Annotated in this window: 84 protein-coding genes and 1 pseudogene; 44 read left to right on the top strand and 41 right to left on the bottom strand. The window is 66.8% G+C overall.

Going from position 1 to position 92,592, the window contains the following annotated elements; translation table 11 throughout:
• The first annotated feature begins 162 nt into the window (after window positions 1-162).
• Window positions 163-864, top strand: a complete 702-nt coding sequence (locus ACUJB0_RS30025; RefSeq protein ID WP_444848463.1) for a 2OG-Fe(II) oxygenase — start codon at window positions 163-165, stop codon at window positions 862-864.
• Here ACUJB0_RS30025 and msbA read toward each other — a convergent pair.
• A complete protein-coding gene (gene msbA, locus ACUJB0_RS30020) occupies window positions 849-2,672 on the bottom strand; it encodes a lipid A export permease/ATP-binding protein MsbA (RefSeq protein ID WP_444848461.1) in 1,824 nt (607 codons plus the stop codon). The genes ACUJB0_RS30025 and msbA overlap by 16 nt on opposite strands.
• Before the next feature lie 201 nt (window positions 2,673-2,873).
• On the opposite strand from msbA, the gene ACUJB0_RS30015 reads away from it, so the two are divergent.
• Genes ACUJB0_RS30015 through ACUJB0_RS30005 form a run of 3 tightly spaced genes read left to right on the top strand, consistent with a single transcriptional unit; the run spans window position 2,874 to window position 6,255 of the window.
• Window positions 2,874-3,305 (top strand): type 2 periplasmic-binding domain-containing protein, encoded by a 432-nt coding sequence (locus tag ACUJB0_RS30015; RefSeq protein ID WP_444848460.1) that lies wholly within the window; start codon window positions 2,874-2,876, stop codon window positions 3,303-3,305.
• Window positions 3,306-3,336: 31 nt separating this feature from the next.
• Complete coding sequence (locus ACUJB0_RS30010) at window positions 3,337-4,500, top strand: hypothetical protein (protein ID WP_444848459.1); 1,164 nt, start codon at window positions 3,337-3,339, stop codon at window positions 4,498-4,500.
• 60 nt (window positions 4,501-4,560) lie between these two features.
• Window positions 4,561-6,255, top strand: a complete 1,695-nt coding sequence (locus ACUJB0_RS30005) for an amidohydrolase (RefSeq protein WP_444848458.1) — start codon at window positions 4,561-4,563, stop codon at window positions 6,253-6,255.
• Here ACUJB0_RS30005 and ACUJB0_RS30000 read toward each other — a convergent pair.
• Entirely contained in the window at window positions 6,252-7,805 is a 1,554-nt protein-coding gene (locus tag ACUJB0_RS30000) for an RNA/DNA-binding domain-containing protein (RefSeq protein WP_444848457.1), read from the bottom strand. The two genes, ACUJB0_RS30005 and ACUJB0_RS30000, sit on opposite strands and share 4 nt — an antisense overlap.
• Window positions 7,806-8,034: 229 nt before the next feature.
• Here ACUJB0_RS30000 and hutU point away from each other — a divergent pair, with 229 nt between their 5' ends.
• The 8 genes from hutU (at window position 8,035) to ACUJB0_RS29960 (ending at window position 19,587) form a co-directional block, all read left to right on the top strand.
• On the top strand, window positions 8,035-9,738 hold the full coding sequence (hutU, locus tag ACUJB0_RS29995) for a urocanate hydratase (protein ID WP_444848456.1): 1,704 nt from the start codon (window positions 8,035-8,037) through the stop codon (window positions 9,736-9,738).
• Between the two features lie 13 nt (window positions 9,739-9,751).
• Entirely contained in the window at window positions 9,752-11,299 is a 1,548-nt protein-coding gene (hutH, locus tag ACUJB0_RS29990; protein ID WP_444848455.1) for a histidine ammonia-lyase, read from the top strand.
• Window positions 11,300-11,310: 11 nt separating this feature from the next.
• Complete coding sequence (gene hutG / locus ACUJB0_RS29985; protein WP_444848454.1) at window positions 11,311-12,099, top strand: N-formylglutamate deformylase; 789 nt, start codon at window positions 11,311-11,313, stop codon at window positions 12,097-12,099.
• Window positions 12,096-13,472 carry a formimidoylglutamate deiminase gene (locus ACUJB0_RS29980; protein WP_444848453.1) on the top strand — a complete coding sequence of 459 codons (1,377 nt, stop codon included), beginning with the start codon at window positions 12,096-12,098 and terminating at the stop codon, window positions 13,470-13,472. The genes hutG and ACUJB0_RS29980 overlap by 4 nt, the downstream gene beginning before the upstream one ends.
• A complete protein-coding gene (locus ACUJB0_RS29975; RefSeq protein ID WP_444848452.1) occupies window positions 13,469-14,044 on the top strand; it encodes a HutD/Ves family protein in 576 nt (191 codons plus the stop codon). The genes ACUJB0_RS29980 and ACUJB0_RS29975 overlap by 4 nt, the downstream gene beginning before the upstream one ends.
• Window positions 14,045-14,058: 14 nt before the next feature.
• Window positions 14,059-15,279, top strand: a complete 1,221-nt coding sequence (gene hutI / locus ACUJB0_RS29970) for an imidazolonepropionase (protein WP_444848451.1) — start codon at window positions 14,059-14,061, stop codon at window positions 15,277-15,279.
• Between the two features lie 93 nt (window positions 15,280-15,372).
• Window positions 15,373-18,021 carry a zinc-dependent metalloprotease gene (locus ACUJB0_RS29965; RefSeq protein ID WP_444848450.1) on the top strand — a complete coding sequence of 883 codons (2,649 nt, stop codon included), beginning with the start codon at window positions 15,373-15,375 and terminating at the stop codon, window positions 18,019-18,021.
• Window positions 18,022-18,060: 39 nt separating this feature from the next.
• Complete coding sequence (locus ACUJB0_RS29960) at window positions 18,061-19,587, top strand: glycine betaine ABC transporter substrate-binding protein (protein ID WP_444848449.1); 1,527 nt, start codon at window positions 18,061-18,063, stop codon at window positions 19,585-19,587.
• Here the strand turns inward: ACUJB0_RS29960 and ACUJB0_RS29955 are convergent.
• The 3 genes from ACUJB0_RS29955 to ACUJB0_RS29945 all read right to left on the bottom strand — a co-directional run bounded on the left by ACUJB0_RS29955 (window position 19,573) and on the right by ACUJB0_RS29945 (window position 21,229).
• Window positions 19,573-19,749, bottom strand: a complete 177-nt coding sequence (locus ACUJB0_RS29955; protein ID WP_444848448.1) for a hypothetical protein — start codon at window positions 19,747-19,749, stop codon at window positions 19,573-19,575. The genes ACUJB0_RS29960 and ACUJB0_RS29955 overlap by 15 nt on opposite strands.
• 68 nt (window positions 19,750-19,817) lie before the next feature.
• Window positions 19,818-20,309 carry a GNAT family N-acetyltransferase gene (locus ACUJB0_RS29950; protein WP_161099485.1) on the bottom strand — a complete coding sequence of 164 codons (492 nt, stop codon included), beginning with the start codon at window positions 20,307-20,309 and terminating at the stop codon, window positions 19,818-19,820.
• On the bottom strand, window positions 20,309-21,229 hold the full coding sequence (locus ACUJB0_RS29945; RefSeq protein WP_161086742.1) for a DMT family transporter: 921 nt from the start codon (window positions 21,227-21,229) through the stop codon (window positions 20,309-20,311). The genes ACUJB0_RS29950 and ACUJB0_RS29945 overlap by 1 nt, the downstream gene beginning before the upstream one ends.
• Before the next feature lie 159 nt (window positions 21,230-21,388).
• Here ACUJB0_RS29945 and ACUJB0_RS29940 point away from each other — a divergent pair, with 159 nt between their 5' ends.
• Window positions 21,389-21,526, top strand: coding sequence for a hypothetical protein (locus ACUJB0_RS29940; RefSeq protein ID WP_444848447.1), 138 nt, complete (start codon window positions 21,389-21,391; stop codon window positions 21,524-21,526).
• Here the strand turns inward: ACUJB0_RS29940 and ACUJB0_RS29935 are convergent.
• Window positions 21,523-21,960, bottom strand: a complete 438-nt coding sequence (locus tag ACUJB0_RS29935; RefSeq protein ID WP_444848446.1) for an Mpo1 family 2-hydroxy fatty acid dioxygenase — start codon at window positions 21,958-21,960, stop codon at window positions 21,523-21,525. The two genes, ACUJB0_RS29940 and ACUJB0_RS29935, sit on opposite strands and share 4 nt — an antisense overlap.
• Before the next feature lie 116 nt (window positions 21,961-22,076).
• Between ACUJB0_RS29935 and ACUJB0_RS29930 the strand changes: the two genes are divergently transcribed.
• Both ACUJB0_RS29930 and ACUJB0_RS29925 read left to right on the top strand, forming a co-directional pair.
• Window positions 22,077-23,090, top strand: coding sequence for an alpha/beta hydrolase (locus ACUJB0_RS29930; RefSeq protein WP_444848445.1), 1,014 nt, complete (start codon window positions 22,077-22,079; stop codon window positions 23,088-23,090).
• The gene (locus tag ACUJB0_RS29925) at window positions 23,090-23,611 is read left to right on the top strand and encodes a DNA-deoxyinosine glycosylase (protein WP_444848462.1); all 522 of its coding nucleotides are present in this window, start codon (window positions 23,090-23,092) and stop codon (window positions 23,609-23,611) included. The genes ACUJB0_RS29930 and ACUJB0_RS29925 overlap by 1 nt, the downstream gene beginning before the upstream one ends.
• On the opposite strand, the gene ACUJB0_RS29920 is transcribed toward ACUJB0_RS29925, so the two are convergent.
• Genes ACUJB0_RS29920 through ACUJB0_RS29910 form a run of 3 tightly spaced genes read right to left on the bottom strand, consistent with a single transcriptional unit; the run spans window position 23,582 to window position 25,217 of the window.
• Window positions 23,582-23,881, bottom strand: coding sequence for a helix-turn-helix domain-containing transcriptional regulator (locus tag ACUJB0_RS29920; protein ID WP_444848444.1), 300 nt, complete (start codon window positions 23,879-23,881; stop codon window positions 23,582-23,584). The genes ACUJB0_RS29925 and ACUJB0_RS29920 overlap by 30 nt on opposite strands.
• Before the next feature lie 56 nt (window positions 23,882-23,937).
• A complete protein-coding gene (locus tag ACUJB0_RS29915; RefSeq protein ID WP_444848443.1) occupies window positions 23,938-24,663 on the bottom strand; it encodes a metallophosphoesterase family protein in 726 nt (241 codons plus the stop codon).
• A gap of 5 nt (window positions 24,664-24,668) precedes the next feature.
• A complete protein-coding gene (locus ACUJB0_RS29910; protein WP_444848442.1) occupies window positions 24,669-25,217 on the bottom strand; it encodes a cysteine hydrolase family protein in 549 nt (182 codons plus the stop codon).
• Between the two features lie 154 nt (window positions 25,218-25,371).
• Here ACUJB0_RS29910 and ACUJB0_RS29905 point away from each other — a divergent pair, with 154 nt between their 5' ends.
• Window positions 25,372-25,749, top strand: a complete 378-nt coding sequence (locus tag ACUJB0_RS29905) for a Rossmann-fold NAD(P)-binding domain-containing protein (RefSeq protein WP_117013911.1) — start codon at window positions 25,372-25,374, stop codon at window positions 25,747-25,749.
• Between the two features lie 4 nt (window positions 25,750-25,753).
• On the opposite strand, the gene ACUJB0_RS29900 is transcribed toward ACUJB0_RS29905, so the two are convergent.
• From ACUJB0_RS29900 to ACUJB0_RS29885, 4 genes are all read right to left on the bottom strand, one after another.
• Window positions 25,754-28,336: a BACON domain-containing protein gene (locus tag ACUJB0_RS29900; RefSeq protein WP_444848441.1), complete on the bottom strand. Its 2,583-nt coding sequence runs from the start codon at window positions 28,334-28,336 to the stop codon at window positions 25,754-25,756.
• A gap of 128 nt (window positions 28,337-28,464) precedes the next feature.
• Window positions 28,465-29,643 carry a tetratricopeptide repeat protein gene (locus ACUJB0_RS29895; RefSeq protein WP_444848440.1) on the bottom strand — a complete coding sequence of 393 codons (1,179 nt, stop codon included), beginning with the start codon at window positions 29,641-29,643 and terminating at the stop codon, window positions 28,465-28,467.
• A gap of 122 nt (window positions 29,644-29,765) precedes the next feature.
• Entirely contained in the window at window positions 29,766-30,983 is a 1,218-nt protein-coding gene (locus ACUJB0_RS29890) for a DUF2863 family protein (protein WP_444848439.1), read from the bottom strand.
• Between the two features lie 7 nt (window positions 30,984-30,990).
• The gene (locus ACUJB0_RS29885) at window positions 30,991-31,857 is read right to left on the bottom strand and encodes an HDOD domain-containing protein (protein WP_444848438.1); all 867 of its coding nucleotides are present in this window, start codon (window positions 31,855-31,857) and stop codon (window positions 30,991-30,993) included.
• Between the two features lie 244 nt (window positions 31,858-32,101).
• On the opposite strand from ACUJB0_RS29885, the gene ACUJB0_RS29880 reads away from it, so the two are divergent.
• Complete coding sequence (locus tag ACUJB0_RS29880; protein WP_444848437.1) at window positions 32,102-32,674, top strand: DNA-3-methyladenine glycosylase; 573 nt, start codon at window positions 32,102-32,104, stop codon at window positions 32,672-32,674.
• On the opposite strand, the gene ACUJB0_RS29875 is transcribed toward ACUJB0_RS29880, so the two are convergent.
• Together ACUJB0_RS29875 and ACUJB0_RS29870 are read right to left on the bottom strand one after the other, a co-directional pair.
• Window positions 32,579-34,234 (bottom strand): methyl-accepting chemotaxis protein, encoded by a 1,656-nt coding sequence (locus tag ACUJB0_RS29875; protein ID WP_444848436.1) that lies wholly within the window; start codon window positions 34,232-34,234, stop codon window positions 32,579-32,581. The two genes, ACUJB0_RS29880 and ACUJB0_RS29875, sit on opposite strands and share 96 nt — an antisense overlap.
• A 15-nt stretch (window positions 34,235-34,249) precedes the next feature.
• Window positions 34,250-34,705, bottom strand: coding sequence for a cache domain-containing protein (locus ACUJB0_RS29870; protein ID WP_444848435.1), 456 nt, complete (start codon window positions 34,703-34,705; stop codon window positions 34,250-34,252).
• A 232-nt stretch (window positions 34,706-34,937) separates the two neighbouring features.
• On the opposite strand from ACUJB0_RS29870, the gene ACUJB0_RS29865 reads away from it, so the two are divergent.
• Genes ACUJB0_RS29865 through ACUJB0_RS29850 form a run of 4 tightly spaced genes read left to right on the top strand, consistent with a single transcriptional unit; the run spans window position 34,938 to window position 39,476 of the window.
• Window positions 34,938-36,398, top strand: a complete 1,461-nt coding sequence (locus ACUJB0_RS29865; RefSeq protein ID WP_444848434.1) for a KamA family radical SAM protein — start codon at window positions 34,938-34,940, stop codon at window positions 36,396-36,398.
• An 8-nt stretch (window positions 36,399-36,406) separates the two neighbouring features.
• Window positions 36,407-37,708, top strand: coding sequence for an MFS transporter (locus tag ACUJB0_RS29860; RefSeq protein ID WP_444848433.1), 1,302 nt, complete (start codon window positions 36,407-36,409; stop codon window positions 37,706-37,708).
• Window positions 37,709-37,761: 53 nt separating this feature from the next.
• On the top strand, window positions 37,762-38,580 hold the full coding sequence (locus ACUJB0_RS29855; RefSeq protein ID WP_117013901.1) for a 2OG-Fe(II) oxygenase: 819 nt from the start codon (window positions 37,762-37,764) through the stop codon (window positions 38,578-38,580).
• A gap of 41 nt (window positions 38,581-38,621) precedes the next feature.
• Entirely contained in the window at window positions 38,622-39,476 is an 855-nt protein-coding gene (locus ACUJB0_RS29850) for a fumarylacetoacetate hydrolase family protein (protein ID WP_444848432.1), read from the top strand.
• Here the strand turns inward: ACUJB0_RS29850 and ACUJB0_RS29845 are convergent, their stop codons facing one another.
• Window positions 39,477-40,808: an aspartate aminotransferase family protein gene (locus tag ACUJB0_RS29845; protein ID WP_444848431.1), complete on the bottom strand. Its 1,332-nt coding sequence runs from the start codon at window positions 40,806-40,808 to the stop codon at window positions 39,477-39,479.
• 107 nt (window positions 40,809-40,915) lie between these two features.
• Here ACUJB0_RS29845 and ACUJB0_RS29840 point away from each other — a divergent pair, with 107 nt between their 5' ends.
• Window positions 40,916-41,470 (top strand): carboxymuconolactone decarboxylase family protein, encoded by a 555-nt coding sequence (locus tag ACUJB0_RS29840; protein WP_444848430.1) that lies wholly within the window; start codon window positions 40,916-40,918, stop codon window positions 41,468-41,470.
• A 17-nt stretch (window positions 41,471-41,487) separates the two neighbouring features.
• Window positions 41,488-42,489 (top strand): serine hydrolase domain-containing protein, encoded by a 1,002-nt coding sequence (locus tag ACUJB0_RS29835; protein WP_444848429.1) that lies wholly within the window; start codon window positions 41,488-41,490, stop codon window positions 42,487-42,489.
• On the opposite strand, the gene ACUJB0_RS29830 is transcribed toward ACUJB0_RS29835, so the two are convergent.
• Genes ACUJB0_RS29830 through yjgA form a run of 3 tightly spaced genes read right to left on the bottom strand, consistent with a single transcriptional unit; the run spans window position 42,486 to window position 44,369 of the window.
• Window positions 42,486-43,154, bottom strand: a complete 669-nt coding sequence (locus ACUJB0_RS29830; protein WP_444848428.1) for an alpha/beta hydrolase — start codon at window positions 43,152-43,154, stop codon at window positions 42,486-42,488. The genes ACUJB0_RS29835 and ACUJB0_RS29830 overlap by 4 nt on opposite strands.
• Window positions 43,155-43,162: 8 nt before the next feature.
• Entirely contained in the window at window positions 43,163-43,771 is a 609-nt protein-coding gene (gene mog / locus ACUJB0_RS29825; RefSeq protein ID WP_444848427.1) for a molybdopterin adenylyltransferase, read from the bottom strand.
• Window positions 43,761-44,369, bottom strand: coding sequence for a ribosome biogenesis factor YjgA (gene yjgA / locus ACUJB0_RS29820; protein ID WP_444848426.1), 609 nt, complete (start codon window positions 44,367-44,369; stop codon window positions 43,761-43,763). Before yjgA ends, mog begins: the two co-directional genes overlap by 11 nt.
• A 94-nt stretch (window positions 44,370-44,463) precedes the next feature.
• On the opposite strand from yjgA, the gene pmbA reads away from it, so the two are divergent.
• The gene (gene pmbA / locus ACUJB0_RS29815; protein ID WP_444848425.1) at window positions 44,464-45,816 is read left to right on the top strand and encodes a metalloprotease PmbA; all 1,353 of its coding nucleotides are present in this window, start codon (window positions 44,464-44,466) and stop codon (window positions 45,814-45,816) included.
• A gap of 2 nt (window positions 45,817-45,818) precedes the next feature.
• Here pmbA and ACUJB0_RS29810 read toward each other — a convergent pair whose 3' ends face one another.
• From ACUJB0_RS29810 to paaX, 3 genes are all read right to left on the bottom strand, one after another.
• Window positions 45,819-46,934: a hypothetical protein gene (locus tag ACUJB0_RS29810; protein WP_444848424.1), complete on the bottom strand. Its 1,116-nt coding sequence runs from the start codon at window positions 46,932-46,934 to the stop codon at window positions 45,819-45,821.
• Window positions 46,935-47,031: 97 nt separating this feature from the next.
• Window positions 47,032-48,162 (bottom strand): M14 family metallopeptidase, encoded by a 1,131-nt coding sequence (locus tag ACUJB0_RS29805; RefSeq protein ID WP_444848423.1) that lies wholly within the window; start codon window positions 48,160-48,162, stop codon window positions 47,032-47,034.
• Between the two features lie 85 nt (window positions 48,163-48,247).
• Window positions 48,248-49,174, bottom strand: a complete 927-nt coding sequence (gene paaX / locus ACUJB0_RS29800) for a phenylacetic acid degradation operon negative regulatory protein PaaX (protein WP_444848422.1) — start codon at window positions 49,172-49,174, stop codon at window positions 48,248-48,250.
• A 176-nt stretch (window positions 49,175-49,350) separates the two neighbouring features.
• On the opposite strand from paaX, the gene paaA reads away from it, so the two are divergent.
• From paaA to ACUJB0_RS29735, 13 genes are all read left to right on the top strand, one after another.
• The gene (gene paaA, locus ACUJB0_RS29795) at window positions 49,351-50,337 is read left to right on the top strand and encodes a 1,2-phenylacetyl-CoA epoxidase subunit PaaA (RefSeq protein ID WP_444848421.1); all 987 of its coding nucleotides are present in this window, start codon (window positions 49,351-49,353) and stop codon (window positions 50,335-50,337) included.
• 10 nt (window positions 50,338-50,347) lie between these two features.
• A complete protein-coding gene (gene paaB / locus ACUJB0_RS29790; protein ID WP_020701068.1) occupies window positions 50,348-50,632 on the top strand; it encodes a 1,2-phenylacetyl-CoA epoxidase subunit PaaB in 285 nt (94 codons plus the stop codon).
• A gap of 12 nt (window positions 50,633-50,644) precedes the next feature.
• Window positions 50,645-51,397, top strand: coding sequence for a 1,2-phenylacetyl-CoA epoxidase subunit PaaC (gene paaC / locus ACUJB0_RS29785; RefSeq protein ID WP_176360573.1), 753 nt, complete (start codon window positions 50,645-50,647; stop codon window positions 51,395-51,397).
• Window positions 51,398-51,407: 10 nt separating this feature from the next.
• On the top strand, window positions 51,408-52,040 hold the full coding sequence (gene paaD / locus ACUJB0_RS29780) for a 1,2-phenylacetyl-CoA epoxidase subunit PaaD (RefSeq protein ID WP_444848420.1): 633 nt from the start codon (window positions 51,408-51,410) through the stop codon (window positions 52,038-52,040).
• A gap of 7 nt (window positions 52,041-52,047) precedes the next feature.
• Window positions 52,048-53,127, top strand: a complete 1,080-nt coding sequence (paaE, locus tag ACUJB0_RS29775; RefSeq protein WP_444848419.1) for a 1,2-phenylacetyl-CoA epoxidase subunit PaaE — start codon at window positions 52,048-52,050, stop codon at window positions 53,125-53,127.
• A gap of 22 nt (window positions 53,128-53,149) precedes the next feature.
• Window positions 53,150-53,941 carry a 2-(1,2-epoxy-1,2-dihydrophenyl)acetyl-CoA isomerase PaaG gene (paaG, locus tag ACUJB0_RS29770; RefSeq protein WP_444848418.1) on the top strand — a complete coding sequence of 264 codons (792 nt, stop codon included), beginning with the start codon at window positions 53,150-53,152 and terminating at the stop codon, window positions 53,939-53,941.
• 1 nt (window position 53,942) lies between these two features.
• Window positions 53,943-55,535 (top strand): 3-hydroxyacyl-CoA dehydrogenase PaaH, encoded by a 1,593-nt coding sequence (gene paaH, locus ACUJB0_RS29765; protein WP_444848417.1) that lies wholly within the window; start codon window positions 53,943-53,945, stop codon window positions 55,533-55,535.
• Window positions 55,528-56,007, top strand: coding sequence for a hydroxyphenylacetyl-CoA thioesterase PaaI (gene paaI, locus ACUJB0_RS29760; RefSeq protein WP_444848416.1), 480 nt, complete (start codon window positions 55,528-55,530; stop codon window positions 56,005-56,007). Before paaH ends, paaI begins: the two co-directional genes overlap by 8 nt.
• A gap of 13 nt (window positions 56,008-56,020) precedes the next feature.
• The gene (gene paaK, locus ACUJB0_RS29755) at window positions 56,021-57,331 is read left to right on the top strand and encodes a phenylacetate--CoA ligase PaaK (protein WP_444848415.1); all 1,311 of its coding nucleotides are present in this window, start codon (window positions 56,021-56,023) and stop codon (window positions 57,329-57,331) included.
• A gap of 9 nt (window positions 57,332-57,340) precedes the next feature.
• Window positions 57,341-58,546, top strand: a complete 1,206-nt coding sequence (gene pcaF, locus ACUJB0_RS29750; RefSeq protein WP_444848414.1) for a 3-oxoadipyl-CoA thiolase — start codon at window positions 57,341-57,343, stop codon at window positions 58,544-58,546.
• A 12-nt stretch (window positions 58,547-58,558) separates the two neighbouring features.
• Complete coding sequence (paaY, locus tag ACUJB0_RS29745; protein ID WP_117013879.1) at window positions 58,559-59,170, top strand: phenylacetic acid degradation protein PaaY; 612 nt, start codon at window positions 58,559-58,561, stop codon at window positions 59,168-59,170.
• Between the two features lie 26 nt (window positions 59,171-59,196).
• Window positions 59,197-61,242 (top strand): phenylacetic acid degradation bifunctional protein PaaZ, encoded by a 2,046-nt coding sequence (gene paaZ, locus ACUJB0_RS29740; protein ID WP_444848413.1) that lies wholly within the window; start codon window positions 59,197-59,199, stop codon window positions 61,240-61,242.
• A gap of 85 nt (window positions 61,243-61,327) precedes the next feature.
• Window positions 61,328-61,756 carry a hypothetical protein gene (locus ACUJB0_RS29735; protein ID WP_444848412.1) on the top strand — a complete coding sequence of 143 codons (429 nt, stop codon included), beginning with the start codon at window positions 61,328-61,330 and terminating at the stop codon, window positions 61,754-61,756.
• Window positions 61,757-61,759: 3 nt separating this feature from the next.
• Here the strand turns inward: ACUJB0_RS29735 and ACUJB0_RS29730 are convergent, their stop codons facing one another.
• Window positions 61,760-62,989, bottom strand: coding sequence for a M24 family metallopeptidase (locus ACUJB0_RS29730; RefSeq protein WP_444848411.1), 1,230 nt, complete (start codon window positions 62,987-62,989; stop codon window positions 61,760-61,762).
• Between the two features lie 155 nt (window positions 62,990-63,144).
• Here ACUJB0_RS29730 and ACUJB0_RS29725 point away from each other — a divergent pair, with 155 nt between their 5' ends.
• A complete protein-coding gene (locus tag ACUJB0_RS29725; protein WP_444848410.1) occupies window positions 63,145-64,773 on the top strand; it encodes a CehA/McbA family metallohydrolase domain-containing protein in 1,629 nt (542 codons plus the stop codon).
• Here ACUJB0_RS29725 and ACUJB0_RS29720 read toward each other — a convergent pair whose 3' ends face one another.
• The 12 genes from ACUJB0_RS29720 to ACUJB0_RS29665 all read right to left on the bottom strand — a co-directional run bounded on the left by ACUJB0_RS29720 (window position 64,774) and on the right by ACUJB0_RS29665 (window position 79,178).
• Window positions 64,774-67,302, bottom strand: coding sequence for a M4 family metallopeptidase (locus tag ACUJB0_RS29720; RefSeq protein WP_444848409.1), 2,529 nt, complete (start codon window positions 67,300-67,302; stop codon window positions 64,774-64,776).
• A 128-nt stretch (window positions 67,303-67,430) separates the two neighbouring features.
• The gene (locus ACUJB0_RS29715; protein ID WP_444848408.1) at window positions 67,431-67,934 is read right to left on the bottom strand and encodes a type II secretion system protein; all 504 of its coding nucleotides are present in this window, start codon (window positions 67,932-67,934) and stop codon (window positions 67,431-67,433) included.
• Entirely contained in the window at window positions 67,909-68,283 is a 375-nt protein-coding gene (locus tag ACUJB0_RS29710; protein ID WP_444848407.1) for a type II secretion system protein, read from the bottom strand. Before ACUJB0_RS29710 ends, ACUJB0_RS29715 begins: the two co-directional genes overlap by 26 nt.
• Before the next feature lie 4 nt (window positions 68,284-68,287).
• Entirely contained in the window at window positions 68,288-68,788 is a 501-nt protein-coding gene (locus tag ACUJB0_RS29705) for a type II secretion system protein (protein WP_444848406.1), read from the bottom strand.
• 2 nt (window positions 68,789-68,790) lie between these two features.
• A complete protein-coding gene (locus ACUJB0_RS29700) occupies window positions 68,791-70,833 on the bottom strand; it encodes a secretin GspD/PilQ domain-containing protein (RefSeq protein WP_444848405.1) in 2,043 nt (680 codons plus the stop codon).
• Window positions 70,830-71,381 (bottom strand): hypothetical protein, encoded by a 552-nt coding sequence (locus ACUJB0_RS29695; protein WP_444848404.1) that lies wholly within the window; start codon window positions 71,379-71,381, stop codon window positions 70,830-70,832. Before ACUJB0_RS29695 ends, ACUJB0_RS29700 begins: the two co-directional genes overlap by 4 nt.
• Complete coding sequence (locus tag ACUJB0_RS29690) at window positions 71,378-71,974, bottom strand: hypothetical protein (protein WP_444848403.1); 597 nt, start codon at window positions 71,972-71,974, stop codon at window positions 71,378-71,380. The genes ACUJB0_RS29695 and ACUJB0_RS29690 overlap by 4 nt, the downstream gene beginning before the upstream one ends.
• Window positions 71,962-72,522 (bottom strand): PilN family protein, encoded by a 561-nt coding sequence (locus tag ACUJB0_RS29685; protein ID WP_444848402.1) that lies wholly within the window; start codon window positions 72,520-72,522, stop codon window positions 71,962-71,964. The genes ACUJB0_RS29690 and ACUJB0_RS29685 overlap by 13 nt, the downstream gene beginning before the upstream one ends.
• Window positions 72,519-73,676 (bottom strand): hypothetical protein, encoded by a 1,158-nt coding sequence (locus ACUJB0_RS29680; protein ID WP_444848401.1) that lies wholly within the window; start codon window positions 73,674-73,676, stop codon window positions 72,519-72,521. The genes ACUJB0_RS29685 and ACUJB0_RS29680 overlap by 4 nt, the downstream gene beginning before the upstream one ends.
• Window positions 73,663-75,345: a GspE/PulE family protein gene (locus tag ACUJB0_RS29675; RefSeq protein ID WP_444848400.1), complete on the bottom strand. Its 1,683-nt coding sequence runs from the start codon at window positions 75,343-75,345 to the stop codon at window positions 73,663-73,665. Before ACUJB0_RS29675 ends, ACUJB0_RS29680 begins: the two co-directional genes overlap by 14 nt.
• Window positions 75,342-76,544 carry a type II secretion system F family protein gene (locus ACUJB0_RS29670; RefSeq protein WP_444848399.1) on the bottom strand — a complete coding sequence of 401 codons (1,203 nt, stop codon included), beginning with the start codon at window positions 76,542-76,544 and terminating at the stop codon, window positions 75,342-75,344. The genes ACUJB0_RS29675 and ACUJB0_RS29670 overlap by 4 nt, the downstream gene beginning before the upstream one ends.
• A gap of 96 nt (window positions 76,545-76,640) precedes the next feature.
• Window positions 76,641-79,178, bottom strand: coding sequence for a M4 family metallopeptidase (locus tag ACUJB0_RS29665; RefSeq protein WP_444848398.1), 2,538 nt, complete (start codon window positions 79,176-79,178; stop codon window positions 76,641-76,643).
• A gap of 764 nt (window positions 79,179-79,942) precedes the next feature.
• Between ACUJB0_RS29665 and ACUJB0_RS29660 the strand changes: the two genes are divergently transcribed.
• Entirely contained in the window at window positions 79,943-80,599 is a 657-nt protein-coding gene (locus ACUJB0_RS29660; RefSeq protein WP_161085338.1) for a hypothetical protein, read from the top strand.
• A 12-nt stretch (window positions 80,600-80,611) separates the two neighbouring features.
• Here the strand turns inward: ACUJB0_RS29660 and ACUJB0_RS29655 are convergent, their stop codons facing one another.
• Window positions 80,612-81,268, bottom strand: a complete 657-nt coding sequence (locus tag ACUJB0_RS29655; protein ID WP_444848397.1) for a DUF6445 family protein — start codon at window positions 81,266-81,268, stop codon at window positions 80,612-80,614.
• Window positions 81,269-81,273: 5 nt separating this feature from the next.
• Entirely contained in the window at window positions 81,274-82,671 is a 1,398-nt protein-coding gene (gene argH / locus ACUJB0_RS29650; RefSeq protein ID WP_444848396.1) for an argininosuccinate lyase, read from the bottom strand.
• Between the two features lie 98 nt (window positions 82,672-82,769).
• Here argH and ACUJB0_RS29645 point away from each other — a divergent pair, with 98 nt between their 5' ends.
• On the top strand, window positions 82,770-83,195 hold the full coding sequence (locus ACUJB0_RS29645) for a GNAT family N-acetyltransferase (RefSeq protein ID WP_444848395.1): 426 nt from the start codon (window positions 82,770-82,772) through the stop codon (window positions 83,193-83,195).
• Here the strand turns inward: ACUJB0_RS29645 and ACUJB0_RS29640 are convergent.
• From ACUJB0_RS29640 to ACUJB0_RS29625, 4 genes are all read right to left on the bottom strand, one after another.
• Window positions 83,192-83,503 (bottom strand): hypothetical protein, encoded by a 312-nt coding sequence (locus tag ACUJB0_RS29640; protein WP_444848394.1) that lies wholly within the window; start codon window positions 83,501-83,503, stop codon window positions 83,192-83,194. The two genes, ACUJB0_RS29645 and ACUJB0_RS29640, sit on opposite strands and share 4 nt — an antisense overlap.
• Window positions 83,496-83,723, bottom strand: coding sequence for a colicin E3/pyocin S6 family cytotoxin (locus ACUJB0_RS29635; protein ID WP_175042017.1), 228 nt, complete (start codon window positions 83,721-83,723; stop codon window positions 83,496-83,498). Before ACUJB0_RS29635 ends, ACUJB0_RS29640 begins: the two co-directional genes overlap by 8 nt.
• Before the next feature lie 196 nt (window positions 83,724-83,919).
• A complete protein-coding gene (locus ACUJB0_RS29630) occupies window positions 83,920-85,314 on the bottom strand; it encodes a YfcC family protein (RefSeq protein WP_444848393.1) in 1,395 nt (464 codons plus the stop codon).
• Between the two features lies 1 nt (window position 85,315).
• On the bottom strand, window positions 85,316-86,452 hold the full coding sequence (locus ACUJB0_RS29625) for a succinylglutamate desuccinylase/aspartoacylase family protein (RefSeq protein WP_444848392.1): 1,137 nt from the start codon (window positions 86,450-86,452) through the stop codon (window positions 85,316-85,318).
• Window positions 86,453-86,630: 178 nt separating this feature from the next.
• Between ACUJB0_RS29625 and ACUJB0_RS29620 the strand changes: the two genes are divergently transcribed.
• The 4 genes and pseudogenes from ACUJB0_RS29620 to ACUJB0_RS29605 form a co-directional block, all read left to right on the top strand.
• Window positions 86,631-89,387, top strand: a complete 2,757-nt coding sequence (locus ACUJB0_RS29620) for a TonB-dependent receptor (RefSeq protein ID WP_444848391.1) — start codon at window positions 86,631-86,633, stop codon at window positions 89,385-89,387.
• Between the two features lie 107 nt (window positions 89,388-89,494).
• Entirely contained in the window at window positions 89,495-90,811 is a 1,317-nt protein-coding gene (locus tag ACUJB0_RS29615; protein WP_444848390.1) for a cyanophycinase, read from the top strand.
• 76 nt (window positions 90,812-90,887) lie between these two features.
• Window positions 90,888-92,135: a cyanophycinase gene (locus tag ACUJB0_RS29610; protein WP_444848389.1), complete on the top strand. Its 1,248-nt coding sequence runs from the start codon at window positions 90,888-90,890 to the stop codon at window positions 92,133-92,135.
• Window positions 92,136-92,298: 163 nt separating this feature from the next.
• Window positions 92,299-92,592: pseudogene (locus ACUJB0_RS29605) on the top strand (TonB-dependent receptor); the annotation flags it as partial.

Here is a 92,592-nt window from a genome sequence, read left to right as displayed (position 1 = left end):
GGCGCCCCCGCGTCCCCGGACGCCGCCGCATCGGCCGCCGCTGGCGCCCCCGCGTCCTTGGACGCTAACGCCGCCGCCGTCGCCGTCGCCGCAGCCGCCCAAGCCGCCGCCAGCGCGCTGGCGTTGGCCAACGCCCGCAAGGCGGTGGGCGCGGCGGCCGGCATCGCGGTGCACGTGGCGGGGCTGGACTGGCAGGCCATCGCCGATGAGCTCAACGCGCACGGCTACGCTATCGTCCCCGGCATGCTGACCGCCGACGAGTGCATCGCCATGGCCGCGCAATACCGGCAAGCGTCGCTGTTCCGCAGCCGGGTGGTGATGTCGCAGCACGGCTTCGGCAGCGGCGAATACCAGTACTTCCGCTACCCGCTGCCGTCGATGATCTCGGCGCTGCGCCAGTCGCTGTATGGCCCGCTGGCCGACATCGCCAACCGCTGGCACGAGTTGATGGACATGGAAGCCCGCTTCCCGCCCGACCACGCCGACTTCCTGGCGCGCTGCCACGCCGCCGGCCAGCAGCGCCCGACGCCGCTGATGCTGCAATACGCCGCCGGCGACTACAACTGCCTGCACCAGGACCTGTACGGCGAACACGTGTTCCCGCTGCAGGCCGCGATACTGCTAAGCCAACCGGGCAAGGATTTCGAAGGAGGGGAGTTCGTGCTGACCGAGCAGCGCCCGCGCATGCAATCGCGGGTGGAAGTGGTGCCGCTCAAGCGCGGCGACATGGTGATCTTCCCGGTCAACCACCGGCCGGCGCAGGGCGCGCGCGGCGTCTACCGGGTGGCGATGCGGCACGGCGTGAGCAGGCTGCGCTCAGGCTCGCGCCACACGCTGGGACTGATTTTTCACGACGCCACCTGAACGCTCTTCTGCGTCTGGTACAGGCGGGCGTAGATGCCATGCTGCGCCAGCAGCGTCTCATGGCTGCCGATTTCCGCGATACGGCCGCCGTCCAGCACCACGATGCGGTCGGCGTTCTCGATGGTCGACAGGCGGTGTGCGATGACCACCGTGGTGCGGCCGCGCATCAGCACTTCCAATGCCGCCTGCACCAGCCGTTCGGATTCCGTATCGAGCGCGCTGGTGGCTTCGTCCAGGATCAGGATCGGCGCGTTCTTGTACAGCGCACGCGCGATCGCCAGCCGCTGGCGCTGGCCGCCCGACAGCCGCAAGCCATTCTCGCCAACCGAAGTCTGGTAGCCGTCGTGCTGCCGCTCGATGAATTCGTGCGCATGGGCCGCGCGCGCCGCCGCCTCGATGCGTTCCATCGACGGCTCCGGATCGCCGTAGGCGATGTTGGCGGCCAGCGTGTCGTTGAATAGCACCACATCCTGGCTGACCAGCGCGATCTGCTTGCGCAGCGAGGCCATGGTGTAGTCGCGCAGGTCGACGCCATCGAGCTTGATGCTGCCGGCGCTGACCTCGTAGAAGCGCGGCAGCAGGCCGGCCAGCGTGGTCTTGCCGCTGCCCGAGCTGCCCACCAGGGCCACCGTCTCGCCGGCCGCGATGTCGAGCGACACATGGTCCAGCGCCGGCTTGGCGTCCGGGTCGGCGCTGTAGCGGAAGCTCACGTCCTCCAGCGCCAGGCGGCCGACGGCGCGGTCCACCGTGCGGGTGCCGGTGTCGGCCTCGGATTCGGTGTCGATCAGGCCGAACACCGATTCGGCGGCGGCCAGGCCGCGCTGCAATGGCTCGTTAATCTTGGTCAGGTTCTTGATCGGCGACTGCATCGCCATCAGCGACGACATGAAAGCCACGAAGGCGCCCGGCGTCAGCGCGCCGGCGTGCGCGCGCAGCAGCGCGAAGTAGATCACCGACGACAGCGTGATCCCGATCAGCAGCATGATGATGCCGGAGTTGAGCGCCGACGTCGCCGCGTGCTTGACGGCCAGCTGGCGGTTGACCTTGACCACGCCGTCGAAGCGGGCCTGCTCGTACTTCTGGCCGCCGAAGATCTTCACCACGCGCTGGCCGCTGATGCTCTCGTCGAGCACATTGGTCAGGTCGCCCATGGCGGCCTGCGCGCTCTTGCTCAGGTGGCGCATGCGGCGCCCGGCGAAGGTGACGATGACGGCCACCAGCGGCAGCAGGCCAAGGCAGAACAGGGCCAGCTGCCAGTCGACGATGAACAACGTGGCCAGATAACCAACGGCGGCGACCGAATCGCGCACCGCGACGTTCAACACGGTCAGCACGGCCTGCGCCACCTGGGCGGCGTCGAAGGCCACGCGCGACAGCGTGGTGCCGGTGGACGATTGATCGAAGTAGCCGTTCGGCAGGCGCATGACGCGCGCGAACATCAGCTCGCGCAGGTTGGCCTGCACCCGGCTGCTGAGCCACGCGGCGCCATATTCGGCCACGAAGCTGGAAAACATGCGCATCACGGCCAGGCCCAGGATCACCGCCGGAATCGACCACAGCGCCGCGTTGGCCGGATCGTTGGGCAGCAGGCGGCCCAGCCATTGCTGCATCTCGGCCAGCAGGCCGGCGGCCGGACGGGCGCCCAGGCTGTGCGTGGGCGCCAGCGCGTCGACCACGTTTTGCAATTGGCGGATCAACAACACATCGGCGGCGGCGGCCATGCCGACCGCAAACAGGGTGAGGGCGCCGAGCCACATGTAGGGACGGAACTGCTGGAGCAGGCGCAGGTAGAGTAATCGGCTGGACACGTGATGTGGTAATCGGGCTACAAAGACTGCATTGTAACCGGCTTGCCCCGCCCGGCATGCAAGGCCGCGCGTTGCGCAATCGAAACAGCAGCGCAAGGGAAAACCTTTACCTTTCCAAAAATTACTTTGGCGCAAAAGGACGTGGACTAGAATGAGTTCGCACAGCGATAGTTTCCTTCTGTACTTAGCCGGAGAGGTGATATGGATCTGCAATTGCTCTTTACGCGACGGCGCCTGGCGTTGTTGCTCGCCGCGGTGGCGCTGGGCGGCGCGACGCTGACGGCGCGGGCCGAACTGGCAATCATCGTCAATCCGCAAAACCCGGCCACCCGCATGTTCCCCTCGCAGGCCGCGCAGTTCTTCCTCGGCGGCTCGGTGCAGTTCATTCCGGTCGAGCAGGCCGAAGGCTCGCCGCTGCGCGCCGAATTCTGCAAGAAAGTGCTGGAGAAGTCGCCGGCCCAGGTCGAGGCCATCTGGTCCAAGATCGTCTTCACCGGCAAGGGCAAGGCGCCCAAGGAATACAAGAGCAGTGCCGAGGTCAAGAAAGCGGTGGCGGACAACGTCAGCGCCATCGGCTACATCGAAAAATCGGCGGTGGACGACACCGTCAAGGTCGTGGCGATCGTCCCTTGACCCGCGTGTTCCCCTTACTGGAGTCTGCTCGATGAAAAAAACACTGATAGCGCTGGCATTGGCCGCGCTGGCCGGCACCGCCGGCGCCACCGACCTGACCGACGACGGCACGCTCAAGCTGACCGGCTTCTACAACCTGACCGGCGCCCGCGTGCTGAGCGGCAAGGCGCAGGGCAGCGGCGCGCCGTGGGACTACATGCAGTGGAAATGCCCCTGCACGGTGCAGAACTGGGAGTACGCGGCGGTCTATGAACGCAGCGAGGGCTGGCAGGTCAACCAGGAATCGCTGGTCGGCTTCCAGCTGAAGAAGGAGTTCTCGCCCACGCTGTCGGCCACGGCCCAGGTGGTGGTGCGCGCGCACAATCCCGGCCACGGCCTGACACCGACGCTGGACTGGGCCTACCTGACCTGGCAGCCGGCAGCCGATTCCGCCTGGACCTTCCAGGCCGGCCAGTTCCGCATTCCGCTGTACTACTACAGCGACTACCTGTACATCGGCTACGCCTACCCGTGGGTGCGGCCGGCGCCGGACGTCTACGGTTGGCCGATCTACGCCTACCAAGGCGCCAACGCCAGCTACCGCACGCAGCTGGGCCAGTCCGACTGGGCCGCCACCTTCCACATGTGGACCGGCGGCTACACCCAGCACAACGACACCTACGACACCAAAATTTACTACGCCACGCCGACCCATGAATCGTGGAAGAGCATGGTGGGCGGCTATGTGTCGGCCAACAACGGCATCTTCGACGTGCGCGCCATGCTGATGCACTACAAGGACACCACCTGGCAGGACACGCCGGCGGGCCGGGTCTCCTTCGTCGACGGCCAGAGCACGCGCATCGCCGGGCTGTCGGCCAACGTCGACTACAAGAACTGGCTGGTCAAGTCGGAGCTGGACCGCTACGAGCAGGTCGACGCCGGCAAGGGGCTCAACAACGTCTACAAGTACGCGCTGGTCGGCGTCGGCTACCAGTACGAAGCGTGGACGCCGATGTACACCTTCTCGCGCTACACCACCGTCAACGAGCCGATCGAGGCGCGCAACACGCAGTACCTGTCGCTGCGCTGGGATTTCCGCAAGAACACTGCGCTGAAGGTGCAGTACGACGTCAGCAAGGACAAGTCGCACTACAGCTACCCGTTCTTCGGCGATTCGCGCCTGTTGTCGGTCTCGCTGCAGGGCGTGTTCTAGACGTTGTATTTGGCGGGTTGTGCGCTACACTCTGTTCTTGCTTCCGAATGGAGAGTATTAATGCGCACAAACCCGTTTTCGCCCGTCCCGCTGGCCGCCGCCGTCAGCCTGGCCCTGTCCGCCGTCCTGCCGCTGGCGCGGGCCGACACCATCATCGACCATGCCAACGGCTACACGCTGAACGCGGCCGGCACCCTGCAGCGATTCACCTCGCTCGCCTTCGATGACCTGGGCCGCATCGTCGCGGTGGGCGGCGAGCGCGAGACGGCGCTGCGGCTGCCGAAGGCGGAGCATATCGACGCGCAGGGCAGGACCCTGCTGCCAGGACTGATCGACGCCCACGGCCACGTGTTCGAGCTGGGCGAGATCGCCTCCGGCGTGGAGCTGTTCAGCGCCACCTCGCTGGGCGGCGCGGTGCGGGCGGTGGCGGAGTTCGGCCGCGCGCATCCCAAGCACGCGTGGCTGGTGGGCTTCGGCTGGAACCAGGAAGTGTGGAAGCTGGGCCGCTTCCCGACCGCCGCCGAACTGGATGCGGTGGTGGGCGATCGTCCGGTGCTGCTGCACCGGGTCGACGGTCATGCCATCTGGGTCAACACCAAGGCGCTGGAAATGGCCGGCATCACGAAGGATACGCCGGACCCGAAAGGCGGCCGCATCGAGCGCGACGCCTCCGGCAAGCCGAGCGGCGTGCTGGTGGACGCCGCCATGGAGCTGGTCGACAAGGTGGTGCCGCTGCCGACGCCGGTGGAGGCGCGCGCGAGGCTGGATAACGCGCTGCTGGCGCTGGCCAAGGTTGGCCTGACCAGCGTGCACGACGCCGGCATCCGCGTGGTGCAGGACGACCTGTATCGCGATTACGCGGACCACGGCAAGCTCACCACCCGCGTGTACGCGATGATCGGCGACACCACGGCCGATTTCGACGAGCTGTCCAAGGAAGGCCCGCTCAAATCCTACGGCAACGATGTGTACGCGCTGGCGGCGGTCAAGCTGTACGCGGACGGCGCGCTGGGCAGCCGTGGCGCGGCTTTGCTGGCGCCTTACAGCGACATGCCGTCGACCAGCGGCCTGCTGTTCTATCCGAACTCGGAAATGCTGGCCAAGATGAACAAGGCCATGAAGGCGGGCTATCAGGTCAATATCCACGCCATCGGCGACGCCGGCAACCGCCAGATCCTGGACGCCTACGCGCAGCTGATCCCGAAATATAACAACGTCGAACTGCGCCACCGCATCGAGCATGCACAGGTGGTGGCGCTGGAGGACATCCCGCGCTTCAAGGCGCTGGGCATCATCCCGTCGATGCAGCCGACGCATGCGACCTCGGACCAGAACATGGCCGAGCAGCGCGTGGGGCATGAGCGCATCAAGGGCGCGTACGCGTGGCGCACTTTCCTCGACCAGGGTTCGCGCATCGCCTGCGGATCGGACTTCCCGGTGGAGTCGCCGAATCCGTTCGAGGGCTTGCATGCGGCGGTGACGCGGCAGAACAATGCCGGCGTGCCGGCGGGCGGCTGGTACAAGAACCAGGCGATGACGCTGACCGAAGCGTTCCGCTGCTTCACCTTGGACGCGGCCTATGCGGCGCACCAGGAAAACGTCATCGGCACGCTGGAACCGGGCAAGTGGGCCGACTTCATCCTGATCGACCGCGACCTGTTCAAAGTGCCGGCCGAGCAGATCGGCAAGACGCAGGTGCTGCAGACCTGGATGGGCGGCAAGCGGGTGTACAAGAGGGAGAAGCGGCAGGATTAATCGTCGGCGTGCTGCTTCAGCCATTGCTGGCCTTCCGGGGTTAGCCGGTAGCGCTGTTTGCTGCTGCGGGGTTTGTCGGGGAACTTCATTTCCACCAATCTCGCTTCCATGGCGGGGAGCAGATAGGCCATGCGGAAATGGTCGTCGTCCTTAAGCCCCAGCGCTTGCTGTAGTTCCAGGCGCGGCCATTCACCGATCAGCAGTCTGATCATGCGTTCGACTTGAGGGGTGACTTCCGGGGTGACTTCCGGGGTGACTTCCGGGGTAATGCTCATGCCGGACTGACCGGGCCATTGAGCCAGCGGGTGAACCGGCAGCCGGACCATGCACCCGCTGCGATCCTCGTCCGTGTCAAACTGCGGCGGCGGCGAGCCATTGCTTGCCATGGCCTTCAAGATCTTTGGCACGCCGGTGGAGCGGCCCTCGGTCAAGCCAAGTTCCTTCAGGAATTCTCCGATGCGTCTGTTCCGGTAGCGGTGACATGCAGCATGTCCGGCGATCCAGTCCGCCAATTTTATCGACCGGTCCGGACCTGGATAGCTGAGCACTAGTATTTCATTGCGCATGATGCGTACCTCGATCGGCTCCCGCTCCTGATACGAGCGATGGTAGACCGCGTTGACCACCGCTTCTTCGATGGCCGCGTAGGGGAAATTCCATACGCGGGTCGCCTCCGCCCGATCGGGGTGCTTGAGTACCGTCTGGTGCAGGTAGTTTCGCTCGATGTAGCTTAAGGCATCGCGAGTAATACGTGCCAAGGGACCTTTGAATATCTTTTCATCGAAGTGATCATCGCCTGGGCCACCTTGGAACCAGACCACGTCGATTTGCGTGTACGGGAAAAACCGTTCTGGCGTCTCGCTGAAGAACATCAGGCCGACGTTCTTGGGGCAAGGACATTCGCTGGGGCCCTCCACCACGTTCATCTGGCGGCCCAGGTCTTCGACGGAAAGCTCATCCACATAGTCTGCCAGCGCGCTGCCCACCTCTTGAAGATAGGCCAGCATCAAAGGCTTGGACAGATCGCTTACCTGCGCCTGCCGTGCCATCCGGTCGTCGAATGGCACATTGGCGGTCAGGCTCAACAGCTCCTGCTCACAATCGCCCCGCGCCTCGACGGTGCTGCTGTAGCGGCGGACGTAGTAATGCCAAGTCTTATGTCTGGACGACACCGAGGACGGCGCCTTGTACGGACGGTGCATGCCGCCCGGCGCATGCAATACGATCAGCTTGCGCTCGTCCACCTCGCAAATCGTCAGGCTGGGGAAGTAGGGTGGCCGTATCTGCTGGCATGCGGCCAGCAATTCCCGCTGGATTTTATCGATCTGATTCTCGGCCAGTCCCGCAGGCGGCGCGACCGGTCGGCCGCTGGCGTCGCAATCCTGACCGATGATGATGTAACCGCCGCCGAGGTTTTCAAAGTCGTTGGCGAAGGCGCAGAGGGTGCGGACAATCGCGTCGGGATTCCACGCTGCCTTGTATTCAATGCGTTCGCTTTCCACCGTGCGGTGACGCAACAGATTCTGCAGGTTGATCGGCAGGGCAACCATATTGAAGCTCCGTGTGAGCGTGCGCCGGCGAATGCTGGCAAGATATCAAGCAAGGGACTGCAAGGACTGATGACATATTTGACAAGCTCAGGAACGATTCGTTCCCTCCGATCCGCTTAAAAACTGATTGACTTGGTTGTATATACAACTTATCCTTTGAGGATGCGCTGGCTGCGCGCGCGTTGTTGCGCGCGTGGCCGGTCCCACTCACTCAGGAGCAGGAGCCACCATGACGACCCATTTAGACAGCGATCCACGTTTCGACGCCAGCCGCGAAATCCGCGCACCACGCGGACCAGAGCGCACCTGTAAAAACTGGGGCGCCGAGGCGGCCTACCGCATGATCCAGAATAATCTGGACAAGGAAGTGGCCGAGAATCCCAAGCACCTGGTGGTCTACGGCGGCATCGGCCGCGCGGCCCGCAACTGGGAGTGCTACGACCAGATCCTGGCCTCGCTGCGCGAGCTGGAAGACAATCAAACCCTGTTGATCCAGTCCGGCAAACCGGTCGGCGTGTTCGAGACCCACGAAGACGCGCCGCGCGTGCTGATCGCGAATTCGAACCTGGTGCCGAAGTGGGCCAACTGGGAACACTTCAATGAACTGGACCGCAAAGGCCTGTTCATGTACGGCCAGATGACGGCCGGCTCGTGGATCTACATCGGCACCCAGGGCATCGTGCAGGGCACCTTCGAGACCTTCGCCGAAGCGGGCCGCCAGCATTTCGGCGGCGACCTCAAAGGCCGCTGGGTGCTGACCGCTGGCCTGGGCGGCATGGGCGGCGCGCAGCCGCTGGCCGCGACCATGGCCGGCGCGGTGTCGCTGACCATCGAGTGCCAGCAGAGCAGCATCGACTTCCGCCTGCGCACCCGCTACCTCGACAAGCAGGCCGCCAGCATCGACGAGGCGCTGGAGATGATCAAGCTGCACAAGGCCAATGGCGACGCCATCTCCATCGGCTTGCTGGGCAACGCGGCCGACGTGCTGCCGGAACTGGTGCGCCGCGCGAAGGCCGGCGGCATCGTGCCGGACGTCGTCACCGACCAGACCTCGGCGCATGACCTGATCAACGGCTACCTGCCGCAGGACTGGAGCGTGGACCAGTGGAAGACCGCGCAGCACGACGCCGCGCGCCACGAGGAACTGAAGGCCGCCGCCACCGCCTCCTGCGCGGTGCACGTGCAGGCGATGCTGGACTTCCAGGCGCTGGGCGCGAAGGTGGTCGACTACGGCAACAACATCCGCCAGGTGGCGTTCGACCACGGCGTCAAGAACGCCTTCGATTTCCCCGGCTTCGTGCCGGCGTATATCCGTCCGCAGTTCTGCGAAGGGCGCGGCCCGTTCCGCTGGGTGGCGCTGTCCGGCGACCCGGAGGACATCTACAAGACCGACGCCAAGATCAAGGAGCTGTTCCCGCACCACGCGCAGGTGCACCGCTGGCTGGACATGGCGCGCGAGCGCATCGCCTTCCAGGGCCTGCCGGCGCGTATCTGCTGGCTGGGCCTGGGCGAGCGTCACATCGCCGGCCTGGCCTTCAACGAGATGGTGCGCAACGGCGAGCTGAAAGCGCCGGTCGTCATCGGCCGCGACCACCTCGACACCGGCTCCGTCGCCAGCCCTAACCGCGAGACCGAAAGCATGAAGGACGGCACCGACGCCGTCTCCGACTGGCCGCTGCTGAACGCACTGCTCAACACCGCCGGCGGCGCGACCTGGGTGTCGCTGCACCACGGCGGCGGCGTGGGCATGGGCTACTCGCAGCACTCCGGCGTGGTGATTGTGGCCGACGGCACCGACGCCGCCGCCAAGCGCCTGGCGCGCGTGCTGGTCAACGACAGCGGTTCGGGCGTGATGCGTCACGCCGATGCGGGATACGAGACGGCGGTCGCCTGCGCCAAGCGCAACGGCCTCAATCTCCCTATGATCAAATAATCCGAGAGTATCTATGAAACCAAATGCACTGACCCTGAAACCCGGCGCGATGACGCTGACCGAACTGCGCGCCGTATGGACCGCGGCCGGCCCGCTGTCGCTGGCCGCCGAAGCCTATCCCGTCATCGAAGCATCCGCCGCCGCCGTGCGCGCCATCGTCGCCAAGGGTGACGCGGCCTACGGCATCAACACCGGCTTCGGCCTGCTGGCCAAGACCCGTATCCCGGACGACAAGCTGGAACAACTGCAGCGCAACCTGATCCTGTCGCACTCGGTCGGCACCGGCGAGCTGCTGTCCGATGCGGTCTGCCGCCTGATTCTGCTGATGAAGATCGGCAGCCTGGCGCGCGGCTACTCGGGCGTGCGCCCGCTGATCATCGACACGCTGATCGCGCTGTACAACGCCGGCATCATGCCCGCCATTCCGGCCAAGGGTTCGGTCGGCGCATCGGGCGACCTGGCGCCGCTGTCGCACATGACGCTGGCGATGCTGGGCGTGGGCGAAGTGCGCGTCAACGGTGAGCTGATGCCCGCCGCCGACGCGCTCAAGGCCGCCAACATCGCGCCGGTGGTGCTGGCCGCGAAGGAAGGCTTGGCGCTGATCAACGGCACCCAGGTCTCGACCGCGCTGGCGCTGCATGGCCTGTTCATGGCCGAGCGCCTGCTGGAAGCGGGCATGGTATCGGGCGCGCTGTCGCTGGACGCGGCCAAGGGTTCCGATTCGCCGTTCGACGCCCGCGTGCACGAGGTGCGCGGCCAGCCGGGCCAGATCGCCGCCGCGTCCATCTACCGTCAACTGGTGAGCAACAGCGCGATCCGCGCCTCGCACCTGGTCGGCGACGAGCGCGTGCAAGACCCGTACTGCCTGCGCTGCCAGCCGCAGGTGATGGGCGCCTGCTGGGACATCATCGGCAACGCCGCCCGCACGCTGCTGATCGAAGCCAACGCCGTCACCGACAATCCGCTGCTGTTCAAGGACGGCGAGCTGTCGGTGGTGGTCTCGGGCGGTAACTTCCACGCCGAGCCGGTGGCCTTCGCCGCCGACACGCTGGCGCTGGCCATCGCAGAAATCGGCGCGATCTCCGAGCGCCGCATCGCGCTGCTGATCGACGCCACCTTGTCCGGCCTGCCGCCGTTCCTGGTGCGCGAGCCGGGCGTGAACTCGGGCTTCATGATCGCCCACGTCACCGCCGCCGCGCTGGCGTCGGAGAACAAGTCGCTGGCCCATCCCGGCAGTGTCGATTCGATCCCGACTTCGGCCAACCAGGAAGACCACGTCAGCATGGCGACCTACGCGGCGCGCCGCCTGGACGACATGGCGCACAATACCGCTGTGATCATCGGCATCGAGCTGCTGGCGGCGGCGCAGGGCATCGACTTCCACCGTCCGCTGAAAACCTCGCCGCACCTGGAGCACGTGCACGCGCAGCTGCGCCAGAAGGTGCCGTTCTTCGACGCCGACCGCTTCTTCGCGCCGGACATCGAGGCGGCCAAGGGCATGGTCATGCGCGGCGAGTTGAGCGCGTCGTGCAAGGGTTTGTTCACGGCCCTGCATCCATAAGAGGAGGCGTCATGGACTATCAGTTCAAAGCAGGCAGTATTCCCTTGCTGGTGTCCATGCCGCACGTGGGCACCGATATCCCGGACGACGTGGCGGCGGCGATGACGCCGGCCGCCGTCGACAAGCAGGATACCGACTGGCACCTGGTGCGGTTGTATGAGTTCCTTGGCGAGATGGGAGCGTCGACGCTGTCGGCGCGCTGGTCGCGCTACGTCATCGATTTGAACCGGCCGCCGGAAAACACCAACCTGTATCCGGGCCAGGACACGACCGGCCTGTGCCCGGTCGATACCTTTCACCGCGAGCCGCTGTACCGCGAAGGCCACACGCCCACCGAGGCCGAAGTGCAGCGCCGCCTGGCCGCGTACTGGAAGCCGTATCACGATCAACTGCGCGCCGAGCTGGATCGCCTGCTGGCGCTGCACGGCCGCGTGGTGCTGTGGGACGCGCATTCGATCGCCTCGGTGGTGCCACGCTTCTTCGAAGGCAAGCTGCCGGACCTGAACTTCGGCACGGCCGACGGCAAGAGCTGCGCGCCCGGCCTGAGCGACGCCATCGTGGCGCGCGCGCTGGCGCAGGACCGGTTCAGCGTGGCCGTCAACGGCCGCTTCAAGGGCGGGCATATCACCCGACATTACGGCCAGCCGGCCAACAACGTGCATGCGATCCAGCTGGAGATGTGCCAGTCCACGTATATGGATGAGGAAGCGCCCTACGGTTACCGCGAGGACCGCGCAGGGCAGGTGCAAGGCATGCTGCGGCAGATGACGCAGGCCGCCGCCGACTGGAGCCGCGCATGAACCGGCTGTACGCGCGCAACGCGCTGCTGCCGGAGGGCTGGCGCAAGGACGTGCTGGTCGAGTGGGATGCGAACGGCACCATCGTCCGCGTCGACACCGGCGTGGCCGTGCCGGCCGGCGCGCAGCTGATCGCACCGGTGGTGGAGTACGCGCTGCCGGGCATGATCAACCTGCATTCGCACAGCTTCCAGCGGGCGCTGGGCGGACGCACGGAAAAGGCCGGCGAAACCAAGGACAGCTTCTGGACCTGGCGCGACCTGATGTACCGTTTCGCGCGCAACATCACGCCCGAGCACATCGAGGCCATCGCGGCGCAGCTTTTCTCCGAATGCCTGCGCCACGGCTACACGTCGATGTGCGAGTTCCATTACGTGCAGCGCGCGCCGGACGGCGCCATGTATCCGAGGCCTGCCGAAACGGCGGAGCGCGTCATCGCGGCCGCACGTTTGGCGGGAATCGGCATCACCATGCTGCCAGTGTTGTATAGTTATTCCGGCTTTGGCGAAAGCGCCTTGAAGCCGGAGCAACAGCGCTTCAAGACCGATGCCCAGGATGTGCTGCGCATCGTCGAGGCGCTGGAGCCGCTGCGCGATGCGCGGACCGAGGTGGGCGTGGCGCCGCATTCGCTGCGCGCGGCGTCGGTGGCGCAGATGAACGAGGTGCTGGCGACGCTGCCGAAAGAGCGTCCGGTGCACATCCACATCGCGGAGCAGACGCAGGAAGTGCAGCAATCGCTGGACTGGAGCGGCAGCCGCCCGGTGCAGTGGCTGCTGGACCAGGTGGATGTGAATGAACGCTGGTGCCTGATCCACGCCACGCACCTGATGCGCGACGAGGTGGAGCGGATGGCGCGGAGCGGCGCGGTGGCGGGCCTGTGCCCGACCACGGAGGCCAACCTGGGCGACGGCCTGTTCCCGCTGGAGCAGTTCCTGGCGGAGGGCGGACGGTTCGGCATCGGCAGCGACAGCCATATTTCGCAGAGCGCGGTGGAGGAACTGCGCTGGCTGGAATACGGCCAGCGCCTGCAGCACCAGCGCCGCAATATCGCGGTGTCGGCCGGGGAGCGCAACGTTGGCGACTTCCTCTGGCAGGGCGCCTTGCAGGGCGGCGCGCAGGCCAGCGGCAGGCCGGTAGGCGCGTTGGCGCCGGGCCGCCGCGCCGATATGATCGTGCTGGATGACCAGCACCCGAACCTGTACGGATTGGCGCTGGACGAGGTACTCGGCAGCTTCGTCTTCTGCGGCAATGACAACCTGGTCAAGGACGTGATGGTCGGCGGCCAGTGGGTAGTTCGCAATCAGCAGCACGTTGCGCAGCAGGCGATCGCTGTGCGCTTCAAGCAGACCTTGGCCGAACTGAGGGAGTTCCGATGACCCAGCTAATCCAGTATGCAAGCCTGCGGCCCGCGCCGTGGAAGAACGGTGGCGGCAGCACGACGGAAATCGCCGTCTTTCCCGCCAGCGCCGGCTTCGATGAATTCGACTGGCGCGTCAGCCTGGCGACCATCTCGCAAAGCGGCCCTTTCTCCTGCTTCCCCGGCATCGACCGGTCGCTGGCGCTGGTCGACGGCGACGGCGTGCTGCTGGACTTCGGCGACGAGCGCTATGTGCTCAGCCCCAGCGAGCCGCTGATCGAATTCGACGGCGAGGCGGCGGTGCACGCCACCGTCACCGGCAGCCTGACCACCGATTTCAATGTAATGACACGGCGCGGCCGCTGCCGCCATCGGCTGGAGCCGCGCGTGGTGCGTGGCGTCGAGCCGCTGGCGCGTCGCAGCGCCACCACGCTGCTGTTCCTGGCCGACGGCGAGAGCCTGACCGTCAGCAGCTCGCGCGAGCGCATCGCCATGGTGCGCTACGACCTGCTGGTGATGGAGGCCGAAGAGGTGTGGTCGATGGAGGCCCAGCAGGCGACGGTGTTCGTGGTCGACATCATCAACAATTAAAGAAAGTAGCAAGCATGTGGGATGTGTTGTTCGCGAACGTGCACCTGGCCACGATGGCGTCGATGGCCGATGGTTATGGTGAAATCCGCGATGCCGCCATCGCCGTCAAGGATGGCAAGATCGCGTGGCTGGGGCCAAGGACCGAACTGCCGCAAGGCGCGCTGGCTGTCACCGTGCATGATGGCGGCGGCTGCTGGCTGACGCCTGGCCTGATCGACTGCCACACCCACATCGTCCACGCGGGCAACCGCAGCGACGAATTCGAGGCGCGTCTGAATGGCGCCACCTACGAGGACATCGCGCGCGCCGGCGGCGGCATCATGTCCACCGTGCGCGCCACCCGCGCCGCATCGGAGGACGAGCTGCTGCGGCAAAGCCTGCCGCGCGTGTGCAGCCTGCTGGCCGAAGGCGTGACCACGCTGGAGATCAAATCCGGCTACGGCCTGACGCTGGAATCGGAAGCGAACATGCTGCGCGTGGCGCGCCGCATCGGCCGTCAGCTGCCGGTCAGCGTGGCCGCCACTTTCCTCGGCGCGCACGCCTTGCCGCCGGAGTTTGCGGGCCGCGCCGACGACTACATCACCGAAGTCTGCGCGATGATCGCGCCGCTGGCCGCCGAAGGCCTGGTCGACGCGGTGGACGCCTTCTGCGAACGCATCGGCTTCTCGCACGAGCAGACGGAGCGCGTGTTCCAGGCCGCGCGCGCGCAGGGCCTGCCGGTCAAGCTGCATGCGGAGCAGCTGTCCGACCAGCGTGGCGCCGAGCTGGTGGCGCGCTATCACGGCCTGTCCGCCGACCATCTCGAACACCTGACCGAAGCCGGCATCGCTGCGATGGCCGCCGCCGGGACCGTGGCGGTGCTGCTGCCCGGCGCCTACTACTTCCTGCGCGATACCACGCCGCCGCCGGTGGCCGCGTTGCGCGCGGCCGGCGTGCCGATGGCGGTGGCCACCGACTGCAATCCCGGCACCTCGCCGATGACGTCCCTGCTGCTGGCGATGAACATGGTCTGCACCTTGTGGCGACTGACGCCGCTGGAGGCGCTGGCCGGCTGCACGCTGCACGCGGCGCGCGCGCTCGGCCGCGAACAGCAGATCGGCAGCCTGGAAGCGGGCAAGCGCGCCGACTTCGCGCTGTGGCGCATCGCCCGGCCGGCCGACCTGTCGTATGCGATCGGCCTCAATCCCTGCCGGGGCGTGGTCAATGGCGGCGTGTTGCGTTCACCGCAGGTTTAGAGGGCGCCCTCGGGAAATTCTGTTTCGTTAGTTGTTGTTTCGGTTACAGTACCGGGATGCCTCTTCCAACGTAACAGGATATCCATGTTTGTCATGAATGCTCTCCGCGCCGCCGTCCTGCTGACGCTCGGCGCGCAGGCGCTGGCCCAGGAGCCGGTGCCGCCCACGCCCGTTCCCCATGCGCCGGAAGTCCCGGTGGTCGCCACCACGCCTTTGCAGCCGGCCACCGCGCCGGTGCCTGTCGCGGCGGCGGCCGCAGCGCCCAGGCCTTTCGCGGACCTGGTGCGCGGCGCGGCGCACCTGCAAGGCTTCCTGAACCTGTACCAGAAAGAGGAGAAGGTCTGGATCGAGCTGCGGCCCGACCAGTTCGACCGTCCCATCTTCATGATCGTGAACATGCCGAACGGGATAGGCGAGCGCGGTATCTACGGCAGCCAGATGGGCATTAGCCAGGTGGTGGTGTTCCACCGCATCGGCAACCTGGTGCAGATGATCGCCAAGAATACCGAGTATGGCGCCAAGGCCGGCACGCCGCAGGCGCTGGCGGTGTCGCAGGCGTTCTCCGACAGCCTGGTGGCGATCGCGCCGGTGGCCAGCGGCCCGAATCCGCAGAACCACGCGATCCTGGTGGAGGCGAACATCCTGCTGTTCGGCGATATCCCAAGTTTTACGACGCGGCTGGAGGCGGCCTTCCGCATGCCGTATGTGATGGACGCGCGCAACAGCAGCTTCCTGACCATCCGCTCCGACGAGACCATGACCGGCTTCCAGGTCAACGCGCACTTCTTCGTGCCGCGCATCGCGGCGCCGCCGGCCGTGATGCCCACCACGCCGGTGCCGATCCCCATGCCGCCGACCACGTTGCCGGACCCGCGCAGCATGTTCCTGGGCTTCTACTACAGCTTCATGCCGCTGCCGGCGCAGCCCATGCATGGCCGCGTCGCGGACGACCGGGTCGGCCATTTCGTCAGCACGACCTACGACTATTCGGACGACGTGACGCCGACCACCTCGCGCCACGTCATCCAGCGCTGGCGCCTGGAGAAGCAGGACCCGGCGCAGGCGCTGTCGGAACCCAAGCAGCCCATCGTCTACTGGCTGGACGCGAACATCCCGGAGAAGTACCGCGAGTCGGTCAGGCAGGGCATCCTGGCGTGGAACGATGCGTTCGAACGCATCGGCTTCAAGAACGCCATCGTGGTCAAGCAGCAGACCGAGAAGGACCGCTTCGATACGATGGATGCGCGGCATGCGTCGGTGCGCTGGTTCGTCGGCAAGGACGTCGGCTTCGCCGTCGGGCCGACGCAGGTCGATCCGCGCAGCGGCGAGATCCTCGATGCCCACGTCGGCATGTCCGACATCTTCGCGCGCGGCGCGCGCCGCTTGATCGGCGAGGACGTCATGTCCACACAGGAGCCGTTGGCGATGCCGGGGCAGGAGGCGCGCTGCGACTACATGCACGAATCGGCGTCCGAGATGGGCTTCGCCATGGACCTGCTGGAAGTGCGCGGCGAACTGGAAATGGGCAGCCCCGAGGCGGATGCGGTCGCGCAAGCCTATGTGCGCTCGATGGTGATGCACGAGATCGGGCACACGCTGGGCCTGCGCCACAATTTCCGCTCGTCGACCATCTACAGCCTGAAGCAGTTGCAGGACCCCGAGTTCACGAAGAAGAACGGTCTGACCGGATCGGTGATGGACTACACGCCGTTCAACCTGTCGCTGAAGGGCGAGAAGCAGGGCGAGTACGTGACGTCGACGCTGGGCCCCTACGATTACTGGGCCATCGAGTACGCCTACAAGCCGATCGATCCGGCGCAGGAGAAAGAGGAGCTGGAGAAGATCGCCGGGCGCTCCAACGAACCGCTGCTGGCCTTCGGCACCGACCAGGATGCGGGCGGCTTCAATTCCGATCCCGACGTGAACGCGTTCGACCTGGGCAGCGATCCGCTGGCCTACTTCCAGCGCCGCCTGACGATCTCGCGCGAGCTGTGGGACCGTCTGCAAAGCCGCACGCTGAAGCCCGGCGAGAGTTATGAAACGCTGCGCCGCGGTTTCGACGATGGTTTCCAGCAGTTCGCGCGCACCCTGCCGGTGGTGGTGAAGTACGTGGGCGGCGTGACCTACCTGCGCGATCACGCAGGCACGGGCCGAGCCACCTTCACGCCGGTGCCGCTCCAGCGCCAGCGGGCCGCCTTGCAGATGCTGACCACCAGCTTGTTCAAGTCGGACAGCTTCCAGTTCTCGCCGGCGATGATCAGCCGCCTTGGCCCCGACCATTTCGAATGGCGCGGACGGGCCGACGTGTCGGTCAGCGGCCGCGTGCTGTCCTTGCAGGCCGGCGCGCTGGACCAGCTGATGTCCGACGCGGTGGCGGTGCGCCTGCTCGATTCGCAGGAAAAGCTGGATGACCGCAAGCAGGCGCTCAGCCTCGACGAGTTGTACACCACCGTGCAGGACGCGGTGTGGAGCGAGCTGAAAACCGGCAAGGACATCAACGGCATGCGCCGCAACCTGCAACGCGAGCATCTGAAGCGCATGACGACGATACTGCTGCGCGCATCGCCGCTCACGCCGGCCGACGCCCGCAGCCTGCAGCGCGAGAACGCGCTGGCGCTGCAACGCGATATCCGTGCCGCGATGGGCAAGCCGATGAGCCGCGAGGCCAAGGCCCACCTGTCGGAATCGTACGAGACGCTGAGCCAGGCCTTGAAGGCGTCCATGCTGCGCGCGGGCGCTTGATGGTAAGCTCTCTGGATTGACTATCATTTCGGAGAGCGTGTGCAAGGACGATTGCTTGTTTGGCTGGCCCTGTTGTTCGGCGGCGCGGCGTGCGCCGCCGCGCCGGGCGACACGCTGCACGTGGGTTCGAAGCGCTTCACCGAGTCCTACATCCTGGGCGAGGTGCTGACGCAGGCCGCCGCGCAGGCGTCGCCCGACACAAAGACTCAGCACCTGCAAGGCCTGGGCAATACCGCCATCGTCCTGGCGGCGCTGCAGGCCGGCCGCATCGACGTCTATCCCGAGTACCTCGGCACCATCGACCTGGAAATCCTCAAGCACGCGCAGGCCGCGCCGCTGGAGCAGATCCGCCGCGAGCTGGCGGCCATGGGGCTGGGCGTGGCGGTGCCGCTGGGCTTCAACAACACCTACGCGCTGGCGGTGCGCGGCGGCGCCGACGGCGTGACGAAACTCAGCGAACTGGCGGCGCAGCCGGCGCTGCGTTTCGGCCTGTCGCACGAATTCATCGGCCGCGCGGACGGCTGGCCGGGACTGTCCAGGCGCTACGGCCTGCCGCAACGGCCGGAGGGCCTGGACCACGGCATCGCCTACGAGGCGCTGATGCAGCGCCAGGTCGACGTGATCGACATCTACTCCACCGACGCCAAGATCCGCCAGTACGGCCTGCGCGTGCTGGACGACGACCGCGCCTATTTCCCGCGCTACGACGCGATGCTGCTGTATCGCCTCGACACGCCGGCGCGCTTCCCTGCCGCGTGGAAGGCGATCGCGCAACTGGAGGGCCGCATCAGCGCCACCGACATGATCGCGATGAACGCCGCCGCCGAAATCGACGGCCAGAGTTTCGCCAACGTGGCGCGCGGCTGGCTCACAGCGCAGCAGCCGCAGGCCGCCGGCGCCGGCAAGGCCGTGCAGGCGCCGATGGTGCGCGATGGCCTGCTGGCCAAGATCTTCGACAAGAACCTGTGGCCGCTGACGCGCCAGCATCTGACGCTGGTGCTGGCGGCGGTGCTGCTGGCGTGCGTGGTCGGCATTCCGCTGGGCGTGCTGGCGGCGGCGTTTCCGCGCCTGCGGCAGGTGGTGCTGGGCTTGACGGGCGTGCTGCAGACGGTGCCCTCGCTGGCCTTGCTGGCGCTGCTGATTCCCTTGCTGGGGATGATAGGCACGGTGCCGGCGCTGGCCGCGCTGGTGGTGTACGCGCTGCTGCCCATCGTGCGCAACACCTGCACCGGCTTGCTGCAGGTGCCGGCCGGCCTGCGGCTGGCGGCGCAGGCGCTGGGCCTGCGGCCGATGCAGCGGCTGGTACACATCGAATTGCCGCTGGCTTTGCCGGTGATTTTGGCCGGCGTGAAAACGGCGGCCGTGATGAGCGTGGGGACGGCGACCATCGCCGCCTTCATCGGCGCCGGCGGCTATGGTGAGCGCATCACCATCGGCTTGGCGCTGAACGATAACGATATGCTGCTGGCCGGCGCGATTCCAGCGGCGCTGCTGGCGTTGCTGACGCAGGCCGCGTTCGAGCTGCTCGAGCGGCTGGCCAGCCGCGCGCCGTCACAGCGAGTGTAGCTTGGAGCGCAGCAGCACCATCTCCTTGTGCAGCAGGCGCTCGGCGTGGAAATCGTTCTCGCGCTGGGCGGCGATGGCCTCCAGCGCGCGCATGTAGCGCTCCAGCCGGGCGCGCAGCCAGGCTTTGTAGACGGTGTTGACTAAGGGCGGCAATTTCGGCATGGCGGTCTCCTGCGAATGAAGGTCGACATTCATTCTGCAAGCTTGATGCCGCCAGGCCTTGTGCGATATCAAGCGCCTTGAGACATGTGCGTCAGCGCGTCGCCGGTGACGCGACAGATGCGCCATTCCGGCAGCAGCGAGGCGCCCATGCTTTCGTACAGCTTGATGGCGTTGCTGTTCCAGTCGAGCACCGACCATTCGAAGCGGCCGCAGTCGCGCTCCACCGCCAACTGCGCCAGCGCCACCAGCATCCGCTTGCCATAGCCTTTGCCGCGCCGGCTCTGCTTGACGTACAGGTCCTCCAGGTACAGACCCTTCTTGCACAGGAAGGTGGAGAAGTTGTGGAAGAACAGCGCGAAGGTGACGACCTCGCCGTCGGCCTCGCCGACCAGCGCTTCGCACACCGGCTTGTCGCAGAACAGGCTGTCGTGCAGCATGGCTTCGTTGGCGACGACCATGTGTTCGAGTTTTTCAAACACGGCCAGTTCGTAAATCATGCCGAAAATCGCGGCGACGTCTGCCGGCTGGGCCGGGCGTATGGTCAGGTCGGAGGTAGTCATCAGGCTTCCACAGTGCTTTCTTTGAGGACGGGGGTATCGGGTTGCAGCGCCCAGGCGACGCTGGACAGGCACAGTATCATGCCGGCCCATTCCAGCGCGCCAGGACGGAAATGTTCCAGCTGGATCGACAGCAGCACGGAGATGACGGGCGTGACCACGCCGATGTACACCGCCTTGTGCGAGCCGATGCGGTGGATCAGCGTGAAATAGGCGGCGAAGGCGATCACCGAGCCGAACAGCGACAGGTAGAGCAGCCCGCCCCAGTACGGCAGGCCGGATGGCATGCTGAACGACTGGCCGCTGACGACCACCCACAGCGCCACCAGCAGGCTGCCCCACAGCATCGACCAGGCCATGGTCAGCAGCACGTTGGACGATTGCTCGCGCACCTTGATCACGACCACATTGCCGACCGAGCTGGCGATGGTGGCGGTCAGCGCCAGGCCGAGGCCGAGCAAAAAGTGGCCGTTGCCGCCGGACAGGATCTCGCTCCAGGCGCCGCGGATCGACTGGAAGAACAGCAGCGATACGCCGCAGATGGCAAGCGCGCCAGCGGCCCAGGTGCGCCAGCGCAGCGGCGTGCCGAACGCGAGGTGGTTGAGGATGGGATTCCAGAACACCATCAGCGCGAACAGCACGGCGACCAGGCCGGAAACCAGGTATTGCTCGGAGGAGTAGGTGCAGATGTAGCTCAGGCCGAAGGTGGCGCAGCCTTGCAGGAACATCCAGCGCTGGGTGCGCCATGGCATCAGCAGCTTGTCGCCGCGCACCAGGCACCAGGCGAACAGCACCGCCGCCGACAGCGCGAAGCGGTACACGACGGACACGGCGGGCGCGACCTCGCCCAGCTGCAGCGTGATGGCGAAGAAAGTGGAGCCCCAGATCAGGCAGGCAATGGCGAACAGGAGTGGAGAGGACATCGAACGAGTATAGCCGCCCGGGCCATTCCTTGCCTAGCAGCCACGTTTTTGTTGCGACGCAACAGCATGACCACTAATTTGTTTCCGCTGTGTAAATTTTGAGCACTTTGTTGAAAATGCAAGTAAGATGGAATCACACATCACACACGGGAGGGCGGCATGAGCACCGCGCTGCAGATCAAAGTTGTCGGCTTGTTGGGCTATGTCGCGGTCAGCACCGCGCTGGTGCTGATGCTGGCCGGCGACGAAATGCAGAGCGCCGCCCAGACGCTGTTCGCCTTCGCCGGTTTCCACTAGTACGCCAGCTTCAGCCTGCGGTACAAAAAGCCCAGCACAAACAGCGGTCCGATCAACAGGAAGCGCAGGTCGTCGAAGAACGACGGTTTCTTGCCCTCGATCTTGTGGCCGATGAACTGGCCTATCCACGCCAGCACGAAGATCGCCAGCGACAGCGGCAGGATGGCCTTGTCCGGCAGGGCGGCCAGCAGGGCCAGCATCAGCGTGCTCATCAGCAGCATGCCCACCGCGAACGGCTTCGACAGCTTGAAGTAGTAGACCAGCGAGGCCAGCGTCACCGCCACCGCCAGCAGCGGATGCGCGGCCCACAGCAGCCCCAGCAGCGTGAACACGATGATGGGCACGCAGACGAAGTGGATCACCTCGTTGGTGGGGTTGAGATGGCTCTCGCTGTACTTGGCCAGCAGGGTATCGATGGTGCGCGCTTGCGACATGGGTGTCTCCCGGTTTTTTTAGTACGGTCGTGCCGTCGGCAAATTCTACACCCGAATCGCGGCGTGGCAACGCTTGGGTACAATGCGGCCATGACCGAGTGGCAGGAGGAAGTTTAATGACGCAGTATCCCGCGGGACGGATAGTCCTGGACACGATCGACAGCCGTCTGTTGGCGGGCAACGCGGCGGGCGATCCCGCGCGCAGGCAGCTGGCCGTCTACCTGCCGCCAGGTTATGACGAGGGCGCCGCGCGCTACCCCACCGTCTACGTGCTGGCCGGTTATGGCGGGCGCGGCCTCACCCTGCTGAACGATTCCGCCTGGGACGAGAACCTGCCCCAGCGTCTGGACCGGCTGATCGGGAGCGGGCACATGCGCCCGATGATCGTGGTGATGCCGGACTGCCTGACGCGCTACGGCGGCAGCCAGTACATCAACTCCAGCGCGACCGGGCGTTACGAAGACTATATCGCCGACGAAATCGTTGCCCATGTGGATGCGCGTTATCGCACGGTCGCCGCGCGCGACTGGCGCGCTGTGTCCGGCAAGAGCTCGGGTGGCTATGGGGCGCTGATGTTCGCGATGCGGCGTCCGGAGGTGTTCGGCCTTGCCGCGTCGCACAGCGGCGACCTGTACTTCGAGCTGTGCTACAAGCCGGCCTTTGCGCGCTGCCTGCCGGTGCTGGAGCGCCACGGCGGACTGACCGGCTTCGTGGAGCGGCTGCGTGACATTCGTCCGCGCGATCCCGGCTTTCACGCCACCATCAATACCGTTGCGATGGCGGCCTGCTATTCGCCGGACCCTGCCATGACGCCGGGCTTCGTGCTGCCGTTCGATACGCATACCGGCGAATTGCATGAGGCCGTATGGCAGCGCTGGCTGTCGTGGGATCCGGTGCACATCGCCGAGCGTCACGCCGATGCGCTGCGCAGCATGCGGCTGCTCTATCTGGACGCCGGTACGCTGGATGAATTCAACCTGCAATACGGGGCGCGCATCTTCACGCAGCGCTTGCGGGGCTTGGAGGTTCCGTTCGTGTACGAGGAATTTGTCGATAGCCACCTGAACATCCCGTATCGGTTTGACCGCTCCTTCCGCGCGATTTCCGAGGCGCTGCCGGACGGCGCATGATGGCCAACGATGCTGATTTGGTTTCCCCCGCGCTGGCAGGCCTGGCGCCGGTGATCGACGCGCGCACGCGCATCCTGGTGCTGGGCAGCTTTCCCGGCGCCGCCTCGCTGGCGGCGCAGCAGTACTACGCGCATCCGCGCAATCTGCTGTGGCCGATTCTGTCGGCGTTGACGGGGGAGCCGCTGGCGCAGCTGCCGTACGACGAACGCTTGCCGCGCCTGTTGGCGCACGGCTTCGGCCTGTGGGATGTGCTGGGCGCCTGTGAGCGCGAGGGCAGCCTCGATTCGGCCATCCGCAAGCCCGCCGCCAACGACTTCGCCCGCCTGCGCGAGTTGTGTCCGCTGCTGGATACGGTGGGCTTCAACGGCCAGACCGCCGGCAAGTTCGCCCCGCAGTTCGCGGCAGAAGGTTATCGGACGGTGGTGCTGCCATCGACATCCCCCGCCCACGCCTCGCTTACCCTTGCGCAGAAACTGGAGAGGTGGCGCCTGTTAATTGATGGGTTGGACGGCCAAGCGTAAGCCCATGGCGCGCAGAACGGCGCGCAGTGTTTTCAGCGAAGGTGTACGATTTTCCGACACGGCGTGGTGGGTTATGCTGGGATTGGCGTCGGATTGACGAGCGATTTCCTGTATGTCGCCGAATGCATTGCTCAGATAGCGAAGCGCGAGCATCAGATCAACCTCGTCCCCGGTGGCCAAAACATCGTTCAGATATTCTGCCGCCAGTGCCGGGTCGTTCCGGAACATCTCGATGGTCGCTTCTTCATGAGGACGATCTGTTTTCTGCATGGCGTGTCTTCCTGTATCAGGGGCGCCTCATTCAGTGCGCGTTGATTGGCACCAGATCATACTGCGACATACCCGCTCATCAGCACAACCGCCCAGTCCTCGCGGCTGTTGGCGCGGGCCAGTTCGGCCATGGCGCGGTGGTCGTAGGGGACGGTGAGCAGTTGCGCGTGCCAGCGCTGTTCGCGCTGCTCGACGATGGCGTAGCGGGCGTCGGGCGAGCCGGTTTCGATGGCGTGCGGGTAGGGATGGTCGTCAACATAGGCCGGCTGGCCGACGCTGCCGGGATTGACGATCAGCTGTCCGCGCGCGCCGCGCACGCTGCGCGCCACGTGCGTGTGGCCGCAGGCGATCAGGCCGGCCTCGACCCGGCCCAGGCGCTGTTCGATCTCGGCGGCGCTGGCGTGGCGGTCGGCAGTTTCCAGCAGGCCGGTGATGTCGCTCGCCGGCGTGCCGTGGCACAGGAACACGTCCTCGTTCCATTGCAGCGTCGGCCGCAGCGTGGCGATCCAGGCCAGCTCGCGCGGCGTCAGTTGCGCGCGGGCGTAGGCGTCGGCCGCGCCGGAGCCGGGGTGCAGTTCGAGGATCTGCCGCTCGTGGTTGCCGGCCAGGTGGGTCCAGTCCCGCGCCATCAGGAAGCGCGCGGTTTCCAGCGGCAGCAGCGGGCCGGACAGGCTGTCGCCCAGGTTGACCACCGCGTCCACGCCCTGGCGGACGATGTCGGCCGCCACCGCTTCCAGCGCGGCCAGGTTGCCGTGGATGTCGGAGACGATGGCGATGCGCATGGCGGTCACTCCTCGAACGTGGCCAGCAAGCCGGCGGTGTCGACGATGGCGGCGTATTCGCCATCGAGGTTGGACAAGGCCATGTAGTGTACATCGTCGGCGCTGCGCGGCACGCCCGCGTAGTCGGTCTTGGCGTAGGCGTAGCAGGCGTCGGCCACCACCTGGGTGGCGAAGCCGAGGTTGCCGGCGCTGCGGGCGCTGGCCTCCACCGAGTTGTTGGTGCTCACGCCCGCCAGCACCACCGCGTCGATGCCGCGCACCCGCAGCCAGCGTTCCAGCCCGCTGTTGACGAAGCAGTCCGGGACATTCTTCTCCACCACGTGTTCATGCGCCAGCGGCGCCAGCCGGGGCTGGAACTCGGCGCCCGGCTGGCCAGGCCAGAACGGCGAGCCCGGCGTGCGCGACATGTGACGCACGTGGACCACCGGGGCGCCGGCCGCGCGCCAGGCGTCCAGCAGGGCGGCGATGTGGCGCTCGGCGTCGGGGTTGTTGCGTGCGCCGGCGGCGGGGCCGGCCATTCCTTGTTGCATGTCAATGATGATCAATGCCCGCATGATGTTTCCTTGTGTAAAAACAACCTCCCGCCGGGCGGCCGTGCTATGCGGCTTGCCTTGCCGGGGGAGCGTGGTTATGCTTGCCTTAAATATACTTTCTTTTAACACAGTTTTACCGGGGTACCGATCGCAGTTCAACTTAACTGGGGATAACATGGACAATCAGAAAATCGCCATCATCGGACTGGGCCGTATCGGTTCGGCCTTCTTGCGCAATATGCTGGGCCGCCGCGAGCGCGGCGTGGAGTTGGTGGCGGTGGCCGAAAGCGGCGACACCCCGGGCCGCCAGCTGGCGCTGGACGCCGGCCTGGCGGTGCGCACGCTGGACCAGATCGTCGCCCTGGGCGACGGCGTCGACATCCTGTTCGACCTGACCGGCATCCCGGCCGTGCGGCGCGAGATCCGCGAAAAACTGATGGCGATGGGCAATCACCACACGGTGATCGCCTCGGAAACCATCGCCCGCCTGATCTGGGCCATGACCACCGACGACGACCTGCCGGTGATCGCCGGCCGCAGCACCGGCTACTGAGCCGTCACGGCCCCACCGGCACGATGGTGGCCACGCCGTCGTCGGTGATGCCGATCAAAATCGTGCCGTCGCCCGACACCGCCAGCTGGCGCGGCAGCAGCTGCTTGCCGGTGCCGGCCAGCTTGAACTGGTTCAGCAGCTTGCCGCTGGTGTCGTACACCCACACATCGCTGGTGGAAGTTTTGACCGCGGCGCCGCAATAGATGCGGCCGTCGCTGCCCAGCTTGACGTTGTTGGGCGTGCCGTCGCCGGCCGCCAGGTAGCCCAGCACCCCCAGGTCGACCGGATTGAGGATGCTGCACAGCTTGGGCGTGCTGCTGGCGGTGTAGATGCGCGTGCCGTCCGCGCTGACCGCGATGTCCTGGCCCAGCGTGCCGGTGTTGGCGTGGCTGGCGGCCGCGATCCGGGCCGGGTACAGGGTGCCGCCGTTGAGCGCGCTGTAGTCCACGCTGAGCGTGGTGATCTGCACGGAGGCGCTGTTTTCCTGCTGCTGCAGCAGGCTCTTGCCGTCGCCGCTGGCGGCCAGCGGGCCGCCGCCGCTGAGCGGCAGGGTGAGGCGGGCGCCGTTCGTGGTCAGGTAGGCCGCGCCGGTGCTGAGCACCAGCATTTCCACGCCGTTCGGCCGGATCACCTTGAGGCGGGTGGAGGCGTCGGCGTCGACCGGCAGCTGGCTCACCACCGCCAGGGTGTTGAGGTCGATCGTGGCCAGCGTGCGGCTGCTCAGGTTCAGCAGGAACAGGTAGTCGCCGTTGGCGCTGGTGGCCATGTCGCCCAGGCTGGCGCCCAGGCCGGTGATCGAGCCGGTCTTCAGGCCGCTGTAGAGGTTGTAGATGTCGACGTAGGCGCCGCCGTTGTGCACGTAGGCGTAGGGCCGGATCGGGTCGGTGATCACGTTGCTGTAGGTGAGCACGCTGCTGACGTTGCTCACCGGCGTGTGCGTGCCTTTCCACAGCGCCACGCGGATCGGCTCGGGCGCGCTGGCGTCGGCGTCAAGCGGGGTCAGGGTGACGGTGGCGATGCTCAGGGTGTCCGGGCCCAGCGGCGTCGGGTCGGCCGTCAGGGTCAGTTTGTTGCCGCTGACGCCGGCCACCAGCCACGGCTGGCTGGAGGCGGCGCTCATGCCGCCGAAGCTGCCGTAGTTGTCCTGCACGGTCAGGGTGCGGGTCAGGCGGGTCCAGCCCGGCGAGCCGCTGAAGGCCACCCCGGTCTCGGACGGCAGCAGCTTGTGCTTGTCGCGGTTGATGTTGAGCAGCACCGGCGCCACCACCTGGTCGCCGTTGACGCGGGCGGTGGCGTTGACCAGCACGGAGCTGGCGCCGACCGGCGCGCCGATCGGCAGCGCCTTGAAGGCGGTCTTGCTGCCGGCCTGGTTGACGCTGCCGCTGGCGACGGTGGCGCTGGCCCAGGCCGGCAGTGTGCCCAGCGTCCACGGCCAGGAGTTGGTGGAGGTGTTCAGGCTCAGCGTCACGCTCGGGCTGGCGCTGAAGTCGCGCCCGTAGGTGCCGCCCAGCGTGATGCTGTTGACCGAGGCGCTCAGCGTGGCCGGCGTCAGGTTGAGCGTGACCGGCAGCTCGCGCGCCGGCAGGCCGGTGGCGCTGAGCGTGACGCTGCTGTTGTAGCTGGCGCTGGCCAGCGCGCCGACGGTGGGATCGACCGTCAGCACGGCGGTGGCGGGCGTCTTGCCGCTGGTCGGCGAGATGCGCAGCCAGCCGGCGTTGGCCACCGCGCTCCAGCTGGCGCTGCTCTTGTCGTCGGTGTCGAGCGGGATCACCTGGGTGGCGATCGGCGCGCCGTTGACGGCGTTGAAGACGACGCCGTTGGCGGTGACCAGGCCGCTCGGCTGCACCGACAGCGTGGCCGTCAGCGTGGCGCTCTGGCCGTCGCTGGCCAGCACGGTCAGCGTGGTGCTGTACTCGCCCACGGCCAGGCCGGCCGGGTCGAAGGCGGCGCTGAGCGTGCCGCTGCCGCTGCCGCTGGCCGGCGTGGGTTTGAGCCAGGCCGCGCCGCTGCTGGCGGTCCAGGTGCGGCCCTCGCCGCTGATGGCGATGCTGACCGGGGCCGGCGCCGCGCCGCCCAGGTGGGCGGTGGCGTTGAAGGCGACGGCCGGCGTGGCGCTGAAGGTCAGCTGGCCGGCCGGCACCACCTGCAGGTTGTAGGGCAGCAGCATGGGCGAGCCGGGGAACTGGCTGGCGCAGCCGCTGTCGCGGCACAGGCGCACGCTGAGGTTGCCGGTGTAGGTGCCGGCCGCCAGCGACGGCGCGGTCTGCAGCACGGCGTGGTACTGGGTGTCGCTGTCGCGGATCAGCTGGGCGGTCGGCAGCAGCACGCCGTTGCTGTCGACGATGCTGGCCACCACGGTGCCGGCGTTGGCGAAGTCGGACGGACGGGCCACGCTGGCGATGACGTTGAGGGTGAGCGAGGTGCCGGCGTTGACGGTGCCGCGCACGGTGGCGGGGTTGAAGCTGAGGGCGGGCGACACGGCCGGCGTGCCGGGGTCGGGCGCGGCGGCGCCGCCGCCTCCTCCTCCGCCGCATCCGGTCAACAGGGCGGCAAGCAACAGCGGGAGGAGGTAGACGGGTCTCAGCATGGCGGTATCCTTGGGGTGAGCACAGCTTGATTTACACATTTTACAATTGTTGCGTAGTTGCAACTATGTGTCAAGCTCCGGGGCGCGTTTGACGGCCGCGCCCCGGCCAGAATACCACCGCAGCGCGCTTATTTGCCCGCCGCGTGCGCCTCGTACGCGCGGATGCGGTCCAGCTTGGCCGAATACAGGTCGTGGTCGCCGCGCGTGGTGCTGTTGGCCAGCGCCTCGACCATGTGGGCGTCCGCCTCGCCCAGGTTGCCCAGCTGGTAATTGGCCAGCGCCAGCCAGAACTGGAACTCGTGGTAGTCCGGCACCCGGGCGACCTCGCGCGCGAACAGGTCGCGCGCGCGGCGGTAGTCGCCGGCGCGCATGGCCTCCTGGCCCAGGTTGAAGTAATGGAAGGGCGGCTCGGGCTCCAGCTGCGCCAGGCGGGCGCGCAGCGTGGCCGCCTCGGCCCGCTTGTCGGGCAGGTGCTGGGCCTCCAGCGCCTGCGCCAGGTTGGACAGGACCACGGTGCTGGTGGGCGACTGCGACAGCGCGTAGCGCAGCACCTGTTCGGCCTCGGGCAGGTTGCCGTGGTGCTGGTAGACCACGGCCAGCGTGTTGTAGGCGTGCAGGAAGCCGGGATCCTGCTCGACCGCCTTGCGGGCCGACCAGTAGGCCTCGTCCAGCTTGACCTGCGACAGGAGTTCGGCTGCGCGGTTGTTCAGGTACATGGCGATGATGGTCTGCTCCTCCAGCGGCCGGGCGTTTTCGCGCGCCTTGGGCGGGACGGGGATGAAGTCCACCGTCAGCGAGTTCGACAGGTCGACGCTGTAGCCGTTGCCGTTGTCGAGGCGCTGGCGGCCCAGCGCCAGGTTGACGTGGTCGCTGGCGAAATACAGGTCGCCGGCGCGGCTCCAGCTTTCGTCGACCTCGACCTGCTGGAACTGCACCGCCAGGTGGAGCTCGCGCGCCAGCGCGGCCGTCATGATGGCCAGCGACAGGCAGTTGCCGGCGCGCGCCTCGAAGGTCTGGGCGGCGTCGCGGGTCATGGCCGAATCGTACTCGAGCTGCAGCCGGTCCTTGCGGTACAGGGCGTCGAACAGTTCGCGGCGGGGATCCTTGCGCGTCAGGCTGTGGCCGATCTCGCGGCTCAGGTAGTCGCGCATGGCGGGGCTGACCGCGAAGATGTGGGCGGTGTCGATCGGCACCGACGGCGGCTGGAACAATTGATCGTGGAATACCATCGGCGCGGCCGCGCGCGGCGTCGGACCGGCGCAGCCGCACAGCAGCGCGGCGCACAAGGCCAGGGTCCATGGTTGCATGACGAGTCTCCCTTTGCTGCGGAGCACAAGCCGGCGCCGCACCAGGCAGCGGATTCTGTGTTCCGCTTGAGGAAAGTATCCTCGGCTCCCGGGGCGATGTCAAACGGGAATTCGCGTTGGCCTCAGGCCAGCGGACGCGGCTCCACCGGCTGGCCGTCGGCGTTGAAACGCAGCGCCACCAGCACCTCGGCCACGCCGATGCTGGCCAGCGCGTCGCGCAGGTCGTCGACCTCCAGCTCGAGGTCGGCGCCCAGGTCGAGCGGCTTGTCGCCGTGGGCCAGCACGGTGGCGCCCTCGCTCAGCTGCACGCGCAGCACCATCTCGTCGTCGACGTCGAACGGGGCGATGACCGCGCTCAGCTGGTCCGGCGCGCGCGCGCCGATGGCCTGGTTCAGCGCCGACAGCAATTGCAGCGTCGCGTATTCGGACTGGCCCTGCTCGCGCGCGCCGAAGAACAGGTCCTGGTACAGGAAGTTCAGGCGCAGCGGGGCTTCGCCGCGGCCGCGGCCCAGGCAGCGCGCCACCAGCGGCGCGTATTGCCCGGTCCATTTCTGGTAGCGCGCGGCGCGCTGGGCGAAGTAGGCGTCGGCCGCCTTCTCGCTGGCCGGCACCTTGTAGAACGGATCGTCGGCGCGCTTCATGGCGAAGCCGAGCAGGAAGCGCAGCTCGACGGCGGTGTCGTCAGGGCCGAAGCCGGTGGCCGACCAGCCGGCCGCCATGCTGCGCTCCAGCGCCGGCGCGGCGGCGATCTTCTTCTCGGTCAGCGACTGCGCCGCCTCGCGCACCATGGCGTGCAGCTGGCCGTAGGTGACGCGTTCGAACTCGTCCAGGTCGTAGGCGTGGCTGACCAGCACCACCCTGGCTTTCGGGCTTTCCAGGCCGGCGTCGGTGAAGCTGTCGAGCAGGGCGTCGTAGGCGGCGCCGTCCTGGAAGTCGTGGGCCGGGTCCAGACCGCCCTGGCTGTGCACGAACACCGGGATGGCGAAGGCGTCGATCTCCATCTCGGGCGCGCCCTCGCGCCGCAGGATCACGCTGGCCGCGCCTTCCTCGATGGCGTTGCGCAGGTAGCGGTAGCCGTCGCGCGACTCGTCGCGGGCCAGCTCGACGGCGCCGTACAGCACCTCGTCCTTGCCCTGGTTGAGCAGCTTGCGCAGCAGGCGCTGGAAGTCCAGCCCCTTTTGCGCCAGCTCGGCGCGGGTGCTGTCGGCCACGATGTCATTGTTGAACTCGCCGTCGGCCAGGTCCAGCGCCAGCGCGCACAGTTCGGTGGTTTGTTGTTCGTCTTTCAGTTCCGGGGAATTGGCGGATTTGCGCGGTACGGGGCGCTTATTTTTCGGCATGTTTTTCTTATCGTTCGGTGTGGAAGGCTTCGTGCAGTTCGTCCAGCAGGTCGGCGGTTTCGTCTTCGGACAGGCCCAGGTGGCGGCAGGCCTGGTCGCCGCCTTTTTCCCACTCGTAGGACAGCTGGCGGCTGTGGAAGCGGGCGATGCCCTTTTCCGCCAGCAGCGCCAGCGCCACCAGCGAGCGCACGGCGTCGTCGGTGGCCGGATCGTCCAGCACGCGGTAGTCGTGGTGCAGCAGGATGGCCCAGGAGACGTCCGGCGACAGCCCCCAGTTGCGCGCCAGCAGGCAGCCGATGGCGGCGTGGTTGGTGCTGTAGCGGCTGTCCTCGATGACGGTGAAGGTCTGCACCGCGTCGTCGCAGGCGTCGGCGTAGGTGGCGGCGTAGTCGGTGAAGCGGTTCATCAGCAGCGGCACGCCGATGTCGCAGAACAGGCCGAAGGTGTGGGCGATGTCCGGCGGGGCGATGCGCAGCTTGCGCGAGAAGAACACCACGGCCTGGGCGCGGCGCGCCGACACTTCCCAGAACGCGTTCAGGTCGGCTTCCTTGCCCTCGATGGCCTGGCGCGCCAGCAGTCCGGTCAGCAGGGCCGCGCACTGGTTGATGCCGAGGAAATTGATGCCCTGTTCGACCGACTTGGCCTTGCGCGCGGCGCCGAAGAACGGCGAGTTGGCCAGCTTGAGCAGGGCGCCGGACATGCCGACGTCGTTGCCGATGATGCGCGCGATGCGGCGCGGCGACGGGTCGGGCTGGGCCAGCTCGCGCTGCAGGTCGACGAGCAGGCTGGGCCGGGGCGGAATACGGATGGAGCGCATCAGCGCTTCTTCCACCGCGTTTTCTACTGGCATGGCTGGGGCTGCTGCTGTCGTCATTGTCTTCTTCAGGGGGTAAGGGCGGGCGTTGCCAAGGTGATACTATAAACCAGCGCGCCGGCGCATGCCGGGCGTGCCTCACAAGATTATCGCCGCAAGCGCGGGCGGCGCGCACGAATTTCTCCCGATTTTCTGCCGGGGCCGCCATATTTTGTCGCTAAAAACCGTGGCGCGCGCCGTTTCGATAATCATTTGTCACGCCTTTCGTGAGCGTGCGGTCCAGATTGCCCTTTACAATACCCGGATGGACAAGCATCTGGCTGGTATCGATTTCAGCGCGCCCTCGGCCGAGGTGGCGCGGCGTTTGATCGGCGTCACCTTGCTGGTGGACGGGGTGGGCGGGCGCATCGTCGAGACCGAGGCCTACGACCGCACCGAGCCGGCCGCGCACTGCTACAACGGGCCGACGCCGCGCAACTTCTCGATGTTCGGCCCGCCGGGGCGCAGCTATGTGTACCGCTCGCACGGCCTGCACTGGTGCCTGAACTTCGTCTGCCGCGAGGAGGGCCACGGCGCCGGCGTGCTGATCCGGGCGCTGGAGCCGCTGGCCGGCCTGGAGCAAATGCGCGAACGGCGCGGGCTGGACGACCCGCGCCTGCTGTGCTCGGGGCCGGGGCGGCTGTGCCAGGCGCTGGGCGTCACGCGCGAGTTCAACAACCTGGCGCTGGACGCGCCGCCGTTCGCGCTGCTGGCGCCGGACGCCGGCGCGCCGGTCGAGGTGCTAGCCGGCCCGCGCATCGGCATCAGCAAAGCGGTGGAGCTGCCGTGGCGCTTCGGCCTGGCCGGCTCGCGCTTTCTGAGCAAGCCCATGCGCTGATGGCGCCTCCACCTTGAACACCGACACCGCCTGCGACAGCTGCACCGCCTGCTCCTGCAGGCTGGCCGCGGCGGCGGCGGCCTGCTCGACCAGCGCGGCGTTCTGCTGGGTCACATCGTCCATCTGACCGACCGCGTGGTTGACCTCGGCGATACCCTGGGCCTGCTCGGCGCTGGCGTCGCTGATGCGGGCGATCACCTCGTTGACCTGCTGCACCGAGGCGACGATGGCCTCCATGCGCTCGCCGGCCTGCTGCACCGAGGCGCTGCCGCTGTCGATGGTGGCCACCGAGGTGGCGATCAGCGCCTTGATCTCCTTGGCGGCGGCGGCCGAGCGCTGCGCCAGCGTGCGCACTTCGCTGGCCACCACGGCGAAGCCGCGCCCCTGCTCGCCGGCGCGGGCCGCTTCCACGGCGGCGTTCAGCGCCAGGATATTGGTCTGGAAGGAGATGCCGTCGATCACGCTGATGATGTCGACGATCTGGCGCGAGCTGGCACGGATCGAGGCCATGGTCTGCACCGCCTGGCGCACGGCGGCGCCGCCGTGCTGGGCCAGGTCGGCGGCGCCGGCCGCCAACTCGCAGGCCTGGCGCGCGCCGGCCGCGTTGTTCTGTACCGCCTTGGTCAGGCTGGCCATGGCGCTGGCGGTCTCCTCCAGCGAGCTGGCCTGCATCTCGGTGCGGGTCGACAGGTCGAGGTTGCCGCTGGCGATTTCATGCGAGGCGCAGTCGATCGCCTTGACCGAGGCCAGGATGGCGCTCAGCGTCTGGGTCAGGTTGTGCATGGTGTGGTCCAGCATGCGGGCGGTGTCGGCGATCTCGTCGCGGCCGTGGTTGCCTTGGCCGGCCGACAGCCGTCCGGCCGCCAGCGCCACCACCACGTCGGCGATGGCGCGGATGTCGCGCAGCATGGCGCCGCGCACCGCCATCGTCACGCCCAGCGACAGCGCGATCGACAGCAGCACCATCAGCGCCATGCTGTTGCCCAGCGAATGGAACTCGGCTCGCGCGCGCGCGTAGGCCTGCTCGCTGAGGCCTTTCTCCAGCGCCGACAACTGCGCCAGCTGCTCGTTGAACAGCAGGAACTGCTTCTCGCCGTGGGCCATGGCGTTGGTGGCGATGCTCTGGTCGATGCTGGCCATCTCCATGGTGTCCAGCACCGCCTTGCGGTAGGCCACCAGCGTCTGCAGCAATTGGCCGGCGATCTTGTGCTCGGCTGCGTCCTCGTCGCCAGTGGTCTGCGCCGCCAGCTGGCGCAGCTGGCCCTCGATGGTGGCGTGGCCGGCCTTGATCTGGCGCGACAATGCGTCCAGCCGGGCCTGCGAGAAGCTGCCGTTGACCCAGGCCAGCAGCTGGTAGATGTGGGCGTGGGCGTAGCGCGTCTCGCCGGTGATGTCGGCGGCCAGGCGCAGGCGGGCCGCGCGCACCTGCACCAGGTTTTCCAGCGAGGCGTTCTGGTGCACCATGCCGTAGTAGGCGGCGGCGGCCGTGACGACCAGCAGCAGCAGCACCAGGCCGGGCGCCAGCAACAGTTTGGGACCGATACGCAGTTTGTTCAGCATGATGCTCTCCCGCCGCTATTTTTTGTAGATGCCCGCTTCCAGCACGACGTCGCCGACCCGCAACACGTAGGTGGTCTTGGGTTCGATCTTGCCGCTGCCGGGGTTCTTGTACTGGTAGTCGACCCAGCCGTGGCCCTTCTTGGCGGCCACGTCGATGATCTCGCGCCGGTATTTCTTGCCGCTGGCGTCGGGCACGTCGGTCAGGTCCTTGCCGACGATGGAGGGGTTGAACGGGTGCGCCAGCACCACGCCGGTGGCCAGGTCGCGCAGGTCGACGTACAGCGAACCCTGCACGAACTCGGGATCCTTGGCGGCCACCTTTTTCATCAGCTCCTCCTTGCCGTGGGCCTTGAGGTAGGCGGCGCCCTTTTCCACCATGGCGACGGCGTCTTTCTCGGTGGGCTCGGCGGCGCCGGCGGTGGTGTGCAACAGCGTGGCGGCGACAGCGGCCAGCAGGGCGGTCAGTCTCATGGCGGTTCCTTGTGTGGGGGAGGAGGAGGGACTTGCTCCCACGAACTGTACGCCGCTGCCGGCGCCGGGAATTGCGCTGCCGCAAGTTCTGGCCGTGTGGCAATTTTGCACGCGCTCTGCGTCAACGGAAAATGTCTTTCCGTATGTCACTTGATTTTCGGCAATCGCGTTTTTGGCGGGCGGCCTAGCATGCAGTTTCCGTCCTCCCCTTTTATTGCGATAGGAACCAGCGATGACCTCTACTCCGATAGCTTCCTGGAACAGCGCCGGCGCCCAGGCGCCCAAGTTCAAGCCCTTCATCCGCCAGACCATCTCCCATTCCCGCCAGTGGGAATTGCTCACGCCCGACCTGCAGGAAGCGGTGCAGGTGGTGTCGCACGTGCTGCCGTTCCGTACCAACGAATACGTGATGGACCACCTGATCGACTGGAGCAACATCCCGGACGATCCGATCTTCCGCCTGACCTTCCCGCACCGCGACATGCTGGCGCCGGACGACTACGCCCAGCTGCGCGAGCTGGTGCTGGGCCGCGCCAACCAGCAGGCGCTGACCGAGCTGGTACGGCGCATCCGCCTGCGCATGAATCCCCATCCGGCCGGGCAGATGACGCACAATGTGCCGCGCGTGAACGACGCGCCGCTCAAGGGCCTGCAGCACAAGTACAAGGAGACGGTGCTGTTCTTCCCCAGCGCCGGCCAGACCTGCCACGCCTACTGCACCTTCTGCTTCCGCTGGCCGCAGTTCGTCGGCATGGACGACATGAAGTTCGACGCCAAGGAATCGCACCAGCTGGCCGACTACCTGCGCCTGCACCCCGAGGTGACGGACGTGCTGATCACCGGCGGCGATCCGCTGATCATGAACACCCGCTCGCTGGAGGCCTACATCGAGCCGCTGCTGGCGCCGGACCTGGCGCACATCCAGAACATCCGCATCGGCACCAAGTCGGTGGCGTACTGGCCGCAGCGCTTCGTCACCGACCGCGACGCCGACGACCTGCTGCGCCTGTTCGAGCGCGTGGTCGACAGCGGCAAGAACATGGCCATCATGGGCCACTACAACCACGCGGTGGAGCTGCGCCCGGAGATCGCGCAGCAGGCGGTCAAGCGCATCGTCGGCACCGGCGCCACCTTGCGCATGCAGGGGCCGCTGATCCGCCACATCAACGAGGACCCGCGCAGCTGGGCCGAACTGTGGCAAACCGGCGTGCGGCTGGGCGCCATCCCGTACTACATGTTCGTCGAGCGCGACACCGGCCCGCGCGAGTACTTCCAGCTGCCGCTGGCGCGCGCGCACGAGATCTTCCAGCAGGCCTACCAGATGGTGTCCGGCCTGTCGCGCACCGTGCGCGGGCCGTCGATGAGCGCCTTCCCCGGCAAGGTGGTGATCGACGGCGTCGTCAACATCGGCGGCGAGAAGGTGTTCGCGCTGCAGTTCCTGCAGGCCCGCAATCCGGACTGGGTGCGCAAGCCGTTCTACGCCAGGTTCGATCCCAACGCGACCTGGATGGACGACCTGAAGCCGGCCTTCGGCAAGGACAAGTTCTTCTTCGAGGAGGAGGGCGGCAGCCGCAGCGAGTACGGCGCCGAGCCACCGGGCCACCGCAAAGTGATCCCGCTGATCGCGGCGCGCCAGGACGACGGCCAGCGCGGCGGCGCGGCGGCCGGCTGCGGCGCCCACAATTCGGCGTAGGTGGCGCCATGTCCGGCCGCGCGGTGTTTGTGCTGGTGTTCCTGCCGTTCGCGCTGGGCCACTATCTATCGAGTTTGATCCGTACCGTGAACGCGACGCTGGCGCCGCAGCTCATGGCGGCGCTGGCGCTGACTCCCGGCCAGCTTGGCCTGCTGACCAGCGCCTTCTTCCTGGCGTTCGCGCTGGCGCAGCTGCCGGTCGGCATGGCGCTGGACCGTTGGGGCCCGGCGCGGGTGCAGCCGCCGATGCTGCTGCTGGCGGCATTGGGCGCGCTGGCCTTTTCGGGCGGCCGCGATTTCGCCGAGCTGCTGGTGGCGCGCGCGCTGATCGGACTGGGACTGGGCGGCTGCTTCATGTCGGCGGTGAAGGCGGTATCGACCTGGATCGCGCCGGCGCGGCTGCCGTCGGTGCAGGGCTACCTGATCGCGGCCGGAGGACTGGGCGCGGCGTCGGCCACGCTGCCGGTGCGGCTGGCGCTGCACTACACCGACTGGCGCGGCCTGTTCGTGGGACTGGCGGCGGCTGCGGCCTGCCTGGCGCTGCTGATATGGCTGGTGGCGCCCTCCGCGCCGCCCGCGTCGGCGTCATCGTCGCCGTCGCCGTCGTCGGCGGCGCGGCCGGCCAGCCTGGCGGTGCTGCGCGAGGTGTTCAGGCATCCGGCCTTCCGCGAGGTGGCGCAGCTGGTCATGGTGCCGCACATGGTGTTCTTCGGCATACAGGGCCTGTGGATCAGCCGCTGGCTGAGCGACGTCGCCGGCTTTTCCGAGGCGGCGGTGACCTATCTGCTGTACCTGGGCATGGCGGCGGTGATCTTCGGCGCCATCGCGGTCGGCATGATCACCGAGTGGGCCGGGCGGCGCGGCGTGGCGCCGATCAGCGTGGCGGCGGCCGGTGTGGCGCTGTTCATCGCGGTGCAGCTGGGCTTTGTGCTGAACTGGGCGCCCAGCTTCCAGCTGCTGTCGGTGGTGTTCACGCTGGTGGGCACGGTGACCGGCATCGAATACGCGATCGTCGCGCAAAGCCTGCCGCCGTCGCTGACGGGACGCGGCGCCACTTTCCTGAACCTGTTGATCTTCCTGGGCGCGTTCGCGATGCAGGCCGGCTTCGGGCTGGTGCTGGGCTGCTGGCGGCCCGACGCCCTGCAGCACTATCCGGCGCAGGCCTACCAGGTGGCGTTCGGGGTGCTGGTGCTGCTGCAGTTGCGGGGACTGGTCCTGTTCGCGCGGCGGCGCTGGGGTACGGCGGCGCAATCCGGTAGAATCGACTATCCATCCGGGAATCCCGCAACCAGCCCTCCGATCACACGATGACTTCTCCACCCACCCCATTTGCTTCCCTGCCAGCCGCGTGGCGGGACTGGATCATGGAAAACCTGGCGCGCGCCTGCAATCCGCTGGACATGGCCAACAGCATGGCCGCCTCCGGCCAGCACAGCATGGCGGTGGCGCGCGCCGCCATCGACGAGGCGCTGGCGCTGCGCGCCGCGGAAGGGCAGGCGCCGGCGGCCAGCGTGTTCGTGGCGCCGCAGCAGATGCCCTACATCGACCTGGAACGCAACCTGATCGCGGTGCAGGACCGCATGGTGGAAGTGCTGTTCGTGCTGAAGCAGCCGCAGATCATCCTGTTGGGGAATGTGCTCAGCGACGAGGAGTGCGACGCCATCGTCGCCCACTGCGGCACGCGCTACACCCGCTCCACCGTCACCGGCGAGGCCGACGGCGCCAGCGTGGTGCACGAGGGCCGCACCAGCGAGATGGCCTTCATCCAGCGCGGCGAGGCCGAGGTGGCCGAGCGCATCGAGCAGCGGCTGGCGGAGCTGGCGCACTGGCCGGCCGAATGCGGCGAGCCGTTCCAGCTGCAGAAGTACGGCGTCACGCAGGAGTACCGTCCGCACTACGACTGGCTGGACCCGGACAGCAGCGGCCATCGCAGCCACCTGGCGCGCGGCGGCCAGCGGCTGGCCACCTTCATCCTGTACCTGAGCGACGTGGAGCAGGGCGGCGGCACGGTGTTCCCCGGCCTGGGGCTGGAGGTGTATCCGAAGAAGGGCAGCGCGCTGTGGTTCCTCAACACCGACGTCAATCATCAACCGGACAAGCAGACCTTGCACGGCGGCGCGCCGGTGGTCAGCGGCACCAAGATCATCGCCAACAAATGGCTCAGGCAGGGGCGCTACGGTTAGAATGGCGGGCTTGGACCCACCGCTTTTAACCTAGGAACCCCATGAGACTTGTTCGTTACGGCCGTCCCGGCAAAGAGAAACCAGGCCTGATCGATGACGAAGGCAAGCTGCGCGACCTGTCCGGCGTGATCGCCGACATCGACGCGGCGCAGCTGGCGCCCAAGGCGCTGCGCAAGCTGGAAAAGATCCCGCACGCCTCGCTGCCGCTGGTGCGCGGCAATCCGCGCTACGGCGTGCCGGTCGCGCGCGTCGGCAAATTCATCGGCATCGGCCTCAATTACTCGGACCACGCGGCCGAATCGGGCATGCCGATCCCGAAGGAACCCATCGTCTTCATGAAGGCGATCTCCTGCCTGTCCGGCCCGGACGATCCCATCATGCTGCCGCAAGGCTCGAAGAAGACCGACTGGGAAGTGGAACTCGGCGTGGTGATCGGCACGCGCGCGCAGTACGTCAGCGAGGAGGACGCGCTCAAATACGTGGCCGGCTATTGCGTGGTCAACGACGTGTCTGAGCGTTCGTTCCAGCTGGAGCGCGGCCCGCAGTGGGACAAGGGCAAGGGTTGCGACACCTTCGGCCCGGTCGGCCCGTGGCTGGTGACGCCGGAGGACATCTACGACGTGCAGAAGCTGGACCTGTACCTGGAGCTGAACGGCAAGCGCATGCAGACCGGCTGCACCGACACCATGATTTTCTCGGTGGCGCAGATCGTCAGCTATCTGTCGAAGTTCATGACTTTGGAACCGGGCGACGTGATCGCCACCGGCACGCCGCCGGGCGTGGGCCAGGGCCGCAAGCCGCAGCGCTTCCTCAAGAAGGGCGACGTCCTGCGGCTGGGCATCGCCGGACTGGGCGAGCAGCAGCAGGACGTCATCGCCTGGCAGGCGCCGAAGTAATCACGTTGCACTGGTCAGCGCGCGGGTCAGCGCGTCGGCCAGGCGGCTGGTGATCTCCGCCAGTTCGGCCTCGGTGGCGATGAACGGCGGCGCAAGCAGGATATGGTCGCCGTGCAGGCCATCGATGGTGCCGCCCATCGGATAGACCATCAGGCCGCGCGACATGGCCTGCTCCTTCACCGCCGCGTGCAGCTGGCAGGCCGGATCGAAGGGCCGCTTGCTATCGCGGTCGCGCACCAGCTCCAATGCCAGCAGCATGCCGCGTCCGCGGATGTCGCCCACATGCGGATGGCTGCCGAAAGCGTCGCGCAGCATGCGGCGGAAGGCCGCGCCGCGCACCGTGACGGCGCCCAGCAAACAATCCCTCTGTATCACCTTCTGCACCGCCAGCGCGGCCGCCGCGGCCACCGGATGGCCCATGTAGGTATGGCCGTGCAGGAAGGCGCCGCTGCCGTCGCGCAGCTGGCGCACGATGTGGTCGCGCGCCAGCACCGCGCCGATCGGCTGGTAGCCGGCGCCCAGGCCTTTGCCCAGCACCACCAGGTCCGGCACCACGCCGTCCTGTTCGAACGCGTACAGCGTGCCGGTGCGGCCCATGCCGCACATGACTTCATCGAGGATCAGCAAAATGCCGTACTGGTCGCACAGCTTGCGCACGCCACGGAAGTAGCCGGGCGTGGGCGGCACGGCGCCGCCGGTGGCGCCTACCACGGTCTCGGCGACGAAGCCGATGATGTTCTGCGGGCCGTTTTCCAGAATGGTCGCCTCCAGTTCGGCCAGCAGGGCGGCGGTGTAGTCCTCGGTGCTCTGGCCGTCGGCGCGGCCGCGGTACTCGTTGCAGGCCGAGACGCGCGGCACCTCCATCAGCAACGGCTCGAACGGACGGCGGCGCCACTCATTGCCGCCGATGGCCAGCGCGCCCAGCGTGTTGCCGTGGTAGCTCTGGCGGCGGCCGATGAACACACTGCGATCGGGCTGGCCGGCTTCGAGCCAGTACTGGCGCGCCAGCTTGAGCGCGGTCTCCATCGCCTCCGAGCCGCCCGAGACCAGGTAGACGTGATCGAGGTCGCCGGGAGCGTCGTTGGCCAGACGGGTGGCCAGTTCCTCGGCGGCGTCGCAGGTGAAGAATGCGGTGTGGGCGTAGGCGTTGCGGTCGATCTGCGCGTGCATGGCGGCCAGCACGTCGGGATGTCCGTGGCCGAGCGAGGAGACGGCGGCGCCGCCGCTGGCGTCGAGATAGCTGCGGCCCTGGCTGTCGCGCACAGTCAGGCCGGAGGCGCTGACGGCCAGCGGCGGGGTGCGGCGCAGGTTGCGGTGGATGATGTGGCTCATGGCGTCCTTTCAATCGGGGTGACGAAGAGCAGACGATAGCCGTGATCGGCTTGTGTTCCATTGATCTATGCCGCACCATGAGCGAATATTGTTTAAGGATGCTGACCATGGATGACCGTTTGGGACCTATACCGTTTGCCAACATGAGCGCCGCCCAGCAGGTGGCGGCGCAGGCCGTGATCGACGGACCGAGAGGAGCCTTGTACGGGCCCTTCGTGCCGTTGATCCGCAGCCCGGAACTGATGGCGGCGGCGCAGCGCATGGGCGAGTACCTGCGCTACCGCAGCGCGATCGGCACGCGGCTGACGGAGCTGGCGATCCTGGTGACGGCGCGGCAGTGGAGCCAGCAGGTGGAATGGGCGATCCACGAGCCGATCGCGCGCCAGTACGGCATCGCCGACGAGGTGGTGGCGGCGGTGGCGGCGCGTCGGCGGCCCGAGGGCATGGCGGCCGACGAGGCGCTGGTGCACGACTTCTGCATCCAGCTGCATCAGCGGCAGCGGGTCGACGACGAGACCTACGCGGCGGCGCTGGCGGCCTTCGGCGAGCACGGGGTGGTGGACCTGATGGGCATCAACGGCTACTACACCTTCCTGGCGATGGTGATGAACGCGGCGCGGACGGCGGTGCCGGCGTCCGCCGCCACGCCGCTGCCGGATTGACGATCAAAGAGATACCGATGAATCAACTGAGAGAATATTTTTTGCGCCTGCAAGCGGCGCTGCCCGCGGACGGACCTGGCTTCAGCGCGCTGGTGGTGCGCGACGGCGAGGTGGCGTTCGAGCTGCATCACGGCCTGGCGTCGCTGGAGCTGGAGGTACCGTTGTCGGCGCGGTCGGCGTACTATCTGGCGTCGGAGTCCAAGCAGTTCACGGCGGCGGCCGTGCTGGCGCTGGTGCGCGCCGGGAAGATAGGCCTGGATGACGACGTGTGCGCGCTGCTGCCGGAGCTGGCCGGCTTCGAGCAGCCGTTCGCCTTGCGCAGCCTGCTCAATCACAGCAGCGGGATCCCGGACTATTTCCAGTTCCTGCGCTGCCAGCCGGGCAGGCACGAGGCGGACTATTTCAACAACGCGGACATCCTGCGCGTCATCGCGCGCATGGACACGCTCGATGGCGGCGCCGGGCATCGCTACAGCAACAGCAATTACATCCTGCTGGCGGCGCTGATCGAGCGCCTGAGCGGCATGCCGGCCGCGCGCTATCTGCGCGAGACGCTGCTGCTACCGCTGGGGATCACGCGCATGGGCTTCGACGACGACCGCCAGAACGTGCTGCCGCACCGGGTGTGCAGCTACGAGGCCGATCCGCAGCGGCCGGGCGGCTACCGCCAGCATTTGGGCAATGCCAACACGGTGGGCGACGGCGGTGTGTACGCCAGCACGCAGGAGTTGGTGCTGTGGGAACGCGCGTGGCACCGGCAGTGGGCCGATCCGGACAGCCTGCTGCATGCGATGCTGCAGCCATCGCCGCTGGCCGACGGCACGGTGCCAGATTACCGCTTCGGGCTGGAGTGGGTGCGGCGCCAGGAACACGACGTGGTGTTCCACGGCGGCTGCCTGTGGGGCTTCAATACGCTGGTGCTGCGCTTGCCGCAGTTGCGCGTGTCGGTGATCCAGCTGGCCAATTCCGACCGCGCACAGCCGGAACTGGAGCCGCTGGTGGCGGCTGCGCTGGCTTAGGCCAGGACCTTTTTCAGCCAGGCGCTGATGTGGTCCACTTCTTCCTGGCACAGCGAGTGCTGCATCGCGTAGTCGTGCCATTCGACGTTGTAGCCGAGCTGCTTGAGCAGGTCGCGCGACTGTTCGGCGCGGGCCACCGGAATCACCGGGTCCATGCGGCCGTGGACCATGAAGATCGGTGTGGCCAGGCTCGCTTGCGTGTGCTCGGCGGCGGCCTTGGCGGCGATCGGCACGTAGCCCGATAAGCACATCAGGCCAGCCAGCTTTTCTTGCAGGCGCATGCCGGTCTGCAGCGTCATCGCGCAGCCCTGCGAGAAGCCGGCCAGGATGATGCGCTCGGCCGGGATGCCACGCGCCTTCTCGCGCTCGATCAGCGCTTCCACCTTGGCTTGCGAGGCGCGCAGGCCGGCTTCGTCTTCCTGGCGGCCCAGGTCGCTGGCAACGATGTCGTACCAGGCCCGCATCACGTAGCCGTTGTTGATGGTCACCGGCATGGTGTCGGCGTTGGGGAAGATGAAGCGGATCGGCGGCAGGCCGCGCAGGTCCAGTTCGTGCAGCATGGGCACGAAGTCGTTGGCGTCGGCGCCCAGGCCGTGCATCCAGATGATGGCCACGCTCGGGTTGGCGCCGGTTTCTTTTTCGATGGTTTGCAGCAGGGTGCTCATGAGCGTCCTCAGGGTTGGGGGCGTTGCGCGGATTTGGGGCGGAAGGCCTTGCACACGGCCGGATCGGTTTCCATGTAGGGGCCGCCGATCAGGTCGACGCAATACGGCACGGCGGCGAAGATGCCGCCTACCAGCGTGGCGCCGGCCGCGTCCTTCAGGCCGCCCAGCGTTTCGGCGATGGCCTTGGGCTGGCCCGGCAAATTGAGCACCAGCGCGGCGTGGTCGGCGGTCTCGCGGATCACGGCGGTCTGGCGCGAGAGGATGGCGGTCGGCACGAAATGCAGGCTGATCTGGCGCATCTGCTCGCCGAAGCCCGGCATTTCCTTGGTGCCGATGGCCAGCGTGGCCTCGGGCGTGACGTCGCGCCGCGCCGGGCCGGTGCCGCCGGTGGTCAGCACCAGGTGGCAGCGGGCCACGTCGACCAGCTCGGTCAGCGTGGCTTCGATCTGCGCGCGTTCGTCGGCGATCAGGCGGGTTTCAACACGGTAGGGAGTGGTGAGCGCGCGCGCCAGCCAGTCTTGCAGCGCGGGCAGGCCGAGGTCCTGGTAGACGCCGCCGCTGGCGCGGTCGGACACCGATACCAGGCCGATGACCAGGGTGTCGGAATTACTCGTCATCGGACTCGCTGTCTTGCTCATCGTCGGCGGAGGCGGCGGCAGGCTTGTTCTTGCCCGCTTCGATCTGCTTGAGGATCTGGAAGATCTCGCGATAGGCCTTCGGCGGCTTGTTCTCGGCCTGTTCCTTGCGGGCGTTGCGGATCAGCGTGCGCAGGTGCTGCACGTCCAGTTCCGGGTTTTCCGCCAGCAGCGTGGTGAGCGCCTTGTCGTCGGTGAGCAGCTTGTCGCGGCGGCGCTCGAGCGCGTGCATGGCGGCCGTCTCGGACTTGGAGGCGCCTTTCCACGAATCGATGGCTTGCTGGATCACGGCCACTTCGGTCTCGTCCAGGGTGCGCATTTTCTTGCCGACGAATTGCAGCGCGCGGCGCCGGCCTTCGTGGTTGGTGATCTGCTGGCACTCGAGGATGGCGTCGCGCACGTCCTCGGGCATCGGCACGCGCTTGACGCGGTCACGGGGCGATTCGACCAGGGTCTCGCCCATTTTCTGCAGGGCGTCGGACTGGCGCTTGAGTTCGGATTTGGAAGGACGTTCGTACTCTTGCTCGAATTCGGTGGAGCTGAAGCCCACGCCGCCGCTGCCGCGATTGGGATTTACCATAATATTAACTTTCTGTCAGGCGCGTGGCCGCACCTGTAAACTGTAAACGACTGCTATGATACCTGTTTTAGCGCCCACCCGAAGATTACAGCCCATGAGCGATACCCATTTCACCCACACCCAGGACCAGTTGAAGCAGCTCGCACGCGACGTGCTGGCGTTTGCCAAGGCGCAAGGCGGCACCGATTGCGCCGTCGAAATCAGCGAGGGCAGCGGCCTGTCGGTGTCGGTACGCAAGAGCAAGATCGAGACCATCGAGCAAAACAAGGACAAGGGCATGGGGGTGACGGTGTTCATCGGCCAGCGCCGCGGCAACGCCAGCACCTCGGACTTTTCCCCCGCCGCGCTGAAGGCGACGGTGGAGGCGGCCTACAACATCGCCCGCTTCACCTCGGACGACGATTGCGCCGGCCTGGCCGACGCCGACCAGCTGGAAATGGCGCCGCGCGACCTGAAGCTGTTCTATCCGTGGGACATCAGCACCGCCGACGCGGTGGCGCTGGCCCAGCGCGCCGAGGCGGCCGGTTTCGCGGTCGATCCGCGCGTGACCAACTCCGAGGGCGCTGGTGTGCACGTACAGCAGTCGCACTTCGTGGCGGCCAATTCGCGCGGCTTCATCGGCGGCTATCCGTACTCGCGCCACACGCTGTCGGTGGCCATGATCGCCGGCAAGGGCGCGAAGATGCAGCGCGACGACTGGTACACCTCGGTGCGCGACGCCAACAAGATGTCGGCGCCGGAAGCGATCGGCCGTTACGCGGCCGAGCGCGCGCTGGCGCGCCTGAACGCGCGCACCATCGACACCCGCACCTGCCCGGTGCTGTTCGAGGCGCCGCTGGCGGCCGGCCTGCTGGGCGCCTTCGTGCAGGCGACCTCGGGCGGTTCGCTGTACCGCAAGTCCAGCTTCCTGCTGGATTCGCTGGGCAAGCAGGTGCTGCCGAAGCACATCCAGATTAAGGAAGACCCGCATGTGATCGGCGGCGTCGGCTCGGCGCCGTTCGACGAGGAAGGCGTGCGCACCGTCAAGCGCGACGTGGTCAAGGATGGCGTGGTGCAGGGCTATTTCCTGTCGACCTATTCGGCGCGCAAGCTGGGCATGAAGACCACCGGCAACGCCGGCGGCTCGCACAACCTGTCGCTGACCTCGTCGCTGACCAAGAAGGGCGACGACTTCGCCGCCATGCTGCGCAAGATGGGCACCGGCCTGCTGGTGACCGAGCTGATGGGGCAGGGCACCAACTACGTGACCGGCGACTATTCGCGCGGCGCGTCGGGCTATTGGGTGGAGAACGGCGTGATCCAGTATCCGGTGGAGGAGATCACCATCGCCGGCAACATGAAGGACATGCTGGCGCAGATCGTCGCGGTGGGCGCCGATGTGCTGGTGCGCGGCACCAAGCAGACCGGCTCCATCCTGATCGAGAACATGGTGGTGGCGGGCGGCTGAGTCTACTCGCGCTTGCACAAGGTGCTCGACGGCAGGCCGCAGGTGATCAGGCGGCCGACGTCGGGGTTGGTCAGGTAGTTCAGGTGGGCGTAGTCCGGGCGTTCCAGCAGGCCGAAGTAGGTCGGCGCGTTGGAGGCCAGGATGTTGTAGACCACCACCCCTTCGCCGGCGTATCTGTCCGCCGGCAAGGTGTACGACAGTAAATCATTGGGATCGGTGAAGGCCACCAGTGTCAGGCGCTGGGCCGCCACCGCGCGCTTGCCGGGCAGGCGCTTTTGCAGCAGACGTTGCAGGCTGTCCGGGCCGGCCGCGGCCAGCGTCGCAGCGCCGATCTGCTGGTCCGCCAGCGACAGCAGCGGAATCTGGTTGGCCGCCATCACCAGCAGGCGCAGGCGGTCCACGGCGCGCTGCGCCACCAGCGCCGCCGGCGAACCGGGCGTTTCCTCCGACATGCGCAGCAGGGTGTCGAACAGGATCTTGCTGCCCATGCTATGCGAGATCACCACCAGCGGCACCTCGGGCGAGGTCTCGCTTGTCCCTATCACTTGCAGGATTGCGTCGCGCATGCGGCGCTGGATGTCGTCGCGCGCCACGCCCTGGTAGACCAGCGCGTCTGGCAGGCAGTCGTCGATCAGGCCGTCCTTGAAGCGGGCGTTGAGCCGCGCGCGTGTCGCCGTGAACGGCGGCGCGCCCTCGCAGATGGACGACTTGCCGGTCTGGTCGTAGCACAGCTGGCGCTTGAGCGGCGTGGTCAGCGGCGACCAGATCAGCGCGTCGAAGCGCAGCTTGCCGGCCGAGGTGGCCACGTTGGATGAGACGATCTGGATCTGCGGCCCGCCAGTGCCTGCCGCGCGCGCGGACGTGGGACTGGTGGCGGCCGTGATCGGCAGCATCAGTTGCGACACGACCACGCCGGCCCAGCTGGTGTCGTGGGTGCAGATGCCGTGCACCAGCAGCACATCGGCGGACTTGCCGCCGGCGCGGGCGGCCAGGTCGATCAGGCCGGGGAAGGTGGTGTTGGCGTCGAGCGGCTGCGGCGGACGGTAGGGTGTGGAGCAGGCGCACAGCGTCAGCACAATCAGCAACAGTGCGCGGCGTATTTGAGTCAGGGTATTCATGCTGAACCTCCAATGGCGGCGCGCGAATGCGCCGATGAGGTCCAGTGTATTTTTCCCTGCGGCGGCGACCTTGTCGCGCCGCAGGGAAGAGCTCAGCTTACTGCTGTGCGACCAGCGATTGCAGCACCGGCTGCAGGACGGCCTTGCCCAGTTCGGCGCTGCGGGCGCCGTTCCAGCCGGTTTCCGGATCCGGATCGTTGGCGTTGTCCTTGAACGGCATCTCCAAGGTCAGCGACAGGCAGCCGAAGGCGTGGGTGATGTGCGGCGAACCCATCGTCAACGTCTCGTCGGTGTACGGGGTTTCGCCGTAGCCGTGCTCGTCCTGGAAGTCCGGGCTGGCGATCAGGAAATTGTCGATGAAGTATTGCTGCGCTTCGGCCTGGTCCGGCGTGAAGTTCGGCAGCGATTCGCTGCCCGCCACGAACACGTAAGGCAGGCCTTCGTCGCCGTGGATGTCCAGGCACAGGTCGCAGCCCACTTCCAGCATCTTGTTCTTGACCAGGAACACTTCGGGGCTGCGTTCCATGGTCGGGTTCAACCACTCGCGGTTGAGGTTGGCGCCGGCCGCGTTGGTGCGCAGGTTGCCGCGCACCGAGCCGTCCGGGTTCATGTTCGGCACCACGTAGAACACCGCTTCCTTCAGGCACTGGCGGCCGAAGGGATTGGCCGGGTCCAGCAGCGCCTCGACCATGCCTTCGACAAACCATTCCGCCATCGTCTCGCCGGGATGCTGGCGCGCGATGACCCAGACCTTTTGATCCGCTTCCGGATCGCCGATCACCAGCATGTTCAGGTCGCGGCCGTCGATGGTGCTGCCCAGGTCGACCAGCTTGACCAGCGGCGACAGTTGCGCGTTGTCCAGCAGCGACAGGTGGCGTTCCCACGAGTACGGCTCGAAGTAGGCGTAGTAGACGCTGTCGTATTCCGGCGTGTGGTTGATGGTCATGACCTTGCCGTCATAGGTGGTCGGCACGCGGAACCAGTTGTCGCGGTCGTAGCTGGCGACGGCCTGGTAATCCTTCCAGCCGTCCGGATAGGCGGCGCTGCCGGCGTTCAGGAAGCGCAGCGACAGCGGCGTGGACTGCGCGCCCTGCACGCGGAAATAAAACCATTGGGTGATGTCCGCGTGGGAGTCCTTGCGGATGTTCAGGTCGATAGCGGCCGGATCGTCGGCACGCAGGACCTCGATGGCGCCGGCGTCGAATTGCTGGCTGATTTTGATAGACATGGCTGAATCCCGGTAAATTCTATGTAAGAAGTTTGTTTGCGCTTGTGGCGCAGTGGCGACATGATACAGGGTCTGGAGCCCGGCGCTAAGCCAGCCCGCCGAAGCGGTCGAAGAAGGCGGGCTCGGCGGCGGGGGCGGCGGCGTCCTCGCGGCGCAGCGTGGTGTCGATGTGTTGCTCGGCCGCCGCGAACACGGCCAGGTAGATGGCGCGCGTAAGCTCGTAGGCCAGCGCGCCCGGCCACGGCGTCGGCAGCAGCTCGACCGGCAACTGCGGATCGTGCAGCTGCACCCGGCGGTAGGCGTGGATCAGCAAGGTGCGGATCACGTAGGCTTGCTGCGGCGCCAGTCCGCCGTCCGCCGCGGCCGCCTGCACCGCCGCCAACAACGGCCCGAACTGCGAGATGAAATGCTGGTAAGCCTGCGCCACGCCGCTCAAATCCCAGCCCGCCGCCACCAGCTCGCTCAACGGCCGGCCGCTGACCTGGCGCATGGCCTTGCCCTGCACCACGTACAGCTTGCCGTCCACCCCCAGCCGCTTCAGCAGCTCGTCGAGCGCCGGGCCGTCGGCCGCCGGATGGCCCATGATGCCGGGCGCGATCACGCTATATCCTTCCCACAGCAACTCCTTGCGCACCGCGCTGCGTTCGGCCGCATTGAGTGCACCATCGCCGTTCAGTATCAAGGTCCAGCTGCCGTCCCAGTGCACATTGAGCGGCGCGTAGATGCGGCGGTAGGCGTGCACGAAGCGCGCCATCGCCGGCGCCGTGATCGCGTATGAACTGCGCCGCCCGTCCCGCTGCGCGCCCAGCCAGCCCTCCTGCGCCAGCCGGAACACCGCCGTGCGCAGCAGCCGGTCGTTGACGCCGAACGGCGCCAGCAGCTCGATCAGGCTGCCTAGCCACACCATCCCTCCGTGCGGCACGATGGCATCGCCGAAAATGGTCACCACCAGCGATTTCGAGCGGGGCGGGTCGCTGGCCAAAAATCCGGCTATCCAGTCGTTGCAATTCATGGGCGAACTTCTCTTTCTATACACACAGACAAGAGTTTACTTTGCCTGACCATCGGCGCAGCATTTATTTCACGTGTCTTTCCAATGGGATACTGATTTGTGATTTGAGTCAAAAAAAACGTAGTCAAAGCAAAATATGTATCGTATTATTGCCCATCAGCGATGAGGAGACAGCGATGTATGCACAAATGGTGGAGACGGGCCTGAGCACGGTCCGCACGGCGGACGACATGGCCGCCGACGAGCGCGCCTTCCAGGCCCGCATCGACGAAGGCGTGAAGATCGAGGCCAAGGACTGGATGCCGGACGCCTACCGCAAGACCCTGATCCGGCAGATTTCCCAGCACGCGCACTCGGAAATCGTCGGTCAACTGCCCGAGGGTAACTGGGTCACGCGCGCGCCTACCCTGAAACGCAAGTCCATCCTGCTGGCCAAGATCCAGGACGAGGCCGGCCACGGCCTGTACCTGTACAGCGCCGCCGAAACGCTGGGCGTGTCGCGGGACGAACTGCTGGCCGCCCTGCACAGCGGCAAGGCCAAATACTCCAGCATCTTCAACTACCCGACCCTGTCGTGGGCCGACATGGGCGCGATCGGCTGGCTGGTCGACGGCTCGGCCATCATCAACCAGATCCCGCTGTGCCGCTGCTCCTACGGCCCGTATGCGCGCGCCATGATCCGCGTCTGCAAGGAGGAATCCTTCCACGCCCGCCAGGGTTACGACATCATGATGTCGCTGGCGAAGGGCACGCCCGAACAGAAGGCCATGGCGCAGGATGCGCTCAACCGCTGGTGGTGGCCGTCGCTGATGATGTTCGGCCCATCCGACGCGGAATCGGTCAACAGCGCGCAATCGGCGCAGTGGCGCATCAAGCTGTTCTCCAACGATGAACTGCGCCAGCGCATGGTCGACCAGACCGTCCCGCAAGCGGAGTACCTGGGCCTGACCATCCCCGACCCCGATTTGAAATTCAACGCCGACACCGGCCACTACGAATTCGGCGCCATCGACTGGAGCGAATTCCACAACGTCTTGAAGGGCAACGGCCCGTGCAACCGCGAGCGCCTGCGCACCCGCGTCAAGGCCTGGGAGGACGGCGCCTGGTTCCGCGAAGCGCTGGTGGCACACGCCGATAAACACGCCGCCGCCAAGGCAGCATAAGGAGATCAAGATGAGCAAAGAATGGCCACTGTGGGAAGTCTTCATCCGCAGCCAGCATGGGCTGGCGCACAAGCACGTCGGCAGCCTGCACGCGCCGGACGCCGAGATGGCGGTCAACAACGCGCGCGATGTCTACACCCGCCGCAATGAAGGCGTGAGCATCTGGGTGGTGCGCGCGGCCGACATCGTCGCCAGCAGCCCAGGCGACAAAGGCGCGCTGTTCGAGCCGTCCAACAGCAAGGTGTATCGCCATCCGACCTTCTTCCCGATGCCGGAAGAAGTCAAGAACCTGTAAGCGGAGTCCAACGTGCAGACCAAAGTAAATTACCTGCTGCGCCTGGGCGACAATGCCCTGATCCTGAGCCAGCAACTGTGCCAGTTGTGCGGCAAGGGTCCGGCGCTGGAAGAGGACATGGCGCTCACCAACGTGGCGCTGGACCTGCTGGGCCAGACCCGCCTGTGGTACGAGTACGCGGGCGAGCTGGAAGGCGCAGGCCGCGACGAGGACAAGCTGGCCTACCACCGCGACGCACACGATTTCAAGAACTGCCTGCTGCTGGAACAACCGAACGGCAACTACGCCGACACCATGGTGCGCCAGTTCTTCTTCGACGCCTGGCACTACTTCCTGATCGTCGGCCTGACGCGCAGCAGCGACGCGCGCATCGCCGCCATCGCCGAGAAATCGCTGAAGGAAGTGACCTACCATCTGCGCCGCAGCGGCGACTTGATCGTGCGCCTGGGTGACGGCACGGACGTCAGCCACGCCAAGACGCAGGCCGCTGTCAACGACCTGTGGATGTACAGCGGCGAGGTGTTCGCGTACGACGCGGTCGATGAGGCGATGGTGGCCGAAGGCGTGGCCCCCGCCGCCGCCGACCTGCGCGCGCAATGGCTGGCGCACGTGGCCGAGATCTTCGCCGAAGCCACGCTGACCATGCCGCCGGCCGACGCCTGGATGCAAAGCGGCGGCAAGCAAGGCCGCCACAGCGAGCACCTGGGCTACATCCTGGCCGAGATGCAGTTCCTGCAGCGCGCCTATCCCGGCGCCACCTGGTAAAAGGCCGGCAATGACCACCGCCCCCCCTGGCGCCGTCGCCAACCCCGCCGTCGCTGGCGCCACCGACCGCGCCCCTGCGGCTGGCCGCGGCGCCGCAGCACCGGCCGACGCGCCGACAGCCGCTGAAGTCTGGGCCTGGCTGGCCGAGGTCTCCGACCCCGAAATCCCGGTCATCTCCATCGTCGACCTGGGCATCGTGCGCGATGTGCGGCTGGCCGCCGACGGCGCCTGCACCGTCACCATCACGCCCACGTACTCCGGCTGCCCGGCCATGCAGGTGATCGCCGACGCCATCACCGACGCCCTGCACGCACGCGGCCTGCAAGACGTCCGCCTGCAAAACCAGCTCTCGCCCGCGTGGACCACCGACTGGATGAGCGAGGAGGGCAAGGCCAAGCTGAAAGGCTACGGCATCGCCCCGCCGGCGCAGCAGGTGATCGACATCAGCGGCCTGCGGGCCGGAGCGGGTGCCGGCGCCCAAGCCGCCATCTCGCGCCGCGCGCAGCCGCGCCTGACGGTGGCCTGCCCCAACTGCGGCTCCACCCACACCGAAATCACCAGCCAGTTCGGCTCCACGCCCTGCAAGGCCCTGTACAAATGCCTGGACTGCCGCGAGCCCTTCGACTACTTCAAGTGCCACTAAAAAGATCATGAGCAAATTCCACCCGCTGACCGTCTCGCAAGTGCGCCAGGTAACGCGCGACACCATCGCCGTCACCTTCGCCGTGCCGCCCGAACTGCAAGAGAGCTTCAAATTCCAGCAAGGCCAGCACCTCACGCTGCGCGCGCAGATCGGCGACGAAGACGTGCGCCGCTCGTACTCGATCTGCTCCGCCGTGCAGGATGGCGCGCTGCGCGTGGCCATCAAGCGCACGCAGGGCGGCCTGTTCTCCAGCTGGGCCAACGACACCATCCAGCCCGGCGCCACGCTCGACGTGATGCCGCCGATGGGCCACTTCAACGTGCCGCTGGACGCCGCCAACCACAAGCACTACCTGGCCTTCGCCGCCGGCAGCGGCATCACGCCCATCCTGTCGATCATCAAGACCACGCTGGAGGCCGAGCCGCACAGCCGCTTCACGCTCTTCTACGGCAACCGCGCCTCGTCGTCGGTGATCTTCAAGGACGAACTGTCCGACCTGAAGGACACCTACATGGAGCGCCTCAAGCTGGCCTACGTGATGAGCCGCGAGCAGCAGGACATCGAACTGTTCAACGGCCGCATCACCAAGGAGAAGGCCGCGCAGTTCCTCAAGCACTGGGTGCGGGTGGAAGACATCGACGTCGCCTTCATCTGCGGCCCGGAAGACATGATGCTCGGCGTCTCGGAAGCGCTGCAGGAAGCCGGCATGCCGAAATCGCAGATCAAGATCGAGCTGTTCGCCGCCAGCATCCCCAAGCACCAGCACAAGCCGCGCGCGGTCGATCCGCAGGCCGGCCGCCACGAAACCGAAGTCACGGTTATCCTGGACGGCAACGCCACCAGCTTCACCATGGACCAAGACAAGGAGTCGCTGCTCGACGCGGGCCTCAAGGCCGGCATCGACATGCGCTACTCCTGCAAGGGCGGCGTGTGCTCCACCTGCCGCTGCAAGCTGATTGAAGGTAAAGTCGACATGGACGTGAACTACGCGCTGGAAGACTACGAAATCGCGCGCGGCTATGTGCTGAGCTGCCAGAGCTTCCCCATCACCGACAAAGTCGTCATCGACTTCGACCAGGCCGAATAAGAACCATCCCACCGGAGACGCCATGAACTACGAGAACATCCTCTTCGACATCACCGACGGCGTCGCCACGCTGACGCTGAACCGCCCCGATAAGCTCAACAGCTTCACCCAGGCCATGCACGAGGAAGTGCGCCACGCCATGCACAAGATCAGCCACGACAAGAGCGTGCGCGTGATGGTGCTGACCGGCGCGGGCCGCGGCTTCTGCGCCGGCCAGGATTTGTCGGACCGCGCGGTGGAGCCGGGCGCGCGTCCGGTCGACCTGGGCGACTCGGTGGAAAAGAACTACGCCCCGCTGGTGCTGGCGCTACGCGCCTTGCCGATGCCGGTGATCTGCGCCGTCAACGGCGTGGCCGCCGGCGCCGGCGCCAACATCGCGCTGGCCTGCGACATCGTGCTGGCCGCGAAATCCGCATCCTTCGTCGAAGTGTTCTGCAAGCTTGGCCTGATCCCCGACACCGGCGGCACCTACTTCCTGCCACGCCTGATCGGCAGCGCTCGCGCCATGGGCCTGGCCATGCTGGGCGATAAACTCAGCGCCGAGAAGGCCGAGTCCTGGGGCCTGATCTGGAAGGCCGTGCCGGACGAGGAACTGGCCGCCGAAACGCAGGCGATGGCGCGCCACTTCGCCACCGCCCCGACCAAGGGCCTGGCCTTCACCAAACAAGCCTTGCACTGCAGTCCGCACAATTCGCTGCAACAGCAGCTGGCGCTGGAGTGCGAGATGATGAGCGAACTGGGTCGCAGCGACGACTACCGCGAAGGCGTAGCCGCCTTCATGGAAAAGCGCGCGCCGCAATTCAAGGGGAAATAACATGGCAGCACTCCACACCGACCGCGCCATCGCCGTCATCGGCAGCGGCGCCATGGGCGCCGGCATCGCACAGGTGGCGGCCGTCGCCGGCTACACCGTCAAGCTGTTCGACACGCGCCCCGAAGCCGTCGCCAAGGCCATGTCCGACATCGCCGCCGCGCTGAACAAGCTGGTGGCCAAGGAGCGCATGAGCGCCGTCGATTGCGCCGCGTCCATCGCCCGCGTGCAGGCGGCCCTCACGCTGAACGACGTCGCCGGCTCCGCGCTGGTGGTCGAGGCCATCGTCGAAAACCTCGACGTCAAGCGCGGCTTGTTCACGCAGCTGGAAACGATCGTCGGCGACGACAGCATCCTCGCCACCAACACCTCTTCGATCTCGGTCACCGCCATCGCCGCCGGGCTGCGCGTGCCGGCGCGGCTGGTAGGCATGCACTTCTTTAATCCGGTGCCGTTGATGGCATTGGTCGAAGTGATCAGCGGCCTGGCCACCGATCCCGCAGTCGCGCAAACCGTGTACGACACCGCCGCCGCGTGGGGCAAGCAGCCGGTGCACGCCAAATCCACGCCGGGCTTCATCGTCAACCGCGTGGCGCGGCCGTTCTACGCCGAAGGTTGGCGCCTGCTCAGCGAGCAGGCCGCCGACGCGGCCACCATCGACGCCGTCATGCGCGAATGCGGCGGCTTCCGCATGGGGCCATTCGAGCTGATGGACCTGATCGGGCATGACGTCAACTTCTCGGTCACGCAATCGGTGTTCGGCGCCTACTTCAACGACCCGCGCTTCACGCCGTCCGTGCTGCAGCAGGAGATGGTCAACGCCGGCTTCCTGGGCCGCAAATCCGGCCGTGGCTTCTACCACTACGGCGACGCGGCTCCCGCCATGCCGCAGCCGCAGGCCGAAACCGCGCAGCCCAAGCCGGAATTCGTCAGCTACACCATCGAGCCGGGTGCCGCGGTCGGCCCGTCGCTCGCCGTCGGCGGCGCCGTCAGCGACGCGCTGGCCGCGCGCCTGCGCGCTTCCGGCGTCAATGTCTCGCACCGCAAGACGCCGGAGCCGCGCAGCCATGCCGCCGGTACCGACGACGCGCCGGCCTTTCACTGCAACGGCGCCGCCGTCTACCTGACCGACGGCCGCAGCGCCACCCAGCGCGCGCACGACAGCCATCATCCGGACACGGTGCTGTTCGACCTGGCGCTGGACTACGCCACCGCCAAGCGCATCGCCATCAGCCGCGCGGACCAGTGTTCGGCCGAGGCCTACAACGCCGTGGTCGGCCTGTTCCAGTCGGCCGGCTTCACCGTCACGCGGCTGGACGACGTACCCGGCATGGCCGTCATGCGCACCGTTGCCATGCTGGCCAACGAGGCGGCGGATGCCGTCAACCAGGGCGTCTGCAATGCAGCCGCAGCGGACATCGCCATGCAGAAGGGCGTCAACTACCCGCGCGGCCCACTGGCCTGGGCGGACGCCGTGGGCATCGGCCAGATCGTCGCCGTGCTGTCCAACCTGGCCGCAGGTTATGGCGAGGACCGCTACCGCGTGTCGCCGCTGCTGCGCCGCAAGCACGCCGCGGGAGGCCGCTTCCATGACTAAGACCGCAACCCTTGCCGCCGCGCCGGCGCTCAACGCCGACGAAGCCCAGGCGCTGGCGCAAGCCGTCGGCGCCGCCATGTTCGACAGCGATCCCGCCTCGCGGGGACTGGGCATGAAGGTCGACGCCATCTCGCCCGGCCACGCCCGCATGTCGATGCCGGTGCGCGCGGACATGTTGAACGGCCATGGCAGCTGCCACGGCGGCTTCATATTCACGCTGGCCGACAGCGCCTTCGCCTTCGCCTGCAACAGCCACAATCTGACCACCGTGGGCGCCGCCTGCACCATCGACTACCTCGCGCCCGCACGTCTGCACGATGTGCTGACCGCCGACGCGAGCGAGCAGGCGCTGGCCGGCAAGAGCGGCGTCTACGACGTCAAGGTCACCAACCAGGACGGCCGCACTGTCGCCCTGTTCCGAGGTAAGTCGCACCGGGTCAGCGGGCATATCATCCCGCCGCACGCCGAATAAACAGGAGACACCGATGGTTCAACGTATTCCAGCGCCGTCCGATCTGGAGCCGATCGAACGCGCCAGCAAGGACGAGCTGCAAGCATTGCAACTGCAACGCATGCAGTGGTCGCTCAAGCACGCCTACGACAACGTCCCACACTACCGCGCCGCCTTCGACGCCGCCGGCGTCCATCCCGACGACCTGCGCACGCTGGCCGACCTGGCGAAGTTCCCCTTCACCGGCAAGAAGGAACTGCGCGACAACTACCCGTTCGGCATGTTCGCCGTGCCGCGGGACCGGGTGGTGCGCGTGCACGCGTCGAGCGGCACCACCGGCAAGCCGACCGTGGTGGGCTACACGCAGAACGACATCGACACCTGGGCCAACGTGGTGGCGCGCTCGATCCGCGCCGCCGGCGGCCGTCGTGGCGACATGGTGCACATCTCCTACGGCTACGGCCTGTTCACCGGCGGCCTTGGCGCGCACTATGGCGCGGAACGCCTCGGCTGCACGGTGGTGCCGATGTCCGGCGGCCAGACCGAGAAGCAGGTGCAGCTGATCGAGGACTTCAAGCCGTCCATCATCATGGTGACGCCGTCGTACATGTTGAACATCATCGAGGAATTCCAGCGCCAGGGCCTGGACCCCGCCGCCAGCTCGCTCAAGGTCGGCATCTTCGGCGCCGAGCCGTGGACCGACGCCATGCGCGGCGAGATCGAACAGCGCGCGGGCATCGACGCGGTGGACATCTATGGCCTGTCCGAAGTGATGGGCCCCGGCGTGGCCAGCGAGTGCATCGAGAGCAAGGACGGCCCGGTCATCTGGGAGGATCATTTCTACCCCGAGATCATCGATCCGGAAACCGGCGAGGTGCTGCCGGACGGCGAGGAGGGCGAACTGGTATTCACCTCGCTGAGCAAGGAAGCGCTGCCCGTGATCCGCTACCGCACGCGCGACCTCACGCGCCTGCTGCCGGCCACCTCGCGCTCCATGCGCCGCATCGGCAAGATCACCGGCCGCTCGGACGACATGCTGATCATCCGCGGCGTGAACGTGTTCCCGTCGCAGATCGAAGAGCTGATACTCAGGATGCCCAAGCTCGCGCCGCAATACCAGCTGGTCATCTCGCGCGACGGCCATCTCGACAAACTGGACGTGCTGGCCGAGCTGCGGCCCGGCGTGGCCGACGACGAGATCGCGGCGCTGGCGCGAGAACTGGAACACCGCATCAAGACCAACGTCGGCGTCAGCACCAAAGTGCGCCTGCTGGCCCCCAATGGCATCGAACGCACGCTGACGGGCAAGGCCCGCCGTGTGGTCGACCAGCGCCCGAAAAATTAAGGAGATTCCGTGAACGACGCTTTTATCTGTGACGCCATCCGCACCCCATTCGGCCGCTACGGCGGTGCCCTCGCCAACGTGCGCGCCGACGACTTGGCCGCACTGCCCATCGCCGCGCTGATCGCCCGCAATCCCGGCGTGGACTGGTCCAAGGTGGACGACGTCTACTACGGCTGCGCTAACGGCGCCGGTGAGGACAACCGCAACGTCGGCCGCATGGCCGCGCTGCTGGCCGGCCTGCCGGTTGACGTACCGGCCAACACCATCAACCGCCTGTGCGGCTCCAGCCTGGACGCGGTGGGCATCGCCGCCCGCTCCATCAAGGCCGGCGAGGCGCAGCTGGTAATCGCGGGTGGCGTGGAGAGCATGACCCGCGCGCCCTTCGTCATGGGCAAGGCCGACAGCGCGTTCTCGCGCGCCGCCAAGATCGAGGACACCACCATCGGTTGGCGCTTCGTCAACCCGCTGATGAAGGCCAAGTACGGCATCGACAGCATGCCGGAGACGGCCGAAAACGTCGCCCAGGAATTCAACATCAGCCGCGCCGACCAGGACGCGTTCGCGGTGCGCAGCCAGCAGCGCTGGGCCGCCGCGCATGCCGCCGGCGTGTTCAAGGACGAAATCGTGCCGGTCACGCTGGTGCAGAAAAAGGGCGACCCGAAGATCGTCGACACCGACGAGCATCCGCGTCCGGATACCACGGTCGAGATGCTGGCCAAGCTCAAAGGCGTGGTCACGCCGGACGGCAGCGTCACGGCCGGTAACGCCTCGGGCGTCAACGACGGCGCCTGCGCGATCCTGCTGGCGTCTGCCGCCGCCGCCGAGCGGTACGGCCTGCGCAAGCGAGCCCGCGTGCTGGGTATGGCGACCGCCGGCCTGGCGCCGCGCATCATGGGCTTCGGCCCGTCGCCGGCGTCGAAGAAGGTGCTGGCGCAGGTCGGCCTGACCATCGGCCAGATGGATGTCATCGAATTGAACGAAGCCTTTGCCGCGCAGGGCTTGGCCGTCACGCGCGACCTGGGCCTGGCCGACGACGCGGCCCACGTCAATCCGAACGGCGGCGCCATCGCCATCGGCCATCCGCTGGGCGCATCCGGCGCGCGGCTGGTGCTGGCGGCGCTGAACCAGCTGGAACGCACCGGCGGCCGCTACGCGCTGTGCACCATGTGCATCGGCGTCGGGCAGGGCATCGCCCTCGTCATCGAACGCGTGTAAGCGGGCGCCGTCATGGTCAAAGTCTACGAAATCAACGGCGTCACCCCGGTGGTCCACCCGACCGCCTACGTGCACCCCAGCGCGGTGCTGATCGGCGACGTCATCGTCGGCCCGCGTTGCTACGTCGGCCCGCTGGCCGCGCTGCGCGGCGACTTCGGCCGTCTGATCCTGGAGGAGGGCGCCAACCTGCAGGACACCTGCGTCATGCACGGCTTCCCCGGCTGCGACACGGTGGTCGAACGCGACGGCCATATCGGCCACGGCGCCGTGCTGCACGGCTGTCGCATCGGCCGCAACGCGCTGGTCGGTATGAACAGCGTGGTGATGGACAACGCCGTCATCGGCGCCGACAGCATCGTCGCCGCCATGAGCTTTGTCCGCGCCGGCATGCAGGTTCCCCCGCGCAGCCTGGTGGTCGGCACGCCCGCCAAGGTGGCGCGCGAGCTGCGCGACGACGAGATCAAATGGAAAACCGAGGGCACCGGCCAATATCAGGAACTGGCGGTGCGCTCCATGAACACCATGCGCGAAGTGGACGCGCTGACCGAAGTGGAACCGGACCGCAAGCGCATCGAGTGGGAAAGCTCGCTGCCGCTGCATCTGCATAAAAACGCCCAAGCATAACGAACGAGATAAGAACGGAGATAAACATGGCATCAACCCTGCAAAGCTGGATCGGCGGCCGATGGATAGGCGCCGAAGCCTCCGCGCCGCTGCACAGCGCCTTGAACAACGCGCTGATCTACCACACCCACGCCGAGAAGATCGACTTCGACGAAGCCGTCACCTACGCCCGCAAGACCGGCGTGCCGGCGCTGATGAAGCTGGACTTCCAGCAGCGCGCCGCGCGCCTGAAGGCGCTGGCGCTGTACCTCGTCAGCCGCAAGGAAGAGCTGTACGCCATCTCCCACCTGACCGGCGCCACCCGCGCCGACAGCTGGGTCGACATCGAAGGCGGCACCGGCACGCTGTTCGCCTACGCCAGCATGGGCAGCCGCGAGCTGCCCTCGTCCAACGTGCTGCACGAAGGCCCGGCCATGGCGCTGGGTAAAAACGGCGGCTTCTCCGGCACCCACATCCTGGTGCCGCGCGGCGGTCTGGCTGTGCATATCAACGCCTTCAACTTCCCGATCTGGGGCCTGCTGGAGAAGTTCGCGCCCAGCTTCCTGGCCGCGATGCCGTGCATCGGCAAACCCGCCAGCGCCACCAGCTACCTGACCGAAGCCCTGGTGCGCATGATGAACGACTCCGGCCTGCTGCCGGAAGGCGCGCTGCAACTGGTCATCGGCGGCACCGGCGATCTGCTGGACCGCCTGGGCGGCGCCGACGTGGTCACCTTCACCGGCTCGGCCGACACCGCCGCCAAGCTGCGCACCAACCGCAACCTGATCGCCAACTCGGTGCCGTTCACCGCCGAAGCGGACTCGCTCAACTGCGCCATCCTGGCGCCGGACGTCACGCCCGACGACGCCGAATTCGATTTGTTCGTCAAAGAGGTAGCGCGCGAGATGACCGGCAAGGCCGGCCAGAAATGTACCGCCATCCGCCGCATCATCGTGCCGGAAAATATGGTGGACGCCGTCGGCACGCGCCTGCGCGAGCGGCTGGCCAAGGTCAGTGTCGGCGATCCCTCGGTGGAAGGCGTGCGCATGGGCGCATTGGCCTCCAAGGACCAGCAGCGCGACGTCGCCGAGCGCGTCGAGCTGCTCGCGCGCGGCAACGAGGTTCTGTTCAGTGAGCGCGACGGCTTCAAGTTGGTGGGCGACGGCGTCGCCAACGGCTCCTTCTTCTCGCCGACGCTGCTGCTGTGCCGCGACGGCATGCGCAACGACGCGGTGCACGACATCGAAGCCTTCGGCCCGGTCAGCACCATCATCAGCTACAACGGCATCGACGAAGCGCTGGCGCTGGCCGCGCGCGGCAAGGGCTCGCTGGTTTCCACTCTGGTGACCAAGGAGCCGGCCATCGCCGCCTACGCCGTGCCGATGGCCGCCGCCTCGCACGGCCGCGTGCTGATCCTGGACCGCGAAGCGTCGGTGGATTCCACCGGCCACGGCTCGCCGCTGCCGCAGCTGAAGCACGGCGGCCCTGGCCGCGCGGGCGGCGGCGAGGAACTGGGCGGCATCCGCGCGGTGCGCCACTTCCTGCAGCGCGCTGCCGTACAAGGCTCGCCGACCATGCTGGCCGCCGTCACCGGCGAATACGTGCGCGGCGCCAAAGTGCAGGAGAGCGAAGTCCATCCGTTCCGCCGCTACTTCGAAGACTTGAAGATGGGCGACTCGCTGCTGACGCACCGCCGCACCGTGACCGAGGCGGACATCGTCAACTTCGGCGGCGTCTCGGGCGACTACTTCTACATGCACTTCGACGACATCGCCGCCAAGGACACGCAGTTCGGCAAGCGCATCGCGCACGGCTACTTCGTGCTGTCCGCCGCCGCCGGCCTGTTCGTCTCGCCGGCGCCTGGTCCGGTGCTGGCCAACTACGGCCTGGACAACCTGCGCTTCATCACGCCGGTGGCCATCGGCGACACCATCCGCGCGCGCCTGACCTGCAAGCGCAAGGTGGACCGCAATCGCACCGACGACAAGGGCGTCGGCCAGGGCGTGGTCGCGTGGGACGTGCAGGTGACCAACCAGAACGACGAACTGGTGGCCAGCTACGACATCCTCACGTTGGTGATGAAGCGCAAATGATGTCGCTGCCGCGATGGGCGGGGGTGGTTTTTCCCCACGCGGTGGCGCAAAATGCTGGTAACTCTCTCACGACAGGGCAGCAAACATGGCGCAGACATTCCACAAGCAGTCGATCGGCTTTAATCCGTTTCTGAGCACGCGAGACTGGATAGTCTGGGCTTGTTTAGTCGCGGGATTCTTGGCCGTAGCGGTATTGGCCAATTACTGGACGCCGGATGCGCTCCTTAGGGGGGTACTGGTCGGTGCGTGCATAGGTCAATTGCCCTCGCTGTTGATGTGCCTTCCGGTGCGCGGTACCGTGGATGCGACAGGAGAAGCTGCATTCATCGGGCGCGTGCGGCAGTTTGGTTTCGTGCCGGCAGGCGAAACCGATGAGGGACGTATCTTCAACCATAAAGGCCCGCGCTGGATGCGTTGGGATTCCAACCGTGTCGTGATCCGTCCCGCCGACGGCGCCCTGCATGTCACCGCGCCGCTGTACTTCTACAACCGGCTCAAGCGCATGCAGGCGTGACGTCTACTTACGCAGGCCGAACGGATCGTCGATGCTGTGCGCCGGTTCGGTGAACCATTTCGGACCGTTTTCCGTCATGTAGAAATGGTCCTCGTGGCGCACGCCGAATTCGCCGGGGATGCAGATCATCGGCTCGTTCGAGAAGCACATGCCCACGTCCAGCGGCGTCTTGTCGCCGCCGACCAGGTACGGCCACTCGTGAATATCGAGGCCGATGCCATGGCCGGTGCGGTGCGGCAGGCCTGGCAGCTTGTAGCCGGGACCGAAGCCGTCGGCCTCCAGCGAACGGCGCGCCGCCATGTCCACCTGCTCGCACGGCACGCCCAACTGCGCCGCGTTGAAAGCCGCCAGCTGCGCCGCCTTCTCGCTGTTCCACACCGAGCGCTGACGCTCGCTGATCTCGCCGTATACGTAGGTGCGCGTGATGTCGGAAATGTAGTTGTGCAGTTTGCAGCCTGTATCGATCAGCACAGTGTCGCCCCGTTGCAACGTTTGCACATAGCTCACGCCATGCGGATACGCGGTCGCCTCGCCGAACAGCACGATCACGAAGTACGAACCGGACGCGCCGACCTTGCGGTGCGCGCGGTTGATGAACTCCTCCACTTCGACGGTGGTGATCCCTTCGCGCAGTATGCTGGCGGTGGCCACGTGCACGGCCAGCGTCATGTCCTTGGCGCGCTGCATCAGCGCGATCTCGTTGGCGGACTTGCGGGTGCGGCAGTGTGCCGTGACCTGGCGCGCGTTCTCCAGCGAATAGCCGTCGGCCAGCGGACGGATGCCGTCGTAGATGAAGAAGGCCGCGCTCTCGCAGATGCCGATGCGCGGCGCGGTGCCGCCGGCGGTGGCTGGAGCGATGCCCATGCGCTTGAGCGTGTCGATGAACAGCTGGTACGGGCTCTCATGTTCATCCCACGTATTGACGTTGCCCTCGACCCGCATGAAGTCCTTCAGCGTGCTCTCTTCGAAGGCGGGGGCGATGTACTCGACCGCGCCGCTGGCCGGCAGGATGGCGCCGACCATGCGCTCGCTCGCGCTCCACTTGGTGCCGGTGAAGTAGGTCATGTTGGAGCCGGCGTTGACGTAGATCGCCGCGATGCCCTGGTCGCGCATGTAGGCCTGCGCGCGCGCCAGGCGCTGGAGGTGTTCGTCCTTGCCGATGGGGACAGCGCCCCCGGTCATGTCGGACAGCGAGGCCAAGGCCTCTTCCATGGTTTTTCCGCCAATAGTCATTTATATATCCCTGATGTGATTTGCGTGGCCGCGCGGATCTTGGTCTGCGCCAGCCGAGGATCATAGCAGTTTTGCACGCGCCGCCAAGTCATAGGCAGGTAATAGTCGGATGCTAGTGTGCCGAATTCCGCATCCACTTTCAGGACTCATTTATCATGTCGTTCGTCTCCCATTTCCGCCCACGCCAATTGCTGATCCCCACCGCCATTGCCATCATGCTGACCGCCGTTGCCTGCGGCGGCGACCAGCCCGCCGACGTCGTCGTGCCGCCGGTGCCGGCCGGCCGCTGGATCGCCGGCGACCTGCACACCCACACCACGCAGTCGCCTGACACGGACGTCAGCCAGACGCTGGACAAGGTGCTGGGCAAGGCCTTCACCAGCTATGGCCTGGACTGGATGGCGATCAGCAACCACCTGCGGCTGTCGTCGCGCGACGAGAAGGGCGCGTCGCTGCCGGCGGGGATTCCGCTGTCGACCGGCGTCGAACGCTACGAGATCCCGCACGTGCAGGCCTTGCAGGCGGCCGGCACCTACGCCGACAAGTTGATCTTCTCCGGCTTCGAATGGGACATGCCGACCCATGACCACATCGGCATCGGCCTGTTCGAGGGCAGCGACAAGCTGGCCTCCAGTACCAAGGGCATGAAGGAATTCGAATACCTGTTCACCACCCGCGACCCGGCGCTGTTCGATGCCGCCGATGTCGCCGCGTGGAAGAGCAAATACGGCACCACCCGCTACAACGCCAGCGCCGACGACGCGCTCAAGGCCATCAGCTGGTTGAAGGACAACTACCCGGACACCAGCTACGCCGTGGTCAACCACCCGTCGCGCAACAAGGGCAGCTACACGGTGGACGACTTCCGCCGCTTCAACGACATCGCGCCGAACATCGTGTTCGCCATCGAAGGCATGGTCGGCAACCAGATGGAGCCGGACCGTGGCGGCTACACGGCCGCCTACACGCCGGAGAACGCGCCGCTGCGTGCCTACGGCGGCGTCGATTACGTCGTCGCCAAGGTCGGCGGCGTGTGGGATGCGCTGCTCGGCGAGGGCCGCCGCATCTGGAACCTGACCGACTCGGACACCCACTTCAAAATCGTCGGCGGCAACAGCAGCGGCTACTTCCCAGGCGAGTACGCGAAGAACTACGTCTTCAACAGCGCCCAGGGCAAGCCGGCCGCGAAGGACCTGTTGCAAGGCCTGCGCTCGGGCAAAATGTTCTCGGTCTACGGAGACTTGATCAACGCGCTGGACTTCAACCTGGCCAGCAAGGATGACCGCAAGGAGATGGGCGGCGAATTGAAGGTGGCCAGCGGCGACAAGGTGACGATCACCATCCGCTTCAAATCGCCGGCGAAGAACAACTACGAGAAGCCGGTCGACAGCGGCACGGCGGCCAACGTCAAGCCGGTGGTCGACCACGTCGACCTGATCGTCGGCGACGTCAACGCCAAGGCCACACCGGGCAGCGCCGCCTACAGCGTGGCCACCAACGCCAGCACGCGCGTGGTGAAGCGCTTCACCAGCGCGGACTGGAAGGTCGATGCGGACGGTTACTTCAGCATCAGCTACGAAACCACCGCCAGCAAGAACCAGTACTACCGTCTGCGCGGCACCAACCTTGGCACCGACGTCGCCGGCCTGACCCAGGACGGCGAACCGCTGGCGGACCAGCGCACCGGCACCACCGACAACACGGCGCGCTTCAACGACATCAACGATCGTAACTACCGCAGCTTGTGGTTCTATTCGAACCCGGTGTTCGTCAGCCTGCGTTGATTACTTCGCCAGCAGGCTGACTTTGTCGAGCACAAAGGAGGTCTGCTTGCCGTTGTCCTCGCGCATGGCGAACGACAGCGTCACCGTGCGGCCCTTGAAGGCCGACAGGTCGTAGCTGCGGACCTGGTAGCCGTCGGCGGCGTCCAGGTTGGACCAGGCGGCCAGCGTGCGCAGCACCGCGCCGCCGCTGCTCTTCACGGTGACGGTCAGCCGGTCGTAGATCTTGTGGGCGGTTTCGTCGGTGTCGATATGCAGCGCGAAGGTCAGCATCGCCGACGCGGCGTTCGACGGTATCGTCACCGATTGGGTCAGCGTTTCGATGGCGTAGAAGCCGTTACCGCCCATCCAGGCGTAGCGCGTGCCTTCGTAGGCCTGCTGGCCGGAGAAGCTGCCGATGTCGGCGGTGCTGCCATGCCAGCCGGTGGTGCCGTCTTCGAAGCCGCCATTGGTCACCAGCTCATTGCCGCCGCCGCCGGCGGTCACCGTCAACGTCGCCTTGGACGAGGTGGCGCTCTTCGGCGGCGATGAGGCATCGGTGACGACCGCGTTGAACATCGCGCCGTTGTCGGACAGCTGCGCGGTCAGCGAGTAGGTGGCCGACGTGGCGCCGGCGATCGGCGCATCATTGCGCATCCACTTGTAGGAGTAGGGCGGCGTGCCGCCGCTGGCGCCTACGCTGAACGACGCTGTGGCGCCCGGCGCCACCGTCACGCTGGCCGGTTGCGTGGTGATCGTGACATCACCGCCGCCGGTGGAGCCGGATTCGTCGACGTCCGCGCCGACGTTGATCGCCGCGTAGGCGCGCTGCACCGCTATGGCCTCCTTCGAGCCGGCGCCGTACAGCTCTTGCGCCGACGCCAGCACCTTGGAGCGCGCGTCGGCGTAGTTCGTGGCGGAGGTGAACTTGGTGGTCAGCGATTTGAACCAGATGCGGTAAGCCTTGTCGTTGCCGATGCCGGTCATCGCGGCCGGGCTCTTGACCAGATATTTCGAGTAGTAGTCGGATGCCGGGTCGGCATTGGAACCCTGCGACAGGAAGTAGTACATGCGGTTATTCGGCCCGCTCGAATAGTGCACGTCCAGGTATTTCAACGTGCTGCTCCACGCATCCGGGCTGCTGCCATCCTTGCTTGGCTTGTACATCCAGCGCAGCGGCTGGCCGGACTTGCTGATCTCCTTGCCCATCATCCAGTCGTTGCCGGTGGCCGGAATCACCGCGCCGGTGCCGCCGCTGCGGGCGTAGGCCTCGATCATTTCGCCGCCGATGTCGGAGTTCGATTCGTTCAAGCCGCCGGATTCGCCGGAGTACACCAGGTCCGCCGTCGACGAGGTGACGCCGTGCGACATCTCATGCCCGATCACGTCGATGGAGCCGAGGCTGTAGAAGCTGGAGCCGTCGCCGATGTACATGCACTTGCAGCTGTCGTCGTAGAAGGCGTTGTCGTAGGACGTGTCGACGTGTGCTGCGATGTAGGTGGCGGTGTTGTTCCCGTCCAGCGAATGCCAGCCCAGTGTGTTCTTCAAGCCGTCGTAGGTGTTCATCAGGCCCCACAGCGCATTGACCGCGGCGGTCTGGCCGTTAGCGTCGGTGGTGCTGCCGCCGTTGTAGTTCTGGCCATCGCCCCAGACGTTGGTGCCGTTGACGTAGATGGCGCCGGGGTCGGGGCTGCTGGCCGGGCTGTGGTTGGCATTGGTGATCGCCATGCCGCCGAATTTGCCGCCGGTGCCGCGCGTGTTGTCCAGCATCTGGTAGCCGCTGGCGGCCTGCGAGGTCTGGATCGGCACCTGGCCGTTGTACTGGCTGTTGCCGGTGCCGACCACCGTCTTTAGCGCGTGCCACTGCGCGATGATGGCGCCGGTCCTGGCGTTGACGATGGTGTCGAAGTAGACCGGTTTGCCGTCTTCGGCCAGGCGCAGCTTGACGTAGTAGGCCAGCTCGTAGCGATCCACCACTTCCTCCACGTCCAGCGCATTGAGTTCGGCGTCGGCCTTGCCGGCGGCCGAGGGCATGCGCACCGTCTTCATGACCGGGTAGATCGTCAGCTCGGCGCTGGGAGGCCAGCGGTTGCTGGCGCGCGGCGCGACCGACTTGGCCGCGACGGCGATGGCGTCGGCGGCGCTCAGCGCCGGCACCGTGTCGCTGAGCGAGGACGGCGCCAGGCCTGCTGCCAGCTGGCCGCGCCGGTCGGCGGTCGAGACGCTGACGATATTGCCCGCCGCGTCGGTGACCACCACCGACTCCGAACCGAACACCGGCAAGCCTTTGTAGGTGTGCCGGGTGCGGACGATCTTCTGTCCGGCCGCGCCGGGATGAACGCTGCTGATGCGGAAGCTCAGGTCCGGCGGCACGCCGTGCGCGGCCTCCATCGCCACCAGCTTCGCGACCAAGCCGGAGCTGTCCTGCGGCGTTAGCGTGTTGACCGGAGGGGCCATCAATTGGTCTGCCGCGAGCGTCGCGGTGGCGGTCAGCAGCGACGTCGCGGCGGCGACGGCGGTGGTGACGGTAAGCAGGCGTGTACGCAGGATCATCTCATCCTCCCAATTTCAACCGTTCCAGCTGGCATCGAATGATGTCGCCGATTCCGCGTGGCGGATGAATCACGCTAGATCGCGGATGGGAGGGACGTTCTGTCCAAGATCAATAACTTCGCAACCAGTCAGCGTTTGGCGTCCGCATTCTGCGGCACGGTGAACAGGTCGTGCGGGTAGGTGAACAGCCAGTCGGCGTAGCGCGGCTTTTTCGCCAGGCCGGCGTCGTCATCGTCGAAGTTATCCTGTTTGATGGGGCGCTGGGCGGAGGTGGAGCGGATACCGACGATGCGGCCCTGCTGCAGCACCAGCGCCCAATCGGGCTTGCCGGTGATCGGATCGTTGTACAGGCGGCGCAGGTGGCGTTTGGCGCTGGGGAAGCGCGGGTCCTTCAGCAGCTCGTCCAGCGTCAGCGGATACTGGCCGGCGCCGTTGGCTTTGTTGTAGCCCTCAAGCGCATGGCGGAATTCGTGGCCGATGAATAGCAGCTCGCGCTCCTTGTCGCGCCGCATGGCGGTCGCATACAGGTCGGCGGCGATGGTCAGGCCGACGCCCATGAAGGCCACCAGCATCAGCGTCCAAAGATAGGCGAAGCCGCGCTGGCGTCTACAGCTGTTCGTACGGCGTGCCATCGCGGGTCTTTCCTTTTGCGCCGCTGCGGATGTCGGCCACGCCGGGTTTTTCGGCGTCGGCGGATGGCAACAGCAGCCAGGTGGTGGCCGATTCCGTCACCGGGTCCAGCGGCACCTTGCGGAAGTAGCGCTGCGTGACGAGGTCCGCCAGCGCCGCCGGGTACTCGCCCTTGTCGGCATAGTATTTGTCGATTCCGCTGCGGAGCACTTGCAGGTTCTCCCTCAGCGCCACTTCCTTCGATTTGTCGACCGAGCTGAAATAGCGCGGCAGCGCGATGGTGAGCAGCAGCGAGATAATCGCCAGCACCACCAGCAGCTCGACCAGCGTGAATCCCTTGTTGTGCTTCATGGCGTCACCATTGTTTGAGGGGGATGCCGTTCAGGCCCATGACGGCGGAGCGGGAGCTGACGTCGAACACGTCCTCGCCTTCGGTCGGGTTGTCCGGCGGCGAGGCGTAGGAGCGCACGGCCCAGCCGCCGCTGGTCGCGCTGCTGGCGAAGCCGTTGGCGTTGCCGTCGGCCGGCGCGAACGGATCGCGCGGAATGCGGCGCAGGAAGTACATATTCTGCTTGCGCGGGCTGCGCTGGTCCGGCACGCCGACGACCAGGTCTTCCAGCTTTTTCGGATAGCCGGAATCGCCCATCGCCAGTTTTATGCGGCCGTTGTCGGCGGCGCGCTTGTAGGCGTCGATGGCTTCGCGGATCTCGATCAGCGCGGCGCGCAGCTGGTGCTCCTTTTCGCGCTGCAGCGCCACCTGCGCCATCGGCGCGGCCACCATCGCCAGCGTGGCGAGGATGGACAATGTGATCATCAACTCGATGAAGGTGAAGCCGCGTTGGGCCTTGCGCTGCATGGCTACTGGCCTTTCTTCGGCGGCGTGTGGGGGACGGGATTGACCGGTTGCGGCTTGGATGGTGGGGCAGGTGTTGGGTCGCCGGCGGTCGCTCCTGCGCCGCCAGTCATCCCGGCGCCGGTCATGCCCGAGCCGCCAGTCATTCCTGAGCCACCGTTTATTCCGGAGCCGCCACTCAAGCTGGAGCCTCCGGTCGTGTCCGAGCCGCCGGGCGCCAGTGCCGGCGCTGCGTCGCGCGGCGTGGGCGCCATGTCGGCCGCCGTGTCGGGGACGGCGGCCAGCGTGGTGCCCATCTGGCTGCGGCCGCCGATATCGGTTTCGGTGCCTGAGTTGAACTCCGCCGCCGACAATTCCGGCCGGCGGATGGAGCGCAGCACGCGCGGCGTGATCGACAGCACGATCTCGCTGCGGGTCGAATCGTCCTTCTGCGTGCCGAACAAGCGGCTCAACACCGGCAGCTCGCCCACGCCAGGCACCTTGTTGGCGGTGGTGCGGTCCTCGTCGCTGATCAGGCCCGCCAGCACCTGCGTCTCGCCGTCCTTCAGGCGCAGCACCGTGGCGGCGCTGCGGGTGCCGATCTGGTAGGCCTGCGTGCCGGATTTGCTGACGATCTCCTTGACCACGCTGCTGACCTCCAGGTTGATCTTGATCGCCACCTCGTCGTCCAGGTAGACGTTGGGCTCCACGTCCAGCTTGAGGCCCACGTCCACGTAGTTCACGCTGTCCGAGCTGACGCCGTTGTTGGTGGTGACGGTAATCACCGGCACGCGGTCGCCGATCAGCACCTTGGCCTTGTCCTTATTGCGCACGCGGATCCGGGGATTGGCCAGGATATTGCTGTCGGTGTCGTTCTTGTTGGCGTTGATGGACACGGTGCCGAAACCCAGGCCGATGGTGCTGCCGCTGATCTTGTGCAGGTCGCCCACGTTCAGTGATCCGTATTGGCCGCTGCCCAGCAGGGTCAGGCCGACGGTGTCGGGCCAGCGCACGCCCAGCTCCTGGATGCGCGAGCGCTTCACTTCCAGCACTTCCACCTCCAGCATCACTTCGGGGTCGGCCACGTCCTGCACGGCGATGATGCGTTCGGCCATGCGTATCATCTCCGGCGTGTCGCGCATGATGATGGTGCCGATGCGTTCATCGGTGACGATGTCGCGCGCCTTCAGCAGCGTCTTGAGCGAGAAGGCAACCGTCTTCACGTCGGAGTTCGCAAGGAAGAAGCTGCGCACCAGCAGCTGCTGGTAGTCCTTCTGCTTCTGCGGGTTGTTGGGGTAGATGGTGATCGAGCGGTCGCCGGTGATGCTTTGCTCCAGCTGGTTGGCGCTCAACAGCATGCCGATGGCTTCCTCGATGCTGGTGTCGCGTACCGAGATGGTGGCGCGCAGGTTGGGATCGACATCGCGGTCGAACACGAAGTTCAGGCCCGACACCTTGCTGATGAAATCGAACACGGCGCGCAGCGGCGCGTCGCGGAACTCCAGCGTGACCGGTTTGCGGTAGGCCATCGCCAGCCGCCCGCTGGCGGGGCGCAGGCGGGTCTGGGCGTCATTGATCTGGGTCTTGAGCCGCAACAGGTCGCGCTGGTTGGGGCGTTCCACCAGCAGGGGGCGCAGCAGCTCCTGCGCCTGCGCCAGGTTGGCGTCGCCGCCGCGCTGGAGCAGCGCCTCCGCTTCGCCCATGGCTTGCTGGTGGCGCTGGTCCTGTGCCAGCGTGGCCTTGCCTTGCCGCGCCACCAGGTTGGCCGGGTCGATGGCCAACGCTTGTTCGTACAGCGCGCCGGCTTCGGCGGCCTGGCCTTTCAGGCGCAGCGTGTCGGCGCGGCTGTTCATGGCGTTGACCAGTTTGAGTTTGCGGTTCAGCAGGACGATGCGGTATTCGGCGTTGTGCGGATCGTCGCGCGATGCCTGTTCCAGCTTGGCCAGGCCTTGGTCGATCTGGCCGGCGTCCAGCAGGGCGTTGCCTTCCTTGAAGGTCTGGCTGCCCGCGCAGGCGCTCAGCAGCAGTGTGATGGCCAGCAGGTGCAGGCGGTGGGCGGTTGGTTTCAATTGATGTCCCCTACGACTAAGGTTTGTTTCTGGTTGAGCGGCAGATAGACGAAGTTCATCGTATTGCCGCTGACGCTGTCGAGCAGGTAGCTGTCGTTGACTTTTTCGCCGGGACGGGCGACTACGTTCTGGCCGTCGACTTGCAGGAAGTAGGCGGTCTTGCCTTCGTCGGTGAAGCGGCCCATGAACTGGAAGGGCAGGGCCGGCGGGCCGGATGGTGCGCTGGCCTGTTGCGCGGCTTGCTGCGCCTGCGCCTGGTCCATCATGATTTTCTTCGGTGTCTCCGGCGCCCAGCTTTGCTTGGCGAAGACGTTGCCCATCTCGTCGTCGGCGACGCGCGGGTGGATTTGCAGGTCGATGCCGTCCGCACCGGAGGCTGGCGTGGTGGCGTCGATTGGCGGGGCGACGATGGCTGGCGCCACTGGCGCCGGCGCGGCTTCTCGCGTGGTGGCGGCTGCGGGGCCGACCACGCCGCCGTCCTGGTCGGGCGCGAACCATGCGGCCAGCAGGGTGGCGACGGCGGCGGCGCCGATCACGATCTTTCTCATCGCCGCGCCTCCTGCCGCACCAGCAGCACGAACTGGATGCGCGCGTCGATCTCGCCGGACTCGATCTGTTCGCGCTTGAAGGCGACCGAGTCGAGCGTCAGCGTCGGCAGCGCTTGTAGTGCGCCGATGAGGAAGGCTTGCACGCTCGCGTAATCCGCCTTGACGGGCAGCGTGATGCGGTAGCGCAGGAAGCCGGCCTTGGCGTCCATCTCGGGCTTGTATTCGGCCTTGTTGAGCGCTATGCCGCTTTGCTGCGCGACCTTCACCAGTTCCTTGAGCTGGTCGGGGATCGCGTCGTGCGCGGGCAGGTAGGCGTAGAACGCGGCCACGCCGCCGGCGGCGGTTGGCGCGGGCGTGTGCGGTGCGGCTGCCGCGCGGGCGGCGGCGTTGAGCTGGCGTGTCAACGTGGCCTGGCGCTGGTCGAGCTGCGTGGCGTGCCATTGCGCCAGTACGGCCAGCAGCGCGCAGGCGATGCCGGCCACCGCGCCGGGGCCGGCCTGGCGCAGCAGGCGGCGTGTTTGCCACGCCAGCCTTGGCGCGAGATTGGGCGCGAGCTTCAGCTTGGGCAGCGCGCCGGACTTTATTGCCGCCATTGGGCCTCCAGTTGGAAATGATACGGCCGTTCGCCGGCGCCGGCCGCCATCTCGTGCTTGATCAGGTACACGGAGCGGAACATCGGCTGCTGGTTGAGGAAGGCCAGGTAGTTGATCATGTCTTGTGCGGTTTCCGCTTCGGCGGTGATCTTGAGCGCGCCGGAGGGAACGGCGGTGTCGGCGCCATCCTGCGGCGGTTGGCCGTTCAGGTCGAGCGCCAGCAGGGCCACGCGCACGTCGGCCGGCGCGACGACGGCCTTGATCAGCCGCGTGACCGGGAGGTTGAGCTGGCGTACGGCTTCGGCCACCGCCTTGACCTGCAGATCCAGCTCGTGCTGCTGCGCGGGGGCCAGTGCTGGACGTGTGAGGCGCGTTGGTTGTGCGGCGGCTGTTTGCGCGTTCAGCCGCGCTTCCAGGTGAGTGACGGTTTGCAGTTGCGTGACCCAGTTGGCGGCGGCGGGCAGCAGCATCAGCACGCCGACGGCCAGCAAGGCGAGGCGCCATCCGGTCGGCTGCGTGGCGCGGGGCAGGAAGTTCAGGTGCGTCATGCTGCCACCTCAGGCTTGGAGGTGGACGATGGGGCTTGCGGTGGCATTGCGCTGACGGTGGCGCGCTCGCCGAAGGGATTTGCGCCCAGATGGAAGCGCGATGGCAGTGTGCCGGGGACCAGGTGCAGCGCGGCGGTCGACGCGGATACGTGCGCCGGCGGCAGCGCGCTCAGGTCCGTGACGACGATCTGCTTGATGCTGGCCAGTTCGGGCGCGCGCAGCGTCCAGCGTTGCCAGGCTTGCGGCAGTTCGACGCGCCACGCCTCGCTGGCCGGCTGCGATTGAATGGCGACGATGCGCCCGTCGCGCAGCGCAGCCATCGTGATGCGGCCAGGCTCGATCAGCGCCAGCGCACCGACGGCGTCGGCCGCGCCTTTGATGCGCGACAGTGCGCCGGCGGCGCCGGCTGCGCCTTTGGTCTCTCCCAGCGCGGCGCTGGCGTCGGCCGCGCCGTTGATCTGCGATAGCGTGCCAGTGGCGACGTCTGTGGCCTTGCGCGGCCGCTTGCGCTGCGGTGCCTCCAGCGTGCGCAGGGCGGTGGCGAGCAGCGGTTCGATCACACGGCAGGCGTGGCCGCATTCGGCGGCGACGTCCTTCAGCGCTTGCAGCAGCGTGCTGTCGACGCCGCAGACCAGGCGTGTGTGGCCGTAGGGCGCGTCGTCGCCGACCACGCTCCAGCCGCGCGCGTTGTCGCCGTACAGGGCCGCCAGTTGCGTTTGCAGGAAACGGCTGGCGGATGGTTCGGACAGCAGCGCGTCGCTCCACGGCGCCAGCACCAGCTGGCTCCAGCGGCCCGACAGGCTGATCTCCAGCGGCAGCCTGGCCGCGGCGATGTCCGGCTGCTGCAACAGCGTGCGCAGCGTGTCGATGGCGGCTTGCCAGTGACCGCCAGCGCTGGCACCGTCGACGACGACCTGCCGCGCGCTGCCTTCCACCAGCCGCCCGCCATGGCGGACCACGCACAACACCTGCTGCGGCGACAGCAGCACGCGCAAGCGGCGCTGCGCCAACGGCGCCAGCGATGCCAGCGATGCCAGTGGCGACAGCGACGCCGACCGCACTGGCGATGCCCGCGGCGATGGTATCGCTGCGAGCGACGTGGGCGACGGTGCGCCCCTCGACACCAGCCGCGAAATGCGTTCAATAAGTGACACGATTGAGCTCCAGTAAAGTCGTTTCTCCCTGCCGCACCAGATCCAGCCCGGCGCTGCGCGCCAGCCGGAAGCCCATGGTGGCGGCTTCCTCCTTCATGCGGCTCACCGGCGCGCGGGTGCAGATCATCTCGCGCATGGCGTCGTTCAATATCAGCACCTCGGCCACCGCCTTGCGGCCCTTGTAGCCGGTGCCGCGGCAATGGCCGCAGCCGCTGCCGGCCTTGAAGCGCCACTCGCGGACATCGCCGGCGGTGAGGCCGCTGTCGGCCAGGTCTTGCGGATCGGGCGCCACGTCCACCGCGCAGTGCTCGCAGTTCAGCCGCAGCAGCCGCTGGGCGACGATGCCGTTCAGCGCCGCCGCGAAGCTGTACGGGTCCACGCCCATGTGCAGGAAGCGGCCCACCACGTCGAACACGTTGTTGGCGTGGACCGTGGTGAACACCAGGTGGCCGGTCAGCGAGGCCTGCACCGCGATCTGCGCGGTTTCGTCGTCGCGGATTTCGCCGATCATGATCTTGTCCGGATCGTGGCGCAGGATGGAGCGCAGCCCGCGCGCGAAGGTCAGGCCCTTCTTCTCGTTGACGGGAATCTGCAGCACGCGCGGCAGCCGGTATTCCACCGGATCCTCGATGGTGACGATCTTGTCGCGGCCCGTGTTGATCTCGGTGATGGCGGCGTACAGCGTGGTGGTCTTGCCCGAGCCGGTCGGCCCGGTCACCAGCAGCATGCCGTGCGGCTTGGCGGCCAAGCGGCGGATCTGCGCGATGGCGTCGTCGTTCAGGCCCAGGCTCTCGAGCCGCAGCGCGGCGGCGGCCTCGGTCAGCGCGCGCCGGTCCAGCAGCCGCAGCACCGCGTCCTCGCCAAAGATGTTGGGCATGATGGAGACGCGGAAGTCGATCTCGCTGCCCTTGACGCGCACCTTGAAGCGCCCGTCCTGCGGCACGCGGCGCTCGGCGATGTCCAGCTCCGCCAGCACCTTGATGCGCGAGATGATCTGCTCGGCCATCTGCAGGCCTTGCACCGTGCCGGCCTGCACCAGCACCCCGTCCACGCGGTACTTGATCACCAGGCTGGCGGCGTCGCATTCCAGGTGGATGTCGCTGGCCTGGAACTTCAGCGCGTCGTAGATGGTGGAGTTGACCAGCTTGACCACCGGGCTGCTGTCTTCGCTGATGCGTATCAGCGAGATGTCCTCGATGGTCTGGTCCAGGCCCGCCGTCTCGCCGTGGCTGCCGTCCTCCATCATGTCCTGCATGGCCTGCTGCACGCTCTCCTGCTGCACCAGGTAGGCGGTCAAATCGTCGGGATGGGTCAGCGCCACCGTGTAGGCGCAGCCGATGGCGTAGCCGGCCCACTGCAGCGTGTCCTCGGCGAAGGGATTGCCGATCACCAGCACCGGCGCATCGTCACCTTCGCGCAGCAGCACGCAGTCGCGCTGCGCGCAGTCGGTGTAGGACAGCAGGTCGAACGCCGGCAGCGCCGCCTGCAGCCTGCTCATCGGCCAGGCCGGATAGCAGAACAGCGCGGCCAGCTGGCGCGTGAGCTCCTCCGGCGTCAGGCCGCAGGCTTCCTGCAGCAGCGCCATGGTCGGCCGGCCCTGCGCCATCGCGGCGGCGCGCGCGCCGTGCAGCATCTCGGGGCTGAGGACAGCCGGTTCGCGTGCGTTCATGACAGACTCCCCGCCAACTCGAAGATCGGCATATACATCAACACGACCACGCCGCCGATCACCACGCCGATCACCGTCATCAGCACAGGCTCCAGCAGGCGCGAGGCCCAGTCCACCCAGCGGGCGAATTCCTCGTCGTGGAACTTGGCCGAGCGTTCCAGCATGTCGCCCAGGCGGCCGGTGTTCTCGCCGACCTTGAGCAGCGACTGCGCCACCGGCGTGGCCAGCGCGTTCTGTTCCAGCGCGGTGGAAAACGGCAGGCCCTGTTCGACCGCGCGGCGCGTCTGCACCAGTTGCACCTGCTGCGACGGCAGCAGCATGGCGTTGGTCATCGCCAGCGCCTTCGATAAAGGTATGCCGGCGTGCAGCAGCAGCGACAGCGCGCGGTAGAAACGCGCCAGGCGGAACTCGGCGGCCTTGGCCGACAGCACCGGCAGGCGCAGGATGGCCAACACCAGCCGCCCGCGCAGCGCGGCGTTGCCCAAGCCGAGCACCACGCCCAGCACCACGCCGGCCAGCGCGCCGGCGCACAGCCACGGATGCGCGGCCAGCGCCTGGCCGAACGACAGCAGCATGCGCGAGGCCCACGGGATCTCGCGCCCCGAGCCTTCGTACACCACGCTGAACTTGGGCACCACGTACCCCATCAGAAACAGCGTGACCAGCGTGCCCACCACCAGCAGCATGGCCGGGTAGATGGCCGCCGAGACCAGCTTCTTGCGGATGGCGTCGAACTGCAGCTGGTAGCCGACGAAGCGCGCCAGCGCCTCCGGCAGGTTGCCCGAGCGCTCGGCCGCGTGCACGGTGGCGACATACAGTTCGGGGAAGACGGCCGGGAAATCGGCCAGCGTGTCGGAGAAGCTTTTCCCCTGTTGCAGCGAGCGCTGGATCGCGGCCAGCGTGGCGCGCACGCCGCCGCGGGTTTCCTTGTTGAGCAAGGTGGCGGTGGCCTCGCTCAGGTTCAGGCCCGCCTCCAGCAGGGCCAATAGCTCCTGGCTGAATTGCAGCAGCGGGAAGGCCTGCTTGTTCGGGCGCGCGGACGCACGCGCCCCCGCACCCATGGATTCGGTACTGCCGATGGCCAGCACGCGCCAGCCGTTGCGCGCCGCCTGGCGGATCGCCTCCGCCTCGCTGGCGGCGTCGATCGCTATGGTTTGCGGGCCCGACGGTCCGCCCTGCACTTGGAGATGAAACTGCATCGCTTGCTCAGCCAGGAAAAAAACGAGGCGGCGATCGATTGCCGCCCCGGCAAAAAAACAGCCCCGTCGGGTCAGGCGGGGACTGTCTTACCACATTTACTGGGTGATCAGGCTGACCTTGTCCACCACGAACGACGTTTGCAGCGACGAGTCCTCGTTCATCGCGAACGACAGGGTCACGGTCTGGCCTTTGTACGCGAGCATGTTGAAGGTGCGGACCTGGTAGCCGGTCGCCGCGTTCACGTTCGAGTACGTGGCCAGGGTGCCCAGCACCGAGCCGGCGCTGTTCTTCACGGTCACCACCATCTTGTCATAGGCGGTGCTGCCCGTTTCATCGGTGTCGATGTGCAGCGCGAAGGTCAGCGTGGCCGCGGTGGCGGTCGACGGGATCGTCACGGCCTGGGTGATGGTCTCCGAGGCGGTGGTGCCGTTGCCGCCCAACCAGGCGAACTTGGTGCCCTCGTAGGCGGTCTGGCCGCTGTAGTTGCCGATCACGCCGGTGGTGCCGCTCCAGCCGGTGACGCCGGACTCGAAGCCGCCGTTGGTCACGCGCTCGGTGGTGCCGCCGGTGGAGCCGACGGTCAGCGTGGCGTTGCCCGACGTGGCGGTCTTGACCGGCGACGACGAGTCGCTGACCACGGCGTTGAACACCGCGCCGTTGTCGGTCGCCTGCGCCGTCAGCGAGTAGGTGGCCGAGGTGGCGCCGCTGATGACGGCGCCGTTGCGGTACCACTTGTAGGTGTACGGCGAGGTGCCGCCGCTGGCGCCCACGCTGAACGACGCGGTGGAGCCGGCTGCCACGCTCACGTTCGACGGCTGGGTGGTGATCGACACGCCGCCGGTGGCGCCGGTTTCGTCGATGTCGGCGCCGACGTTGATCGCCGCGTAGGCGCGCTGCACCGCGATCGCTTCCTTCGAACCCGCGCCATACAGCTCGGTGGCGGCGGCCAGCACCTTGTTGCGGGCGTCGGCGTAGTTGGTCGACGAGGTGAACTTGGTGGTGTTGGCCTTGAACCAGATGCGGAACGCCTTGTCGTTGCCGATGCCGGTCATCGCGGCCGGGCTCTTGACCAGGTATTTCGAGTAGTAGTCGCTGGTCGAGCTGGAGTTCGAACCCTGCGACAGGAAGTAGAACATGCGGTTGTTCGGGCCACTGGAGTAGTGCACGTCGAGGTTGGAGATCGAGCTGCTCCACGCGTCCGGGCTGCCGCCGTCCTTGCTAGGCTTGTACATCCAGCGCAGCGGCTGGCCGGACTTGCTGATCTCCTTGCCCATCATCCAGTCGTTGCCGGTGGCCGGGATCACGCTGCCGGTGCCGCCGTTGCGGGCGTAGGCTTCGATCATCTCGCCGCCGATGTCCGAGTTGGACTCGTTCAAGCCGCCCGATTCGCCCGAGTAGTTCAGGTTGGAGGTGGAGGCGGTGACGCCGTGCGACATCTCGTGGCCGATCACGTCGATCGAGCCGAGGCTGTAGAAGCTGGAGCCGTCGCCGATGTACATGCACTTGCAGCCGTCGTCGTAGAAGGCGTTGTCGTAGGCGGTGTCGACGTGGGCGGCGATGTAGGTGGCGGTGTTGTTACCGTCCAGCGACTGCCAGCCCAGCACGTTCTTCAGGCCGTCGTAGGTGTTCATCAGGCCCCACAGCGCGTTGACCGCGGCGGTCTGGCCGTTGGCGTTGGTGGTGCTGCCGCCGTTGTAGTTCTGGCCGTCGCCCCAGACGTTGGTGGTGTTGGTGTAGATGCTGCCGGCGTTCGGGCTGTTGGCCGAGCTGTGGTTGGCGTTGGTGATCGCCATGCCGCCGTAGGTGCCGCCGGTGCCGCGGGTGGAGTCCAGCATCTTGTAGGTGCTGCCCGACAGCGAGGTCTGGATCGGCACCTGGCCGTTGTACTGGCTGTTGCCGGTGCCGACCACGGTCTGCAGCGCCTTCCACTGGGCGATCACGGCGCCGGTCTTGGCGTTGACCATGGTGTCGAAGTACACCGGCTTGCCGTGGTCGGCCATGCGGGTCTTGACGTAGTAGGCCAGCTCGTAGTGGTCGACCACTTCCTCCAGGTCCATGGCGTTGAGCGCCGACTCGGCCTTGTTCACGGCCGACGGGATGCGCACCGATTTCATCACCGGATAGATCAGCAGTTCGGCGCTAGGCTGCCAGCGGTGCGTGCCGCTCGGCGCGACCGCCTTGACCACCAGCGCGATGGCGTCGTTGGCGCCCAGCGTCGGCGTCCAGTCGGCCGGGGCGACGGTGGCCGTGCGGCCGTGCGATGCGGCGGCCGGCGCGTCCAGCGCGGCGCGGCGGTCGGCCACCGACTCGCTGATGATGTCGCCGGCGCTGTTGGTGACGATCACCGATTCGGAACCGAACACGCGCAGGCCCTTGTACGTGTGGTCGGCTCGGGTGATCTTCTCGCCCACCACGCCGGGATGCTGGCTGGCGATGCGGAAGCTGTGGTCGGCGGACAGGCCGCGCTGGCTGTCGAGCGCGGCCATCTTGGCCACCAGCCCGGCGCTCTCTTGTGGAGAGGACTGGGCCACCGGCGCGGACATGAGCTGGGGCGCCGCTTGGGCTGCGTTGGACGCCATCATCGGCAATGCGGCGACGATGGATGCAGCAAGTAGGGTCATACGTAAATTCATCTCTTCTCCATGGGGTCTGATTGTTTTCGCTAGGTGCGGCCTTGGCCGGGATAGTGGCCAACTCGGCGTTCCCGGCGCCGCGGCGGCGGTTGGCCGCGCGGCGTTTTTGTGCGGCTAAAACGGCGAGTAGGGGCGACACTATTCCTGTCGCGCTCACGAAGTCAAAAAACTTGGAAAAATAGTCACAGAAGAAAGAAATGTCTGAAATGAGACACCCGGGCGGGCCGCCGGCCGGGGGCGGGGTGGCTGGCATACCAGAAGTTGACGGCAGGATCCCGCACGATAGGCGCGTTTTGTCTTATCTCAACAACGAACTAGACGCCGCCCTCTATTTTCGGTGGCTACGCAACACTATGCCCAATTTTTCAGCAAATCGTGGTTGCAGAGTTCTAATATTGCGAATTAAACTAGTTGACGCCAGCGCGAATTATGGTTCGTGACCGGCATATAAAAAGCGCAGGGCACGACCCTTGGTAACAAGCGCAACGGGAACCACAGGAAGAAAATAATGACCGCACACCCAACGCATAATGTCAGTTCCGCCCGCGCACTGCGCGCCGCCCACACCACGGCGCCGCCACCGAACTAGCATCGCCCTCCATTTGTCACCGCTTGCCGCATCCTGACTGCCGCCGCGCCTCCATCCGGGGCGCCGGCAGCGGGTTTGCGTCGCCGCGCGGGCGCCGACCACGGCGCGCCGCGCGGCGCAGCGCCTGCTGTTAGTTGAGTTATTGTCCGCCGGCGCGCGGACAGGGGGAGCTTGTATGCTGTCGATTGCTACCAAAGTTGAACGCATCGTCATGGATTCGTCGTTTCTCACCGAGGGGTTGCGGCGCAATCTGATCAATCTGTCGGAGTTGGCGCGCCAGCTGCAGCCGCAGCTCGAGAGCGACATGTGGAAGCCGGTCGGCCAGGCGGCCGTGGTGATGGCGCTGCGCCGCGTGGCCGAGCGCCTGCCGGAGGCCAGCAACCAGCCGCTGGCGCTGGCGCAGAAGACCGGCGAGCTGACCACCCGCACCGAGCTGACCGAGTACACCTACCGCTATTCGGACAGCACCAATGAATGCCACCGGCGGCTGCTGTCGAAGGCCGAGCCGATGCGCGGCGCCTTCGTCACGGTCACGCGCGGGGTCAATGAGGTGATGGTGATCAGCAGCCGGGTGCTGACCACGATGGTGGAGGAGGTGTTTGCCGGCGAGCGGCTGTTGGCGCGCCAGGACAACCTGAACGCGGTGACCCTGCACCTGAATCCGGACACCAGCCGCACGCCCGGCATCTATCACGCCATCCTCAAGCAGCTGGCGTGGGACAAGATCAACCTGGTCAACATGATCTGCACCTACACCGAGCTGACCATCCTGCTGGAGCAGAACCAGACCGGCGCGGCGTTCTCGGTGTTGTCGAAGATCGTCACGCAGTAGCCGCGCGGGGGCTCAGGCCATCCAGAAGAAGACCGCGGTCATGCGCTTGTCGTCATGGTCGCAGCCGAAGTAGCCGCTGGCCGAGTGCACCAGGTTGGCGCGGTACAGCAGCATGCGGTTGAAGCGGTTGTCGATGCGCTGCTCCTCGTGCCAGGCCTGCGGGGGCAGGCTGGTCACGCCCAGCGCCTCGCGCAGGTTGGCGTGCGGCGGGCTGCAGTAATTGCCGCCCAGCGTGCCGTCCGGGTAGCGCAGGCGGTAGAACGAGGTGCCGGCCGCCGGCAGCGGATCGGGCGACAGATAGATCACCGCGGCGTAGCGGCACAGCTTGAGCGAATCGGTGTGCGGGCGCGGGCCCGATTCGATGCCGCCCACCAGCTGCACGTAGTTGTGGTTGAGGGTGCTGCCCTGCGGCGTGGCTTCCTGCCACAGCTTCTTCGCGCCCGTGACCTTTTTGACCCAGGCTTCCACCTGCGCCAGCTCGTCCGGCAGCAGCGCGCCCTTGCTGCGCATGCCGGGCCACGGCTCCGGGCGGTGCGGCGCGCCCAGCTCCCAGTCCTCGCGCGCGAAGCAGCGTTGGGCCACCTCCTGCGCGTTCGGCAGGATGTCGTCGATGACCCAGTAGTCGCGCCCCGCTTGCGGTTTGCGGTAGGTGAGCGTCGGGCGCGCCATGGCCTTTATTTGGCCAGCTGTTCGCGCACGCGCGCGATGGCCTTGCGCACCTGGTTCGGCGCGGTGCCGCCCACGTGGTCGCGCGCGGCCACCGAGCCTTCCAAGGTCAGCACGGCGAACACGTCGTCGTCGATCAGCGTGGAGTAGGCGCGCAGCTGGTCCAGCGACATTTCCGACAGGTCGATCTTCAGGTCGTCGCAGGCGCGCACCGCGTGGGCCACGGCTTCGTGGGCGTCGCGGAACGGCAGGCCTTTCTTGACCAGGTAGTCGGCCAGGTCGGTCGCGGTGGCGTAGCCCTGCAGCGCGGCGGCGCGCATCGCTTCCGGCTTGACGCTGATGCCGCCGGCCATGTCGGCGAAGATGCGCAGCGTGTCGACCACGGTGTCGACGGTGTCGAACAGCGGTTCCTTGTCTTCCTGGTTGTCCTTGTTGTAGGCCAGCGGCTGGCCTTTCATCAGGGTCAAGAGGCCCATCAGGTGGCCGTACACGCGGCCGGTCTTGCCGCGCGCCAGTTCCGGCACGTCCGGGTTTTTCTTTTGCGGCATGATCGACGAGCCGGTGCAGAAGCGGTCGGCGATGTCGATGAAGCCCACGCGTGGGCTCATCCAGATCACCAGCTCTTCCGACATGCGCGACACGTGGGTCATGATCAGCGAGGCGGCGGCGGTGAATTCGATGGCGAAGTCGCGGTCCGAGACGGCGTCCAGCGAGTTGTGGCAGACGTCGTCGAAGCCCAGCGTTTGCGCCACGCGCACGCGGTCGATCGGGAAGGTGGTGCCGGCCAGCGCGGCCGCGCCCAGCGGCAGGCGGTTGACGCGCTTGCGGCAGTCGGCCATGCGCTCGGCGTCGCGGCCGAACATCTCGACGTAGGCCAGCATGTGGTGGCCGAAGGTGATCGGCTGCGCCACCTGCATGTGGGTGAAGCCGGGCATGATGGTGTCGGCGTTTTTCTCGGCCAGGTCGGTCAGCGCGCCGCGCAGCGCGGCCAGCAGATCGAGCACGTCGTCGATGGCCGAGCGCACGTACAGGCGGATGTCGGTGGCCACCTGGTCGTTGCGCGAGCGGCCGGTGTGCAGGCGCTTGCCGGCGTCGCCCACCAGTTCGGTCAGGCGTTTTTCGATGTTCAGGTGGACGTCTTCCAGGTCCAGCAGCCATTCGAACTGGCCGGCTTCGATCTCGGCGGCGATCTGCGCCATGCCGCGTTCGATCTCGGCGCGGTCGGCGGCGCTGATGATGCCCTGCGCGGCCAGCATCTCTGCGTGGGCCAGCGAGCCCTGGATGTCGGCCTTGGCCAGGCGCTTGTCGAAGAAGACCGAGGCGGTGTAGCGCTTGACCAGGTCCGAGACGGGTTCGTTAAAACGGGCCGACCAGGCTTCGCTTTTTTTGGAAAGTTGTGCTGTCATAGTGGGGCAGGCGTGTGTGCGTGATTGATGTCAGCAGCGATTATAAACCGCCAGCTGCTCAAAAATATGTCAACATTACCATTTTGCCCATCGAAATCATGACGACTCTGCACATCAGCACCAACAAGGCGGATCTGGACGTGCCGCTGATTCATCAATTCCTCAGCGAGCAGTCGACGTGGGCGATCGGCATGCCGCTGGCGGTGCTGGAGCGGGCGATCGAGCATTCGCTGTGCTTTGGCGCCTATGTGGACGGGCGGCAGGTCGGCTTCGCGCGGGTGGTGACGGACCGCGCCACCTTCGCCAACCTGGTCGACGTGTTCATGCTGCCGGAGGTACGCGGGCGCGGCTACGGCAAGCAGCTGGTGGAGGCGGTGCTGGCGCATGCCGATTTGCAGAACCTGCGCCGCTTCACGCTGGCGACCGCCGACGCGCATGGGCTGTACGAGCAGTACGGCTTCACCGCGCCATCCCGGCCGGCCACGCTGATGGAGCGCTACTTCCCCAACATCTACAGCAATTAGGCCACGCGGGCCTTCAGCCACTTCATCAAAGCCATTGCGCCCGAGGGGCTCGTGGATTTGGCTGCCGCCGGGAGCTGGCGGTCGAACTCCGCCAGCAGCTGGTCCATGTTTTGATGTTTTGAGCGGATGCCGATAAGCGTTGGCAAGATGGCCGAGTTGGCGATCCAGAGCGCATACTCGTTGCGCGTCATTCCGAGGTATTCATGGAGCGACTGCTTGCCGGGATTCTGATGCCAGAGTTCGATGAAGTCATCAATGTCCTCGGGACTGGCTTCGCGCAAGAGGCATTTTTCAATAAAGTTAGACATCGATTTTCCTCCCCGCGACTGCGCCTTTGGTGAGTTGGCCTGTGACGGCGTCGATGCTGCCAAGATGGCGGCCGCGTTTATTGAACACCTCGATTTCTCCGTGCATCCAATCCCACGTATATAGTTTAGTCCTATCTTTGGATCGCCAGCGCTTTTCGCCATGGCGCGCGCCGAGGTAGACGCACTGGTCGAGGTAGGATGGTTTTGGGATGGGTATCAACTGGAACCCCCACAGCGCCGCCGGAGCGGCAGCATGGGGTTCAAGTTAGCACGGGCCGCTTATCCGCTATTGATGCCGGTCTATCGGGCGGAGATAAAACAGCGGGGGTCAAGTCTGACATTCGGACACGAGCTCTTCCGTAGCAGCGGCTACGGAAGAGCTCGTGTCCGAATGTCAGACTTGACCCCAAATTGCTTTATTGCCAGTTCATCAGGCAGGGCGGGACCAGCAGGGCGAGGGCCAGGGCGGCGTAGATCAGTTGCAGCGGGACCATCCATTTGGCCCAGGTGATCCACGGGATGCGCGCCAGCGCCAGGACGCCGACCGTGATGCCCGACGTCGGGATCATCGGCGTGGTGAATTCGCCGAACTGGAACGCCAGGATCGCGGTCTGCCGCGTGACGCCCACCAGGTCGGCCAGCGGCGCCATGATCGGCATCGTCAGCGCGGCCTGGCCGCTGCCGGAGTGGATGAAGAAGTTGATCACGGTCTGGATGCCGAACATTTTCCACGCCGAGAAGATCGGGCTGGACGATTGCACCAGCGGCATCAGCGCGTGCAGCATGGTGTCGATGATGTGGGCGTCGCGCGCCAGGATCATGGTGCCGCGCGCCAGCGCGATCACCAGCGCCGTGCCCACCAGGTCGCGCGCGCCCTGGATGAAGCCTTCGACGATCTGGTTCGAGTCGAGCCCGCCCACCAGGCCGATGACGATGCCCATCGTCAGGAACAGCGCGGCGATTTCGTGGATGTACCAGTCGTAGCCCACCACGCCGCCCACCATGACGATCAGCGAGCCGACGAAGATCGCCAGCACCAGCTTGTGCCGCCCCGTCATGCCGTGGAATTCGCCCAGGCCGTGCGGCTGCTCGCGGCGCTTGTCCTGGTCCAGCGCGTAGGTCGGGCTGAGCTCCGGCGTCTTTTTCACGCGCGCGGCGTACCACATCAGGAACACGATGGTGACGGCGGTGGCGATCACCCAGACGATCACCCGGTAGGCCCAGCCGGAAAACACCGGCACGCCGGCGATGCCTTGCGCGATGCCGACGTTGAACGGGTTGAGGAACGCGGCCGAGAAGCCGACCTGCGAGCCGAGGAAGGGGATCGAGACGCCGGTGATGGTGTCATAGCCCAAGGCCAGCGCCAGCGGCACGAAAATCAGTATAAACGGTATGGCTTCTTCGTTCATGCCGAAGGTGGCGCCGCCGATCGAGAACATGGTGACGAACACCGGGATCAGCGCCCGCTGGATGAACACCGAGCTGTCGTGCGCGCGCGCCAGCGATTTGATCATCGAGTCGACCGCCTCGGTCTTCTGCAGCACGGCGAAGGCGCCGCCGACGATCAGCACGAAGCCGATGATCAGCGCGGCGTCGACGAAGCCGTTGATCGGCGCCTTCATCAGCGCCGTCAGCCCCTGCGGCGCGCTGGCGATGTAGTGGAAGCTGGCCGGGTCGATCAGCTGCTTGCCGTTGACCAGGTGGGTGTCGTATTTGCCGCCGGGGACCAGCCAGGTGGCGCCCGCGATCAGCGCCAGGATGATGAACAGCAGGACAAAGGTGTGCGGCAGCTTGAATTTTTTGGTGGTCATCTTATTGGCTCAGCAGGTCGCCGGCGCGGTAGGCCTGGGCGCCGGCGATTTTGCCGACGTTCATGCCACGGATCACGTGGCGGTGCGCGCTGCGCGCGAAGAAGACGCCGGCCACGCCGGCGCGGATCACCGTGGTGTCGCCGCTGACCGGGTCGATCAGGTCGGCCACCGCGTCGCCCGGCGCCACCCGCGCGCCCAGCTCCCGTGTGTACACCAGGATGCCGGCGTGCGGCGCGTACAGCGGTTCGACCCCTTCCAGCGGCGTGGCCGCGCACAGCGGCGCCGGCAGCACGGTCGCCGCGGCCGCGGCGGCGTCGGCCGGCAGCAGCACGCCGCTCAGCGTCAGGAACTGGATCAGGCCGGCCGCGTCCTGCTCGGCCAGCGCGTAGCTGACCTCCATCTCGCCGCGCAGTTCGACCGTGGTCGACAGGCAGGCGGCCGGGATCGGGTAGCGGCCCTCGAAGTGCCGCTCCAGGTCCCACCACAGGCGGCTGCAGGCTTCGTCGAACGGTTCGCCGCCGGCCTGGTAGGCCAGCAGCAGCGCGTGCGCGCCCAGGATGGCCGCCAGCGGCGCGGCCGCCTCGGCCAGCGGCGTGCCGGCGTACATGTGCAGCACCGCCTCGTTGTCGCAGTGCAGGTCGAGCACGATGTCGGCGTCCACCGCCAGCGTCATCAGGGTTTTCTTGAGCGCGTCGGCGTCGGTGGCCGGCTGCCAGGCGGCGATCGAGGCGCGTGCGTGCTCGCGGATCAGGCGCACGTTGGCGTCGGCGTCCTGCCCCAGCAGGCCGTCCAGCGACTTTTTCAGGTCGTCGGCCACGTGCTTGTACGAGCGGTTGAAGTTGATGCCGGTGGTGAGGTCGAAGCGGCCGAAGGCGGCGCCGTGGATGGCTTGCGCCAGCCCGATCGGGTTGGCGGCCGGCACCAGGATCACTTCGCCGGCGATGCGCCCGGCCGCGTCCAGCGCGGCCAGCTCCTTGCGCAGGAATTGCGCCACCAGCATGCCGGGCACCTCATCGGCGTGCAGCGAGGCTTGGATGTAGACCTTCTTGCCGGTGCCGGGACGGCCGTAGTGAAAACTGGTCAGTTGGTAGGCGGCGCTGCTGTGCGGGCCGGTCAGGGGGTGTTGTTGTACTTGCATGGCGGGGCGGGTTTTTTCGACAAAGATTGAGTATGTAGCACTATTTTCACAAAGTAAATCGCCGCGCGGCGAAACGGGGCCGGGTTTCTTGAGTTTTCCCGTCGATGTGCGTACAGTTAGTTTTATGAAATCATTTATATAACAATCAGAGAGAAAAAACATGGGTGATGTGCAAAGCATGCGAGTTTCGACGATGGCGCGATCGGTGCGCCTGGCCCTGAGCGCGGGCGCGGTGGCCGGTCTGCTGGGGCAGGCGGCGCTGGCGCAGGAGGCGCCGGCCACTTCGGCCACCCCGGCCACTACGGCCGTGATGCCGAGGGTGGAGATCACCGGTTCGGCGATCCGCCGCATCGAGTCCGAGACCGCGCTGCCGGTGCAGGTCATCACCCGCGAGGACATCGAGAAGGCCGGCGTGACCACCGCCTCCGAGCTGATGGCGCGGGTGTCGGCCAACGTCGGCGGCCTGACCGACGGCGCCAGCATCACCGACGGCCACGACCAGCGCGGTTTCAACAGCGCCAACCTGCGCGGCATCGGCACCTCGTCCACGCTGGTGCTGCTCAACGGCCGCCGCATGGCCAACTTCGCCTCGCCCGGCGACGACACCGGCGTCGACCTGAACAACATCCCGGCCGCCGCCATCCAGCGCGTCGAGGTGCTGCTGGACGGCGCCTCGGCGCTGTACGGCACCGACGCCATCGGCGGCGTGATCAACTTCATCACCCGCAAGGATTTCCAGGGCGTGGAGCTGAACGCCTACGGCGCCAAGACCGACGAGGGCGGCGCCGGCAAGCGCACCGCCACGCTGACCGCCGGCACCGGCGACCTGGCCAAGGACGGCTACAATGTGTTCGCGGTGGTGGACCTGCAGCGCACCGACGCGCTGAGCACCTCGCAGCGCAAGTTCATCGGCAACCTGCGCATCCCCGAGCGCCTGCCGCACCTGCTGTCGGGCTTCACGTCGCCGGCCAACATCCGCCTGACCGGCGCCCAGCGCGACTACCTGAACGACAACGGCTTCACCCTCAACGGCAAGCCGCTGACCAACCGCACCATCAACCTGTCGGTGCCGAACTGCGCGCCGCCGGCCAACCTGTACCTGGCGGGCGGCATCGGCGGGGTCGACGCCTGCACCTACAACTACATGGGCGACACCGAGCTGTATCCGAAGTCGGACAAGGCCAACCTGCTCACGCGCGGCGTGCTGCAGCTCAACGCCGACAACCAGCTGTTCGCCGAGATCGCGCTTAGCCGCTCCAAGACCCACTACGTGGCCTCGACCGCGCGCGTGAGCGCGCCGATCAACTACAAGAAGATCCCGGGTCTGGCCAATTACAACCTCGATTCGGACGAGGCCAGCGCGGACGACGACGTGGTGGGCGACGTCACGCTGCGCATCCGCCTGAACGACGCCGGCCGCCGCACCAGCGAGCTGACCAGCGAGAGCCAGCGCTACGTGGTCGGCCTGACCGGCAGCGCGCGCGGCTTCGACTACGACATCGGCCTGAACCACAGCGTCAACACCATCAAGGACAAGGACACCCACGGCTACCTGCTGTACGACAAGCTGGTCAAGGGCATCTACGACGGCGTGATCAACCCCTTCGGCCCGTCCAGCGCGGCCGGGGTGGCGCTGCTGGACGCGATCCAGGTCAACGACGACGTGCGCCACGCGCGCGGCGTGATGGATTCGCTGGACTTCAAGGTGTCGCACGCGGTGGGCACGCTGGCCGGCGGCGAGGCCGCGCTGGCGGTGGGCGGCGAGGTGCGCCACGAGCGCACCGACTTCACGCCGTCTGCGCTGCTGCTGAGCGATAACATCAACAACGACGCCGCGCCCGAGGGCGGCCGCGCCACCAGCGACAAGCGCACGGTGCAGGCGGTGTATGGCGAGCTGCTGCTGCCGTTCACCAAGCAGTGGGAGGCGCAGCTGTCGGCGCGCTACGACCACTACCAGGTGGTCGGCGGCGCCGCCAGTCCGAAAGTGGGCGTGACCTACATGCCGGCCAAGACCATGCTGTTCCGCGCCTCGGCAGGCCGCGGCTTCCGCGCGCCGTCGATGTCCGACCTGTACCGGCCGACGGTCTACAGCAGCACCGCGACCCTGCCCGATCCGGTCCAGTGCGCGCAGGTCGGCAACAGCCTGGCCGACTGCGCCGACAACTGGAACACCCGCCGCTATTCCAACGCCAACCTCAAGCCAGAGCACAGCCGCCAGTACTCGCTGGGCATGGTGATCGAGCCGTCCAAGCAGGTGTCGATGACCTTGGACTACTGGAACATCAAGCGCACCGACCTGATCAGCGAGATCGGGGACGACATCATCCTGGGCAACCTGGCCAAGTACGGCGACCTGGTGCACCGCAACGACGACGGCACCATCGACTACATCGACCTGCGCAAGGAGAACCGCGGCGCGCAGCTGGCCTCGGGCCTGGACCTGACGCTGGACTACCGCGGCGTGAAGACCTGGGCCGGCAACTTTGGCGGCCACCTGTCGGGCACCTATGTGCTCAATTCGAAGATCCAGAACAGCGTGGGCGACCCCTACCTGAGCAACCTGGGACGCTTCGTCACCGACGGCGTGGTGCAGCGCTGGCGCCACACCGTCACCTTCGACTGGGACCTCGGCCCGTACTCGGCCAGCCTGTCGAACACGTATTCGAGCGGCTACCAGGACCAGAACTCGGCCATCAACACCGACGACGGCACGGTGGTGGCGGCCAACCATGTGAAGGCCTACTCGCTGTGGGACCTGTCGGGCGCCTGGCAGGTCAGCAAGGCGTTCAAGCTGCGCGCCGGCGTGCAGAACCTGTTCAACGCGGCGCCGCCGTACTCGAACCAGGCCTTTTACTTCATCTCGGGCTATGATCCGACCTACACCGATCCGCGCGGCCGCCGCTTCTACGCCAGCGCCAATTACGCCTTCAAGTAATGTAACGTAATGATGCTTTAAGGCGCGTCACGTAATAGATTGGTATCATCTGCATTATCGACGGCGCCGGGCGAGAGCCTGGCGCCGGTTTTCATCGGAAGGGCAACATGAAATTAACAGGTTTTACGCTGCGGCGTCTCGTCATGCTGTGGCTGCTGGTGGTCGGCGGCGCGGGCGTGTGCGCGGCGCAGGGATCCACGCCGGCCGCCAAGGCGGCGCAGGCGCCGGTCAAGTCCAGCAAACCGGCCAAGGCGGTGCCGCCGCCCAAGCCGGTGCTGGCGCCGCCGGCGGGCAGCCTGGTCATCATCGGCGGCGGCCTGCGCGCCGACAACGCCGAAGTCTGGCAGCGCATCGTGCAGCTGGCCGGCGGCAAGGGCGCGCGCATCGGCGTGTTCGGCTCGGCCTCGATCAATCCCGAGAAGTCGGCCCAGAACACGGTCAACAAGCTGAACCAGTACGGCGCCCAGGCCTTCTTCATCCCGCTTGGCGTGACGCTGCCCAATAGCGACTACCGCAAGGCGGCCGAGGATCCGGAAGTGGTGGCGGCCATTCATTCGGCCACCGGCATCTACTTCACCGGCGGCGACCAGGCCCGCATCACCAAGGCGCTGGTGCGCCCGGACGGCAAGCACACGGCCGCGCTGGACGCGGTGTGGGACGTGTACCGCGACGGCGGCGTGGTGGCCGGCTCCAGCGCCGGCGCGGCCATCATGAGCACCACCATGTTCTACGACGCCAAGCCGACGCTGGACATGCTCAAGCAGGGCGTCAACGACGGCCACGAGATCGCCCCGGGGCTGGGCTTCATCGGCGACGACGTGTTTGTCGACCAGCACCTGCTGGTGCGCGGCCGCTTCGCCCGCATGATCCCGGTGATGCTCAAGAAGGGCTACCAGATCGGCCTGGGCATCGACGAGAACAGCGCGATGGTGGTCAACGCCAAGCGCGACGTCGAGATCATCGGCTACAGCGGCGCGCTGCTGCTGGACCTGTCGGCCGCGATCACCGACCGCGGCGTCAAGGGCTTCAACATCAGCAACGCCACCATCAGCTACCTGGACCGGGGCGACAAGTTCAACCTGGTCACGCGCGAGTTCACGCCGTCGCCGGACAAGGCCGACAACAAGCTCGATCCCAACCAGCCCGACACGCGCGAGCCGGTCTACACCAACGACATCCTGGGCAACAACGCGGTGCTGGACCTGATGGTCAACCTGATCGACAACGCCCAGCAGGAAGCCATCGGCATCGCCTTCGGCAATCCGCGCGACGCCTATCCGGACCTGGGCTTCGAGTTCCGCTTCAGTAAAACCATCAACAGCGTCGGCTACAGCTCGACCGAGGTGGAGGCGTATTCGGTGCTCAAGCTGCGCATGGACATCCGGCCGATCCAGCTGCAGCAGCCGCTGTACCGCTATCGCTGACGGCGCGCGAAATCGGGTATATTGAATGGGATGGTGCCTTCGGGCGCCGTCCCATTTTTTCATGGCGGGGGCGGTTATGCGGATGTCGATCTTGAGGCATTGCGTTCAGGCGGCGCTGATGTGCGCCCTGCCGCCGGGCGCCGCGCTGGCGGCCACGGACGCCGCGCCGCCTGCGCCCAGGGGCTCGCTGGTCATCATCGGCGGCAACCTGCGGCCGGACAACGCCGACGTCTGGCGCCGCGTCGTGCAGCTGGCCGGCGGCCCGGGCGCGCGGGTGGCGGTGCTGCCGTCGGCCGCCGCCGATCCGGCGCCGGTGGGCGAGGCCATCGTCGGCTATCTCAATCAATACGGCGCGGACGCCTTCCTGGTGCCGCTGGCGGTGCGGCTGGCCGGACGTGATTTCCGCCAGGCGGCCGACGATCCCGAACTGGCGGCGGCGGTGCGCGCGGCCGGCGGCGTGTTCTTCGCCGGCGGCGACCAGGCCCGCATCACGCAGGCGCTGGTGCGCGAGGACGGCAGCCGCAGCGCGGTGCTGGACGCGGTGTGGGAGCTGTACCGGGGCGGCGGCGTGGTGGCCGGCAACAGCGCCGGCGCGGCCATCATGAGCAGCACCATGTTCTCGGCGCCGAACACGGTGTTCGCCACGCTGCGCGTCGGCGTCACCGAGGGCCGGGAGATCGCGCCGGGACTGGGCTTCATCGGCGACGACGTGTTCGTCGACCAGCACCTGCTGGTGCGCGGGCGCTTCGCGCGCATGATCCCGGCCATGCTGAAGAAGGGCTACAAGTTCGGGCTGGGCATCGACGAGAACACGGCGATGGTGGTCGACAGCCGGCGCCGGGTGGAGATCGTCGGCCACAAGGGCGCGCTGCTGATCGACCTGTCCCGCGCCACCACCGATCCGGCCAGCGCCGGCTTCAACGTCTCCAACGCCGTGATCAGTTACCTGGACCGGGGCGACCAGTACGACCTGGGCACGCACACGTTCACGCCGTCGCAGGCCAAGGCGGGCGGCAAGCTCAAGGCGCACGCGGCGATGCTGCGCGAGCCGGTGTTCTCGGCCGATATCCTGGGCAAGAACGCGGTGGTCGAGCTGATGGAGAAGCTGATGAACAACCACCGCAGCGAGGCGATCGGCATCGCCACCAGTGGCCCCAATACGCCGCTGCCGGAGCTGGGCTTCCAGTTCACGTTCTCCAAGACGCGCGACAGCGTGGGCTATGCGTCGGCGGCGCCGCAGAGCTATTCGATCCTCAACATGCGGCTCGACATCCGGCCGCTCGACATCGGCCAGTCGCTGGCGCGGAAAAGCCCCGCGCCCTGACCGGCGCCTCAGCGCAACCCGCGCCGGGTTTTGTTCTCCCCAAGTCCCATGATATTGAAACGGGTATTAAAAACCCCGAAAAATTGATTGGCCTGATTATTGCCGCATCTCTAAGATGATTTAGGAGGAGCACTTTATCCATAACTAGAAATACAGGAGACGTATGAAAACGCATGTATCTGCACGTCCATTGGCCTTGAAGCTGACCGTGACCGCGCTGATGGGCGCCGGCCTGCTCAGCAGCGCCTCGGTGTGGGCGCAAGAGGCCGCCGCAAAGACCGAACCGGCCGAAGCCGCGACCGTGGTGGTCACCGGCGTCAAGGCGTCGCTGATCAAGAGCCTGGCGATCAAGCGCACCAGCGACCAGGTGGTGGAATCGATCGTCGCCGAAGACATCGGCAAGCTCCCCGATAATAATGTCGTCGAAGCGCTGCAGCGCGTGACGGGCATCCAGGTC

It is taken from the genome of Duganella caerulea (assembly GCF_040362985.1).
Taxonomy (GTDB): domain Bacteria; phylum Pseudomonadota; class Gammaproteobacteria; order Burkholderiales; family Burkholderiaceae_D; genus Rugamonas; species Rugamonas vulcania.
This window is presented reverse-complemented; position numbering and strand designations above follow the sequence as displayed.

Excerpts from the sequence above, each read along its gene's own strand:
- ACUJB0_RS29690 (WP_444848403.1), bottom strand. The coding sequence starts at position 71,974 with ATGGCGGCAATAAAGTCCGGCGCGCTGCCCAAGCTGAAGCTCGCGCCC.
- ACUJB0_RS29895 (WP_444848440.1), bottom strand. The coding sequence starts at position 29,643 with ATGCAACCATGGACCCTGGCCTTGTGCGCCGCGCTGCTGTGCGGCTGC.
- ACUJB0_RS29980 (WP_444848453.1), top strand. The coding sequence starts at position 12,096 with ATGAACCGGCTGTACGCGCGCAACGCGCTGCTGCCGGAGGGCTGGCGC.
- ACUJB0_RS29885 (WP_444848438.1), bottom strand. The coding sequence starts at position 31,857 with ATGACGACAGCAGCAGCCCCAGCCATGCCAGTAGAAAACGCGGTGGAA.
- ACUJB0_RS29630 (WP_444848393.1), bottom strand. The coding sequence starts at position 85,314 with ATGACCACCAAAAAATTCAAGCTGCCGCACACCTTTGTCCTGCTGTTC.
- ACUJB0_RS29925 (WP_444848462.1), top strand. The coding sequence starts at position 23,090 with ATGGCCAACGATGCTGATTTGGTTTCCCCCGCGCTGGCAGGCCTGGCG.
- hutG (WP_444848454.1), top strand. The coding sequence starts at position 11,311 with ATGGACTATCAGTTCAAAGCAGGCAGTATTCCCTTGCTGGTGTCCATG.
- paaG (WP_444848418.1), top strand. The coding sequence starts at position 53,150 with ATGAACTACGAGAACATCCTCTTCGACATCACCGACGGCGTCGCCACG.
- ACUJB0_RS29865 (WP_444848434.1), top strand. The coding sequence starts at position 34,938 with ATGACCTCTACTCCGATAGCTTCCTGGAACAGCGCCGGCGCCCAGGCG.
- ACUJB0_RS29720 (WP_444848409.1), bottom strand. The coding sequence starts at position 67,302 with ATGATCCTGCGTACACGCCTGCTTACCGTCACCACCGCCGTCGCCGCC.
- yjgA (WP_444848426.1), bottom strand. The coding sequence starts at position 44,369 with ATGGTAAATCCCAATCGCGGCAGCGGCGGCGTGGGCTTCAGCTCCACC.
- ACUJB0_RS29855 (WP_117013901.1), top strand. The coding sequence starts at position 37,762 with ATGGAAAACCTGGCGCGCGCCTGCAATCCGCTGGACATGGCCAACAGC.
- paaE (WP_444848419.1), top strand. The coding sequence starts at position 52,048 with ATGAGCAAATTCCACCCGCTGACCGTCTCGCAAGTGCGCCAGGTAACG.
- ACUJB0_RS29735 (WP_444848412.1), top strand. The coding sequence starts at position 61,328 with ATGGCGCAGACATTCCACAAGCAGTCGATCGGCTTTAATCCGTTTCTG.
- ACUJB0_RS29900 (WP_444848441.1), bottom strand. The coding sequence starts at position 28,336 with ATGCTGAGACCCGTCTACCTCCTCCCGCTGTTGCTTGCCGCCCTGTTG.
- ACUJB0_RS29845 (WP_444848431.1), bottom strand. The coding sequence starts at position 40,808 with ATGAGCCACATCATCCACCGCAACCTGCGCCGCACCCCGCCGCTGGCC.
- mog (WP_444848427.1), bottom strand. The coding sequence starts at position 43,771 with ATGACGAGTAATTCCGACACCCTGGTCATCGGCCTGGTATCGGTGTCC.
- ACUJB0_RS29840 (WP_444848430.1), top strand. The coding sequence starts at position 40,916 with ATGGATGACCGTTTGGGACCTATACCGTTTGCCAACATGAGCGCCGCC.
- hutH (WP_444848455.1), top strand. The coding sequence starts at position 9,752 with ATGAAACCAAATGCACTGACCCTGAAACCCGGCGCGATGACGCTGACC.
- ACUJB0_RS29880 (WP_444848437.1), top strand. The coding sequence starts at position 32,102 with ATGGACAAGCATCTGGCTGGTATCGATTTCAGCGCGCCCTCGGCCGAG.
- ACUJB0_RS30005 (WP_444848458.1), top strand. The coding sequence starts at position 4,561 with ATGCGCACAAACCCGTTTTCGCCCGTCCCGCTGGCCGCCGCCGTCAGC.
- ACUJB0_RS29670 (WP_444848399.1), bottom strand. The coding sequence starts at position 76,544 with ATGCAGTTTCATCTCCAAGTGCAGGGCGGACCGTCGGGCCCGCAAACC.
- ACUJB0_RS29640 (WP_444848394.1), bottom strand. The coding sequence starts at position 83,503 with ATGTCTAACTTTATTGAAAAATGCCTCTTGCGCGAAGCCAGTCCCGAG.
- ACUJB0_RS29625 (WP_444848392.1), bottom strand. The coding sequence starts at position 86,452 with ATGCAAGTACAACAACACCCCCTGACCGGCCCGCACAGCAGCGCCGCC.
- ACUJB0_RS29975 (WP_444848452.1), top strand. The coding sequence starts at position 13,469 with ATGACCCAGCTAATCCAGTATGCAAGCCTGCGGCCCGCGCCGTGGAAG.
- ACUJB0_RS29835 (WP_444848429.1), top strand. The coding sequence starts at position 41,488 with ATGAATCAACTGAGAGAATATTTTTTGCGCCTGCAAGCGGCGCTGCCC.
- ACUJB0_RS29715 (WP_444848408.1), bottom strand. The coding sequence starts at position 67,934 with ATGGCACGCCGTACGAACAGCTGTAGACGCCAGCGCGGCTTCGCCTAT.
- ACUJB0_RS29940 (WP_444848447.1), top strand. The coding sequence starts at position 21,389 with ATGAGCACCGCGCTGCAGATCAAAGTTGTCGGCTTGTTGGGCTATGTC.
- ACUJB0_RS29935 (WP_444848446.1), bottom strand. The coding sequence starts at position 21,960 with ATGTCGCAAGCGCGCACCATCGATACCCTGCTGGCCAAGTACAGCGAG.
- ACUJB0_RS29665 (WP_444848398.1), bottom strand. The coding sequence starts at position 79,178 with ATGAATTTACGTATGACCCTACTTGCTGCATCCATCGTCGCCGCATTG.
- ACUJB0_RS29810 (WP_444848424.1), bottom strand. The coding sequence starts at position 46,934 with ATGAATACCCTGACTCAAATACGCCGCGCACTGTTGCTGATTGTGCTG.
- ACUJB0_RS29955 (WP_444848448.1), bottom strand. The coding sequence starts at position 19,749 with ATGCCGAAATTGCCGCCCTTAGTCAACACCGTCTACAAAGCCTGGCTG.
- ACUJB0_RS29830 (WP_444848428.1), bottom strand. The coding sequence starts at position 43,154 with ATGAGCACCCTGCTGCAAACCATCGAAAAAGAAACCGGCGCCAACCCG.
- hutU (WP_444848456.1), top strand. The coding sequence starts at position 8,035 with ATGACGACCCATTTAGACAGCGATCCACGTTTCGACGCCAGCCGCGAA.
- ACUJB0_RS29910 (WP_444848442.1), bottom strand. The coding sequence starts at position 25,217 with ATGCGGGCATTGATCATCATTGACATGCAACAAGGAATGGCCGGCCCC.
- ACUJB0_RS29905 (WP_117013911.1), top strand. The coding sequence starts at position 25,372 with ATGGACAATCAGAAAATCGCCATCATCGGACTGGGCCGTATCGGTTCG.
- paaB (WP_020701068.1), top strand. The coding sequence starts at position 50,348 with ATGAGCAAAGAATGGCCACTGTGGGAAGTCTTCATCCGCAGCCAGCAT.
- ACUJB0_RS29915 (WP_444848443.1), bottom strand. The coding sequence starts at position 24,663 with ATGCGCATCGCCATCGTCTCCGACATCCACGGCAACCTGGCCGCGCTG.
- ACUJB0_RS29655 (WP_444848397.1), bottom strand. The coding sequence starts at position 81,268 with ATGGCGCGCCCGACGCTCACCTACCGCAAACCGCAAGCGGGGCGCGAC.
- argH (WP_444848396.1), bottom strand. The coding sequence starts at position 82,671 with ATGACAGCACAACTTTCCAAAAAAAGCGAAGCCTGGTCGGCCCGTTTT.
- ACUJB0_RS30010 (WP_444848459.1), top strand. The coding sequence starts at position 3,337 with ATGAAAAAAACACTGATAGCGCTGGCATTGGCCGCGCTGGCCGGCACC.
- ACUJB0_RS29710 (WP_444848407.1), bottom strand. The coding sequence starts at position 68,283 with ATGAAGCACAACAAGGGATTCACGCTGGTCGAGCTGCTGGTGGTGCTG.
- ACUJB0_RS29875 (WP_444848436.1), bottom strand. The coding sequence starts at position 34,234 with ATGCTGAACAAACTGCGTATCGGTCCCAAACTGTTGCTGGCGCCCGGC.
- hutI (WP_444848451.1), top strand. The coding sequence starts at position 14,059 with ATGTGGGATGTGTTGTTCGCGAACGTGCACCTGGCCACGATGGCGTCG.
- ACUJB0_RS29610 (WP_444848389.1), top strand. The coding sequence starts at position 90,888 with ATGCGGATGTCGATCTTGAGGCATTGCGTTCAGGCGGCGCTGATGTGC.
- paaA (WP_444848421.1), top strand. The coding sequence starts at position 49,351 with ATGTATGCACAAATGGTGGAGACGGGCCTGAGCACGGTCCGCACGGCG.
- ACUJB0_RS29850 (WP_444848432.1), top strand. The coding sequence starts at position 38,622 with ATGAGACTTGTTCGTTACGGCCGTCCCGGCAAAGAGAAACCAGGCCTG.
- ACUJB0_RS29660 (WP_161085338.1), top strand. The coding sequence starts at position 79,943 with ATGCTGTCGATTGCTACCAAAGTTGAACGCATCGTCATGGATTCGTCG.
- ACUJB0_RS29890 (WP_444848439.1), bottom strand. The coding sequence starts at position 30,983 with ATGCCGAAAAATAAGCGCCCCGTACCGCGCAAATCCGCCAATTCCCCG.
- ACUJB0_RS29645 (WP_444848395.1), top strand. The coding sequence starts at position 82,770 with ATGACGACTCTGCACATCAGCACCAACAAGGCGGATCTGGACGTGCCG.
- ACUJB0_RS29620 (WP_444848391.1), top strand. The coding sequence starts at position 86,631 with ATGCGAGTTTCGACGATGGCGCGATCGGTGCGCCTGGCCCTGAGCGCG.
- paaY (WP_117013879.1), top strand. The coding sequence starts at position 58,559 with ATGGTCAAAGTCTACGAAATCAACGGCGTCACCCCGGTGGTCCACCCG.
- ACUJB0_RS29805 (WP_444848423.1), bottom strand. The coding sequence starts at position 48,162 with ATGTCTATCAAAATCAGCCAGCAATTCGACGCCGGCGCCATCGAGGTC.
- ACUJB0_RS29695 (WP_444848404.1), bottom strand. The coding sequence starts at position 71,381 with ATGAGAAAGATCGTGATCGGCGCCGCCGCCGTCGCCACCCTGCTGGCC.
- ACUJB0_RS29675 (WP_444848400.1), bottom strand. The coding sequence starts at position 75,345 with ATGAACGCACGCGAACCGGCTGTCCTCAGCCCCGAGATGCTGCACGGC.
- ACUJB0_RS29945 (WP_161086742.1), bottom strand. The coding sequence starts at position 21,229 with ATGTCCTCTCCACTCCTGTTCGCCATTGCCTGCCTGATCTGGGGCTCC.
- ACUJB0_RS29930 (WP_444848445.1), top strand. The coding sequence starts at position 22,077 with ATGACGCAGTATCCCGCGGGACGGATAGTCCTGGACACGATCGACAGC.
- ACUJB0_RS29705 (WP_444848406.1), bottom strand. The coding sequence starts at position 68,788 with ATGCAGCGCAAGGCCCAACGCGGCTTCACCTTCATCGAGTTGATGATC.
- paaX (WP_444848422.1), bottom strand. The coding sequence starts at position 49,174 with ATGAATTGCAACGACTGGATAGCCGGATTTTTGGCCAGCGACCCGCCC.
- paaH (WP_444848417.1), top strand. The coding sequence starts at position 53,943 with ATGGCAGCACTCCACACCGACCGCGCCATCGCCGTCATCGGCAGCGGC.
- ACUJB0_RS30015 (WP_444848460.1), top strand. The coding sequence starts at position 2,874 with ATGGATCTGCAATTGCTCTTTACGCGACGGCGCCTGGCGTTGTTGCTC.
- ACUJB0_RS29685 (WP_444848402.1), bottom strand. The coding sequence starts at position 72,522 with ATGACGCACCTGAACTTCCTGCCCCGCGCCACGCAGCCGACCGGATGG.
- paaI (WP_444848416.1), top strand. The coding sequence starts at position 55,528 with ATGACTAAGACCGCAACCCTTGCCGCCGCGCCGGCGCTCAACGCCGAC.
- ACUJB0_RS30000 (WP_444848457.1), bottom strand. The coding sequence starts at position 7,805 with ATGGTTGCCCTGCCGATCAACCTGCAGAATCTGTTGCGTCACCGCACG.
- paaD (WP_444848420.1), top strand. The coding sequence starts at position 51,408 with ATGACCACCGCCCCCCCTGGCGCCGTCGCCAACCCCGCCGTCGCTGGC.
- ACUJB0_RS29730 (WP_444848411.1), bottom strand. The coding sequence starts at position 62,989 with ATGACTATTGGCGGAAAAACCATGGAAGAGGCCTTGGCCTCGCTGTCC.
- ACUJB0_RS29920 (WP_444848444.1), bottom strand. The coding sequence starts at position 23,881 with ATGCAGAAAACAGATCGTCCTCATGAAGAAGCGACCATCGAGATGTTC.
- pmbA (WP_444848425.1), top strand. The coding sequence starts at position 44,464 with ATGAGCGATACCCATTTCACCCACACCCAGGACCAGTTGAAGCAGCTC.
- ACUJB0_RS29615 (WP_444848390.1), top strand. The coding sequence starts at position 89,495 with ATGAAATTAACAGGTTTTACGCTGCGGCGTCTCGTCATGCTGTGGCTG.
- ACUJB0_RS29950 (WP_161099485.1), bottom strand. The coding sequence starts at position 20,309 with ATGACTACCTCCGACCTGACCATACGCCCGGCCCAGCCGGCAGACGTC.
- ACUJB0_RS29965 (WP_444848450.1), top strand. The coding sequence starts at position 15,373 with ATGAATGCTCTCCGCGCCGCCGTCCTGCTGACGCTCGGCGCGCAGGCG.
- ACUJB0_RS29870 (WP_444848435.1), bottom strand. The coding sequence starts at position 34,705 with ATGAGACTGACCGCCCTGCTGGCCGCTGTCGCCGCCACGCTGTTGCAC.
- paaK (WP_444848415.1), top strand. The coding sequence starts at position 56,021 with ATGGTTCAACGTATTCCAGCGCCGTCCGATCTGGAGCCGATCGAACGC.
- ACUJB0_RS29725 (WP_444848410.1), top strand. The coding sequence starts at position 63,145 with ATGTCGTTCGTCTCCCATTTCCGCCCACGCCAATTGCTGATCCCCACC.
- paaZ (WP_444848413.1), top strand. The coding sequence starts at position 59,197 with ATGGCATCAACCCTGCAAAGCTGGATCGGCGGCCGATGGATAGGCGCC.
- ACUJB0_RS29860 (WP_444848433.1), top strand. The coding sequence starts at position 36,407 with ATGTCCGGCCGCGCGGTGTTTGTGCTGGTGTTCCTGCCGTTCGCGCTG.